The organism is Mesorhizobium sp. WSM1343, assembly GCF_055901535.1.
The window spans coordinates 3,335,467-3,447,657 of sequence record NZ_CM148370.1; the positions used below are offsets into that span (position 1 = coordinate 3,335,467).

Annotated in this window: 104 protein-coding genes, 2 other RNA genes and 1 pseudogene (2 of these 107 cut by a window edge); 72 read left to right on the top strand and 35 right to left on the bottom strand. The window is 63.5% G+C overall.

The window, feature by feature from the left end:
* Positions 1-190, top strand: partial view of a serine hydrolase domain-containing protein gene (locus AC0NIL_RS16160; protein ID WP_275952722.1) — the 3' end only. Its footprint begins 1,190 nt before the window's first position; only the last 190 of its 1,380 coding nucleotides appear in the window; its start codon lies beyond the left edge, outside the window; the stop codon is at positions 188-190.
* 52 nt (positions 191-242) lie between these two features.
* On the opposite strand, the gene AC0NIL_RS16165 is transcribed toward AC0NIL_RS16160, so the two are convergent.
* From AC0NIL_RS16165 to AC0NIL_RS16175, 3 genes are all read right to left on the bottom strand, one after another.
* A complete protein-coding gene (locus AC0NIL_RS16165) occupies positions 243-926 on the bottom strand; it encodes a class I SAM-dependent methyltransferase (protein ID WP_275952723.1) in 684 nt (227 codons plus the stop codon).
* Positions 923-2,170, bottom strand: coding sequence for a BtaA family protein (locus tag AC0NIL_RS16170; RefSeq protein ID WP_275952724.1), 1,248 nt, complete (start codon positions 2,168-2,170; stop codon positions 923-925). Before AC0NIL_RS16170 ends, AC0NIL_RS16165 begins: the two co-directional genes overlap by 4 nt.
* A 94-nt stretch (positions 2,171-2,264) precedes the next feature.
* Positions 2,265-5,912, bottom strand: coding sequence for a hydantoinase B/oxoprolinase family protein (locus AC0NIL_RS16175; protein WP_473572046.1), 3,648 nt, complete (start codon positions 5,910-5,912; stop codon positions 2,265-2,267).
* Positions 5,913-6,106: 194 nt separating this feature from the next.
* On the opposite strand from AC0NIL_RS16175, the gene AC0NIL_RS16180 reads away from it, so the two are divergent.
* The 5 genes from AC0NIL_RS16180 (at position 6,107) to rnpB (ending at position 9,414) form a co-directional block, all read left to right on the top strand.
* Positions 6,107-6,367 carry a hypothetical protein gene (locus AC0NIL_RS16180; protein ID WP_013530943.1) on the top strand — a complete coding sequence of 87 codons (261 nt, stop codon included), beginning with the start codon at positions 6,107-6,109 and terminating at the stop codon, positions 6,365-6,367.
* A gap of 174 nt (positions 6,368-6,541) precedes the next feature.
* Positions 6,542-7,261 carry a J domain-containing protein gene (locus AC0NIL_RS16185; RefSeq protein ID WP_063172494.1) on the top strand — a complete coding sequence of 240 codons (720 nt, stop codon included), beginning with the start codon at positions 6,542-6,544 and terminating at the stop codon, positions 7,259-7,261.
* Positions 7,258-8,013 carry an N-acetylmuramoyl-L-alanine amidase gene (locus AC0NIL_RS16190; RefSeq protein ID WP_473572045.1) on the top strand — a complete coding sequence of 252 codons (756 nt, stop codon included), beginning with the start codon at positions 7,258-7,260 and terminating at the stop codon, positions 8,011-8,013. The genes AC0NIL_RS16185 and AC0NIL_RS16190 overlap by 4 nt, the downstream gene beginning before the upstream one ends.
* A gap of 209 nt (positions 8,014-8,222) precedes the next feature.
* Positions 8,223-8,954, top strand: a complete 732-nt coding sequence (locus AC0NIL_RS16195) for a lytic transglycosylase domain-containing protein (protein WP_013530946.1) — start codon at positions 8,223-8,225, stop codon at positions 8,952-8,954.
* Positions 8,955-9,004: 50 nt separating this feature from the next.
* An RNA gene (gene rnpB, locus AC0NIL_RS16200) (RNase P RNA component class A) lies at positions 9,005-9,414 on the top strand.
* 87 nt (positions 9,415-9,501) lie between these two features.
* On the opposite strand, the gene AC0NIL_RS16205 is transcribed toward rnpB, so the two are convergent.
* Positions 9,502-10,629, bottom strand: coding sequence for a cystathionine gamma-lyase (locus tag AC0NIL_RS16205; RefSeq protein ID WP_473572044.1), 1,128 nt, complete (start codon positions 10,627-10,629; stop codon positions 9,502-9,504).
* Positions 10,630-11,039: 410 nt separating this feature from the next.
* Here AC0NIL_RS16205 and mraZ point away from each other — a divergent pair, with 410 nt between their 5' ends.
* From mraZ to AC0NIL_RS16325, 24 genes are all read left to right on the top strand, one after another.
* Positions 11,040-11,498 carry a division/cell wall cluster transcriptional repressor MraZ gene (gene mraZ / locus AC0NIL_RS16210; RefSeq protein WP_013530948.1) on the top strand — a complete coding sequence of 153 codons (459 nt, stop codon included), beginning with the start codon at positions 11,040-11,042 and terminating at the stop codon, positions 11,496-11,498.
* A complete protein-coding gene (gene rsmH, locus AC0NIL_RS16215; protein ID WP_473572043.1) occupies positions 11,495-12,529 on the top strand; it encodes a 16S rRNA (cytosine(1402)-N(4))-methyltransferase RsmH in 1,035 nt (344 codons plus the stop codon). Before mraZ ends, rsmH begins: the two co-directional genes overlap by 4 nt.
* A 4-nt stretch (positions 12,530-12,533) precedes the next feature.
* Positions 12,534-12,932 carry a cell division protein FtsL gene (gene ftsL, locus AC0NIL_RS16220; protein WP_013530950.1) on the top strand — a complete coding sequence of 133 codons (399 nt, stop codon included), beginning with the start codon at positions 12,534-12,536 and terminating at the stop codon, positions 12,930-12,932.
* Entirely contained in the window at positions 12,929-14,638 is a 1,710-nt protein-coding gene (locus AC0NIL_RS16225) for a peptidoglycan D,D-transpeptidase FtsI family protein (RefSeq protein ID WP_473572042.1), read from the top strand. Before ftsL ends, AC0NIL_RS16225 begins: the two co-directional genes overlap by 4 nt.
* 54 nt (positions 14,639-14,692) lie before the next feature.
* Positions 14,693-16,147: a UDP-N-acetylmuramoyl-L-alanyl-D-glutamate--2,6-diaminopimelate ligase gene (locus AC0NIL_RS16230; RefSeq protein WP_473572041.1), complete on the top strand. Its 1,455-nt coding sequence runs from the start codon at positions 14,693-14,695 to the stop codon at positions 16,145-16,147.
* The gene (locus AC0NIL_RS16235) at positions 16,144-17,601 is read left to right on the top strand and encodes a UDP-N-acetylmuramoylalanyl-D-glutamyl-2,6-diaminopimelate--D-alanyl-D-alanine ligase (protein ID WP_473572039.1); all 1,458 of its coding nucleotides are present in this window, start codon (positions 16,144-16,146) and stop codon (positions 17,599-17,601) included. The genes AC0NIL_RS16230 and AC0NIL_RS16235 overlap by 4 nt, the downstream gene beginning before the upstream one ends.
* 18 nt (positions 17,602-17,619) lie before the next feature.
* Positions 17,620-18,702 (top strand): phospho-N-acetylmuramoyl-pentapeptide-transferase, encoded by a 1,083-nt coding sequence (gene mraY, locus AC0NIL_RS16240; protein ID WP_013530954.1) that lies wholly within the window; start codon positions 17,620-17,622, stop codon positions 18,700-18,702.
* An 8-nt stretch (positions 18,703-18,710) separates the two neighbouring features.
* Complete coding sequence (gene murD / locus AC0NIL_RS16245; protein WP_127370083.1) at positions 18,711-20,111, top strand: UDP-N-acetylmuramoyl-L-alanine--D-glutamate ligase; 1,401 nt, start codon at positions 18,711-18,713, stop codon at positions 20,109-20,111.
* Positions 20,111-21,262 carry a putative lipid II flippase FtsW gene (ftsW, locus tag AC0NIL_RS16250; protein WP_013530956.1) on the top strand — a complete coding sequence of 384 codons (1,152 nt, stop codon included), beginning with the start codon at positions 20,111-20,113 and terminating at the stop codon, positions 21,260-21,262. The genes murD and ftsW overlap by 1 nt, the downstream gene beginning before the upstream one ends.
* 1 nt (position 21,263) lies before the next feature.
* Positions 21,264-22,391: an undecaprenyldiphospho-muramoylpentapeptide beta-N-acetylglucosaminyltransferase gene (murG, locus tag AC0NIL_RS16255; protein WP_013530957.1), complete on the top strand. Its 1,128-nt coding sequence runs from the start codon at positions 21,264-21,266 to the stop codon at positions 22,389-22,391.
* Positions 22,388-23,794, top strand: coding sequence for a UDP-N-acetylmuramate--L-alanine ligase (gene murC, locus AC0NIL_RS16260; RefSeq protein WP_473572038.1), 1,407 nt, complete (start codon positions 22,388-22,390; stop codon positions 23,792-23,794). Before murG ends, murC begins: the two co-directional genes overlap by 4 nt.
* On the top strand, positions 23,791-24,756 hold the full coding sequence (gene murB / locus AC0NIL_RS16265) for a UDP-N-acetylmuramate dehydrogenase (RefSeq protein ID WP_027160635.1): 966 nt from the start codon (positions 23,791-23,793) through the stop codon (positions 24,754-24,756). Before murC ends, murB begins: the two co-directional genes overlap by 4 nt.
* A 389-nt stretch (positions 24,757-25,145) precedes the next feature.
* Positions 25,146-26,072 (top strand): D-alanine--D-alanine ligase, encoded by a 927-nt coding sequence (locus AC0NIL_RS16270; protein WP_024501463.1) that lies wholly within the window; start codon positions 25,146-25,148, stop codon positions 26,070-26,072.
* Entirely contained in the window at positions 26,060-27,001 is a 942-nt protein-coding gene (locus AC0NIL_RS16275) for a cell division protein FtsQ/DivIB (protein ID WP_024501462.1), read from the top strand. The genes AC0NIL_RS16270 and AC0NIL_RS16275 overlap by 13 nt, the downstream gene beginning before the upstream one ends.
* A complete protein-coding gene (ftsA, locus tag AC0NIL_RS16280) occupies positions 26,998-28,305 on the top strand; it encodes a cell division protein FtsA (protein WP_013530962.1) in 1,308 nt (435 codons plus the stop codon). Before AC0NIL_RS16275 ends, ftsA begins: the two co-directional genes overlap by 4 nt.
* 68 nt (positions 28,306-28,373) lie before the next feature.
* Positions 28,374-30,053 carry a cell division protein FtsZ gene (gene ftsZ, locus AC0NIL_RS16285; RefSeq protein ID WP_063168307.1) on the top strand — a complete coding sequence of 560 codons (1,680 nt, stop codon included), beginning with the start codon at positions 28,374-28,376 and terminating at the stop codon, positions 30,051-30,053.
* 281 nt (positions 30,054-30,334) lie between these two features.
* Positions 30,335-31,285 carry a UDP-3-O-acyl-N-acetylglucosamine deacetylase gene (gene lpxC, locus AC0NIL_RS16290; protein ID WP_013530964.1) on the top strand — a complete coding sequence of 317 codons (951 nt, stop codon included), beginning with the start codon at positions 30,335-30,337 and terminating at the stop codon, positions 31,283-31,285.
* A gap of 263 nt (positions 31,286-31,548) precedes the next feature.
* Complete coding sequence (locus tag AC0NIL_RS16295; protein ID WP_063168306.1) at positions 31,549-32,418, top strand: outer membrane protein assembly factor BamD; 870 nt, start codon at positions 31,549-31,551, stop codon at positions 32,416-32,418.
* A gap of 211 nt (positions 32,419-32,629) precedes the next feature.
* Positions 32,630-34,303, top strand: a complete 1,674-nt coding sequence (gene recN, locus AC0NIL_RS16300; RefSeq protein ID WP_473572036.1) for a DNA repair protein RecN — start codon at positions 32,630-32,632, stop codon at positions 34,301-34,303.
* Positions 34,304-34,399: 96 nt separating this feature from the next.
* Positions 34,400-34,579 (top strand): hypothetical protein, encoded by a 180-nt coding sequence (locus AC0NIL_RS16305; RefSeq protein ID WP_473572035.1) that lies wholly within the window; start codon positions 34,400-34,402, stop codon positions 34,577-34,579.
* Between the two features lie 162 nt (positions 34,580-34,741).
* Complete coding sequence (gene ligA / locus AC0NIL_RS16310; RefSeq protein WP_473572034.1) at positions 34,742-36,946, top strand: NAD-dependent DNA ligase LigA; 2,205 nt, start codon at positions 34,742-34,744, stop codon at positions 36,944-36,946.
* Positions 36,946-37,638 carry a DUF2461 domain-containing protein gene (locus tag AC0NIL_RS16315; protein WP_473572033.1) on the top strand — a complete coding sequence of 231 codons (693 nt, stop codon included), beginning with the start codon at positions 36,946-36,948 and terminating at the stop codon, positions 37,636-37,638. Before ligA ends, AC0NIL_RS16315 begins: the two co-directional genes overlap by 1 nt.
* Positions 37,639-37,795: 157 nt before the next feature.
* Complete coding sequence (locus AC0NIL_RS16320) at positions 37,796-38,524, top strand: AzlC family ABC transporter permease (RefSeq protein WP_063168301.1); 729 nt, start codon at positions 37,796-37,798, stop codon at positions 38,522-38,524.
* Positions 38,521-38,817: an AzlD family protein gene (locus AC0NIL_RS16325; RefSeq protein WP_013530970.1), complete on the top strand. Its 297-nt coding sequence runs from the start codon at positions 38,521-38,523 to the stop codon at positions 38,815-38,817. Before AC0NIL_RS16320 ends, AC0NIL_RS16325 begins: the two co-directional genes overlap by 4 nt.
* A 183-nt stretch (positions 38,818-39,000) precedes the next feature.
* Here the strand turns inward: AC0NIL_RS16325 and AC0NIL_RS16330 are convergent, their stop codons facing one another.
* From AC0NIL_RS16330 to AC0NIL_RS16340, 3 genes are all read right to left on the bottom strand, one after another.
* Positions 39,001-40,845 carry an aminopeptidase P family protein gene (locus tag AC0NIL_RS16330; protein WP_473572029.1) on the bottom strand — a complete coding sequence of 615 codons (1,845 nt, stop codon included), beginning with the start codon at positions 40,843-40,845 and terminating at the stop codon, positions 39,001-39,003.
* Between the two features lie 138 nt (positions 40,846-40,983).
* Positions 40,984-41,856 carry a 50S ribosomal protein L11 methyltransferase gene (locus tag AC0NIL_RS16335; protein ID WP_473572028.1) on the bottom strand — a complete coding sequence of 291 codons (873 nt, stop codon included), beginning with the start codon at positions 41,854-41,856 and terminating at the stop codon, positions 40,984-40,986.
* Between the two features lie 10 nt (positions 41,857-41,866).
* A complete protein-coding gene (locus AC0NIL_RS16340; RefSeq protein ID WP_013530973.1) occupies positions 41,867-42,445 on the bottom strand; it encodes an SCO family protein in 579 nt (192 codons plus the stop codon).
* Positions 42,446-42,633: 188 nt separating this feature from the next.
* On the opposite strand from AC0NIL_RS16340, the gene AC0NIL_RS16345 reads away from it, so the two are divergent.
* The 3 genes from AC0NIL_RS16345 to AC0NIL_RS16355 all read left to right on the top strand — a co-directional run bounded on the left by AC0NIL_RS16345 (position 42,634) and on the right by AC0NIL_RS16355 (position 44,416).
* The gene (locus AC0NIL_RS16345) at positions 42,634-43,152 is read left to right on the top strand and encodes a CreA family protein (RefSeq protein ID WP_024501452.1); all 519 of its coding nucleotides are present in this window, start codon (positions 42,634-42,636) and stop codon (positions 43,150-43,152) included.
* Between the two features lie 138 nt (positions 43,153-43,290).
* Positions 43,291-43,932 carry a transferase hexapeptide repeat family protein gene (locus AC0NIL_RS16350; RefSeq protein WP_063168299.1) on the top strand — a complete coding sequence of 214 codons (642 nt, stop codon included), beginning with the start codon at positions 43,291-43,293 and terminating at the stop codon, positions 43,930-43,932.
* 190 nt (positions 43,933-44,122) lie between these two features.
* Positions 44,123-44,416, top strand: a complete 294-nt coding sequence (locus AC0NIL_RS16355; RefSeq protein WP_013530976.1) for a hypothetical protein — start codon at positions 44,123-44,125, stop codon at positions 44,414-44,416.
* 105 nt (positions 44,417-44,521) lie between these two features.
* Here the strand turns inward: AC0NIL_RS16355 and AC0NIL_RS16360 are convergent, their stop codons facing one another.
* Positions 44,522-45,769: a hypothetical protein gene (locus AC0NIL_RS16360; protein ID WP_013530977.1), complete on the bottom strand. Its 1,248-nt coding sequence runs from the start codon at positions 45,767-45,769 to the stop codon at positions 44,522-44,524.
* A gap of 262 nt (positions 45,770-46,031) precedes the next feature.
* Between AC0NIL_RS16360 and AC0NIL_RS16365 the strand changes: the two genes are divergently transcribed.
* A complete protein-coding gene (locus tag AC0NIL_RS16365; RefSeq protein WP_013530978.1) occupies positions 46,032-46,457 on the top strand; it encodes a low affinity iron permease family protein in 426 nt (141 codons plus the stop codon).
* A gap of 3 nt (positions 46,458-46,460) precedes the next feature.
* Here the strand turns inward: AC0NIL_RS16365 and AC0NIL_RS16370 are convergent, their stop codons facing one another.
* Positions 46,461-47,327 (bottom strand): SDR family NAD(P)-dependent oxidoreductase, encoded by an 867-nt coding sequence (locus AC0NIL_RS16370; protein WP_473572027.1) that lies wholly within the window; start codon positions 47,325-47,327, stop codon positions 46,461-46,463.
* A 162-nt stretch (positions 47,328-47,489) separates the two neighbouring features.
* Here AC0NIL_RS16370 and AC0NIL_RS16375 point away from each other — a divergent pair, with 162 nt between their 5' ends.
* The gene (locus AC0NIL_RS16375; RefSeq protein ID WP_027160626.1) at positions 47,490-47,771 is read left to right on the top strand and encodes a hypothetical protein; all 282 of its coding nucleotides are present in this window, start codon (positions 47,490-47,492) and stop codon (positions 47,769-47,771) included.
* 52 nt (positions 47,772-47,823) lie between these two features.
* Here AC0NIL_RS16375 and AC0NIL_RS16380 read toward each other — a convergent pair whose 3' ends face one another.
* Complete coding sequence (locus AC0NIL_RS16380; RefSeq protein ID WP_013530981.1) at positions 47,824-48,399, bottom strand: TMEM175 family protein; 576 nt, start codon at positions 48,397-48,399, stop codon at positions 47,824-47,826.
* A 69-nt stretch (positions 48,400-48,468) separates the two neighbouring features.
* Here AC0NIL_RS16380 and AC0NIL_RS16385 point away from each other — a divergent pair, with 69 nt between their 5' ends.
* Entirely contained in the window at positions 48,469-49,041 is a 573-nt protein-coding gene (locus tag AC0NIL_RS16385; protein ID WP_474047778.1) for an SH3 domain-containing protein, read from the top strand.
* 184 nt (positions 49,042-49,225) lie between these two features.
* Positions 49,226-50,437 (top strand): MFS transporter, encoded by a 1,212-nt coding sequence (locus tag AC0NIL_RS16390; protein ID WP_473572025.1) that lies wholly within the window; start codon positions 49,226-49,228, stop codon positions 50,435-50,437.
* A 34-nt stretch (positions 50,438-50,471) separates the two neighbouring features.
* On the opposite strand, the gene AC0NIL_RS16395 is transcribed toward AC0NIL_RS16390, so the two are convergent.
* On the bottom strand, positions 50,472-51,944 hold the full coding sequence (locus tag AC0NIL_RS16395; protein ID WP_063168296.1) for an MATE family efflux transporter: 1,473 nt from the start codon (positions 51,942-51,944) through the stop codon (positions 50,472-50,474).
* 166 nt (positions 51,945-52,110) lie between these two features.
* Positions 52,111-53,589 carry an esterase-like activity of phytase family protein gene (locus tag AC0NIL_RS16400; protein WP_473572023.1) on the bottom strand — a complete coding sequence of 493 codons (1,479 nt, stop codon included), beginning with the start codon at positions 53,587-53,589 and terminating at the stop codon, positions 52,111-52,113.
* Between the two features lie 243 nt (positions 53,590-53,832).
* Here AC0NIL_RS16400 and AC0NIL_RS16405 point away from each other — a divergent pair, with 243 nt between their 5' ends.
* The 3 genes from AC0NIL_RS16405 (at position 53,833) to AC0NIL_RS16415 (ending at position 58,244) form a co-directional block, all read left to right on the top strand.
* Positions 53,833-56,244 (top strand): GcvT family protein, encoded by a 2,412-nt coding sequence (locus AC0NIL_RS16405; RefSeq protein ID WP_473572022.1) that lies wholly within the window; start codon positions 53,833-53,835, stop codon positions 56,242-56,244.
* A 12-nt stretch (positions 56,245-56,256) separates the two neighbouring features.
* A complete protein-coding gene (locus AC0NIL_RS16410; RefSeq protein WP_275952747.1) occupies positions 56,257-57,810 on the top strand; it encodes a trimethylamine methyltransferase family protein in 1,554 nt (517 codons plus the stop codon).
* Positions 57,811-57,929: 119 nt separating this feature from the next.
* Complete coding sequence (locus tag AC0NIL_RS16415) at positions 57,930-58,244, top strand: ferritin family protein (protein WP_013530988.1); 315 nt, start codon at positions 57,930-57,932, stop codon at positions 58,242-58,244.
* 184 nt (positions 58,245-58,428) lie between these two features.
* On the opposite strand, the gene AC0NIL_RS16420 is transcribed toward AC0NIL_RS16415, so the two are convergent.
* Positions 58,429-59,454 (bottom strand): LacI family DNA-binding transcriptional regulator, encoded by a 1,026-nt coding sequence (locus AC0NIL_RS16420; RefSeq protein WP_473572019.1) that lies wholly within the window; start codon positions 59,452-59,454, stop codon positions 58,429-58,431.
* A 196-nt stretch (positions 59,455-59,650) separates the two neighbouring features.
* On the opposite strand from AC0NIL_RS16420, the gene AC0NIL_RS16425 reads away from it, so the two are divergent.
* The 5 genes from AC0NIL_RS16425 (at position 59,651) to AC0NIL_RS16445 (ending at position 64,637) form a co-directional block, all read left to right on the top strand.
* Positions 59,651-60,682 carry a Gfo/Idh/MocA family protein gene (locus AC0NIL_RS16425; RefSeq protein ID WP_027160620.1) on the top strand — a complete coding sequence of 344 codons (1,032 nt, stop codon included), beginning with the start codon at positions 59,651-59,653 and terminating at the stop codon, positions 60,680-60,682.
* On the top strand, positions 60,679-61,587 hold the full coding sequence (locus tag AC0NIL_RS16430) for a sugar phosphate isomerase/epimerase family protein (RefSeq protein ID WP_013530991.1): 909 nt from the start codon (positions 60,679-60,681) through the stop codon (positions 61,585-61,587). Before AC0NIL_RS16425 ends, AC0NIL_RS16430 begins: the two co-directional genes overlap by 4 nt.
* 103 nt (positions 61,588-61,690) lie before the next feature.
* Positions 61,691-62,704, top strand: a complete 1,014-nt coding sequence (locus AC0NIL_RS16435) for a substrate-binding domain-containing protein (protein WP_013530992.1) — start codon at positions 61,691-61,693, stop codon at positions 62,702-62,704.
* 89 nt (positions 62,705-62,793) lie between these two features.
* Positions 62,794-63,591, top strand: coding sequence for an ATP-binding cassette domain-containing protein (locus tag AC0NIL_RS16440; protein ID WP_127369457.1), 798 nt, complete (start codon positions 62,794-62,796; stop codon positions 63,589-63,591).
* Positions 63,588-64,637, top strand: a complete 1,050-nt coding sequence (locus AC0NIL_RS16445; protein ID WP_027160618.1) for an ABC transporter permease — start codon at positions 63,588-63,590, stop codon at positions 64,635-64,637. The genes AC0NIL_RS16440 and AC0NIL_RS16445 overlap by 4 nt, the downstream gene beginning before the upstream one ends.
* A 147-nt stretch (positions 64,638-64,784) precedes the next feature.
* On the opposite strand, the gene AC0NIL_RS16450 is transcribed toward AC0NIL_RS16445, so the two are convergent.
* Together AC0NIL_RS16450 and AC0NIL_RS16455 are read right to left on the bottom strand one after the other, a co-directional pair.
* Positions 64,785-67,385 carry an ATP-dependent helicase gene (locus AC0NIL_RS16450; RefSeq protein WP_473572016.1) on the bottom strand — a complete coding sequence of 867 codons (2,601 nt, stop codon included), beginning with the start codon at positions 67,383-67,385 and terminating at the stop codon, positions 64,785-64,787.
* 90 nt (positions 67,386-67,475) lie between these two features.
* The gene (locus AC0NIL_RS16455) at positions 67,476-68,306 is read right to left on the bottom strand and encodes a DUF2059 domain-containing protein (protein WP_275952749.1); all 831 of its coding nucleotides are present in this window, start codon (positions 68,304-68,306) and stop codon (positions 67,476-67,478) included.
* A gap of 194 nt (positions 68,307-68,500) precedes the next feature.
* Here AC0NIL_RS16455 and AC0NIL_RS16460 point away from each other — a divergent pair, with 194 nt between their 5' ends.
* Entirely contained in the window at positions 68,501-70,816 is a 2,316-nt protein-coding gene (locus AC0NIL_RS16460; RefSeq protein WP_063168289.1) for a glucose/quinate/shikimate family membrane-bound PQQ-dependent dehydrogenase, read from the top strand.
* A gap of 137 nt (positions 70,817-70,953) precedes the next feature.
* Here AC0NIL_RS16460 and AC0NIL_RS16465 read toward each other — a convergent pair whose 3' ends face one another.
* Entirely contained in the window at positions 70,954-71,388 is a 435-nt protein-coding gene (locus tag AC0NIL_RS16465) for a hypothetical protein (RefSeq protein WP_013530999.1), read from the bottom strand.
* Positions 71,389-71,815: 427 nt separating this feature from the next.
* On the opposite strand from AC0NIL_RS16465, the gene AC0NIL_RS16470 reads away from it, so the two are divergent.
* Positions 71,816-72,703 (top strand): dienelactone hydrolase family protein, encoded by an 888-nt coding sequence (locus AC0NIL_RS16470; protein ID WP_275952750.1) that lies wholly within the window; start codon positions 71,816-71,818, stop codon positions 72,701-72,703.
* Positions 72,704-72,712: 9 nt separating this feature from the next.
* Here AC0NIL_RS16470 and AC0NIL_RS16475 read toward each other — a convergent pair whose 3' ends face one another.
* The 3 genes from AC0NIL_RS16475 to AC0NIL_RS16485 all read right to left on the bottom strand — a co-directional run bounded on the left by AC0NIL_RS16475 (position 72,713) and on the right by AC0NIL_RS16485 (position 75,319).
* Positions 72,713-73,159 carry a response regulator gene (locus AC0NIL_RS16475; protein ID WP_013531002.1) on the bottom strand — a complete coding sequence of 149 codons (447 nt, stop codon included), beginning with the start codon at positions 73,157-73,159 and terminating at the stop codon, positions 72,713-72,715.
* A complete protein-coding gene (locus tag AC0NIL_RS16480) occupies positions 73,156-74,304 on the bottom strand; it encodes a histidine kinase dimerization/phosphoacceptor domain -containing protein (RefSeq protein WP_027160613.1) in 1,149 nt (382 codons plus the stop codon). Before AC0NIL_RS16480 ends, AC0NIL_RS16475 begins: the two co-directional genes overlap by 4 nt.
* A 106-nt stretch (positions 74,305-74,410) precedes the next feature.
* On the bottom strand, positions 74,411-75,319 hold the full coding sequence (locus tag AC0NIL_RS16485) for an EamA family transporter (protein WP_275952752.1): 909 nt from the start codon (positions 75,317-75,319) through the stop codon (positions 74,411-74,413).
* A gap of 89 nt (positions 75,320-75,408) precedes the next feature.
* Here AC0NIL_RS16485 and AC0NIL_RS16490 point away from each other — a divergent pair, with 89 nt between their 5' ends.
* Positions 75,409-75,888, top strand: a complete 480-nt coding sequence (locus tag AC0NIL_RS16490) for an Lrp/AsnC family transcriptional regulator (protein ID WP_013531005.1) — start codon at positions 75,409-75,411, stop codon at positions 75,886-75,888.
* A gap of 28 nt (positions 75,889-75,916) precedes the next feature.
* On the opposite strand, the gene AC0NIL_RS16495 is transcribed toward AC0NIL_RS16490, so the two are convergent.
* Entirely contained in the window at positions 75,917-76,114 is a 198-nt protein-coding gene (locus AC0NIL_RS16495) for a hypothetical protein (RefSeq protein WP_013531006.1), read from the bottom strand.
* 235 nt (positions 76,115-76,349) lie between these two features.
* On the bottom strand, positions 76,350-76,829 hold the full coding sequence (locus tag AC0NIL_RS16500; RefSeq protein WP_013531007.1) for a thioesterase family protein: 480 nt from the start codon (positions 76,827-76,829) through the stop codon (positions 76,350-76,352).
* Positions 76,830-76,992: 163 nt separating this feature from the next.
* On the opposite strand from AC0NIL_RS16500, the gene AC0NIL_RS16505 reads away from it, so the two are divergent.
* On the top strand, positions 76,993-78,405 hold the full coding sequence (locus AC0NIL_RS16505; RefSeq protein WP_275952753.1) for an FAD-binding oxidoreductase: 1,413 nt from the start codon (positions 76,993-76,995) through the stop codon (positions 78,403-78,405).
* A 168-nt stretch (positions 78,406-78,573) separates the two neighbouring features.
* Positions 78,574-78,942 (top strand): avidin/streptavidin family protein, encoded by a 369-nt coding sequence (locus AC0NIL_RS16510; protein WP_063173719.1) that lies wholly within the window; start codon positions 78,574-78,576, stop codon positions 78,940-78,942.
* 24 nt (positions 78,943-78,966) lie between these two features.
* Here the strand turns inward: AC0NIL_RS16510 and AC0NIL_RS16515 are convergent, their stop codons facing one another.
* On the bottom strand, positions 78,967-79,470 hold the full coding sequence (locus AC0NIL_RS16515; protein WP_473572013.1) for a DinB family protein: 504 nt from the start codon (positions 79,468-79,470) through the stop codon (positions 78,967-78,969).
* A gap of 171 nt (positions 79,471-79,641) precedes the next feature.
* On the opposite strand from AC0NIL_RS16515, the gene AC0NIL_RS16520 reads away from it, so the two are divergent.
* The gene (locus tag AC0NIL_RS16520; RefSeq protein ID WP_275952755.1) at positions 79,642-80,199 is read left to right on the top strand and encodes a TetR/AcrR family transcriptional regulator; all 558 of its coding nucleotides are present in this window, start codon (positions 79,642-79,644) and stop codon (positions 80,197-80,199) included.
* Positions 80,200-80,221: 22 nt separating this feature from the next.
* Here AC0NIL_RS16520 and AC0NIL_RS16525 read toward each other — a convergent pair whose 3' ends face one another.
* Positions 80,222-81,193 carry a Dyp-type peroxidase gene (locus AC0NIL_RS16525; RefSeq protein WP_275952756.1) on the bottom strand — a complete coding sequence of 324 codons (972 nt, stop codon included), beginning with the start codon at positions 81,191-81,193 and terminating at the stop codon, positions 80,222-80,224.
* Between the two features lie 129 nt (positions 81,194-81,322).
* Here AC0NIL_RS16525 and AC0NIL_RS16530 point away from each other — a divergent pair, with 129 nt between their 5' ends.
* Positions 81,323-85,282 (top strand): AsmA family protein, encoded by a 3,960-nt coding sequence (locus tag AC0NIL_RS16530; protein ID WP_275952757.1) that lies wholly within the window; start codon positions 81,323-81,325, stop codon positions 85,280-85,282.
* 7 nt (positions 85,283-85,289) lie between these two features.
* Here the strand turns inward: AC0NIL_RS16530 and AC0NIL_RS16535 are convergent, their stop codons facing one another.
* Positions 85,290-85,727, bottom strand: a complete 438-nt coding sequence (locus tag AC0NIL_RS16535) for a MarR family winged helix-turn-helix transcriptional regulator (protein ID WP_013531012.1) — start codon at positions 85,725-85,727, stop codon at positions 85,290-85,292.
* A 154-nt stretch (positions 85,728-85,881) separates the two neighbouring features.
* Here AC0NIL_RS16535 and AC0NIL_RS16540 point away from each other — a divergent pair, with 154 nt between their 5' ends.
* On the top strand, positions 85,882-87,684 hold the full coding sequence (locus tag AC0NIL_RS16540; protein WP_013531013.1) for a chloride channel protein: 1,803 nt from the start codon (positions 85,882-85,884) through the stop codon (positions 87,682-87,684).
* On the opposite strand, the gene AC0NIL_RS16545 is transcribed toward AC0NIL_RS16540, so the two are convergent.
* From AC0NIL_RS16545 to AC0NIL_RS16560, 4 genes are all read right to left on the bottom strand, one after another.
* Positions 87,681-87,905 carry a ribbon-helix-helix domain-containing protein gene (locus AC0NIL_RS16545; protein ID WP_027034890.1) on the bottom strand — a complete coding sequence of 75 codons (225 nt, stop codon included), beginning with the start codon at positions 87,903-87,905 and terminating at the stop codon, positions 87,681-87,683. The two genes, AC0NIL_RS16540 and AC0NIL_RS16545, sit on opposite strands and share 4 nt — an antisense overlap.
* Positions 87,902-88,099 (bottom strand): DUF4169 family protein, encoded by a 198-nt coding sequence (locus tag AC0NIL_RS16550; RefSeq protein WP_275952758.1) that lies wholly within the window; start codon positions 88,097-88,099, stop codon positions 87,902-87,904. Before AC0NIL_RS16550 ends, AC0NIL_RS16545 begins: the two co-directional genes overlap by 4 nt.
* 16 nt (positions 88,100-88,115) lie before the next feature.
* Positions 88,116-88,652: an SspB family protein gene (locus AC0NIL_RS16555; RefSeq protein ID WP_013531016.1), complete on the bottom strand. Its 537-nt coding sequence runs from the start codon at positions 88,650-88,652 to the stop codon at positions 88,116-88,118.
* A 118-nt stretch (positions 88,653-88,770) separates the two neighbouring features.
* Positions 88,771-89,460 carry a TetR/AcrR family transcriptional regulator gene (locus tag AC0NIL_RS16560; RefSeq protein WP_013531017.1) on the bottom strand — a complete coding sequence of 230 codons (690 nt, stop codon included), beginning with the start codon at positions 89,458-89,460 and terminating at the stop codon, positions 88,771-88,773.
* 188 nt (positions 89,461-89,648) lie between these two features.
* On the opposite strand from AC0NIL_RS16560, the gene AC0NIL_RS16565 reads away from it, so the two are divergent.
* Positions 89,649-90,854, top strand: a complete 1,206-nt coding sequence (locus AC0NIL_RS16565) for a multidrug effflux MFS transporter (protein ID WP_275952759.1) — start codon at positions 89,649-89,651, stop codon at positions 90,852-90,854.
* Positions 90,855-91,151: 297 nt separating this feature from the next.
* Positions 91,152-92,936, top strand: coding sequence for an acetolactate synthase 3 large subunit (locus AC0NIL_RS16570; RefSeq protein WP_275952760.1), 1,785 nt, complete (start codon positions 91,152-91,154; stop codon positions 92,934-92,936).
* Between the two features lie 64 nt (positions 92,937-93,000).
* Here AC0NIL_RS16570 and AC0NIL_RS16575 read toward each other — a convergent pair whose 3' ends face one another.
* Entirely contained in the window at positions 93,001-93,552 is a 552-nt protein-coding gene (locus AC0NIL_RS16575; RefSeq protein ID WP_275953158.1) for an AAA family ATPase, read from the bottom strand.
* An 86-nt stretch (positions 93,553-93,638) separates the two neighbouring features.
* Positions 93,639-93,998, bottom strand: a transfer-messenger RNA (tmRNA) gene (gene ssrA / locus AC0NIL_RS16580).
* Between the two features lie 169 nt (positions 93,999-94,167).
* Between ssrA and AC0NIL_RS16585 the strand changes: the two genes are divergently transcribed.
* The gene (locus AC0NIL_RS16585) at positions 94,168-94,479 is read left to right on the top strand and encodes a DUF2853 family protein (RefSeq protein WP_275952761.1); all 312 of its coding nucleotides are present in this window, start codon (positions 94,168-94,170) and stop codon (positions 94,477-94,479) included.
* 160 nt (positions 94,480-94,639) lie between these two features.
* Complete coding sequence (locus AC0NIL_RS16590) at positions 94,640-95,434, top strand: thymidylate synthase (RefSeq protein ID WP_024501420.1); 795 nt, start codon at positions 94,640-94,642, stop codon at positions 95,432-95,434.
* A gap of 11 nt (positions 95,435-95,445) precedes the next feature.
* Here the strand turns inward: AC0NIL_RS16590 and AC0NIL_RS16595 are convergent.
* Positions 95,446-95,654 (bottom strand): annotated as a pseudogene (locus AC0NIL_RS16595) (TOBE domain-containing protein).
* A 160-nt stretch (positions 95,655-95,814) separates the two neighbouring features.
* Between AC0NIL_RS16595 and modA the strand changes: the two are divergent.
* The 4 genes from modA to AC0NIL_RS16615 all read left to right on the top strand — a co-directional run bounded on the left by modA (position 95,815) and on the right by AC0NIL_RS16615 (position 98,860).
* Positions 95,815-96,609 (top strand): molybdate ABC transporter substrate-binding protein, encoded by a 795-nt coding sequence (gene modA / locus AC0NIL_RS16600; protein ID WP_224621277.1) that lies wholly within the window; start codon positions 95,815-95,817, stop codon positions 96,607-96,609.
* A gap of 15 nt (positions 96,610-96,624) precedes the next feature.
* Entirely contained in the window at positions 96,625-97,329 is a 705-nt protein-coding gene (modB, locus tag AC0NIL_RS16605) for a molybdate ABC transporter permease subunit (protein ID WP_473572010.1), read from the top strand.
* Positions 97,326-98,438: a molybdenum ABC transporter ATP-binding protein gene (modC, locus tag AC0NIL_RS16610; RefSeq protein WP_473572008.1), complete on the top strand. Its 1,113-nt coding sequence runs from the start codon at positions 97,326-97,328 to the stop codon at positions 98,436-98,438. Before modB ends, modC begins: the two co-directional genes overlap by 4 nt.
* 80 nt (positions 98,439-98,518) lie before the next feature.
* On the top strand, positions 98,519-98,860 hold the full coding sequence (locus AC0NIL_RS16615) for a winged helix-turn-helix domain-containing protein (protein WP_013531026.1): 342 nt from the start codon (positions 98,519-98,521) through the stop codon (positions 98,858-98,860).
* Positions 98,861-99,097: 237 nt separating this feature from the next.
* On the opposite strand, the gene cobF is transcribed toward AC0NIL_RS16615, so the two are convergent.
* On the bottom strand, positions 99,098-99,874 hold the full coding sequence (gene cobF, locus AC0NIL_RS16620; RefSeq protein WP_013531027.1) for a precorrin-6A synthase (deacetylating): 777 nt from the start codon (positions 99,872-99,874) through the stop codon (positions 99,098-99,100).
* 179 nt (positions 99,875-100,053) lie between these two features.
* On the opposite strand from cobF, the gene AC0NIL_RS16625 reads away from it, so the two are divergent.
* The 6 genes from AC0NIL_RS16625 (at position 100,054) to AC0NIL_RS16650 (ending at position 105,666) form a co-directional block, all read left to right on the top strand.
* Entirely contained in the window at positions 100,054-101,055 is a 1,002-nt protein-coding gene (locus AC0NIL_RS16625) for a DUF4424 domain-containing protein (protein ID WP_063172447.1), read from the top strand.
* Positions 101,055-101,573, top strand: a complete 519-nt coding sequence (locus AC0NIL_RS16630; RefSeq protein WP_013531029.1) for a dihydrofolate reductase — start codon at positions 101,055-101,057, stop codon at positions 101,571-101,573. The genes AC0NIL_RS16625 and AC0NIL_RS16630 overlap by 1 nt, the downstream gene beginning before the upstream one ends.
* A gap of 169 nt (positions 101,574-101,742) precedes the next feature.
* Positions 101,743-102,861: an FtsH protease activity modulator HflK gene (hflK, locus tag AC0NIL_RS16635; protein ID WP_013531030.1), complete on the top strand. Its 1,119-nt coding sequence runs from the start codon at positions 101,743-101,745 to the stop codon at positions 102,859-102,861.
* On the top strand, positions 102,861-103,829 hold the full coding sequence (hflC, locus tag AC0NIL_RS16640; RefSeq protein ID WP_013531031.1) for a protease modulator HflC: 969 nt from the start codon (positions 102,861-102,863) through the stop codon (positions 103,827-103,829). Before hflK ends, hflC begins: the two co-directional genes overlap by 1 nt.
* Positions 103,830-103,835: 6 nt before the next feature.
* Positions 103,836-104,024, top strand: a complete 189-nt coding sequence (locus tag AC0NIL_RS16645; RefSeq protein ID WP_013531032.1) for a DUF2065 domain-containing protein — start codon at positions 103,836-103,838, stop codon at positions 104,022-104,024.
* A 127-nt stretch (positions 104,025-104,151) separates the two neighbouring features.
* Positions 104,152-105,666, top strand: coding sequence for a DegQ family serine endoprotease (locus AC0NIL_RS16650; protein WP_013531033.1), 1,515 nt, complete (start codon positions 104,152-104,154; stop codon positions 105,664-105,666).
* Between the two features lie 43 nt (positions 105,667-105,709).
* Here AC0NIL_RS16650 and AC0NIL_RS16655 read toward each other — a convergent pair whose 3' ends face one another.
* Entirely contained in the window at positions 105,710-106,282 is a 573-nt protein-coding gene (locus AC0NIL_RS16655; RefSeq protein ID WP_013531034.1) for a GNAT family N-acetyltransferase, read from the bottom strand.
* Positions 106,279-107,166, bottom strand: a complete 888-nt coding sequence (serB, locus tag AC0NIL_RS16660) for a phosphoserine phosphatase SerB (protein ID WP_127370536.1) — start codon at positions 107,164-107,166, stop codon at positions 106,279-106,281. The genes AC0NIL_RS16655 and serB overlap by 4 nt, the downstream gene beginning before the upstream one ends.
* Here serB and miaA point away from each other — a divergent pair.
* Together miaA and AC0NIL_RS16670 are read left to right on the top strand one after the other, a co-directional pair.
* Positions 107,156-108,124 carry a tRNA (adenosine(37)-N6)-dimethylallyltransferase MiaA gene (gene miaA / locus AC0NIL_RS16665; RefSeq protein WP_013531036.1) on the top strand — a complete coding sequence of 323 codons (969 nt, stop codon included), beginning with the start codon at positions 107,156-107,158 and terminating at the stop codon, positions 108,122-108,124. The two genes, serB and miaA, sit on opposite strands and share 11 nt — an antisense overlap.
* A 105-nt stretch (positions 108,125-108,229) precedes the next feature.
* Complete coding sequence (locus AC0NIL_RS16670; protein WP_013531037.1) at positions 108,230-109,021, top strand: GGDEF domain-containing protein; 792 nt, start codon at positions 108,230-108,232, stop codon at positions 109,019-109,021.
* A 217-nt stretch (positions 109,022-109,238) separates the two neighbouring features.
* Here AC0NIL_RS16670 and AC0NIL_RS16675 read toward each other — a convergent pair whose 3' ends face one another.
* Entirely contained in the window at positions 109,239-111,068 is a 1,830-nt protein-coding gene (locus AC0NIL_RS16675) for an ATP-binding protein (protein WP_024501408.1), read from the bottom strand.
* A 154-nt stretch (positions 111,069-111,222) separates the two neighbouring features.
* Between AC0NIL_RS16675 and AC0NIL_RS16680 the strand changes: the two genes are divergently transcribed.
* The 3 genes in view from AC0NIL_RS16680 to AC0NIL_RS16690 are tightly spaced (at most 44 nt apart) and all read left to right on the top strand, a layout consistent with a single transcriptional unit that may run on beyond the window.
* Positions 111,223-111,786 (top strand): XRE family transcriptional regulator, encoded by a 564-nt coding sequence (locus AC0NIL_RS16680; RefSeq protein ID WP_224674879.1) that lies wholly within the window; start codon positions 111,223-111,225, stop codon positions 111,784-111,786.
* Positions 111,787-111,790: 4 nt separating this feature from the next.
* Positions 111,791-112,099 carry a hypothetical protein gene (locus AC0NIL_RS16685; protein WP_013531040.1) on the top strand — a complete coding sequence of 103 codons (309 nt, stop codon included), beginning with the start codon at positions 111,791-111,793 and terminating at the stop codon, positions 112,097-112,099.
* A gap of 44 nt (positions 112,100-112,143) precedes the next feature.
* On the top strand, positions 112,144-112,191 hold the 5' portion of the coding sequence (locus AC0NIL_RS16690) for a GNAT family N-acetyltransferase (protein ID WP_473573174.1). It continues 516 nt past the right edge of the window; only the first 48 of its 564 coding nucleotides appear in the window; it begins with the start codon at positions 112,144-112,146; the stop codon falls past the right edge of the window.

Below are 112,191 nucleotides of genomic sequence, written 5' to 3' on the forward strand. Positions count from 1 at the left end.
GGAAAACCCCGGCGCCGGCGTCGCGGCAGGCCTGCCCAAGGACACGTACTGGATGGAAGGCCATGACGGGCAGACGGTTGCCATCATTCCCTCGGAGCAGTTGGTGGTGGTGCGGCTGGGGCTGACGCCTGCCAAGCTTGGCTATCGGCCGCAGACGATGGTGGGGGCGCTGATGAAGGCGCTGCATTAAGGTGCATTGACATTCAGGTGAGGTCGGCCTGCAAATGGCGGTTTCACCTTGGCTAGCTGCGCGGCCCGATAACCGCCAGCCAGGCATAGCCGCGATAAAGCGTGCGGAAACGGAAGCTTGCGCCGGTTCGCCGAGATTCCGATTCCAGCACTTCGCGCAGCGATTCACGAGGCGCGACGTGGAATTTTTTCAGCCAGCCGCGCAGCAGTGTGCGAAACCAGCGCGGCAGGCCTTCCTGCTGGCCGAAATCGACGATGTGCAGCGAACCGTTCGGCGACAGGGCGGCAAGTGCCGCCGATACTGTTTTTTCCCAGCCGGGGATCATCGACAGCGAATAGGACACGAAGACACGGTCGAAGCGTTCGACATCGAAGAGTGCACGGGCATCGAAATCGGTGGCATCGCCCCTAGCCAATATGACGCGACCGGACAGGCCCTCGCGATCGATCGCCTTTCCGGCCGTCTCCAGCATTTCGGCCGAAATATCGAGGCCGAAAAAGCGCGCGTCGGGATAGTGACGGGCGGCGAGGATGACATTGCGGCCGGTGCCGCAGCCGAGTTCCAGCACGGTGCCACCGACAGGCACGTCGAGTCCCGAGATCATTGGGTCGCGGCCGAGCAGGTAGTATTTGCGGGTCAGGTCGTAGATGTGGCGCTGCCAGCGGTAGACGCCGTCCATCAGTTCGGCATGGCCGGCCTTGAATTCGGGGCTGGCCGGCAGCTCGCTGGTGCTCATGCCGCGCGCTTTACGTAGAGGTGGAAGCCGCCATAGATGGCCGAGCGGTCGCGGGCCGAAAATTCCCGCGAAGCCTGGTCCTGATAATCCCATTGGTCGAGCAGCGAACTGGAGACGCGACCCGGCAACAGGCTGGGTTCGGCGGCGGTGCGGAAGATGACGCGGGCGCCGGCCGAAGCCGTGCGGGTGATTTCCGCCCACAGCGCGTTGAGCTGATCGTCGGTCATCCAGTCCTGTGCGTCGAGCAGGACGACGCGGTCGACCGCGGCTGCATCCTTGCCGGCGAGAAACTCGATCAGATTGGCGTGGTGGATGGCGACGCGGCCGACATTGCCGCGGATGGTCTCGTAATTCTGCTTTTCGAGATAGGCGGGCAGGGCGGCCTCGCCGGGGTTCGGATAGCGGCGGGCAAAGGCCTGCCAGGCGAAGTAGTTATTCTCCAGCGGAAAATCGCAAGCGAGTTTTTCCAGCCGGGCTTTCAGCACGCTGGCCATGGTGCCGTCGCCAGAAGTGATCAGCGAATCGTACTGCGCCGGTGGAATGCCGAGGCCGAACAGTGAAGCCTTGCGCGACGTCGCCCATCTCAAAAGCTTGTTGTCGAAGACCGGCGCCAACTCCTCGTTGAAGAAGCGGCGCTGCTCGCCGATGTTCCTGGCCTGCATGATGCCGGCTGGGTCGACGCCGAAGAATTTTCCCGTGCGATGGCCCATGGCGATGAACAGGCCGAGCAGGCCGGTCTGGTAGAAATTGCGGTCGAACACAGTGATCCTACGGCGGCCGCGCCAGTTGCGGCGCTCCCAGTAGTGACGGCTGACAGGATCGAGATGCGGCGCGATGAAACGGTCATACGCTTTCGAATTGTGGCTGGTGTCGGCGGCGCCGAAGAAGCGGAACAGGTCGCCCTGCGATGGCAAATGGCGCACCGCCTCCAGCTTCATGCGGTTCAGCGCGATGTGCGCGGTGTTGAGGTCGACGGCGTCGACCCGGGCCGGCGAGCGCGTGAGGTAGGCCAGGATGTTGCAGCCGCCGGAGGCGATGGTGACGACACGGTGGCCCTGGCCAAGCTGCATCGCCTCCATGTCGACATCGGGGTCTTCCCAGATCTGCGGATAGACGAGGCCGGAGAACAGGAAAGCGAACAGCCGCTCTGAAATGCCGGCCTTCGACAGCGGGCGGTTCTGGTAGACGGCCTTTCCAACTTCCTTGCCGCGGCGAAAAACCAGATCTGCGGAAACGTCCGTCATGGCAAAGTGATTCCCCATTTGCTTTGCCGCAAGCGGGTAGCGCTCGGCGATGACAGATGGATGACAGCAGCCGGCTAGCAGCCCGGGGGCGAGGTCATCGCCGGCCAAATCCCCCCGGCGTCGGCGTCGTCAGGATGACGGCGTCGCCGGCCTGCAACATGGTCTGGTCGCAGGCTTTCAGCAGGTCGATCGTGCCGTCCTTGCGGCGGATCTTGGTCGAGCCGACCTCGCCATCGCCGCCTCCGTCCAGCCCCTTGGGAGGACGGTTGCGGTGCGAGGACAGGATCGCGCATTCCATCTTTTCGAGGAAGCGGATGGTGCGTTTGGTGCCATCGCCGGCGCTCCATCTGCCGTTGCCGCCGGAATTTTCCCGAATGTGGAAATCCTCGAGCAGCACGGGAAAGCGCAGTTCCAGCACTTCGGGATCGGTGAGGCGCGAATTGGTCATGTGGGTGTGGACGCCGGAGGTGCCGGCAAAGCCGCGGCCGGAGTTCATCTGGCCGGCCGGCGAGCCGGAGCAGATCGTCTCGTAGTACTGGTACGTCTTGTTGCCGAAGGTCAGGTTGTTCATCGTGCCTTGGGCGTTGGCCATGGCGCCCATGGCGCCGAACAGCGCGTTGGTGACATGCTGCGAGGTCTCGACATTGCCGGCGACGACGGCGGCGGGGTAGGCGGGTTTCAGCATGCAGCCATCGGGAATGATGATGTTGATGGGCCGCAGGCACCCGGCATTCATCGGGATCATATCCTCGACCATGACGCGGAAGGCGTAGAGCACGGCGGCGCGGGCCACCGGCTCGGGCGCGTTGAAATTGTTCTTCATCACCGGCGAGGTGCCGGTGAAGTCTACCGTCGCCTCGCGCTTTTGCCGGTCGACCGTGATCTTCACCTTGATGATCTGGCCGGTGTCGGTCGGGTATTCGTACTCAGAACTATCCGGCAGCCGCTCCAGCACGCGGCGCACGCTTTCGGCGGCATTGTCCTGGACATGGCCCATATAGGCCTCGACGACATCGAGGCCGAAATGGGTGACCATCTTGCGCAGTTCGGCTACGCCCTTCTCGTTGGCGGCGATCTGCGCCTTGAGGTCGGCGATGTTCTGGTGCGGATTGCGGGCCGGGTAGCGGTGATCGGTGAGCAGCGTTTCCAGCTCCTTCTCGCGGAAGCGGCCACGGTCAACGATGCGGAAATTGTCGAACAGCACGCCTTCCTCGTCGACCGTGGTGGCGAGCGGCGTCATCGAGCCGGGTGCCGTGCCGCCGATATCGGCGTGATGGCCGCGCGAGGCGGCCCAGAACAGGATTCTTTCCTTGGCATCATCGAAGACCGGCGTCACGACAGTGATGTCCGGCAGATGCGTGCCGCCATTGTAGGGTGCGTTGAGGGCAAAGACGTCGCCGGGGTGGATGTCGCCGGAATTCAGCCGGATGATGGTTTCGACCGAGCGGTCCATCGAGCCGAGATGTACCGGCATGTGCGGCGCATTGGCGACCAGCGCGCCGGTACGGTCGAAGACGGCGCAGGAAAAATCCAGCCGTTCCTTGATGTTGACGGAATAGGCGGTGTTCTGCAGCGTGACGCCCATCTGCTCGGCGATCGACATGAAGAGGTTGTTGAAGACCTCCAGCATGACCGGATCGGCCTCGGTGCCGAGCGCTGCCTGCCGGCGCTTTTTCTCGACGCGGCGCAGGAGCACATGGTTCCTGGCGGTGATTTCGGCCAGCCAGCCCGGCTCGATGACGATTGTCTGGTTCGGCTCGATAATCAAGGCAGGTCCCGCAACCCTGTTTCCCGGCTTCAGCGCCTCGCGGCGGAAGATGGGTGAAGTGCGCCACTCTCCCTCGGTGAAGATTTCGCGGGTCTGTGAAGGGCTTACGGCAAGGTCTTCGGTTCGCGATTCAGTTTCGTCGCGCCCAGTGCCGCCGGTGTCGGTGCCTTCGACGCCGACGGTCTCGACGATCATCGGCTTGTCGTCATAGACGAAACCGAACTGCGCCTTGTGGGCGATTTCAAAATCGCGCCTGGCCTGGAAAATCGAATCCGCCTCGAAATTCACCGGCAGTGTCGTGTCGGTGCCGTCGTAGCGAATGTGCAGCACCGGCTTCGTGGCGACCGTATCCTCGCCGATGCCTTGCGCCGCGAGTTCTGCGACAACGGCTTTCCTCAAGATGGCAACGAGGTTGCCGATCTCCGTTCTGGACTCTTCGGCAAGCGGTTTCAGCAGCGCCTGCTGGCGCGAGGCAAAGACCGAGGACAGGCCGATGCCATAGGCCGACAGAAGACCTGAGAAGGGATGGATCAGCACCGCTTCCATGCCGAGCGCATCGGCGACCAGGCAAGCGTGCTGGCCGCCGGCGCCGCCAAAACAGTTCAAGAGATATTCGGTGACGTCGTAGCCGCGCTGCACGGAGATCTTCTTGATGGCATTGGCCATGTTTTCGACGGCGATGGTGACGAAGCCCTCGGCGACAGTCTCGGGCGACCGGCCGTCGCCGATTTCGGCGGCGAGTGCGGTGAATTTTGCCCGTACCGTCTCGACGTCGAGCGGCTCGTCCTGGCCGGGTCCGAAAATGGCCGGGAAGAAATCGGGCTGCAGCTTGCCCAGCATCACATTGGCGTCGGTGACGGCGAGCGGGCCGCCGCGCCGGTAGGCTGCCGGGCCGGGATTGGCGCCTGCGGAATCCGGCCCGGCCCGGAAGCGGCCGGCCTCGTAGTGCAGGATCGAGCCGCCGCCGGCGGCGACGGTATGGATGCGCATCATCGGCGCACGAATGCGCACGCCGGCGACCTCGGTGTCGAAGGCGCGCTCATATTCGCCGTCATAGTGAGCGACGTCGGTCGAGGTGCCGCCCATGTCGAAACCGATGACCTTGTCGAAGCCGGCGAGCCTGGCCGTCTCGACCATGCCGACGACGCCGCCGGCTGGTCCTGACAGCAGTGCGTCCTTGCCCTGGAACATGTCGGCGGCGGTGAGACCGCCCGACGACATCATGAACATCAGGCGGGGAAATTGATCGCTCTCCCCCACAAGGGGGGAGCTTGGCGCCGCACCCAACTCTCCCGCCACCCTTTGCACATAGCGCGACAGGATCGGCGACAAATAGGCGTCGACCACCGCGGTGTCGCCGCGGCCGACCAGCTTGATCAGCGGCGAGACCTCATGGCTGACCGAGACCTGGCTGAAACCGAGTTTGCGGCAGACTTTCGCCACCGCCTTCTCGTGGTCGGGGTATTTCCAGGCGTGCATGAAGACGATGGCGACCGCATCGATGCCATCGGCCCTGGCCTGTTCGATCGCCGGCCGGCAGGCGGCGATATCGAGCAATTGTTCGACGCAGCCATCGGCGCGCACACGCTCGTTGATTTCGATGACGCGCTCGTAGAGCTGTTCGGGAAGGATGATCTCCTTGGCGAAGATGTCCGGGCGCGCCTGGTAGGCGATCTTCAGCGCATCGCGGAAGCCCTTGGTGATGAGCAAAAGCACGCGGTCGCCCTTGCGCTCCAGCAGCGCATTTGTGGCGACCGTGGTGCCCATCTTGATGTCGCCGATCAGGCCGCTCGGGATCGTGTCGCCGGCCGACAAGCCAAGAAGGTCGCGAATGCCCTGGATGGCGGCATCGTTATAGGCTTCGGGATTTTCGGAGAGAAGCTTGCGCGGGTGCAGCCCGCCTTCCGGATCTCGGCCGATGATATCGGTGAATGTGCCGCCACGGTCGATCCAGAAATCCCATTTTTCGGTCATGACAGCCCCTGGCGCTCTTCTGTTCGATCGGTGTTTCGGCACATGCTGTTAGTTCGCTACGGCCTGAGCGGCAATCGCAAATGAACCAGACGATGTTACATGCGGAAACGCAACGTTATGAAACTCATGGCCGGCTGACGCATTTGTCCTTCGACCGCTCACGGCAACGTGAGCGTGTGTTGAAGGAGAGACAAATGAAAAAGCTCATTCTCGCGTCCGTTTCCGGTTTGGCTTTGCTTGGCGTCGCCGCCTGCAGTGACAGCGGTACGGACAACACCACCACCCAGAGCACCAACCCGCCGGCCGCCGAGGAACCGATGAAGCCGGCCACCCCGGAAGCCACGCCGCCGGCCGCGACGCCTCCGGCAACGGATAATTCGACCACGAAGAGCATCACACCCGAGAAGCCCGCCGAGCCGGCTCCGGCAACACCAGCTCCTGCGCCCGCGCAGTAGTGAGCAAGCAGTACTTCTTGTGATGAATGAGGAAGGCCGGCTCGCGCCGGCCTTTCTCATGTCGTCCGAGCGCCGTGGGCCAATCCCTCTCGCGCGCCGGATCGATTTGTCGCGCAAAGCCTGCGGCACTGTCCCGGCTTGATAGGAGGGAGCGGTGGCTCTAAGAAGCAGGCCATGTCGATTTGGGATCGCCTCGGCGAGTTCATCACCCGCGTTTCATCCTCAACCTCGTCGGGTGTCGCCGACGTTGTCGAGGCTGTGCGCACGGTTTTCTCCGGCGATGCGGATTTGCGCCGGCGTGTCGCCTTTTCGGTGGCGATGATCGCGCTGTCGGCCAAGATGGCCAAAGCCGATGGCATCGTCACCCAGGACGAGGTGCGCGCCTTCCAGGAGATATTCGAAGTGCCGCCGAAGGAGACGCGCAATGTGGCGCGGCTGTTCGATCTCGCCCAGCGCGACGTGGCCGGTTTCGAAACCTATGCCGAGCGGATGGCCCAGATGTGCGGTTCGGGCCATTCCAACTGCGTGATGCTTGAAGACATACTCGACGGTCTGTTCCATATCGCCAAGGCCGACGGGCTGGTGCACGAGCGCGAAGGCCATTTCCTGCACCGCATCGCCGAGATTTTCCGCATCGACGAAGCGCATTACGAAGCCATCATGGCCCGGCACGTCAATCTCGGCGCCGGGGATCCCTATGTCGTGCTGGGCATCGAGCGCGGCAAGCCGTTCGAAGAGGTCAGGAAACGCTATCGCAAGCTGGTTTCCGACAATCATCCGGATCGGCTGATCGCGCGCGGCCTGCCTCAGGAATTCATCAAGATCGCGACCACCAGGGTGGCGGCGATCAATGCCGCCTACGAGATGATCGAGCGGGGCCTGCGCCACGCATGAGCGGCTTTCTGCCCGACGAGCCACGTGCCGAAGTCAGGGTATCGCCGAATTTCGGCCCGCGGCGCGAGACACCCAGGCCCGACATGATCGTGCTGCACTACACCGGCATGGCGACCGGCGCCGGGGCCGAGGCCTGGCTTTGCGATCCGGCCAGCGAGGTCTCGTCGCATTATCTGGTCCACGAGAATGGCCATATCGTGCAGATGGTCAGGGAAAGCGACCGCGCCTGGCATGCCGGCAAGAGTTCGTGGTTCGGACGCGCCGACATCAATTCCTGTTCCGTCGGCATCGAGATCGTCAATCCGGGGCATTCGCTGGGCTATCCCGGTTTTCCCCGGCGGCAGATCGATGCCGTGATCGGGCTGTGCCGGGGGATCGCCGGTCGGCATTCGATCGCCGCCGAGCGGGTACTCGCGCATTCCGATGTTGCGCCGGGGCGCAAAATCGATCCCGGCGAGAAGTTTCCGTGGCGGACGCTATTCGAGGCCGGTGTCGGCCATCTCGTTGCGGCCGCGCCCGTCAGGCGAGGCGCCACTCTGACAACCGGCGACACCGGTGGCGATGTCGAAGCGTTGCAGTCGATGCTGGCGCTCTATGGCTATGGCGTTGAAATATCCGGCGTTTTCGACCGGCAGACGGAAGCTGTGGTCGAAGCCTTCCAACGGCATTTCCGGCCGCGCAAGGTGGACGGCGTTGCCGACGGCTCGACGCTGCGGACGCTGCAAAGTCTGCTTGCTTCCGTGAAGCGCTAATCCCCGGGAGACCTCTCCCAAGCAATTCTTTCCAATCCTTAAGTTACAGGCTGTCACTCAAAGTGACTTGCCTGGCCTTGTTTGACACCAATTCGGGCGTCAAACGGCTGACGTGTAGATGTCGGACCCCAAGCCCCCCGGGTTGTTCCGACGTTGGTTAGGCGTTGCTGCGTGAACATCTTCGCGCGGTTCAGACAGAACAGGATCACATGCAGAAATTTACCGTTTTAACGGCAGCTCTTGCTGCCGGCGTAATGACTTTTGCCTTCAGTGCGGCGCATGCAGCGTCATTCAGCCCGCGGGCCGATCAAGGGTTTCCCGTGGTATCCGCAAAAAGCGGCAAGGCAGGCCACGACGCCAAGGCGACAAAGCAGGCATCCGCCAAAGCGGAGACGAAGCGGGCTTCCGCCAAAGCGGAAAAGGCAAGCTGGTCCAAACCGAAGAAGTCCATTGCCAAAAGGCAGACGAAGCGCGGCCGCAAGACCGTCGACATGACGAGAACGGCATCGATCGGCCTCAGGAACGCGGCGGAGTCGACGGCCGCGGTGGCGAGCAGCGGCCAGTATTCCGCAATCGTTGCCCGCTATGCGGCGATCGAAGGCGTGCCCGTGTCGCTCGCCTCGGCGGTCATCAAGATCGAGAGCAACTACCGGCCCAACATCGTCGGCAGCGCCGGCGAGATCGGCCTGATGCAGATCAAGCCGGCCACGGCTCGGATGATGGGCTATAGCGGCTCCGCCAAGGGCCTGTTCGATCCCGACACCAACATCAAATACGGCATGAAATACCTTGCCATGGCACGGAGCCTCGGTGGCGGCACGACCTGCGGCACCATTCTGAAATACAATGCCGGGCACGCCGCAACGCGGATGAACCCCGTGTCGGCAGCCTATTGCGGCAAGGTCAAGGTGCAGATGGCTGCGCTTGGATCGCCCGCATAAGTCAGCTTTTTCGTTTGCGTTTTCGGGCGTGAACCCCTTTATACGCTCTGCCAGCTGGCTGGGCGGCCGCACCCGCAAACGCCGAAAGGTCGTGGGTGAGGAAAGTCCGGGCTCCATGGAAACACGGTGCCGGTTAATGGCCGGCGGGGGCGACCCCAGGGAAAGTGCCACAGAAAGCAAACCGCCACGATCCGGCTTGCCGGATTCGGGGCAAGGGTGAAAGGGTGGGGTAAGAGCCCACCGCGCGACTGGCAACAGGAGCGGCACGGTAAACCCCACCGGGAGCAAGACCGAATAGGGACGGTGCGAGGGGAAACCCTCGAGGGCTGTTTCCGGCTCACCGTCCGGGTAGGTTGCGTGAGGCGCATGGCAACATGCGCCCAAGATGAATGGCCGCCACGTTCTCGCCTCGCAAGGGACGAGGGCCATACAGAACCCGGCTTACAGGCCAGCTGGCAATTTCTCTCCCCCGATATCAAGAGAAATCTCTTGAAATCAGCAGGTTGCGCCCTCGGGCGCGCCTGTTGATTCAAGCCTGTCCGGCCGTTCATCCGAGCCGGGAGCCGCTGATCCCGTCCAGCGACGTCTCGATCGCTTTCCAGAGCTCTTCCACCGGCTCGCAGCCGACCGAGAGGCGGACGAAACCGGCGGAGACCGCATCGCCTCGCTTCAGGCGCCGCTCGGCGGAGGTGTGGACGCCGCCGAAGGATGTCGCGGCCTGCATCAGGGCACAATTGTTGATGAAGTCCTCGGCTTTGTCTTCCGAGGCGAGTTCGAAAGAGATGAGAAAGCCGAAGCGCTCCATCTGGGCGCGGGCTAGGTTGTGCGACGGGTCGCCTTCAAGCCCGGGATAACGCAGGCCGCTGATTGCCTTGTGGCCCTGCAGTCGCCGCGCGATGACTTCCGCCGAGGAACACATGCGATCGAAGCGCACATCCAGTGTCTCCAGGCCGCGGTGCACCAGCCAGGCTTCGAACGGACCGGGAATGCTGCCGGAAACTTCGCGCCAGCCGGTCACGGCGGCGATGATATCGGCATTGCGACTGGCGACATGGCCGAACAGCACGTCGGAATGGCCATTGGGTGCCTTGGTGTCGGCGGCAACGACGATATCGGCGCCGTGGTCGAGCGGTCGTTGGCCGAAGGGGGTCATGGTCGTGTTGTCGACCACAAGAATCGCGCCGGTTTTGTGGACAGCATCGGCAACGGCGGCGATATCGCAGATATCCAGCCCCGGATTGGCAGGGGTTTCGACAAATGCCAGCCGATAGCCATCGAAGCCGCCATCGAGGAAGGTCGAAGTCGGCCTGACATCATAGGTGGTGCCGAGCGGCTTGAGGAAGCGCTCGGCCAGCGCTCGTGTCGTGTGATAGCCGTCCGATGGCAGCAGGATACGGTCGCCGGCCTTGAGCACGGCAAAAAAAGCCGCCGAGATTGCCGCCATTCCGGAAGGGAACGCGACGCAGGGCGCGTCCTCCAGATGGGCCAGCATATGCTCGACCGCGTCCCAGGTCGGGTTGCTGAATCGCCCGTACTGGTTGAAGCCGGTGGCGTCGCCGGGCGCATGAAAGATGGCGGCCATGGTCAGCGGCAGGGGAATGGAATCGCCCATGGCAAGCCCGCTGCGACGCAGGTGAGGAAGCGCTGCAGCGCGTGACTTTGCTGTTTCAGACATCAAATTTCAGACCCTGTTGGTGACCGGCTGGATGTGGCGAGACGCTATGCCCGGCAGCGGCTCGCGGCAAGGCGCGTCCGGTTGGGCCAGGCGGCTCTAAACGCTTCGTTAGGCTTAATAGACCATAAAGACGAGACGTGTCGTCACGGCTGCTCTCTTTGGTCGGGGCGCGCGTGTTTGTGAAGCCTATTCCCGTTGACGCCCATAGTGCCCCATGATATCCCATCCAGACATCAAAGCCTTCGTTCCGTGTCAGGGTAAAGCGTACGCCAATCGGGCAGCCGCGGCGGCTGCGCGTTTGCCGGTTTTTGCCTGTGCGGACGAGGCTGATACGGGGCAGGGAACGCGCTGCGGCGGCGCGTGCGACAAGATGCAGAGGGGTGCGGCGGCGCAAGCGGCTGTAGCGTTTAATGGACCGGTTTCTGTCAAACACGGTGAGCAGGATCGATGCGAAGGGGCGGGTGTCCGTTCCCGCGCATTTCCGTGCCGTCGTGCAGAAGCGCGGCTATTCGGAACTCTATGCGCTGCGCTGCCTGGACCTGCCGGCGATGGATGTCGGCGGGCTCGACCTGCTCGACCGCTACGAGCAGCGCATAGCGCTCGAGGATCCCTTCCTGCAGACGGCGGACGATATGTCGTTCTTCTGCCATGGCGACGGAACCTTCTTGAAACTCGACCAGGACGGCCGCATCACGATGAGCGATTTCCTTCGCGAACACACCGGCATTTCGGCGGAAGTGGCCTTTGTCGGGCGCGGCAATTTCTTTCAGATCTGGGAGCCGGGACGGCTTGCCGCCTACGGGGCGCAGGCGCGGGCACGGCTTTTGCAGCTTCGGCAGGGGACGAAGCCTGGGGAGCGACCGGAATGACGGCAGGCCACGGCGATGACCTTCCTCGCGCCGTAGATGGGCACGCCGTTGGCGGATCGGCTCGCCACATTCCGGTCCTCCTTGCCGAAGTGCTCGAAGCACTGGTGCCGGCGCAGGGCGACCTCATCATCGACGGCACGTTCGGCGCCGGCGGCTACACCAGGGCCATTCTGGCGACAGGCGCCTCCGTGGTGGCGATCGACCGCGATCCGGATGCCATTGCGGCCGGGCGCGATCTTGAAGTGCAGTCGGGTGGTCGGCTGCGGCTGGTGCAGGCGCCGTTCTCGACGCTGGACGAACATGTCGAGAGCGCCGACGGGATCGTGCTCGACATCGGCGTGTCCTCGATGCAGCTCGACCAGGCGGAGCGCGGGTTTTCGTTCCGCGCCGACGGGCCGCTCGACATGCGCATGGCGCAATCGGGCCTCAGCGCCGCCGACGTCGTCAATTCCTTCAAGCCGGGCGATCTTGCCCGCATCTTCGGCTTCCTCGGCGAGGAGCGCCATGCCGGACGCATTGCCCGCATGATCGAGGCGCGCCGCGAAAAGCGCCCGTTCGAGCGCACGTTGGAACTCGCCGACGCCATCGAGACGCATATCGGCCGGGCGCCGAAGGACAAGATCCATCCGGCGACGCGCGTCTTCCAGGCGCTGCGCATTTTCGTCAATGACGAGCTTGGCGAACTGGCCAAGGCCCTGTTTGCGGCCGAACGCGCGCTGAAGCCGGGCGGACGGCTCGCCGTGGTCACCTTCCATTCTCTGGAAGACCGCATCGTCAAGCGTTTCATCGCCGACCGGGCCGATGTCGCGACCGGCTCGCGTCACCTGCCCGAGGCGCATGCGCGCACCGCGACGTTCCGCAAGGCTGGCGGCGGCGTGACGGCCGGCGACGCCGAGGTGGCGGCCAATCCGCGCGCCCGTTCGGCCAGGCTGCGCGCGGCGGTCCGCACCGAGGCGCCGGCGCGCAGCAGCGACTTTTCGATTTTCGGCCTTCCAAAGCTTCCCGGTATCGACCGGCCGGGGGAGAGGTAGCTAAGTGTTTCGTACCAGCGACATTGTCCTGATCGCCGTCATGGTTGCGGTCGCGGCCCTTACCTACAAGGCCAAGCGCGAGGCCGAGGAACAATTGGCCGCCGTGCAGAAGATCCATGCGCAGATACGCTATGAGGAGGACACGATCGACCTGCTCAAGGCCGACTGGAGCCTGCTTACCCAGCCGTCGCGGCTGCAGAAGCTCGCCGAACTCTACAAGTCGCAGCTCGAACTCGAGCCGGTCAGCGCCCGCCAGATCGGCGGTGTCGGCGACCTGCCGGCCAAATCCCTTGACATCCAGGACATCTTGTCGGGACGCCAGGGCGGCATGGCTGATAGTTCGGGCGGCAAGGCGCCGTCGGACGGCAGGGATCCCGTGGTGACCGGAGGCATCGCCCAATGATCGGTAAACTGCTGAAACGCCGCGCCAGGACGAGTGAAGATGGATCGATCGTGGTCGAGGGCGCCCGCAAGGCGACCGGCGGCAAGGGCAGGACGCGCATCGTCATGACGATGGCGGTGTTCTTCGGCATCTTCTCGACCATATCAGGGCGGCTGGTCTATCTCGGCTTCCAGACCCCCGATATGTCGGGCGGTCCGCAGAGCCGGGTGACGGCATCGCGGCCCGACATCGTCGACCGCAACGGCGAAGTGTTGGCCACGGACATCAAGACGGCGTCGCTGTTTGCAGAACCACGCCGGATTGTCGACGCCGACGAGGCGATCGAGAAGCTGTCGACGGTGCTTCCGGACATCGACTATGAGCAGACCTACCATAAGCTGAAGAGCGGCGCCGGTTTCGTCTGGCTGCAGCGGCAGCTGACGCCCAAGCAACAGTCCGACATCATGCAGCTCGGCATTCCCGGTTTCGGCTTCCGCACCGAAAAGCGCCGCTTCTATCCAAGCGGCGAGACCTCGTCCTACATTGTCGGGCTCACCAACATCGACAACCAGGGCATCTCCGGCATGGAGAAATATGTCGACGAGCAGGGGCTGAGCGACCTGCAGGCGTCGGGCCTTGCCATTGCCAAGGATCTCAAGCCGGTAAAGCTTTCGATCGATCTGCGCGTGCAGCATGTCGTGCGCGACGAGATCGCCGCCGGCCTGGAGCGCTATCGTGCCATGGGCACCGGCGCCGTTGTGCTCAACGTCAAGACCGGCGAAGTGGTGGCCATGGCCTCGGTGCCGGATTTTAATCCGAACAATCCCTACAACGCACAAGACAAGGACCGGCTGAATCGCATGTCGGCGGGCCTCTACGAGATGGGTTCGACCTTCAAGAGCTTCACCTCAGCCATGGCGCTCGATTCCGGCAAAGCGACGATGGCGAGCCGCTTCGATGCTTCGCATCCAATCCGGGTCGGCCATCAGGCCATTCACGATTTCCATGGCAAGAACCGTGTGCTGTCGTTGCCGGAGGTGTTCCTCTACTCGTCCAACATCGGGTCGGCCAGGGAAGCCGAGATGGTCGGCATCGAGGGGCATCGCGAATTCCTGCATCGCCTTGGCATTCTGGACAGGATGCAGACCGAATTGCCGGAGACTGCCCGTCCGACTGAACCGAAGGTCTGGAAACAGGTCAATTCATTCACCATCGCCTTCGGCCATGGCGTGTCGACGACGCCGCTGCAAGCGGCTGTGGGCTGCGCGGCGTTGATGAATGGCGGTTTCCTGATGAACCCCACCTTTCTGGTGCGGACGCAGGCGGAAGCGATGGCCACCGCCAAGAGAGTGGTGAGCGAAAAGACCGTCGAAGGCATGCGCTACCTCTATTCGCTCAATGCCGAAAAGGGCTCTGCCAGAAACGCCAGAGTCCCCGGCTACCGCGTTGGCGGCAAAACCGGAACCGCCGAGAAGGTCATCAATGGCCGCTACTCGAAGGACTTGAATTTCAACACCTTCGTCGCCGCCTTCCCGATGGACGATCCGCAGTATCTGGTGTTTACCATTGCCGATGCCCCGCACCCGGAAAAGCCCGGCATGACGGATGTCGCGGCCGCGAATGCTGGGGTTATGGCCGGCAATATCATCAGGCGTTCAGCTGCCATGCTTGGCGTGAAGCCAGATTTCAGCCATGAAAATGGTGCAACGCTGGTTTCCTATCAGTGATTCTTAGGGCGCGCCGGCAACAGCGCGCTATTTTGTTGCGGTGAACGGGATTCGATGAAGCTCAGAGATCTAGCCGGTATCCTGCCCGTCGAGGGAATAGCTTCCGTCGATCTGGAGGTTACAGGGATTTCTTCGGATTCCCGCGAGGCAAAAGCGGGCGTTGTCTTTTTTGCGCTCGCCGGAACCAAGGCCGACGGTGCCGTTTATGCCGCAGATGCCGCCGCGCGCGGTGCGGCCGCGATCGTGGCGGGCAAGGGCAGCACCATTGCCGGGCTCCCGGTTCCGGTGCTGGCGGTCGACGATCCGCGCCTGGCGCTGGCGCAGAGTGCGGCACGCTATTTCGGCAAGCAGCCTGAGATCATGGTCGCGGTGACCGGCACCAGCGGCAAGACCTCGGTCGCAGCCTTCACCAGGCAGATCTGGGAGCAAGCCGGTTATGCCGCCGCTTCGATCGGCACCACCGGCGTGGTGGCGCCTGGGCGCAACGACTATGGTTCGCTGACGACACCCGATCCGGTCGCCCTGCATCAATTGCTGCGGGAATTGGCCGATGCCGGCGTCACCCACGCCTCGATGGAAGCCTCCAGCCATGGGCTCGACCAGCGCCGCCTCGACGGCGTGAAGCTGGCCGCCGGCGGCTTCACCAATCTCGGCCGCGACCATATGGATTATCATCCGACCATCGAGGATTATCACCGCGCCAAATTGCGCCTGTTCGACACGTTGCTGCCGAAGGGCGCGCCGGCCGTGATCTTCGCCGACGATCCATGGTCGGCGTCGACGACCGTGGCCGCAAAGGCTGCCGGGCTCAATGTGCTGACGGTCGGCCGCCATGGCGACTTCCTCAGGCTGAAACGGGTCGAGCACGAACGCCACCGCCAGCGGGCCGAAGTCGAGGCCGACGGCGTGCTCTACGAGATCGACCTGCCGCTGGCCGGTGATTTCCAGATTTCGAACGCGCTGGTTTCGGCGGGTCTTGCCATTTCCACGGGAACACCTGTCGCCAAAGCCTTGATAGCGCTGGAGAAACTGAAGGGCGCGCCGGGCCGGCTCGACCTCGTCGGCACCACCGGCAATGGCGCGCCGGTCTATGTCGACTATGCCCACAAGCCGGACGCGCTGGAAAACGTGCTGGCTTCGGTACGGCCGTTCACCACCGGTCGTGTCATCGTCGTGTTCGGCTGCGGCGGCGACCGCGACCGGGGAAAAAGGCCGATCATGGGCGAAATCGCGACGCGGCTTGCCGATGTCGTCATCGTCACCGACGACAATCCGCGCTCCGAAGTGCCGGAAACGATCCGTGCCGCTATTTTGGCCGCTGCTCCAGGTGCCATCGAGATCGGCGACCGGCGCCAGGCGATCCACGAAGCGGTCGCCATGCTGCATGCCGGCGACACGCTGATCGTGGCCGGTAAGGGCCACGAGGAAGGCCAGACGATCGGCTCCGAGACCTTGCATTTCTCCGATCATGAGGAAGTCCGCGCGGCACTCACGGAGCGCGCAGCATGAGCTTGCTGTGGACCTCCGAAGCGCTGGTTGCCGCCATGGACGGGCGGCCGCTCGGGCCGATGCCGGATGGCATTTCAGGCATTTCGATCGACAGCCGCAGCCTGCAGCCGGGCGACGCCTTCTTCGCCATCAAGGGCGACGCGATGGACGGCCATGACTTCGCAACCGCCGCCATCAAGGCTGGCGCTGGCGTGCTGGTGGTGGCCGAAGGCAAGCTGCCGTCGCTCGGCCGGCTGACAGCGCCGATCATCGTCGTCGAGGACGTGCTGGTCGCGCTGGAAAAGCTTGGTGTTGCATCGCGCGCCCGCTCGAGCGCGAAAATCATCGCTGTGACCGGTTCGGCCGGCAAGACCACCACCAAGGAAGCGCTGCGCCATGTGCTGCAAGCCGTAGGCAAGGTGCATGCCTCGGCGCAGTCCTTCAACAATCACTGGGGCGTGCCGCTGACCTTGGCGCGGATGCCTGATGATTGCGACTATGCCGTGTTCGAGATCGGCATGAACCATCCCGACGAGATCCGTCCGCTGGTCAAGATGGTGAGGCCGCATGTCGCCATCGTCACCATGATCGCGGCGGCGCATCTCGGCTTTTTCCGTAATCTGGACGAGATCGCCAAGGCCAAGGCCGAGATTTTCGAGGGGCTGGAGCCCGAGGGGGCCGCCGTCCTCAACCGCGACGATGCCCGATTCAAGCTGCTCGACAAGATGGCCCATGCCGCCGGTGTCGAGCACGTCTACGGCTTCGGCGAGAATGCGCGCTCTACCTTCAAGCTCACCAAATGCGAACTGCATGCCGATCATTCCGACATCACCGCCAGGATCGGCGGCCACGAAGTGACGGCGCGGATCGGCGCGCCCGGCCGCCATATGGTGCAGAACGTGCTGGCGGTGCTGGGTGCGGCGCATCTGGTCGGCGCCGATCTCGACAAGGTTGCTTCAGCACTGGCCGATCTCTCCGCCGAGCGCGGGCGCGGCAAGCGCCATGTGCTGCGCCATCCCGGTGGCTCGACTTCGAGCCACCCCGGCGGGTCGATCACGCTGATCGACGAGAGCTACAACGCCAATCCGGCATCGATGGCTGCAGCCATGGCATTGCTCAACGCGACGCCGGTGACGGGCGAGGGCCGCCGCATCGCCGTGCTCGGCGACATGCTCGAACTCGGCGACCATTCGACCAAGCTGCATGCGGCCCTTGCCGATCTCATCGTCGGCACGGGCACGCAGACCGTTTTTCTTGGCGGCCCGGAAATGCGGGCGCTGGCCGAAGCGCTGCCGGCTGAGATCAAGACGGAATACCGCGCCGGTGTCGAGGAGCTGAAGCCGGTGCTGCTTGCCGCGCTCAAGCCGGGTGACGTGGTGATGATCAAATCGTCGAAGGGCATCGGTTTTGCAAAACTGGTCGATGCGCTGCTGGGCAAGTTCCCGGCTGAATCGACAGCCAGAAAACAGACCTAGGTCGGGGGACGAAAGCGCATGTTCACACTGCTCGTCGATTTTGCGGACAAGGTCTCGGTCTTCAATGTCTTCCGCTACATCACCTTCCGCACCGGCGGGGCACTGATCACGTCGGCGCTGATCGTCTTCATCTTTGGACCGACCATCATCAATTCGCTGCGGCTGCGGCAAGGCAAGGGCCAGCCGATCCGCGCCGACGGGCCGCAGACGCATTTCAAGAAGGCCGGCACGCCGACCATGGGCGGACTGATGATCCTGTCGGGCATTATCGGCTCGTCGCTTTTGTGGGCGAACCTGTCGAGCATCTATGTCTGGGTGGTGCTGCTGGTGACGCTGGGCTTCGGCTCGATCGGCTTTTACGACGACTATCTGAAGGTGACCAAGCAGTCGCATCTCGGCTTTTCCGGCAAGGCACGGCTGGCGCTTGAGTTCGTCATCGCCGGCATCGCCGCCTGGGTGATCATGCACAATGGCCAGGCGCCGTTCTCGTCGTCGCTGACTTTTCCCTTCGCCAAGGAATTCATCGTCAATCTCGGCTGGTTCTTCATTCCGTTCTCCTGCTTCGTCATCGTCGGCGCCGGCAATGCGGTGAACCTGACCGACGGCCTTGACGGCCTGGCGATCGTGCCGATCATGATCGCGGCTGCCTCCTTCGGCGTCATCGCCTATCTCTCCGGCAACGCCGTGTTCGCCGAATATCTGCAGATCCATTTCGTGCCCGGCACCGGTGAACTGGCGGTCGTGCTCGGCGCGGTCATCGGCGCTGGCCTCGGCTTCCTCTGGTTCAACGCGCCGCCTGCGGCGATCTTCATGGGCGACACCGGATCGCTGGCCATGGGCGGCCTGATCGGCACCGTCGCGGTCGCCACCAAGCATGAGATCGTGCTGGTCATCGTCGGCGGATTGTTCGTCGTCGAAATCCTGTCCGTCATCATCCAGGTCGGCTACTTCAAGATGACTGGCAAGCGGGTGTTCCTGATGGCGCCGATCCACCATCATTTCGAAAAGCTCGGCTGGACCGAAAGCCAGGTGGTGATCCGCTTCTGGATCATCGCCGTCATCCTGGCGCTGGTCGGCCTGTCGACCCTCAAGCTGAGATAGGAAGCCCTTTGATCCCCGCCGCATCCTTTTCAGGCAAGCGCGTTTCGCTCTTCGGGCTTGGTGGCTCGGGGATCGCGACGGCGCGCGCGCTGATCGAGGGCGGCGCGGACGTGCTGGCCTGGGACGACAATCCCGACAGTGTGGCCAAGGCCGCCATTGCCGGTATCGCGACCGCTGATTTGCGCGGCGCCGACTGGGCGAAATTCTCGGCCTTCGTGCTGTCGCCTGGTGTGCCGCTGACGCATCCCAAGCCGCATTGGACGGTGGAACTGGCGCGCGGCTCAGGCGTCGAGATCGTCGGCGACATCGAGCTTTTCTGCCGCGAGCGGATGCTGAGCGCGCCGACAGCGCCTTTCATCGCCATCACCGGCACCAACGGCAAGTCGACGACGACCGCGCTGACCGCGCACATCCTGAAAGCCGCGGGACGCGATGCCCAGATGGGCGGCAATATCGGCCGCGCGGTGATGACGCTCGATCCGCCCGAGCCCGATCGGCACTATGTCGTCGAGTGTTCGTCCTACCAGATCGACCTCGCGCCCTCGATCAATCCGACGGCCGGCATCCTGCTCAATCTGACGCCCGATCATCTCGATCGCCATGGCACCATGCAGCACTACGCCGCGATCAAGGAGCGGCTGGTGGCCGGCAGCGAGACGGCGATCGTCGGCGTCGACGATTCCTGGTGCGCGCAGATTGCCGAGCGGCTGGAGCGGGCGGGGCGGCATGTCATCCGCATTTCCAAGCGCCTGCCGCTGACCGACGGCTATTTCGCCGATGGCAGCAATTTGATGGAAGCTGTGCACGGCCGTTACAGCCGTGTCGCCTTCCTCGAAGGCATCGGCTCCTTGCGTGGCCAGCACAATGCCCAGAACGCTCTGGCTGCGGTCGCCGCTTGTCTCAAGATCGGGCTGGAGCTTGGCGAGATCCAGTCGGGACTGGAAAGCTTTCCCGGCCTCGCGCACCGCATGGAGCAGGTCGGCCGCAAGGACCATGTGCTGTTCATCAACGATTCCAAGGCGACCAATGCCGATGCTGCGGCGCCGGCGCTGTCGAGCTTTGCACGCATCTACTGGATCGCCGGCGGCCTGCCCAAGGAAGGCGGCATCGAACCCTTGCGCGGCTTCTTCCCGCGCATCGCCAAGGCCTATCTTATCGGCGAGGCGGCGCCGGCGTTTTCGGCGACGCTGGGCGAGGCCGTGCCCTACGAGATTTCAGGCACGCTGGCCGCGGCGGTCGAGCACGCCGCGCATGATGCGGCTAAGGACGACAGCGGCGAGGCGGTGGTGCTGCTGTCGCCGGCCTGCGCCAGCTTCGACCAGTTCAAGAATTTCGAAGTTCGCGGCGAAGCCTTCAGGCAAGCTGCGAATGCTATCGAGGGTGTGAAACCCATCGGAGGGGCACGATAATGCAGAGCCGTCTCGACAAAAGTCCGGTTGCGACCTGGTGGTGGACGATCGATCGCTGGTTCCTGGCGGCGTTCCTGTCGCTGATGGGCCTCGGTATCGTGCTGTCCTTCGCGGCGAGCCCGGCGGTCGCCGAACGCATCGGCCTCGACAGTTTCCACTTCGCCACCAGGCAGATCATCTTCACCGTACCGGCGCTCGGCGTGATGCTGGCTGTGTCGTTCCTCGATTCCAGGCAGATCCGGCGCATGGCGCTGATCATGCTGTGCCTGATGCTGGTGCTGATGGTGGCGGTGCTCTACATCGGCGTCGAGGTGAAGGGCGCACGCCGCTGGGTGTCGCTTGCCGGCCTGTCGATCCAGCCGTCGGAATTTTTGAAACCAGCCTTCGTCATCATGTGCGCCTGGCTTTTCGCTGAGCACAAGCGCCAGCCCGACATTCCCGGCAATCTGTTCGCCATGTTGCTGCTGGTACTGGTCGTGTCGCTGCTGGTGGCGCAACCGGATCTCGGCCAGACCATGCTGACGACCGGCACCTGGGGCATCATGTTTTTCATGGCCGGGCTGCCCTGGCTGTGGATCGTTGCGCTGGGTGCCGCCGGCGTCGGCGGCGTTTTCGCCGCCTATACGGTGTTCCCGCACGTTGCCTTGCGCATCGACAAGTTTCTTACCGGCGAAGGCGACACATTCCAGGTCGATATGGGACGCGACGCGCTGATCAATGGCGGCTGGTTTGGCGTCGGACCAGGTGAGGGCACAGTCAAGCGGGTCATTCCCGACAGCCATGCCGACTTCGTCTTCTCGGTCGCAGGCGAAGAGTTCGGGCTGATCATGTGCTTCTTCATCATGTCGATATTCGCCTTCATCGTGCTGCGCGGCCTCAACACGGCGCTGAAGGAGCATGACGATTTCACCCGCTACGCGGTCGGCGGCCTCGTCACCGTCTTCGGCCTGCAGGCGGTCATCAACATGTGCGTCAACCTCCAGCTTGTGCCGGCCAAGGGCATGACGCTGCCGTTCATCTCCTATGGCGGCTCCTCGCAGATCGCCATCGCCATCTCGATGGGGATGGTGCTGGCGCTGACACGCAAGCGGCCGGAAAAGCGCAAGCAGATGGGCTTTGGTCTGTCGCAACGCGCCGTGCCGGCGGAGTGATATGGCCAGAGGCGTCATCCTTCTCGCGGCAGGCGGCACCGGTGGGCATCTTTTCCCGGCCGAGGCGCTGGCGCATGAGCTGAACGAGCGCGGCTGGTCGGTGCACCTGGCAACCGACGACCGTGCCGAGCGTTTCGCCGGCCATTTTCCGGCTGCCGCCGTCCACCCGATCCAGTCGGCGACGATGGGCTCGAAAAACCCTTTTGCCCTGCTTGGTGCCTTCTGGAAAATCTGGCGCGGCGTGCGCCAGGCTTCTGCCGTCATCGCCAGGATCAAGCCGGATGCCGTCGTCGGCTTCGGCGGCTATCCGACCTTGCCGCCGCTCTACGCGGCGACACGGCGCAAGGTACCGACCCTGATCCATGAGCAGAACGCGGTGATGGGGCGCGCCAACCGGGCGCTGGCCGGCCGTGTCGACGCGATCGCCGGCGGCTTCCTGCCGCAGGACAGCAGTGCAGCCGGGGTCAAGACGGTGACGACAGGCAATCCGGTCCGGCCTGCGGTGCTGGAAGCGGCCAAGACTGCCTATGCGGCATCTGCCGGGGATCAACCGTTCCGCCTGCTGGTTTTTGGCGGCAGCCAGGGCGCCCAATTCTTTTCCGATGCCGTGCCGGGAGCCATTGCGCTGCTTTCCGACGCCCAGCGCAAACGGCTGGTCATTACCCAACAAGCGCGCGCCGATGACGTGGCGCGGGTCAAGGCGGCCTATGCCACCCTTGGCGTCGCCGTCGAGGTCTCGCCCTTCTTCACCGATATGGCGGCACGCATGGCGGCCGCTCATCTGGTGATCTCGCGTTCCGGCGCCTCGACCGTCTCGGAGATCGCCGTCATCGGCCGGCCGGCGCTGCTGGTGCCTTACCCCCATGCGCTCGATCACGATCAGGCGGCGAACGCGGCGGCCCTTGCCGCTGCCGGCGGCGGCGAAGTGCATCCGCAATCCTCGCTCTCGTCCGAACGCATCGCAGCGCTTGTCGGCGGGCTGATGGACGACCCCGATCGGCTGACGGCGATGGCGGCGGGTGCGAAATCGGCCGGCAGGCCGGACGCGGCACGGTTGCTCGCCGATCTTACAGAGGCTATTGCGTCCAAAAAAACCGTTTCGGATTTCAGGAAGGGGACGCAAGCATGAAGATGCCGCAGACCATCGGCCTTGTGCATTTCATCGGCATTGGCGGCATCGGCATGAGCGGCATTGCCGAAGTGCTGCACAATCTCGGCTACAAGGTGCAAGGGTCCGACCAGGCCGAAAGCGCCAATGTGCAGCGGCTGCGCGACAAGGGCATTGAATGCTTCGTCGGCCATAGGGCCGAGAATCTCGGCGATGCCGAGGTGGTGGTCGTCTCGACGGCGATCAAGAAATCCAACCCTGAGCTGAAGGCCGCGCGCGAAAAGCTGCTGCCGATCGTGCGCCGGGCCGAGATGCTGGCCGAACTGATGCGCTTTCGCCAGGCGGTGGCGATCGGCGGCACGCATGGCAAGACGACGACGACCTCGATGGTGGCGACCTTGCTCGATGCGGGCGGGCTCGATCCGACCGTGATCAATGGCGGCATCATCAATGCCTACGGCACCAACGCCCGCATGGGCGACGGCGAATGGATGGTGGTCGAGGCCGACGAGAGCGACGGCACCTTCCTGAAACTGCCGGCCGAGATCGCGGTCGTCACCAACATCGACCCCGAGCATCTTGACCACTATGGCAGCTTCGACAAGGTGCGCGAGGCGTTCCGCCAGTTTGTCGAGAACGTTCCGTTCTACGGTTTTGGCGTGATGTGCACCGATCACCCCGAAGTGCAGGCGCTGGTCAGCCGCATCGAGGACCGCCGGGTCATCACCTATGGCGAGAATGCGCAGGCCGACGTGCGCTTTACCAATCACCGCATGTCAGGTGCCATTTCGGAATTCGACGTGGTGATCCGCGACCGCAAGACCGGCGGCCAGACTGTCATAGCAGGCCTGCGCCTGCCGATGCCCGGCCGTCACAACGTCTCCAACGCGACGGCAGCAATCGCGGTCGCGCACGAACTCGGCCTGTCGGCCGAGGCGATCAAGAAGGGCCTGTCGTCCTTCGCCGGCGTCAAGCGCCGCTTCACCCATACCGGTTCGTGGGACGGCGTCGAAATATTCGACGATTACGGCCACCATCCGGTCGAGATCTCGGCGGTGCTGAAGGCGGCGCGCAGCGCCACCCAGGGTCGTGTCATCGCCATTGCCCAGCCGCATCGCTTCACCCGGCTGCATGATCTGTTCAACGAGTTTTCCACCTGCTTCAACGACGCCGACACAGTAATGGTGGCGCCGGTCTACGCGGCCGGCGAAGAGCCGATCGACGGCGTCAGCTCGGACGCGCTGGTGTCGCGCATCCGCGCCGGCGGTCATCGCGACGCGCGCTACATCGAGGGCCCGGCGGCGATTGCGGCCATCGTCCGTGACCTGGCCAAGCCGGGCGATTTCGTCGTCTTCCTTGGAGCCGGCAACATCACCCAATGGGCCTATGCGTTGCCCAAGGAGCTTGGCGGGACCGTCTCATGATGCACGGCCAGGCCCTGATCGACAGACTTGGCGACCGGCTTGCCGGCCTGCGTGGCCGCCTGACGCCGAACGCCGAGATGAACAAGATCACCTGGTTCCGTGCCGGGGGGCTGGCTGAAGCGTTGTTCCAGCCGGCCGACGAGGAGGACCTTGCCGCGTTCCTGAAAGCCGTTCCCGAAGAGATACCGCTGACGGTCGTCGGCGTCGGCTCCAACCTTCTGGTCCGCGATGGCGGCATCGAGGGCTTTGTCATTCGGCTTTCGGCCAAGGGCTTCGGCGATGCCGAGGTGATTTCGCCAATCAGGATCAAGGCGGGAGCTGCGACCCCCGACAAGCGCGTCGCAGCGGTGGCGCTCGAGGCCGGCATTGGCGGCTTTCATTTCTACCACGGCATTCCGGGTGCAATCGGCGGTGCGCTGCGAATGAATGCCGGCGCCAATGGCGTCGAGACGCGCGAGCGCGTCATCGAAGTGCGAGCACTCGATCGCAAGGGCAATGTGCAGACGCTGAGCAATGCCGATATGGGATACGCCTATCGCCATTCGGCGGCTCCTTCCGGGCTGATCTTCACCTCCGCCGTGTTCGAAGGCTTTGCCGAGGACAGGGCGACCATCAAGGCTGCGATGGAGGCCGTGCAGAACCATCGTGAGACCGTGCAGCCGATCCGCGAGAAGACCGGCGGCTCGACCTTCAAGAATCCCGACGGCACATCGGCCTGGAAGGAGATCGACAAAGCGGGCTGCCGCGGCCTGATGATCGGCGGCGCGCAGATGTCGCCGATGCATTGCAACTTCATGATCAACACCGGAACCGCGACCGGCTACGACCTTGAATATCTCGGCGAGACGGTGCGCACGCGGGTGCTGGAGAATTCCGGTATCCGGCTGCAATGGGAAATCAAGCGCATCGGCAATTTCCGGCCAGGGCATGCCGTTCAGGAGTTTCTCGGGCAGCTCCTTTAAGGTGCGCTGATATTCAGGTGATGCTCCGCTCCGGTTCTCGAAAGCCATCGTTTTCGACTCGGCCTGACCTGAATCTCGACACACCTAGCGCGTGTTGAAGTTCATGTGATGCATGAACTTCAACGAGGCGAAAAACGGTCCGCGACCGTTGCCGCAAAGACTCAACGACACGCTTTTCGCATCCATTTTCTCAGAAAGTGAATCTCTCGGAATCGTAAGCACTTGCCAGTGAATCAACTCTCTGATTCTCTGCTCGAAAGCGTTTCCTGATTTGAGTCGTTCGACGCGTTTCAGCGTTTTCCGTCTGGGGGGCAACCTGCCGGGAGACTCTGACTCAATGTTGCGGAAAATCTGGTTTTGGTCCGCCGTGAGAGAGGGGATGCCGGGGAATGAAAAACAAGCATGTGGCCGTCCTGCTGGGTGGTTTTTCGTCCGAGCGGCCCGTGTCCCTGTCCTCCGGAAAGGCTTGCGCCGATGAGCTTGAGAAGGAAGGTTACCAGGTCACCCGCGTCGATGTCGGGCGCGATGTCGGCTCCGTGCTTGCCGAGCTCAAGCCCGATGTCGCCTTCAATGCGCTGCACGGCCCCTTCGGCGAGGACGGCACCATCCAGGGCATCCTCGAATATCTCGGCATTCCCTACACCCATTCCGGCGTGCTCGCCTCGGCTCTGGCCATGAACAAGGAGCAGGCCAAACGGGTTGCCAAGGCGGTCGGCATCGTGGTCGCCGAATCGAAGGTCGCCAGCCGCTTCGCCATCCAGAACAAGCATCCGATGAAGCCGCCCTATGTGGTCAAGCCGGTCAATGAGGGTTCGAGCTTTGGTGTCGTCATCGTGCATGAAGGCCAGTCGCATCCGCCGCAGGTTCTTGGCTCGTCGGAATGGAAATATGGCGATACCGTCATGGTCGAGCGCTACATTCACGGCAGGGAGCTGACCTGCGCGGTGATGGGCGATGTGGCGCTGGGGGTCTGCGAGATCATCCCGACCGGCCATTCCTTCTACGACTATGATTCAAAATATGTCGCCGGGGGATCAAAGCACGAATGCCCCGCAAAAGTTTCACCGAATATTTACCAAAAAATACAAACACTGGCGCTCAAGGCTCACCAAGCGATCGGCTGTCGGGGCGTTTCCCGGTCGGACTTCCGTTATGACGATCGGCATTCCGAAAACGGCGAGATTGTCTGGCTCGAGGTCAACACCCAGCCGGGTATGACGCCGACGTCCTTGGTGCCTGAAATCGCCGCCCAGGCCGGGCACTCGTTTGGCGATTTGTTGAGTTGGATGGTGGAGGACGCTTCGTGTCTGCGTTGAAATGGGGACAGGGTAGGGAGAGGGGCGCGGCCGGTCCGGCGCTGTTCGGCCTGTCGTTGTCGTTGGACCATTTCGTGCTGCCGCGGATGCTGCGCCGCCCGGTGCGCATTATGGCGCGCCTCGGTGTCGGGGAATTCCAGGCGCCGCGCTTTTCCGCGGCCATGATGTCGGCCGTGCTGATTTTCTCGAGCAGTGCCTATGGCGCCTATCTCGGCGGTCATGTCGACGGTATCGTGCAGAGCATCACCGCCCGTACCGGATTTGCCGTCGATCAGGTCAAGGTGGTGGGCAATCGCCAGACCTCGGAAATCGATATACTCGACAGGCTTGAACTCGACGGCTGGACGTCGCTGATCGGCTTTAATGCCGAGGCCGCGCGGGAACGAATTGCGACCTTGCCGTGGATCGAGGTCGCGGCGGTGCGCAAGGTCTATCCGCATACGCTGGAAGTGCGTGTCGAGGAGCGTGAGGCTTTCGCGCTCTGGCAGCAGGGTGACGAGCTTTCGGTCATCGAGAGGAATGGCGCCATGATCGCGCCGTTCTCGGGCGGCAAGCAGGTGCTTCTGCCGCTGCTGATCGGCACCGGCGCGCCGGCGAGCGCGCCCGATTTCCTGGCCAAGGTCGAAAAATATCCCGAGCTCGCGAACCGGATCAAAGGTTATATCCGTGTCGGCGAACGGCGCTGGGACCTGAAGCTGGACAATGGCATCACCATCAAGCTTCCCGAGGACGACGAGGATCAGGCGCTCGCCGAACTCGTGAAGATGGATCATGACAACGGTTTGCTGTCGCGCGACATCGCCGCCGTCGACATGCGCCTGACGGACCGGCTGGTCGTCCAGTTGACGGCGGAAGCGGCGACGCAGCGCGAAGCCGCCCTCAACGAGAAACCCAAGAGCCTGAAGCGCAAGCCGGAGACGAAGATATGAGCTGGCTTGGCAGTCCTGGCGATGCCGCGTCGCGCCGGTCTGGCACCCTGACGGTGCTGGATGTCGGTTCGAGCAAGGTCTGCTGCATGGTGGCCAAGCTCAAGCCGTGCGATGACGGCAAGCTGCTGCGCGGCCGTTCGCACCGGATCCAGGTGATCGGCATCGGCCATCAGAAGTCGCAAGGCGTGAAGTCGGGTGTCGTGGTCGATCTCGACAGGGCGGAGCATGCCATCCGCCTTTCCGTCGACGCAGCCGAGCGCATGGCCGGGCTGACGGTTGATTCGCTGATCGTCAACATGACGGCCGGCCGGCTGAAGAGCGAAGCCTTCTCCGCCACCATCAATCTTGGCGGCCACGAGGCCGACGAGGCCGACATCAAGCGCGTTCTCGGTGCTGGCGCCAAGCAGGCGCTGAAGGCCGAGCGCGAAGTGATCCATTCGCTTCCCGTCGGCTTCTCGCTGGATGCCGAACGCGGCGTGCGCGATCCGCGCGGCATGGTCGGCGACGCACTCGGCGTCGACATGCATGTGCTGACCGGCGACGCCGCGCCGATGCGCAATCTGGAGCTGTCCATCAACCGTTCGCATCTGTCGGTCGAGCGCATGGTGGCGACGCCCTATGCCAGCGGGCTGGCGGCGCTGGTCGACGACGAGCTGGAAATGGGTGCGGCCTGCATCGACATGGGCGGCGGCACGACCACGATCTCGGTGTTTTCGGAAGGCAAGTTCGTCCATGGCGACGCCATCGCCATCGGCGGCAACCATGTCACGCTGGACATGGCCAAGGGGCTGTCGACCTCGCTTGATGCCGCCGAACGGCTGAAGGTGATGCATGGTTCGGCGCTGCCCGGCAGCGCCGACGATCGCGACCTGGTCTCGATCCAGCCGATCGGTGACGATGGCGACGTGCCCTTGCAGATCCCGCGCTCGGTGATGACGCGCATCGTGCGCGCCCGCATCGACGAGACGCTCGAACTGCTGCGCGACCGGCTGAACAAGTCCGGCTATGGCAATGCAGTGGGCAAGCGTGTGGTTCTTACCGGCGGAGCCAGCCAGCTTGCCGGCCTGCCGGAGGCGGCGCGCCGCATCCTGGGACGAAATGTGCGCATCGGCCGCCCGCTCGGCGTGGCCGGCCTGCCGGAAGCGGCGAAGGGGCCGGCCTTCTCGGCCGCGGTGGGGCTTCTGATCTACCCGCAGATGGCGAGCTTCGAGAGCCATCCGGCGAAAGGAATTTCCGGTCTCAAAATGACCGGAACGGGCGGAAAACTGCATCGCATGAGTCAGTGGTTGAGAGACAGTTTCTAAAATTGACGGGGACAGCCCCATAGGCGGCCGCGGCGGCGAAGCGGCGTGAAAGGCAAAGGACGGAGACAATGACCATCAATCTGCAAAAGCCGGACATCACCGAGCTTAAGCCGCGCATCACCGTGTTCGGTGTCGGCGGCGGCGGCGGCAATGCCGTCAACAACATGATCACCGCCGGTTTGCGCGGCGTCGAGTTCGTGGTGGCCAACACCGACGCGCAGGCGCTGACCATGTCGAAGGCAGGCCGCCTGATCCAGCTCGGCGCTCACGTCACCGAGGGGCTCGGTGCGGGATCGCAGCCGGAAGTCGGCCGTGCGGCGGCGGAAGAGTGCATCGATGAAATCCTCGATCACCTGACCAATACCCATATGTGCTTCGTGACAGCCGGCATGGGCGGCGGCACCGGCACCGGTGCTGCTCCCGTCGTTGCCCGCGCAGCGCGCGAAAAGGGCATCCTCACCGTCGGCGTCGTCACCAAGCCGTTCCACTTCGAAGGCCAGCGCCGCATGAAGACCGCGGACTTCGGCATCGAGGAATTGCAGAAATGCGTCGATACGCTGATCGTCATCCCCAACCAGAACCTGTTCCGGCTGGCCAATGACAAGACCACCTTCGCCGATGCCTTCGCCATGGCCGACCAGGTGCTCTATTCCGGTGTCGCCTGCATCACCGACCTGATGGTCAAGGAAGGCCTGATCAATCTCGACTTCGCCGACGTGCGCTCGGTCATGCGCGAGATGGGCAAGGCGATGATGGGCACCGGCGAGGCTTCGGGCGAGGGCCGCGCGATGGCCGCCGCCGAAGCGGCGATCGCCAACCCGCTGCTCGACGAGACCTCGATGAAGGGCGCCAAGGGCCTGCTGATCTCGATCACCGGCGGCCGCGACCTGACGCTGTTCGAAGTCGACGAAGCGGCGACCCGTATCCGCGAGGAAGTCGACCAGGACGCCAACATCATCCTGGGCGCCACTTTCGACGAGGAACTCGAAGGCGTCATCCGCGTCTCGGTGGTTGCCACCGGCATCGACAAATCGGCGGCTGAAATCGCCGCTGCGCCGATCTCGATCCGCACAGCGCCTCCGAAGCCGGTCAGCCGCCCGGCGGCTCAGATCGCGGAGGCTCGCCCGGCGCCTGTTCAGCAGGCGGCCTACGAGCCACGCGCTGTCGACCCTGTCGCCGAAGCCATCCAACTGGCCGAAGCCAATGCCGCGGCGATGGCGCAGGCGCGCCCGGCTCCTGTCGCTCACGCAGAAGATTTCCGCCCGCAGAGCAAGATCTTCCAGGCGCCGCCAGCACAGCCGATGCCGCAGCCAGTGGTCCAGCAGATGCAGCCGGCCCCGCAGCCGCGCGAGATGCTGCGCGAAGCCCCGCAGCCTGTTGCCATGGCACCTCAGCGTATGCCTCGCGTCGAGGACTTCCCGCCCGTCGTCAAGGCCGAGGTGGATGCCAAGAGCCGCCCGGTGGACCACGAGAACAACAGCGGGCCGATGGGCCTGCTGAAGCGCCTGACCAACGGACTGACCCGCCGCGAGGAAGAACCCGCAAGGCTGCAGCCGGCGCAGCCGCGCGAGCCCAAGCTGCGCCAGGCCGCGCCCGAAGTGCGCCGCCTCGCCAGCCAGGATGCGCAGCTCTATGCGCCGCGCCGTGGCCAACTCGACGATCAGGGCCGCCTGACGCCGCAGGTGAGGACGACTCAGGAAGACGATCAGCTGGAGATTCCGGCGTTCCTGCGCCGCCAGGCCAACTGATTGGTAAACGGACTGTAACATTTGTTAACAGGCAAGCGAGGAATCGCTTGCCTGTTAACGTTTTAAATGATGTGATTTCAACCGCTTACAAAGTCGCACCCATTCCAGTTCGCGGTTACACAGAGTAAGAAACCGTGATTTGGAGTCTCCCTGACGGGACATTATCTTCGCTGCCTACCATCATCGGTTTGCCGGGATTTCGGGGGAAGTCGCCCTGCCAGCCGATTCACACAAGAGCCGCGCCCTCGGGCTGGAGAAGCGGACCTAGGCATTACGGGCTTATGGGGATTGTCTTGCACGACTATCAGACGACATTGAAGACGCGCGCGTCGCTTACCGGCACCGGCGTCCACAGCGGCAAGGAAGTGTCCATCAGCTTCATGCCGGCGGATGCCGACACCGGCATCGTTTTCCAGCTTTTCAACGGTGCCGAGCAGGGCCGCGAGTTTCGTGCCCTGGTCTCGGAAGTCGGCGCCACCGACCTGTGCACCATGCTTGGTGATCCCGCCGGCGAGCATATCGCCACGGTCGAGCACATCATGGCGGCGCTGTTTGGGCTCGGCATCGACAATGTCGCTGTCGAGATCGACGGTTCCGAGGTTCCGATCTTCGATGGCAGCGCCATGGCGTTCGTCGAAGCCATCGACCAGGCGGGCATCGAGACGCTTTCGGTCAAGCGCCGCTATATCAGGGTCATCAAGCCGGTCCGCATCGAGAACGGCGCCTCGTGGGCGGAGTTTCGGCCCTATGACGGAACCCGTTTCGAGATCGAGATCGACTTCGAAAGCCCGGCGATCGGCCGTCAGCTGTTTGCCTCCGACCTCAATGCCGATATTTTCCGTCGCGACATCGCGCGCGCCCGCACCTTCGGCTTCATGAAGGATGTCGAGCGGCTGTGGGCTGCAGGCTATGCGCTCGGCTCCTCGCTGGAGAATTCGCTGGTGATCGGCGACGACAACCGCGTCATCAATATGGGCGGCCTGCGCTATCCCAACGAATTCGTGCGCCATAAAACGCTGGACGCCATGGGCGACCTGGCGCTGGCCGGCGCCCGTTTCATCGGCTGCTTCCGCTCCTATCGCGGCGGCCACAGGATGAATGCCGCGGCCCTGCGCCGCCTGCTGTCGGATCGCACGGCGTTCGAGATCGTCGAGACGACGCGCCGGGAGCGTGGCCGCAGCGCCGAGATGAACGCCGTCAACGCGCCGCTCTACGCGCCCTGGATGATCTGATTTTCCCAGGTTTTTCGGGTTCCATGGGCGATTGCGCGTGTTGCAGGAATGCACCACCCGCCAGTGAAATTGCGTTGATGTCCAAGCTGTGTCCGGCCGCCACAAAAATGTGCGATTGGCCGGAGATAGCGTTGCCGGGCAAGGCGGTTATGGTTTATGGCTGCTGCCGTCGATTAGTGCATGTCGTTCAAAAGTGGGGACCAGTTTTGAAACAATGGCATGCAACTGGCATTGAAATAGCGCCGAAAGGGCGAGATCCAATCATGTTCTTCAAGCGAGTTGGTCAATTGAAAGCACCGCAGAGGGCCGTTTTCCTGGCGCTTTCAGTAGTTGTTCCATCGCTCTTCCTGTCGGCCTGCATGTCGTCGGAGAAAGATATCGACCTGTCGACCTATGTCGACCAGACCGAGCCGGCCGATGTTCTCTACAACCAGGGCCTTGCCAATCTCAATGCCGGGCGCCTGCAGGAGGCGAGCCGCAAGTTCGACGCCGTCGACCGCCAGCATCCCTATTCGGAATGGGCCCGCAAATCGATGGTGATGGGCGCTTTCGCCGACTATCGCCAGGGCAATTACGACGAGGCGATCGGCTCGGCCAAGCGTTATCTCACGCTCTACCCGTCGACCGATGACGCCGCCTATGCGCAGTACATCATCGGCTTGAGCTATTACCGCCAGATCAAGGACGTGACGCAGGACCAGAAGGAAGCGCGCCAAACCGTTCAGACGATGCAGGATCTGGTGACGCGCTGGCCGACATCGGAATATGTCGACGACGCCAAGGAAAAGATCCGCTTCGCCAACGATCAGCTGGCCGGCAAGGAAATGCAGATCGGCCGCTACTATCTCGAGCGCCGGGAATACATCGCCGCCGTCAAGCGCTTCCGTACCGTGGTCGAGAACTATTCCAACACGCGCCATGTCGAGGAGGCGCTCGCCCGCCTGACCGAAAGCTATTACGCGATGGGCCTGACCTCTGAGGCACAGACCGCCGCCGCCGTGCTCGGCACCAACTATCCTGACAGCTCGTGGTACAAGGATTCCTACAAGCTGTTGCAGAGCAATGGGCTTGCACCGCGCGAAAATGCCGGGTCGTGGATATCCAAGGCCGGGAAATTGATCACCGGCGCCTGACCCCCAAGCAGACGCCGCGGGCTTCGCCGATGCGCCGTCTGCCTGGTTTCGTTGCTTGTCGCAGGTTCTCGTCGCAAAACCGCAGAACTTGCTTGGAGCATCGGATCGAAGCGTACGCAGCGCTTTTCGGATTGATCCGGTGCTCAAACAAAAAGATAGTGCGGCGCTGGCGACTGCAAATGGTCGCGTGCCGTCCTAGATTCGGGTTCTGATGCTCTCCAGACTGTCGATCCGCGATATCGTCCTGATCGAGAAGCTGGATATCGACTTCCAGCCGGGGCTTTCGGTGCTGACCGGCGAAACCGGTGCCGGCAAGTCCATCCTGCTCGATGCCCTGTCGCTGGCGCTTGGTGCGCGCGGCGACGCGTCGCTGGTGCGCCACGGCGCGGCGCAAGGCCAGGTCATCGCCGTCTTCGACGTGCCGCGCAACCATCCGGCCCGCACGCTGCTTGCCGACAATGCGATCGAGGATGACGGCGACATCATCCTTCGCCGCCTGCAGACCGCGGACGGCCGCACCCGTGTCTTCGTCAACGACCAGCCTTCGAGCGTCACCTTGATGCGCGATGTCGGGCGCGTGCTGGTCGAAATCCACGGCCAGCATGACGAACGCGCTCTGGTCGATCCCGGCGCGCACCGCGAGGTGCTCGACGCTTTCGGCGGCCATCTCGGCGCCGTTCGCTCGACTGGCGAGGCATGGCGGCATTGGCGCGCCTGCGAGCAGGAACTGTCGCGCCACCGTGCCAAGGTGGCGGCGGCGGCGCGCGAGGCCGACTATCTGCGCGCGGCTGTGGCGGAATTGACCAAGCTCGATCCGCAGCCGGGTGAGGAGACCGATCTTGCCGATCTGCGCGCGTCGATGATGCGGGCCGAGAAGATCGCGTCCGAAATCCATGACGCGCAGGATGTGCTGTCCGGCCCGTCGTCGCCCTTGCCGCAACTGGCCAGCCTGCTGAGGCGGCTGCAACGCAAGGTGACGGAGGCGCCCGGCCTGCTCGACGACGTGGTCAAGTCGCTCGACGAGGCGATGCTGTCGCTCGACGCGGCGCAATCGGGCGTCGAGGCCGCATTGCGCGCCACCGAATATGATCCGCAGCGGCTGGAAAAGGCGGAGGAGCGGTTGTTTTCGCTGCGCGCGGCCTCGCGCAAGCACAGCGTCGCCGTCGACGATCTGGCGCAGCTGCGCGACACGATGTCGGCCGATCTCGCCGACCTCGACGCCGGCGAGGAACGCCTGCACGGGCTGGAAAAGCAGGCCGCCGCGGCACGCGAGACCTACGACATTGCCGCCGCACAGCTGTCCTCGCTTCGTCATGCGGCGGCGGTCGGCCTGACCAAGGCGGTCATGGCGGAACTGCCGGCCCTGAAGCTCGAACGCGCGGCCTTCATCGTGGAAATGAAGAGCGATGCCGAGAGCCGCATGGAAGAGGGCATCGACCAGATCGAATTCTGGGTGCGCACCAATCCAGGCACGCGGCCAGGGCCGATGATGAAGGTGGCGTCGGGCGGCGAGCTTTCGCGCTTCCTTCTGGCGCTGAAGGTGGCACTGGCCGACCGTGGCTCGGCGCCGACGCTGGTTTTCGATGAAATCGACACCGGCGTGGGCGGCGCTGTTGCTGACGCCATCGGCCAAAGGCTGGCGCGGCTGTCGAAGCGCGTCCAGGTGCTCTCGGTGACGCATGCGCCACAAGTGGCGGCGCGCGCGGCGACGCATTTCCTGATCTCCAAATCCGGCACCACCGACCGTGTCGCGACTGGCATTGCCGAGATGGACCGGCCGGCGCGGCAAGAGGAGATCGCACGCATGCTGGCCGGCGCCACCATCACCGACGAAGCGCGTGCCGCCGCCGAACGATTGCTGCGCGAGAACATCGTGGCGTCCTGATGGCGCACGGTTCGGCAGTGGGTCGAAGCGAAGGAAGCCGAGAAGCCAACGGTTCGCGGGCCGTACAAGAAACACTCAGAGGCTTAGGAGAATCCGATGGATTTGGAAGAGGAAACTGTCGAATTGACAAAACTTCTCTCAGGAAAAACGGTGCGCCACGTTCGGCGGTTTCGTGCGGCAGAAGTACTGATTGAATTCACAGATGGAACCCGACTGTTCGTCGATGCACGGTCCGACGCGGTTGAGTGCTCAGTGACCGATGGGATTTCAGACTGACCTACCACCCACCGTTCGCTGACCGGTGAAAATCCGGGCTTTGCAACAGAGTCAGCATATGGCTCCATCCCGCTGTTTCGGCGTGGTTTTGTCAGAATTCAGCTCCCTTCCATCCGAATCCTGATCTATTGTCCCGGGCCAACAGCAGCCAGGTGCAAAGCCATGTCCGAAAAACCAGTCGATGCCCTGACCGAAAGCGAGGCCGAAGCCGAGCTGAAGCGTCTGGCGGAAGTGATCGCCGAGCACGACCGGCGCTACCATACCGAAGACGCGCCTATTATCACCGACGCGGAATATGATGCACTGGCACGGCGCAACCTTGCCATCGAGGAGCGCTTTCCAGCGCTGGTGCGCGAGGATTCGCCATCGCTCAGGGTCGGTGCGGCACCCGCGGAAGGCTTTACCAAGGTGCGCCATGCGGTGCCGATGCTCAGCCTTGCCAAGGCTTATACCGACGATGACGTCGCCGATTTCATCGAACGCGGCCGGCGATTCTTCGATCGCGACAAGGAGCTCGACATTGCCTTCACGGCCGAGCCGAAGATCGACGGGCTGTCGGCTTCGCTGCGTTACGAAAACGGTGTGTTCGTGCAAGGCGCAACGCGTGGCAACGGCGCTGTCGGCGAGGACATCACCGCCAATTTGAAGACGATCGCCGATATTCCGGCGAAGCTGAAAGGCTCGGGCTGGCCCGAAATCATCGAGATCCGCGGCGAGGTCTACATGACCTATGCGGAATTCGAGGCGTTGAAGCAGCGGTCAGCGGCGGTCGGCGGCCAGGACTACGTCAATCCGCGCAACACGGCGGCCGGTTCGCTGCGCCAGAAGGATCCGTCCGTTACCGCCAGCCGCAACCTCAAATTCTTTGCCTATGCTTGGGGCTATACGACAGCGGATCCGGCACCGACCCAATATGATTCGGTGCAGAAATTCGCCGAATGGGGGTTCAAGATCAGTCCGCTGATGGTGCGGGCGAAATCGGCCGACGAGTTGATCGCGCATTATCATCGGATCGAGGAGCAACGTTCGGCACTTGGCTATGACATCGACGGCGTCGTCTACAAGGTCGATCAGCTGGAATTGCAGCGCCGATGGGGGTTCGTGACCGGTGAACCGCGCTGGGCCGTCGCGCACAAATTTCCGGCCGAACAGGCGATGACGACTGTGCAGAAGATCGACATCCAGGTTGGCCGTACCGGCACGCTGGCGCCGGTCGCGCGGCTGGCGCCGGTCACTGTCGGTGGCGTCGTGGTCGAGAATGTCACGCTGCACAATGAGGACTACATCAAGGGCCTGGACAGCACCGGCCAGCCGATCCGCGACGGCATCGACGTGCGCATCGGCGATACGGTGGTGATCCAGCGGGCAGGCGATGTCATTCCGCAGATCGTCAGCGTCGTCATCGACAAGCGGCCGCCCGATGCCGTGCCCTACGAGTTCCCGCACACCTGTCCGATCTGCGGCTCGCCGGCGACGCGCGAGATCAACGAGAAGACCGGCAAGGAAGATTCCCGCCGCCGCTGCACCGGCGAGCTGATCTGCCCGGCGCAGGCGGTGGAAGGATTGCGCCACTTCGTGTCGCGCGGTGCCCTGGACATCGAGGGGCTGGGGGCCGAGAACATAGACACGTTCTTCAATGCGGGATTGATCAAGACCGCCGCCGATATCTTCACGCTCAAGGATCGCCGTCCGGCCGTCACCAGGGCGCTGGCCGAGCGCCGCGAGGAGCAGGCCAGGCAGCGCGAGGCCGCATCGGGCAAGACACGCAAGAATGTGCGCAGCGTCGAGGATCGCAACTATGAAAGCCTCGACAAGCTGTTCGCGGCCATCGACTCGCGCCGCGAGCCGGAACTCGACCGTTTCATCTTCGCGCTCGGCATCCGCCATATCGGCGAAACGACGGCGGCCGTGCTTGCCCGCACCTTCTCGACCATCGAGGAGCTGATCCGCGTCGGCAAGGAGACTGCGGCCGCGGAGGATCCACATACTGTTTTCCCATCGGTCAACGGCATCGGCGATACGGTGATCGATGCGCTGCGCGGCTTCTTCGGCAATGAGCGCAACGACGAGGTGCTTGAGAAGCTGCTCGAGCAGGTCAAGCCGAAGCCCTATATCGTCAACGTCTCGGCCGACAGTGAGGTCGCCGGCAAGACGGTCGTGTTCACCGGCTCGCTGGAGAAGATGACGCGCTCCGAAGCCAAGGCCATGGCGGAGCGCCTCGGCGCCAAGGTCGCGGGCTCGGTTTCGGCGAAGACGGATCTGGTGGTCGCCGGGCCGGGCGCCGGCTCCAAGCTCAAGCTTGCCAGTGAGTTCGGCATCGAGGTGATCGACGAGGATGCCTGGCTGGCGCGGATCGGCAAGGCGTGATGGAAGGTGCATTCAAGGGGTTCGGCCCAAAGGCCATTCCGTTCCTCAAGGCTCTGGATTTCCACCAGAGCCGGGAATGGTTCCTGGAGAATCGCGACCTGTTCGAAAAGGAATTGCGCGATCCCTTCGGCGATCTGGTCGACACGCTGACCGAGCGCTTCGCAAAGGCGGGGCTCGGCCTGCGCGGCGACCGCAAGAAGTCGCTGTTCCGGATCAATCGCGACGTGCGCTTCGCCAAGGACAAGCGGCCTTACAACAGGCATTTGTCGGCCATCCTGTCGCCCGACGGCACCAAGATGGAGCAGGGCGTGTTCTACGTGCATGTCGGGCTTGAGCGCTGCTTCGCCGACATTGCCTGGTGGCAGCCGGAGCCGGCGCTGCTGCTGGCGATGCGCAAGGCCATCGCGGCAAGGCCGGACAGGTTTCGCGCCCTGGTGGCGGCGTTGAAGAAGAACCGGCTTGAACTCGAGACCGAAGGCCGTATGAAGCGTACGCCACGCGGCTTCGAGGAAATCAGCGATCCCGACCTTGTCGCCGCCATCCGCAACCGGCATTTTGTCGTCCAGCATGTTATCGATCCCGCGGGAATCCATACGGCTGATCTGGTCGACGAGCTCGTCGATTTCACCTTGCGCGCCAAGCCGCTGCTCGACTGGGGCAGGGCGATCGAGGGCAAGATCCTGAAGGAATAAGCGTCTAACTCAGCCGATCCAGCGATCATTTCCGCTGATCGTTTGGCTCAAGCGAATTCGTGTGACACGGCAAGCCGCGCCACCTACATACCGCGCTTCCCTTGTTGTTGTGCATGTCGTTATCCCCCTTTTGGGCGACATGCATCAGGAGTGGTTGATGGCGACGGACGTAATTTCCGAGAGCGGCGACAGAAGCGATTTCTGGCAAGGCGTGCGGCTGTCGATGCCTGTGGTGGTGGCCTCGGCGCCCTTTGCGGTGCTGTTCGGCGCGCTCGCCGTGGACAATGGCTTCTCGGTCCTGGAAGCCTTTCTGATGAGTGCGCTGGTCTATGGCGGCGCCAGCCAGATGGTCGGCATCCAGTTGTTCGGCCAGCATGTGGCGCCGTGGCTGATCGTCCTGTCGATCTTCGCCGTCAATTTCCGCCACGTGCTCTATTCCGCCGGCATCGGCCGGCGCATCGCGCACTGGCCCCTCATCCAGCAGGCGCTTGGTTATTTCATCCTGACCGATCCGCAATTCGCGGTGGCCGAAGCGCGGGCGCAATCGGGCCGGACGGTCGGCTTTGCCTGGTATCTGGGACTTGGCTTGCCTGTCTATCTGTTCTGGATCCTCGAAAGCGCGCTTGGCGCGCTGTTCGGCAAGCTGATCCCCGACACGCACGCGCTAGGCATCGATTTCCTGCTGCCGATCTATTTCCTCGGTCTCGTGCTGGGCTTCCGCAAGCGGCCTCTGTGGCTGCCGGTGGTCATTGCCAGCGCTGCCGCCTCCATCATCGCCTACAAGACCGTGGGCTCGCCCTGGCATGTCTCGATTGGCGCTGTTGCCGGTGTGCTGCTGGCGGTCATCCTGCCTCCCCACCATAGCGGCGTAAAGGCACGGCCATGAGCACGACCTTCTGGATCATTATCGCCGGCGCAATCGCGACCTATCTGACGCGCATCGGCGGGCACCTGGTGATATCGCGCTTCGATACCATCCATCCCCGCGTCGAGGCCGGCCTCAATGCCGTGCCGGCGGCGGTGCTGACGACGCTGGTAGCGCCCGAGCTGTTGAACGCCGGCCCGGCGGAATGGGCCGCACTGGTGGTCACCGCCGTGGTTTCGCTGCGCGGTGGGTTGATGGCGATGTTTTTGGCGGGCGCGGCGGTGTTGATCGTGGCGCGGCAGTTCGTCGGGTAGGGCGTATCGATATTCAGGTGATGACGGCCTGCAAACGGCGGCTTCCTGCGCTTCCCCGTTCTACCGCGTCGCGGTAGAACTGAGCTCACGTACCCAAAAGTACGCTTCGCTCCGGTTCACGGAACCCATCGTTTTCGCTCGTCCTGACCTGAATCTCGACACGCCCTCGGCGCCTCAGAAAAATCAAATCTTCGCGTCGTGCGGCAGCGGCGCGGTGGCCTTCTCCAGCCAGGCCAGCGTTTCGCCGTCGAGCATCGGGCCGATCTCGGCCAGCACGCGCGCGTGGTACGAGTCCAGCCAATGCAACTCGTCACGCGTCAGAAGGTCCGACTGCACCAGCCTGGTATCGATCGGCGCCAGCGTCAGCGTCTCGAAGCCGTGCATGGCGATGTCGCCGCCCTCGATCTCTTGCGCCGGCGTCACCAGGATCAGGTTCTCGATGCGGATGCCGTAGGAGCCTTCCTTGTAGTAGCCGGGCTCGTTGGACAGCATCATGCCTTCGAGCAGCTTTTCGGTGCCGGTGCGGGCGATACGCTGCGGGCCTTCATGCACGGCCAGATACGAGCCGACGCCATGGCCGGTGCCGTGGGCGAAGTCGCAGCCGTGCTTCCACAGCGCCATGCGCGCGACGGCATCGATCTCGGAGCCGCGCGTGCCGGCGGGAAAGCGCAAGGTGGAAATGCCGATCATGCCTTTCAGCACCAGGGTGAAGCGTTCGCGCATCTCCTGCGTCGGCTGGCCGATCGGCACGGTGCGCGTGATGTCGGTGGTGCCGTCCTGATACTGCGCGCCGGAATCGAGCAGGAACAGCTCGCCGGCCTGCAGCTTGCGGCTGGTGGCGCGCGACACGCGGTAATGCATGATGGCGCCGTTCGGGCCGGCGCCCGAAATAGTGTCGAAGGAGACGTCGCGCAGCGGCATCTGGGTTTCCTCGCCGGTCTGCCGGCGCTGTTCCTCCAGCCTGGTGACGACAGCGATCTCGTCGAGCGAGCCGGGTTTTTGCCGCTCCAGCCAGCACAGAAGCTTCGCCACGGCCGCACCGTCACGCCGATGCGCGGCGCGCGAGCCGTTGATCTCGGCCTGGTTCTTGGTGGCGCGCGGGATTCGGGCGGGGTCGGCTGCCGCAATCACCGTGCCGCCATTGTCCTCGACCAGCATGCGCAGCCGGTCAGCCGCCAGCACCGGGTCGAGCGCGATTTTCGCGCCACTCTTGGCAAGCGCTGTGATCGCGGCTTCGAATTCGCCGGGCTCATGCGGCTCGGCGAGCTGGGTGAGGTAGGCGGCGACCTGGCGCGAGAATTTGCGCTTATCCATGAAAAGCTGGTGCGACCCATCGGCGGCGAGGATGGCGAAGCCGAGCGCCAGCGGCGTGTGCGGCACGTCGCCGCCACGGATGTTGAAGGCCCAGGCGATGGAGGAGGGGTCGGTCAGCACCGCATGGGTGGCGCCGTCCTTGGCGATCGCCGCCGCCAGCCGCGCCAGCTTGTCCTTGGCGAGCTCGCCGGCAAAGCCGATCGGGTGGAGCTCGACCGGGGCCACCGGCGCGTCGGGCTGATCCTTCCAGATGATGTCGATCGGGTTCTTGTCGAGCGGCACCAGTACGGCGCCGTTCTTGTCGACTGAGGCCTGCAGCGCCTTGACCTCGCTGATCGTGTGCAGCCATGGATCGAAGCCGAGCCGTGCGCCCTTGCCAAGATTGTCTTTCAGCCAGACAGCCGGCGGATTGTCGACCAGGCTTTCGATTGAAAAGACGTCGAGATCGACCTCGCTGCGCACCTGCAGCGTGTAGCGCCCGTCGACAAAGACGAAGGCGCGGTCGCGCAGGATGATGGCGACGCCGGCCGAGCCGCTGAAGCCGGTCAGCCATTTCAGCCGCGCCGAACGATCGGCGACATATTCGCCCTGATGCTCGTCGGCACGCGGGACGATGAAGCCGTCCAGCCCGTTGGCTTCAAGCCATTGGCGCAGCAGCGCCACGCGCGGTTTGCCGACGGCCGGGTCGCCCGCGGAATCGAAGGTCTGGAACATGGTGGGCCTCCTGCATGTCCGCGCAACCGTAGCGTACGGTCGCGGAAATCGGAATCGATTTCCGGCTGCGCGCAACCTGCTACAGCATCGCCGGACTGACAACTGGGGGAATTTGGTCCGGGCTCGGTCGGTGCCGGTCTAATGCTTCAGGTGGATCGTCACCCAGCCCTCGCGGTGCAAGGTTCTGACATGGCGGAAATTCTGGCCGACATAGGCCGAGATGACCGCGTCCCGCTGGCGCTCGAGGATGCCCGACAGCACGATCGAACCGCCAAGTGCGATATGATGGGCCATTTGCGGCGCCAGCCGCATCAGCGGCCGCGCCAATATGTTGGCGACGATCAGATCGAAGGGCGCGCGCGTGCCGAAGATCGGATGGTGAAAGCCGGGCGCGGTTGCTGTTTCCACCAGTGCCTTGACGTGGTTGAGCCGCGCATTGGCGGCAGCCACCCGCACCGCCACCGGATCGATGTCGGTGGCCAGCACCGGAATATGCGCCAGCTTGGCGACGGCGATCGCCAGTACCGCGCTGCCGGTGCCGAGGTCGAGCGCATTGCGCGGGTGTTCGCGCCGGACCACTCTTTCCAGCATTTCCAGGCAGCCGGCGGTGGTGCCGTGATGGCCGGTGCCGAAGGCGAGGCCGGCTTCGATTTCGATGGCGAGTTCGCCGCTGTGGCGTTTCCTGCGGTCATGTGCGCCGTGGACGAAGAAACGTCCGGCACGCACCGGCTTCAGCTCTTCCAGCGAATGCGCCACCCAGTCGATGTCGGGCAGGGGCTCGCGCTCGATCGGCTTCGACAGGGAAAGGCCGGCAAGGATGTCCTTCAAGCGGGTCTCGACCGCATCGATGTCGCCATCGGCATAGAGCGATACTTCGTGGATGTCCTTGTCCTCGTCGACCTCCAGCACGGCGATCGGCAGCCCCTCTTCCTCGAAGGCCGCCTCAAGCGCCGCGAAAATGCTGACGGACTTGATCTTTCCGGTGGTGAAGTAAAGGCGCGTCTGGGTCATGAAATGGTAATCAGCCTTTCGCCGCCAGCCGCTTCAGCTTGGCGATGGCCGTATCGGCGCTTTCGCCGTAGGCGATTGTGCCGGCAAAATCGCCCTTGGCGTTGAGCAGCAGCACCGAGGCGGTATGATCCATCGTGTAGTCGCCGTCGCCGGTGTCGACCTTCTTCCAATAGATGCCGAACGACTTGGCCATGGCATGGACCTTGTCCGGAGCGCCCGTGATGCCGACGATACGGTCGGAGAAATTGCTGACATAGGCGTTCATCACCTCAGGCGTGTCGCGCTCCGGATCGACCGATACGAAATAGGCGTGCAGGTTCTTGCCGTCGTCGCCGAGCGTCTTCAGCCAGCCGGCCAGTTCGAACAGCGTGGTCGGGCAGACCTCGGGGCAATGGGTGAAGCCGAAGAAGACGACGCTGGGCTGGCCCCGGAAGGCGGCTTCGGTGATCGGCGCGCCTTTCTGGTCGACCAGAGTAAAGGCGGCCCCGAATGGCTCGCCGCCATAGTGGCCGCGATACCAGTCGAAGGTCAGCCAGCCGATGCCGGCCGCCATCAGGACGAGAATACCGACCAGGATAGAACGCATCATCAGAAAAGTCCGTCTGCAGAAATCGTCGCGCCGGCTCAATGCCGCGCCTGTGTGACAGTCTTAGCGGTTCGGCCCCGCACAGGCAAAGTGCCGCGTTGCCGCAACCGCTGCGGTGTCGACCTATCTGCTTGCAAAGCCGGGCCGCTCGCCCCACCTGTGACCGGCAACTCGAACCGCAGGAGGGTCCCTTGCAACGACTGATTGGGCACGGACTGATTGGGCGAAGACTGATCGGCGGTGCCTTGGCCGCGTGCGTTGTCCTAGGTGCCGGGGCCGCCGTGGCCGATGAAGTCGGCAAGGTCGGCGTCGACTGGCTCGGCAACGACATCATCGTCGAGGCGATCAAGGACCCCAAGGTGGAGGGCGTGACATGTCACGTCTCCTATTTCGATCGCGGCATCATCGATCGCCTGCACAAGGGCAACTGGTTCGAGGATCCGTCCGATTCCTCGATCTCCTGCCGCCAGACCGGCCCGATCACCATCGGCGACATCGACATGAGCGAGGGCGGCGAGGAAGTGTTCAAGCAAGGCATCAGCCTGATCTGGAAGAAGCAGGTGGTGAACCGTATCTACGACAAGGCCAACGAGACGCTGATCTATCTCTCGCATTCGCGCCAGGTGCAGAACGGCTCGGCGAAAATGTCGGTCACCACCGTGCCGCTCTACGGCCAGAACGTGGTGTGGAGCAAAGGCAAGCCGCAATAGGCGATTCAGTTCCTTCCCGGGCGCACGATTGGCCCCGCTTGCGGGACCAATCGCCTGGGCGAATCCTTGCCGGGAAACGATCTGACGGACGATTGGCCCCGCTTGCGGGACCAATCGCCTAGGGGTAAAGCCGCCGGCATGGACCGTTCCGAAGATCTCGTCCCGAAAGACCCCGAGCCACGCATCCATCCGACCGCGGAGTTGAAGGCGTGCAAGCTTGGGCGTTATGCCTCGATCGGCGAGCGGGTGGTGCTTCGCGAGGTCACCGTCGGCGACTTCTCCTATTTCGAACGCCATTCGGAAGCGATCTACACGACGATCGGCAAATTCTGCTCGATCGCCGCCAACAGCCGCATCAATGCGCTGGAGCATCCCATAGAGCGGCTGACCCAGCACAAGCTCAGCTACCGGCCGAACGAGTATTTTCGCTGGCTGGGCGTCGATGCCGCCTTCCGCGAACGGCGGCAGGCGAAAGCCGTGACCATCGGCCATGATGTCTGGATCGGCCACGGCGCGGTGATCATGCCCGGGGTCACCATCGGCAATGGCGCGGTGGTCGGCGCCAACGCAGTGGTGACGCGTGATGTGCCGCCTTACGCGATCGTCGCCGGCGTGCCGGCGAAGGCTCTCCGGCCACGCTTCGCTCCGGATATCGCGGCGCGGATCGAAGCTCTCGCCTGGTGGAACTGGCCGGTCGAAAAGCTCGCCAGAGCGGTTCCCGACATGCAGGCAATGCCGATCGAAGCATTCCTCGATCGTTGGGAAAACGACGCCGTCTGACCAGCTCAAGACGTCGACGGTAACCAATTTTCTTAACGTAAAATATTAAAGTTAAGAAATGGAAAACGGATTGTATCCGTGAAATTAAACACTCCAAGGTTGCAAGACTTTCGGCAAAATGCACTACTCGTTTCGGGGGTAAGTCGTAAGAAGTCGAAGAAAACACTACTAGCAACAATGGAGAGAAGTCATGAAGAAGTTCGCTTTTGTACTCACCGCTGCTATGGTTTCGTTCTCGACTGTCGGCGCCTATGCCGGCGGCTGGGGAGGTAGCTCGGGTAGCCTGATCAATGTGTCGCCGTCCATCGGTGTCGGCCAGGTGACCGCGCTCAATGGCATCCTGAGTGGCAACAACATCCTGAGCGGCAATGTCGTCCAGGGCATTCTGAACGGCAACAAGACCAACGTCCTTACCGGCGTTCTCAGCGGTATCGGCGTCAATGTCCTTGGCGGCAACAGCTACAAGCTGGGCGGCCGTCACTGAGCAGGAAAGTCACGGGCATCCTTATGTCACGTGTCGTGGGCAGGAGGGTCTTCAACACCCTCCTGCCTCCGCTTGTGGGCCTACCCAGTCAAGCGCGGGAATGAGCTAGATCTTCGCCCGCAGGCCCACAAATGCATCGACCGTGTGTTCGCGCTCGTCGATCACGGTCTTGAAGGTCTCGGAAACGTCGACGCGAACGACAATGGCCATCGATTTGGTCGCGTTGTACGTCGCTTCGGCATAGACGCCCTTGCGGCGCTCCTGGTTCTCGTAGAGCAAATTGTCCTTGAGCTCATAGAAGATGCCGGAAGCGATGCCGAGGTTTTCGCGCACCTTCATGCCAAGTTCCAGTTCCGCGCGCTGCAGCCACGAAGCCAGGGGGTCGTCGGTTTCGGACGTTTCGTAGCGGCCGAAATAGGTGCCGCGCAGCTCGAAGCCGTGCGGCAGAGGCTTGCCGAAGGTGACTTGCCAGGTCGGACGCCAGCGCTGGTAGATGTTATCGGCGCCACGCAGGAACTGCGCACCCAGCGCCACGCCGAGCGTCGAACCGTCGGTGGCCTTGTAGGCCGCCTCGGCGCGCAGCGTATAGGCGTTGAACGACAGGAACAGCGGCGGGTAACCGATTTCCTCGACGCTGGCGAAGAGCGCAGACGCGGACGCGCCGAAGGCAAGCTGGCCAACTGTCCGGGTGACCCGAGCCGCCAACTGGAAGAGATTGCGGTCGGCATGCAGCTTCGCCGGCAAGATGAGATCTTCCTGGAAATGCGTCGCGCCGAGCTTTTCGTAGCTGTCGGCGGCCTCGAGGATCAGCGATGTGGCGTTGCCGAGGTCGATGCCGAGTTGTGTCTGGGCGCCGAAGACCTGCTTGAACTCCCGCGTACCCAGCGTCAGCGGGCCGATATCCAGATTGTCGCCGGTGCTGGAGACGCGATAGCTCAGCGATCCCCTCAGTTCGAGACCCGGGCCGAGCCGGCGGAAGGCCTCGGCCGACAGCGACAATCCGCGGTCGTCCTCGATCGACGTCTTGTCGTAATGCGTTACCTGGAAGTCCGCGCTGAATTTCGCGTTGGCGTCGTTGTCGCCCCATTGCTGCTGCAGCGAACCGCGCAACAGTGTGTACCAGTCCTTGACCGCATGGTCGCTGTCCAGCGCGTTGTTGGTCCAATGCCTTTCGAGACTGCCGGTGATTGTCGGATCGGTCGCTATTTCGGCAGCCGGTGCTGTTGATGGTTCTGCCCTGGCGGTCACGGCCGCGCAGGCCATCAGCAGGCCTAGGCCGGCGCTGCCAAGCAATCTGCGGGAAAGTGGAGCGACCGTCTGTCCTTCTGCCGGTCGGCGCTTTCGGGAAACCATGCTCCGCGCTCTCCGGACTGAAACCCCTTCCGCCATGCGGGGGTGGCGCAGCGGAAGGGGCTGGAGGTAAACCGCTGTGAAGCGGAAGGAACAGGCACTCTTGCCTGCAGGAGTACTGTGGCATTGAACCCATAAGGTGTGTTTTCCAGACTATTCTCCCTATGCGTGTAGGCAATTGTACCTGAGGTATTTGTTCGCATCGGGAACCTGAAGCGGTCGCTGATTGTTTCTCATCGCGCCGCAGCGTCGAGGATTTCGATAGATGGAAAAGCATTTCACCAAGGTTGCCAACTGGGTCGCCCGCATAGCCGGCCTGCCGCCGACATTCGCCGTCTGTTGCCTCATCATCATCGCCTGGGGGGTGAGCGGTCCGTTCTTCGGCTTTTCGGACACTTGGCAACTCGTCATCAACACGGGCACGACCATCATCACCTTCCTGATGGTCTTCCTGATCCAGAACACTCAGAACCGCGACGGCGCGGCGATCCAGGCCAAGCTCGACGAACTGATCCGGGTCGGCAAGGGCCACAACCACTTCATCGGCATCGAGCATCTGACCGAATCCGAAGTCGAGGAAATCCGCGCCAAATGCGAGCGTGCGGCAAAGCGGCATGACGAACAGATCGCCGACATCGCGGCGAAGAAGGCCGTGGCACAGAAGCGCGGGTCGAAAAAGCAAGCGGCCTGAAGATCAGCCTTTCATGAAGGCTGCGAAACTGCCTTTGTGGTCCGGATGCCAGCGCGACAAAGCGGGGCGGTTCTCGATGATGTCGCCGATCGCCCAGGCCATGCGCTTTTCATCCAGCGGCCGGGCCGCCTCATTGTCCGGGCACAGGATGTAGAAATCTCCCCTGGTCAGGGATTCCAGCATGAAATCCACAACCTGTTCGCCGGTCCAGGCGCCGGCCGGTTTTTCCGTCGCACCCTCGGTCAGACCGGTAAAGGTGAAGCCGGGGATCAGCAGATGGGCAGCGACATGGGCGCCGGGTTCGTTGCGCAACGCGTGCGCCAGGCCTTCCGTGAAGGTTTTCACTCCTGCCTTGGAGACATTGTAGGCAAGATTGCCGGGCGGCGTGGTGATGCCTTGCTTGGAGCCGGTGTTGACGATCAGACCCGGCCTGGCCGAGGCCAGCATGCGCGGCGCGAAGGCCTCCACGCCATTCACAACGCCCCAGAAATTGATGTCCAGCAGCCGTTTCCAGGCATCGCGGTTTTCCCACGGCTTTCCGGGGTTGTCGCCCACGCCGGCATTGTTCATCAGCAGCGACACGCCGCCGAAGGCGCCGAACGCCCTCTCGGCGAGACGGTCCACCTCATCCGCCTTCGAAACGTCGGCGGCGACGGCAAGCACGGCACCGTCGCCGGCAATCGCGGAAACGGCGCGCGAGGCGTCGTCAAGCCGCGCGCCGCCAATGTCGGCCAGCACGATCTTCATGCCTAGCAATGCAAGCCGCTTGGCGGCCGCCAGACCGATGCCGCTGGCAGCGCCGGTGATCACGGCGGCATTGCCTGGAGCAAGCGCGGGCAGGGCGGTCTGGATCTCGGCGTCGGTGATCATGGGCAATGGATTCCTTGTTCGATGGCGCCGAACTTAGCGCCGGAATGGGCCGGTGCAAGCCTCTGCTCGTCTTGTCGGTTGACCAGTCCGGCCGAGGCTGCGCATGTTGCCCCTTGTCCCCGCAAAAGAGATTTAGGCCTGGGGACAAACGGAGGTTCCTGATTGACGGACTGGGTTGCAATTCTGAAGGAGCAGACCGCCATTGGCGACCAGATGGGCCGCGAGGTGCCGCAGATGCTGGCCAATCCCGACATCAGCGAAGCGCAGGTGAAGACACTCTTTTCCGCGCTGGAGAAACAAGCCGAGTTCGTCGAGAAACTGCGCATGGCGCTGGAAAAATTCGGCCATGATTTCTCGATCATCAAGGCCGCGGAACGGCTGGAGGAGCTCTATGCCGACCTCGCTGCATCGGTGGCGGAAAAACTGAAAGCGATGCGCAAGTAGGGCAATTTGGGAAAGCCGTGCAGCGCTCTACCTTGAAAATGTGTGAAGACAGCTACTTTTCGATCACCCGCGCAAAGCGCCTATCCGGTACGAGCCATATCATCGCGACCAGCACATAGAGCGCGACGCCGATCCACTGGCTGACGAAGGTCAGCACGACGGCCACGATATAGACAGCCAGCGAGAGCTTCCCCTTGCGGTCATTACCCAGCGCCTTGGCAAAGGCGGTATCATTGCCGTGCAGGCGATGCAGCGCGGCGGCGAGTATGGTGTAGGCGATGGCGCATAGCGCGAGGTCGGTGCCATAGACTGCTACCGGCACCGGCGCAAAGTGGTTCTCGCCCATGAAGGCTGTGGTCACCGGCATCAGCGACAGCCAGAACAGCAGATTGAGGTTCGCCCACAGCACGCGCCCGTCGACCCGCTGAACGGTGTGGAACATGTTGTGCAGATTGTTCCAGTAGATGCCGACATTGATGAAGGACAGCACGTAGCAGAAGAAGATCGGCCACAACGGCACCAAGGCGGAGAAATCCTCGCCATGCGGCACTTTCAACTCAAGCACCATGATGGTGATGATGATAGCCACGACGCCATCGGTGAATGCCTCGACCCTGCCTTTGCCCATGGATCCCACCTTTGCCCGCGATGAATTGTCGAAAGAGAGTAACGCTAGCGGATGTTGAGGAGCCAATAAATGGCAACCGCGAAATTCCTCAACCATGTCCAAGGAAAATCCGGCATCAGTCCCGCTGGCCAGGACGGTTACGGCCGCCCACCTGTTGACTTTTCTTGGCTTGGCCGCTCCTCTTGCAGGGCAGTCTTGGCCGAAGCAGGTGAACGGCCGGGATTCGAATGGAGGGGACTGATGAGATTTCGTTTTTTGCTTGTGGCCGCGACCATCCTGGCCGCGGTGTTCGGGACGTCCGCCGCGGCCTTCGCCTACAGCGCTCACACCTCGACCAACCTCAACGTCCGCAGCGGGCCGGGAGCGGGATACGCCAAAGTGGGAACGCTGCCCGCCGGCTTCAGAGTCAATGTCACCGGCTGCCAGCCGGGCTGGTGTAGAATCCATGGCGGCGGCGTGAGCGGCTGGGCCAGCGCCGGTTATCTTGAACGCACCCAGATCGTTCGCCCGCCAATCATCATCGTGCGTCCGCCGCATCGGCCGCCACACTGGCACAAGCCGCACCGTCCTCCGCACCATCGGCCGCCGCACAGGCCGCGTCCCGGCAAGTGCAAGATCGCGCCCGGCTTTGCTTGCAGGTAACGCCGACCGATTGAACGATAGATGACGGATCGGAGCCGCTGGCCCCGATCCGAGCCTGTTCAGCCGGCGGACATCCCGCTCAAGCAATGTCCACCGTGCTGTCAGGAGCCTGCCTGCCGGCTGGAACGTCGTGGATGAAACCGCGTTAGACCCTCGATCCCCGAAAGTGGTGACGAGGTTGGCCATGGCCATTCGCGATTTTGCGCATACGCACGAAGGGGCAGGTGGCGATGCTCTCGCAATCCCCACCGTCGCCGCGATGATTGCGGTGCTGTTTGCCGGCAGCACGGTGCTGACGCCGCTCTACATCGTCTACAAGCAGCAATTCGGCTTTTCACAAATCACCCTGACGCTGATCTACGCCGTGTATGTCGTCGGCAATCTGGCGGCACTTCTGATGTTGGGCAGCGTCTCCGATATTGTCGGACGCCGGCCCGCGAGCCTGGCGGCCATGCTCGTCGCCATCGTCAGTGCGCTTGTCTTCCTGTTTGCCGTAAACGTCGTCTCGCTCGACGTCGCCCGCATCCTGAGCGGGCTTGGCATCGGCGTCGGCGCGGGGACCGGAACCGCGTGGATTGCCGAGCTTTTTCCCGGCGCGGACAAGTCGCGCGCCAGTGTGATTGCCACCAGCACCAATTTCCTCGGCCTCGGCCTCGGCGCACTGATTTCGGGATTTCTGGCTGAATACGAGCCATGGCCGTTGCGGCTGATCTTCATCGTCTATCTGGCAGCACTTGTGGTGGTGACGATCCTGGTCTGGCGCATTCGCGAAACGGTGGCGAAGCCGGGCGGCCTCGGGCGGATCTCCTTGCGGCCGCGACTTTCCGTCCCGGAGGAAATCCGTGCGCGCTTCGTCGCGCCGGCGGTGACCGGCTTCGGCGCGATGGCGCTGGTCGGGTTCTACGCCGCGTTGGCGCCGAGCATCCTGGCGCAGCAGCTGCATGAGACCAACCATGCCGTCGCCGGCGCGCTGTTCTTCGAGCTGGCGATCGTCACCGCGATCAGCATTGTCGTTCTGATGCACATGAAGAGCAACAAGGCGATGCTGGCTGCGCTGGCATTGATGACCCCAAGCGTCTCGTTGGTGATGGCGGCGCAGATATTGGCCTCGATGGCACTGATGGTTGCTGCGACGGCCTGTTGCGGCGTTGCGGCGGCGCTTGGTTACCGTGGCGGCCTGCAAGTGGTGAACGAGATCGCGCCCAAGGATCGTCGCGCCGAAGTGGTGTCCAGCTTCTTCATCTGCTGCTTTGTCGGCAACGCCTTGCCCGTCATCGGCATCGGCATCGTTTCGACCTATGCCAGTCCCGTCGCTGCCAGCCTGGCGTTCGCCGGCATGATCGTGGTGTTTGCGTTGGTGGCGCTGGCTTTTGGGCTGAAACAACAACGGCGTTGAGGGCCTGGAGCGGTCCAGCGGAACCGGGTTGGCTTCAGCCGTTCGGTGTTTCAGGCGAAAGATGCGCGCGTCCGCGCGGCACGCCAAGACCGGTGTCCGGCGGCTCGCCGGCGGCCGGCCTGTCCTCGATCATGTGCGTGGTGCGCCAGCGGCCGAAACGGTAGTAGGCCGCCGCCAGTACAAGCGAGCTGATCGAACCCGCCGGGAAGCTCCACCACAGCGCTTCCTCGCCGATCACGCCACGCATGAAATAGGCAAAGCCGGTGCGCACGACCAGCACCGAGATGACCAGGATGATCAGCGGCGGCATCACGGCACCCGTGGCTCGTACGGTGGCAAACAGCACGATGGTTATGCCGAACAGGATGAACGACCACGAGGCGACATTGTTGATGTGGACGGCGATGTCGATCGCCGCGCTGTCGCGGCTCAGGAACAGGCTCAGCACCGAACGGTCGAAAACCGACAGCACGGCAACCAGTGCGCCGGTCAGGACGAGGTTGAAGCCGACGCCTGAGGCGGCGATGCGGCCGATCCGGTCCCAGCGCCCGGCGCCGACATTCTGTGCCGCCATCGAGGACACCGCGGCGCCGATGGCGAGCGCCGGCATCTGGATGTAGGTCCACAGCTGGGCGGCGATGCCGTAGGCGGCGGCGACCTGTGAGCCGTAGGAATTGACGATGCCCATCACCGTCAGTGCCGCCGCCGAAATGACGATCATCTGCAGGCCCATCGGCACGCCCTTGAAGACGACGATGCGCAGCAAGGTGGGATCGGGCCGCAGCAGAGCGAGGTTGGCGCCGGCCAGCCGCAGCGGATGCTTGCGCACATAGAGCACGATCAGGATGGCGATCACGCTTACCGTCTGGCCGATCAGCGTGGACGTGGCGGAGCCCGCGATGCCGAGTTCGGGAAACGGTCCGATGCCGGCGATGAGCAATGGGTTGAGCACGATGTCGAGGACGACGGCCAGCGCCATGAAGAAGAAGGGCGTGCGTGAATCGCCGGCACCGCGCAGCACGGTCATGACGAAGGACAGAAGGTTCATCATCGGCACGGCGACGAAGATGATGCGCAGATAAGAGCGCGCCAGCGGCAAGGCGTCGGCCGGTGTGCCGAGCGTGTTGAGAATGGCGTCGACCCAGATCCAGCCGCAGACCGCGAAGACAACCGAGACGAGGAAGAAGAACGTCGCGCTGGTGCCGACGATGCGGCGCGCCTCAGGCAGGTCGCGGGCGCCGACCGACTGGGCCACCAGGATGGTGGCCGCCATGCCGATGCCGAACACAGTGCCGAGGATCAGGAACAGGACGAGGTTGGCGTTAGAGGTGGCGGTCAGCGCCGATTCGCCGAGAAAACGGCCGACCCAGACGGCGTTGATCGAGCCGTTGAGCGACTGCAGCACGTTGGAGCCGAGCACCGGCAGGGCGAACAGCAGAAGCGTGCGCGGGATCGGGCCGCTGGTCAGGTCGCCGGTGCGCCGGCGCGCGGGCATTTTTTCGTCCATGGCGGGCAACTCGGCGGATGGTGATTTGGATCCAGTCCACGATGATATCGCAGGCGGGACCGAGATGCACCCTTGCGAACGCGCCGCACTGAAAGCCGCTGCTTCGTTCATGCCCAGCCGCGAGCCCCAGCGGACGCGCCAAGCGCGCCCGCCTGGGCAGTGGTGGTTACTTCCTGGCGAGACCCGGCAGCGTGACCTGATAGACCAGGAACATGGTGTCGACATCGGCGCCGTCTTCCGCCTTGTAGGGTGCGCCGACCTGAAAACCGTCCTGGGCGAGGAAGTCGTTGTCGTTGGCGACGAACAGGAAGTAGTCGTCGGGCAGCTTCGGATCGAGAACGCTGACCACCGACATCGCCTCCCACTTCTCCGACAGGTTGTTCTTGTCGTTCGGCGCGCCATTGTGCAGGCCGAAGCGGCCGAGTTCGCCCTTGTCGTTGATGTCGATGAACGGCGTCAGCTTGGCCGGCATCACCGACGGGTCGAGCACGCCCTTGGGCGCCAGCGGCTTGTCGGCGGCATCGAAGGCGCCGCCGGCGATGTCGGTCGCGGCCGAGACGTCGACGACGAAGATCTGGCGCACCAGCGAGGTGTCGCCCTTCAGCCCCTGGCCGTTGCCGCTGTCGCGCGCCAGCATCAGGAAGGTCTTGTCGGAGAGCGCCACGATCTCGCTCTGCGCGGCGATCTTGGTCTTGCCCTTGGCATCCTTGAACACCGGCAACGGCACGACATACTCATGCGCCAGTTTGAGGTGGGCGAGGTCGGACGCGTCATAGACCAGCGCACGCGTGTTCTGGCGCGTCGCGGGCGAATCGCCGCCATCCTGCCGGGGCGCCGATTGCAGCACCGCGATCAGGAACTTGCCGTCCGGCGTCATCGCCATTCCCTCCAGGCCCTGGTTGTTCTGGCGGCCGGTCTCGGGGTCCTTCGGATCGGGCTCGGCGGCACCGGGTCCCGGATTGTCCGAGGCGAAGTTCGGCGTGCCGTGGCGCATCGGCACGAAGGCGGCCGGTGGCTGGGTTGCCGACAGCAGATGCCCGTCGGCGGAAAACCGATAGATGTTCGGGCCGTATTCGTCGGAGATGAACATCGAACCATCGGGCAGCCGCACGATCGCCTCGTTGTCGAGCGCCAGCTTGCCATTGTCGGCTTGCGGCAGGATCGGCATGTCGCCGCTTGCCGCGCGCACGCCGTTGAGTGGGTCGAGGCCTGTGGCATCAGCCCCCTTGTCGTCGGTGAGAAGCATGGTGTCGGCGAGCGTTGCCCTGACGCCCGTCTGCTCCTGGCCGGCAGCAGGTGCCGCGCCCGGTGCGACCGGAGCAAATTCGATGGCGATCGTGTTGAGGCGCGGCCGGTAGTCGGTGGTGCCGACGACATTGTAGCCACGGTCCGGCAACAGCCAGAGCGAACCCCTGTAGCCGGCGGTGTCATGCGTCCAGCCTGATGCGTCGATCGCCATGCCGGAACCCGAGCCGAAGGTCTCGCCGAACTTGTCGCGCTGAGCGGCCGGGATGCGGCCGACGCCGACCAGCCCCTTGTTGACGAGGCCGCCGACGGTCGCGGTGCTGTCGGCGAGCGCCGGCGCCAAGGCGGTGAACAAGGCCAGCGCGACGCCAAGCGACGCGGGTCGATACAGGTGCTTCATGGATAATCCTCTTTGTGACGGATGTGCCGGAGCGGCCGCGGGACGAAAAACTGAAAGAGGTGCGACATCGATGATGCTGCGCAAGCCTCCCCGAAATGCGGTCTACGGCGCGAACATGATGCTTGCGTGACAGCGCGCAGTGCATGCCGGCGGTCGACGAAAAACGATGCGCGCGCCGGCACTGGACACTTATGTCCAGTGGATATATGCTCCAGTCTTCGGACCAACCGTGGAGGGGAAGCCTTGAAGTCGCACTACCGCGCAGTCGTCATCGGAGGTGGCGTGGTCGGAGCCTCGGTGCTCTATCACCTGACGCGGTTCGGCTGGAGCGATGTGGCGCTGATCGAGCGCGCAGAACTGACGGCCGGTTCGACCTGGCACGCGGCGGCAGGCTTCCATGCGCTCAACGCCGATCCCAACGTGGCGGCGCTGCAGGACTACACCATCAATCTCTACCGGGAGATCGAGGCCGAATCCGGCTGGGATATCGGCCTGCACATGACGGGCGGCGTCAACATCGCCAGCGATCCCGCGCGCTGGGAGTGGTTGAAATCAGCCTGGGCCGTGTTCCAGTCGGTCGGCATCGAGACCGCGCGCCTGGTCACGCCCGACGAGATCAAGGCGATCTGCCCGATCGTTGACGTCAACGGTGTTCTTGGCGGCCTGCATGATTCCAACGAAGGCCATCTCGACCCGTACGGTACCACGCATGCCTATGCGGGTGCTGCGAAGAAGCGCGGCGCCGACATCATCTTGCGCAACCGGGTCGTCGAGCTGAAAGCACGTGCCGACGGGCGCTGGGACGTCATCACCGAGCAGGGCACCCTCATCGCCGAGCATGTCGTCAATGCCGGCGGGCTGTGGGCGAAGCAGCTCGGCCGCATGGCCGGCGTCGACCTGCCGGTGACGCCGATGGAGCACCACTATTTCATCACCGATGACATTCCGGAGATCGCAGCACTTGACAGGGAAATCGGCATCGCCGTCGATCTCGACGGCTTTTCATACCTGCGGCAGGAGCGCAAGGGTGTGCTGCTTGGCGTCTATGAGCAGAACCCAAAGCACTGGAACATGGACGGAGCGCCGTGGGACTACGGCATAGAGCTGATCCCGGAAGACATCGACCGCATCAGCCCGGAACTCGCCAAGGCGCATGAGCGCTTCCCTTGCCTGGCGACGGCCGGTATCCGCAAATGGGTCAACGGCGCCTTCACCTTCACGCCGGACGGCAATCCGATTGTCGGGCCGGTGCGCGGCCTGAAGAACTACTGGGTCGCCTGCGGCGTCATGGCCGGTTTCAGCCAGGGCGGCGGCGTCGGCAAGTCGCTGGCCGAATGGATGATTTTCGGCGAATCGCAGGCCGACATCTTCGGCATGGATATCGCTCGCTACGGTGCCTTCGCCGCCAACCGCGAATATCTCAGGCAGACGACGCGCCAGTTCTATTCGCGCCGGTTCGTCATGACCTTTCCCAATGAACGGCTGCCCGCCGGCCGGCCGCTGAAACGCCCCGGCGCCTATGACGGCATGAGCGCGGCGGGATGCGAATGGACGGCTTCCTGGGGGTTGGAAATCCCGGCCTATTTCGCGCCGATGGGATTTGCCGAGAACACGACGCTGCGGCGCTCCAACGCCTTCGACATCGTCGGCGAGGAGGCGCTGCAGGTGCGGCGCGCCGCCGGCCTGGTCGATATCTCGGCCTATGCGCGCTATGCGGTGTCGGGGCTGGGTGCGGAGGCGTGGCTGGACCGGCTGCTCGCCTGCCGATTGCCGAAGCCGGGGCGGGCCGGCCTGGCGCCGATGCTCGGCCATGACGGACGGCTGAAGGGCGACCTCACCGTCTTCAACTGGGGCGGCGGCTCTTATTGGCTGATGGGCTCCTACTATCTCCGGGAATTCCACATGCGCTGGTTCGAGAGCCATGCGGCGGAGGGCGTCACCATCGCCGACCTCTCCGACACGATGAGCGGCTTCCTGCTCACGGGGCCGAATGCGCGGGAGATTCTGGAGCGCACGACGCATCAGGATGTTTCCGGCGCAGCATTGCCGTTCATGGCCTGTGGCGCATTCGACATCGGTATGGTGCAGGCACGTGTGGCGCGGCTGTCGATCGCGGGCGAACTCGGCTTCGAAATCAGTTGCCCCGTGACCATGCACGCCACTCTGCGCGACACGCTGCTGGCTGCGGGCGAGGATCTGGGCCTTGCTGAAATCGGCTACTATGCGCTCAATGCGCTGCGGCTGGAGAAGAGCTTTGGCATCTGGTCGCGTGAATTCACGCAAGGCTATACGCCGGGCCAGACCGGTCTCGACCGCTTCATCGCTTTCGGCAAGAGCGACTTCATCGGCCGCGAAGCAGCGTTGAAACAGCGGGAGGCCGGCAGCGGCCAATGCCTGGTGACGCTGGAAATCGATGCGCTCGACGCCGATGCCAGCGGTTTTGAGCCTGTCTGGCATCAGGGCCGACGCGTCGGCTTCGTCACCTCGGGCGGCTATGGCTATACGGTCGGCAAGAGCCTGGCGCTGGCTCTGGTCGACCGCGATTTCGCGGGCGAGGGCACCGCGCTCTCCGTGCATGTCGTAGGTGAGGAACGGCCGGCGCATGTCGTCGCGGCCTCGCCCCACGATCCCCTGGGCAAGGCAATGCGGCAATGAGGAGGATTTCCGATGGTCGATGACGCGGCACGGGACGGCAGGCGCGAGCGCCGGCGTGGACGCACGGGCGAGGCCGGCAGCGAAAGCAGCCGCCGTCCCAATTACCATTCGCTGAAGAACCCGTTCCTGCCGCAGCCGATCTTTTCGGACGACCAGGTGGCTTCGATCCACGACACGGCGCTGCGGGTGCTGGAAGAGCTCGGCATCAAGGTGCTGCTGCCGCAAGCGCGTGAGCATTTTGCCAATGCCGGCGCCCTGGTCGATCCAGACACCGACATGGTGCGCATCGGCCGTGACATGGTGACGGCGGCACTTGCCTCGGCGCCGAAGTCGATCCACGCTTACGCCGGTTCGCGCGCCCGCGATCTGACGCTGGAGCTCGGCTCGATGACCTTCCTGGCCGGGTGCGGGGCGCCGAACGTCACCGATCTCGAGCGCGGCCGGCGGCCGGGAACACTGGCGGATTTCGAGGATCTGATGCGGCTGGTGCAGCATTTCGATGTGCTGCATATGCTGGGGCCCTGCATCGAACCGCAGGATGTCGACAACCGCTTTCGGCACTATGCCGTCAACCGCGCGCAGTTGACGCTGTCGGACAAGCTCCCGTTCGTCTTCGCGCGCGGCACGCCGCAAGTCGAGGATGGGTTCGAGATGCTGCGGCTGGCGCGCGGCTTGTCGGAAGAGGAGTTTCTGGCAAGCGCGCATTGCTACACCGTCATCAACACCAACTCGCCGCGTCAGCTAGACATTCCGATGGCGCAAGGCATCATCGATTTCGCTCGCGCGGGCCAGCTCTCCGTCATCACGCCGTTCTGCCTGGCGGGCGCCATGGCGCCGATAACGGTCGCCGGCGCGCTGACGCTGCAGCATGCCGAAGCGCTGGCTGGGCTGACGCTGGCGCAGATCGTGAGGCCGGGTGCGCCGGTCGTCTACGGCTCGTTCTCCTCCAATGTCGACATGAAATCCGGCGCGCCCGCCTTCGGCACGCCCGAGCACGTCAAGGCGACGCTGGGCGCCGGCCAACTGGCGCGCTTCACCGGGCTGCCTTGGCGGTCCGGCGGCGGCAGTGCGGCCAACATCTCCGACGCGCAGGCCGCGCACGAGACGCAGTTCGCGCTGTGGGGCTCGGTGCTGGCCGGGGCGACGATGTGCATCCATGCTGCCGGCTGGCTGGAGGGCGGCCTCAGTGTCTCCTTCGAGAAACTGATCACCGACATCGAGGCGCTGCAGACGGTGGCTGAACTTTGTGCTGCGACGCCCGGCGACACCGACACGATTGGTTTCGAAGCTATCGCCGAGGTGCAGCCGGGCGGGCATTTCTTCTCGGCCGGCCACACCATGGCGCGCTATCGCACCGCCTTCTATGAACCGCTGGTGGCCGACTGGTCGAATTTCGGCAACTGGACGCAAAGCGGCTCGAAGACGGCGAGCGAGCGCGCCACCGGCGTCTGGAGGCGGGTGCTTGCCGATTTCGCGCCGCCGACCTCGGCCGTCGCCACATCAGGCGTGCTGGACGAGTTCATCGCGCGGCGCACGGCAGAGGGCGGAGCAGCGCCGGTGTCTTGAGGCTGGCTCCCGCTGATCGCCCTGGTTGTGGCGTGATCCGGAACCTATAGCGCCTCCCGCGCATTCAAGGCTGCGGCCGGTGCACTGCGCACCGGTGTGCTGTTTGAGGGGAGGACGACATGGGTTTCGACCAGTATCACGAACCGCCTGAAGAACTGTCGCAGGAGGTGCGGACCTTTGCCCGCATGATCACCTCGCTGATCGAGGAGGCGGAAGCGATCAGCTGGTACGAACAGCGCATGTCGGTGGAGAAGGACCCGCAGGCGCGCGCCATCATGAAGAACGCGCAGGGCGAGGAGTTCAAGCATTTCGGCATGGATCTCGAATTCCTGCTGCGCCAGAAGAAGGACTGGCGCGCGGAACTGAAGGAAATCCTGTTCACCACGGGCGACATCGTCAAGGCCGGGGAGCGGGGCGAGAAGAAGGTGGACTAGGGTATGTCGATATTCAGGTGAGGCCGGCCTGCAAACGACGGCTTTCTGCGCTTCCGGTGCTCACGGACCCGAATGTCCGCTCCGCTCCGGTTCTCAAAAGCCATCATTTTCGGCTCGGCCTGACCTGAATCTCAACACACCCTGGCTCAGCGTTTGACAAATTCGCCAGGTCCTGCTGCTGCGATTAATCGCTGTCGCGCGCGACCAGTTCCAGCGGCCAGACCTCGCGGATGATCCGCGGACCCTCCGGGCCGGCGAAGGCGGGAAGCGACGCCAGCAGCATTTCCGCGAGCCGTTGTCCCATCGGCTCCAGCGCCGGGCGGAAGGCGGTCAGGGCTGGCGAGAAATAGCGGCAGAGCGGCGTGTCGACGATGACGGTCACTGCCATGTCGTGACCCGGCCTGATACCCATCTCTGCCAGCGCCTTGCAGCCGCCCAGCGCCATCGCGTCATTGTTGAAGATGATGGCGGTCGGCGGAGCCTTGGAGCGCATCACCTGCGGCGTCACCCCGTAGCCGCCGGCCTCGTTGATGAAGCCGGACGCGATCAGCTCGGGGTCTACCTCGATGCCGTGCCGCCGCAAGGCCTTGCGATAGCCGACCAAAAACAGATAGCCGAAATTAAGGTCGAGCGACGGGCGGACGGCGGCGATGCGGCGGTGGCCGCGCGCCACGAGGCGGTCGACCGCGTCGGCGCCGGCCTTCTCGAAATCGAGGTCGAGGGAAGGGTAGGACTTGGTTTCGGAGCGGCTGCGGCCGAGCGTGGCGAAGGGAAAGCCGGCCTGGGTGAGATAGTCGATGCGTTCATCCTCGCGCCGCGTCCAGGCCAGCAGCACCGCATCGGCGCGGCGCGTCTCGACGACGCGGCGCAGGCGCTCCTGCTGGTAGTCGCCCGGCGCGCCCATGACCACGGTCAGGTCGAGCCCGCTTTCCGCAAGCCTGGCCTGCAGCCCGATCAGGAACGGAATGAAGAACGGCTCGCCATATTGCTGGTCGCCCGGATGCGGCTGCAGCATGAAGGCGATCGAATGGGTGGCGCCTTGCCGCAGACTGCGGCCGGACTGGTTCGGCGAATAGTTGAGCGTCCTGGCCGCCTCGAGCACGCGCTGGCGCGTGTCGGCATTGACGTCGGCGCGGCCGTTCAGCGCCCGCGACACCGTGCCGATCGAAATGTTCAGGTGACGGGCAAGGTCATGAATGCTGGATGCCAAGTGACTGTACTCCCCTTGCTTGGCTAGCACCGGTAGCCGCTCAGGCCAAGGCGACAGGACGATTTTCACGAGCGGCCAATTGACATTCTACGCCTTCGGGTGTGTTCTCGTAAACGTTTACGGAAAAACGTTTACGGTCATGCCGTGGATGCCGTGACGATCGGTCTGGAGGGACCGAGCGGAGGAGGAGCGCCGGATGATCAATGCCGTCCTGGTCGGCTGCGGAGCGATGAGCAAGGCCTGGCTCGATGCCGCGCAGCAAGTCGACGGGCTCGCCATTGTCGGCCTTGTGGATCTCGATGCCGACAGGGCACGGGCGCGGGCGCACGAATACGGCCTCACCAATGCCGTCATCGGCAGCAGCCTCGATACCGTCCTCGATCAGATCAAACCGCAAGCGGTGTTCGATGTCGTGGTTCCCGCCGCCCGGCGCGCGGTCGCGCTGTCCGCCTTTGCGCACAATTGCCATCTGCTGACGGAAAAGCCGCTCGCCGACAGTCCGGAAAATGCGCGCGCCATCGTCGAGGCCGCGCGCCGCGCCGGGCGCATCCATGCGGTCGTGCAGAACCGCCGCTATGTCGCCAATGTCAGGCGCATCCGGAGGTTCCTGGACTCCGGCGCCATCGGTGCGCCGACCAGCATCCACGCCGACTTCTTCGTCGCGCCGCATTTCGGCGGTTTTCGCGAGGAGATGGCCCATGTGCTGCTGCTCGACATGGCGATCCACACCTTCGACGCCGCTCGCTACATGGTGAATGGCGAGCCGGCCGGCGTCTATTGCCAGGAATGGGAGCCGGCCAGTTCCTGGTACAGGCAGGGATCTTCGGCCAGCGCCGTCTTCGATCTCGGCGACGGCAAGGTCTTCACCTACGCCGGCAGCTGGTGCGCGGCCGGCTTCCGCACCAGTTGGGAAAGTGCATGGCGCATCGTTGCCGAGCGCGGCAGCCTCATCTGGGACGGTCATGACGATTTGAGGGCAGAAGCAGTGATGCCGGGCCGCGAGGGAATGTTCGACAAAACCCAGCCGATCGAGGTGCCGCCGCTCGATGCGTCCGATCGCGTCGGCGGCCATCTCGGCATTCTCCAGGATTTCATGCACGCCATCGAGACCGGCACCGAGCCGGAAACGCGCGGCGGCGACAACATCAAGAGCCTGGCCATGGTTTTTGGCGCCATCGAAAGCGCCGAGACCGGCCGCCGCGTGACAATCGCAGAGGAAGCACAATGACGCCGAACCCGCTTCTCGACATCCGGATCGGCACCATGGTGCGGGCCAATCTCGACGACCCGGCGGCTTACATCAAGCAGATCCTGCCGCTCGGCTTCGAGAGCATCCAGCCCTTCTTCTGGCAGACGCTGGGCGGCAAGGATTTGCCGCGGCTGGCCGGCCAGATCCGCGAGGCGATCGGCGATGCCGACGTCACCGTGTCCTCGCTCGGCGTGTTCGGCAATCCGCTGGAAGACGGCGAGGTCGATCGCGGCGTGCTCAAGGCCTGGGAGACGGTCATCGACAATGCGCATCTGTTCGGCACCTCGATGGTCAGCGGCTTCACCGGCCGCCTGCGCGGCAAGAAGCTGACCGACAGCCTGCCGCGCTTCAAGGAGGTCTGGGGACCGCTGGCCAGACGCGCCGCCGACAAGGGCGTGCGCATCGCCTTCGAGAACTGCGCGATGGACGGCAACTGGGCCGCCGGCGACTGGAACATCGCCCACAATCCGGACGCCTGGGAGCTGATGTTCAACGAAGTGCCGGACGACAATCTCGGGCTGGAATGGGAGCCCTGCCACCAGCTCGTCTATCTGATCGATCCGATGCCGCAGATCCGCAAATGGGCGCCGCGCATCTTCCATGTCCACGGCAAGGACGCGACGGTGCGCTGGGATGTCATCCGCGAGCATGGCGTGTTCGGCCGGCTGCCCTTCGTGCAGATGCGAACGCCGGGCTTCGGCGACAGCGACTGGACGCGGGTGATCAGCGAATTGCGGCTGGCCGGATACAAGGGCGCCATCGACATCGAAGGCTGGCACGACCCTGTCTATCGAGGCGATCTCGAAATCACCGGGCAGGTGCGGGCGCTGGAATATCTCAAGCAATGCCGGGGAGGGGCCAGCTACCTGCCGAACCCGATGTGAGGATCGGCCGGCGGGAGGAGCCGGCCGGGATGTCTGCAACGCACATTGCCGAAGCGAATGTCGAAACCCCTCGCTTGCGAGGACAAAAAGGGAGGATAAGTGCATGAGCATGACGATGAGAAGGACAGTTCTGCGCTCGACCGTCGTGGCCGCCGCCACGGTGCTTGCCGCTGCGATCTCCACCTTGCCCGCGCAGGCGCTCGACGCCAAATGGTGCAAGGACGTCCACATCCGCTTCTTCGTCGGCGGCGCCGAGGGCGACGCTTTCGGCACCATCGTCTACAACGGCGCCAAGCAGGCAGAGGCCGATCTGGGGCCGAAGGTCGACTACATCTTCTCCCAGTGGGACATCGAAAAGATGGTGCAGCAACTGCGCGAGGCCGTCGCGGTCAAGCCCAACGGCATCGCCATGATGGGCCATCCGGGCGACGCATCAATCATGCCGCTCGCCGAACAGGCGCACAAGGACGGCATCAAGATGATGTACCAGAACGTGCCTGTGCCGAAGGTGGTGGAAGCGTTCGGCGGCGGCTATGTCGGCGCCCAGCAGGAACAGCAGGGCCGCGCGCTCGGCGCCGAGGCGTTCAAACTGGGCAAGCTGAAGGCCGGCGACAAGGCGATCATGATCGGCCCGTTCGAAAACGAAAGTCGCGGCGCGCGCGAACGCGGCACGGTGGCGGCGCTCAAGGAAGCCGGCGTCGAGGTCATCCAGTTGTCCTCACCGCCGAGCGGCGAATGGGCGTCCGATCCCAACCTGGCCATTCCGGTGATCACCGCGGCGCTGCTCAACAATCCCGACGTCAAGGCGGTCGGCTATCCCGGCGGGCAGATGCTCGGCAATGTCTCGACCTATATGCAGGCGGCCGGGCGCAAGGCGGGCGAGATCTTCAATTTCGGCTTCGACACCAGCCCGCAGATCGTCGAGGGTTTCAAGGGTGGCTGGGTGCAATTGACCGCCGACCAGCAGCCGTTCCTGCAGGGCTATCTGCCGATCCTCAGCCTCTGCCAGCAGGTTGTGCTGGGGCTGGCGCCGATGAATGTCGACACCGGCGCCGGCTTCGTCACGCCCGAAAATTACGAGATCGTCGCCGAGCTCGCCAAGCAGGCGCTGCGCTGACCTCCCAAGCCGCCGGCCGGGATCTCAGGCCCCGGCCGGCGGGACCGCTGGCGACGACGCCGGCACGAGACAATGAAAGCGAGCATCCGATGGCCGAACGCCTCATCGAACTGCGCGACATCAGCAAGTCCTATGGCCAGGTCTATGCGCTGGGCGGGGTCAATCTCAGCGTCGACCGCGGCGAGGTGGTCGGCCTGCTCGGTGACAATGGCGCCGGCAAGTCGACGCTGATCAAGATCCTCTCGGGCGTGGTCAAGCCGACCAGCGGCGAAATCCTCGTGCGTGGTAAGCCGGTGACCGGGTGGAGCGCGGCGCGTTCCCGCGAAGCCGGCATCGAGACGGTGTTCCAGGACCGGGCGCTGGCCGTGCAGCAGACCATCGTTCGCAACATCTTCATGGGCCGCGAGCTGACCGGATTCTTGGGCTTTCTCAGGGTCAACAAGGAGATCGAGGAGGCAAGCCGGCTGATGCGCGAGATCGGCTTCACCTCGAAAGTGTTCACGCCGCAGTCGATCGTCGGCCAGCTTTCGGGCGGCGAACGCCAGGGCGTGGCGATCGCCCGCGCCATCTACAAGCAGGCCGAGCTGATCGTCCTCGACGAACCGACGACGGCGCTGTCGCTGACCGAAACCGCCAAGGTATTCCATTTCGTGCGCCAGGTGCGGGCGAGCGGCCGCTCGATCCTGTTCATCGGCCACAACATCCATCATGTCTTCGACATCGCCGACCGCTTCGTGGTGCTGGATCGCGGCAGGATCGCACTGACGACCGACCGCAGCGAGGTCAAGTCGGCCGAAGACCTCATCAACTTCATGGAAGAGGTTGCGCATCCCGGCGGATTGGCCGGGCTGCACGATGCCGGCGACGCGGAGCAGAGAGCACGATGAGCAAGACCATGGAGCCCGACCTGCACGAGCCGTCCTCCGGCATTCCCCGTCCCAGTTCTCAGAAGGAATGGAGGCACCCATCCGATCACTGGATGCGCGGCTTCATCCTCGACAACCGTGCCGCGCTCGGCACGCTCGCCGTGTTCATCGTCATGATGACGGTGTTCCTGATCGCCAACCCGACCGTTTTCACCACCTGGTATCTCTACCGTTCGGTGCTGACGACGCTCCCCGTTGCGCTGTTCGTGGTGGTGCCGCTGGTCTTCGTCGTCACCTGCGGCGAGATCGACCTGTCGTTTCCGGCAACGATGGGCTTCGCCTCATGGGTCTTCGCGCTGGTCGTGCAGGCCGGTTACGATCCGTTTCTCGGCATCGCCGCGGCACTCGTCACCGGCATGCTGCTCGGCTTCCTCGTAGGCTCGCTGGTCGTCTATGGCGGGCTGTCGTCGTTGATCGCCACGCTGGGCATGAATTTCCTGTTGCGCGGCCTGATCCAGATCATCAACGAGGGCAAGTCGATGGCGCTGACCAGCCTCAGCGACAGCTGGGCCTACACGATCTTCTCCAGCCAGCTCCTGGGCATTCCGGTGCAGATCTTCTGGGCCATCGGCTTCGTCGTGCTGTCGGCGATGCTCTATAACCGCCATCGTTTCGGCGCGCAGGTGAGGGTGGTGGGTGACAATCCCGACAGCGCCCAGCAGATGGGCATCGACGTCAAGCGCGTGCGGGTGAAAGTGTTCGTCTTCGTCGGCATCGGTGCGGCGATCGCCGGCACCTTCTCGGTGATGATCAACTTCACCTGGTGGCCGACCGCCGGTGACGGCTATCTCCTGCCGGTGCTGGCCTCGGTGTTCGTCGGCGGCACGCCGACCTGGGGCGGCATCGGCACCGTCGTCGGCGGCGCCATCGGCGCGGTCACCGTGTCCTTCATCCAGACCGGCGTCGTGGCGGCGGGATTGAGCGGTTTCTATGTGCAGTTCTTCAACGGGCTGATCATCATCCTGTCGCTGCTGGGGCACAAATGGAATCAGGCGCGGTATCGGTGAGGGGCTGTTTCGTTGGCGGACCGCATGCCTTGACGATTGGCGTAGACATCAATCACTTCGTCATCCTCGGGTCTGCGCCGCGTCGCTACGCTCCTTGCTTCGCCCGTGGATGACGAAGGTGAGGCTTCCGCGGGGAAAACGCCATCTTCACACCGCAGCCACAAACCCATCCAGCACGCGTTTCTGGCCGGCTTTGTCGAAGTCGATGGTCAGCTTGTTGCCTTCGATGGCCGAGATGTTGCCGTTGCCGAATTTCTGGTGGAAGACACGGTCGCCGACGTTGAAGGCGGACGGCTTGTCGGAGACGGATTTGGCGACCAGCTCGCCGTCGATGGTGCGGCCCTTGACCGAGGTGCGGCCGGCGCCGTAGCCGCTGTCCGTCTCGCCGTAGCCGATGCGCTCGACCTGGTGGCCCGAGCGCGAGCCCCAGTTGCGGTCGGTCGCCTCGGTGCGGTTGGCCTGCGCGCGCTGCCAGCCCGGCGTCGCATAGGTGTTGGAGAAGGCGCCGGATTTTTCGCTGTCGGCGCCGACATTGTCGAAGCGCGAGGCGCCATAGGGGTTCTGCCGTCCTGCGCCCTGGCCGCCGCGGCCGGAGGCAAAGGAACCGCCGCCATAGGAATTGCCGTAGCCGCCGTAGGAGTTGCCGCTTTCAGCGACCTCGACATGGGCGTTCGGCAATTCCTCGAGGAAGCGCGACGGGATCGTCGACTGCCACAGGCCATGGATCTGGCGGTTGGAGACAAACCAGATATGCAGGTTCTTCTTGGCCCGCGTCAGGCCGACATAGGCGAGGCGGCGCTCTTCCTCCAGCCCGGAGCGGCCGCCTTCATCGAGCGCGCGCTGATGCGGGAACAGGCCTTCCTCCCAGCCGGGCAGGAAGACGGTCTCGAATTCGAGGCCCTTGGCCGAATGCAGCGTCATGATCGAGACGGCGTCGAGCCCGGCATTCTGCTCGGCGTCCATGACCAGTGCGACATGCTCGAGGAAGGAACGCAGCGACTCGTATTCCTCCATCGAGCGGATCAGCTCTTTCAGATTCTCCAGCCGGCCGGGGGCTTCGACCGAGCGGTCGTTCTTCCACATGTCCGTGTAGCCGCTCTCTTCGAGAATGGTCTCGGCGAGTTCGGTGTGCGGCGTGGTTTCCAGCGCCTTCTGCCAGCGCTCGAAATTGGCCGCCACTTCGCGCAAGGCGGCGCGCGGCTTCGGCTTCAACTCGTCGCTTTCGGCGAGCTTGGCGGCGGCCTCCAGCATAGGGATGCGCAGCGCACGGGCGGTGTCGTGGATCTGGCGGATGGTGGCTTCGCCCAAGCCGCGCTTGGGCACATTGACGATGCGTTCGAAAGCGAGGTCGTCGGCGCCCTGCGCGACGACACGGAAGAAAGCCATGGCGTCGCGGATTTCCAGGCGCTCGTAGAAGCGCGGGCCACCGACGACGCGGTAGTTGAGGCCGAGTGTGATGAAGCGATCCTCGAAGGCCCGCATCTGGAAGGATGCACGGACAAGAATAGCCATGTCGTTGAGATTGTGCTTCTGACGCTGATAGGCCTCGATGGTCTCGCCGATGGCGCGGGCTTCTTCTTCGGAATCCCAGGCGGCGTGGACATTGACCTTGCCATCCTCGGGATCGTTGCGATCCGTGAACAGCGTCTTGCCGAAGCGGCCCTCATTGTGGGCGATGAGGTGGGAGGCGGCACCAAGGATGTGCGCGGTCGAGCGGTAGTTGCGCTCCAGCCGGATGATGGTGGCGCCGGGAAAATCCTTGTCGAAACGCAGGATGTTGTCGACCTCGGCGCCGCGCCAGCCATAGATGGATTGATCGTCATCGCCGACGCAGCAGATGTTAACGGTGGCGCGGGTTTCGGCCGAAGAGCGCCCAATCTCCCCCTCAAGGGGGGAGATCGGCTTGCCTTGAGGCCGCTGCGCCAACAGCCGCAGCCACATGTACTGGGCGGTGTTGGTGTCCTGGTACTCGTCGACGAGGATGTACTTGAAGCGCTTGTGGTATTCCTTCAGCACGTCCGGATTGGCGCGCAAGATGCGGATCGGGTGGCAGAGCAGGTCGCCGAAATCGCAGGCGTTCAGCGTCTTCAGCCGCTCCTGATAGGCCTTGTAGAGTTCGCGGCCCTTGCCGTTGGCGAAGGCACGCGCGTCGCCCTCGGCGATGTCGGCGGGGCCTTGCCCCTTGTTCTTCCAGCCGTCGATCATCTGGGCGAACTGCTTGGCCGGCCAGCGCTTGTCGTCCAGCCCCTCGGCCTGGATCAACTGCTTGATCAGCCGCACGACGTCGTCGGTGTCGAGGATGGTGAAGTCGGAGCGCAGGCCGGCGAGTTCGGCATGTCTGCGAAGCAGCTTCACTCCAATCGAGTGGAAGGTGCCGAGCCATGGCATGCCCTCGACATTGCCTTCGCCGATCAGGATACCGATCCGCTGCTTCATCTCGCGCGCAGCCTTGTTGGTGAAGGTGACGGCGAGAATCTCGGAAGGCCAAGCCCGTTTGGTATCAAGTATGTAGGCGATGCGGGTGGTGAGCACGCGGGTCTTGCCGGTGCCGGCGCCGGCCAGCACCAGAACGGGGCCTTCGGTGGTTTCCACCGCCAGCCGCTGCTCCGGGTTCAGGCCCTTCAGATAGTCGGGTGCGTTGTTGTGTCCGCTGCGGGCAGCCATGGCGCGCGCGGCAATGCCCGACGGGGCCGAGGGCCGCGCATTGGGTTCGTCGAAAAAGGGCATGTCTTCGGAAAAGCCGGACATTGCCCCGAATGTAGTGATTCGGTGGGGAAAGACCAGAACTGTCTACGTTTTGTTCCGCTAAAGTGCTGGCGGCAAGGATGTACGGGCTGTTCAGGCCTTGCGGTAGCCGAGAGCGACGAAAAATCGCTGCCCTAACGAACGCGCCTCATCGGTCATCACGGCGCCGAGTGCCGTCTGCATCCGGTCGTAGTAATGGCTGCCCGCAGGGGACGCGAGAAATGCCGCGTAAAGCCTGAGATCGTCGAGCGACAAGTCACGATAGGCGAAAGCATTTCCTTCCATGATCCCCTTTTCGGCTTTTTCACGAAGGTTGCCGGCCTGCTTATGCACCAGCACCATTATCTGCTGATCCGATAAAGGCTGCCCGGCTGCCGCGAGCATTCCCGAAACCATCGCATAGCCCATGTTCAATGCGATCGCTTCAGCCATGTCCACGGCGCTGGTATCGTCGACGATTTTCCGGTACAACGCGAGCCGTGCCGGATCTCCCGCCTGAAGTCCTCCAAGGATTTTCGGACCTTCGATCTTCTTGCGCCCCACGGCTTGCGGATCGGACGCTTGGATCTCCAGGGCTGTGACCCGCCTGCCCAATGGTGAATCGAAGAAAGCAGCCAGATCGGTGAGATCGACGGGCTGCAACCGGTCCGTCATCCGCGCCTCTACGGCTTTCTCCATCCTGTCAGCGTCAAAAGCGCCTTCAGCGGCGGCGGACAAGGCTTCCTTGACTTTTTCCGGCCCCGGCACGGATTTGATGCCGGCGACTATGCTTGGGCCGAGGCCGGCCAGCATCTCGTGGAAGCCGCTTGCCTTGTTGATCTCCTCGAGCGTTTGTGCCGACGCGGGTTGACTGCCAGCCATAAGCACGACGAAGCCGAACAGCGCGCCGGCAATGCGCATCCATGGCGGAAAGACGAAGGGCATGACTCGGTCTACTCCACGGTGATGCTGCGACGGAGACTGCTCGATAACCCGACCGCAGGCAAGATGAATTGCCACCTTGGCGTGTGGGCCAGCTTGACAGGCGGGGCGGGCAGGAGAAAGCTGTGCGCAGGGCAGGAACGGGACATCGGGCTGTCCTTGGCGTGGCAAAGCGCAACAGTCGAAGGAGTATCATCTTGGCTGTCACCATCACCTCCCTCATTCTTTTCCTCATCGGCCTGGCACTCGGCGGCGGCGGCATCCGCCTGGCGATGCTGGGCGGCAGCTGGTACTATGTCGTTGCTGGCCTTGCCTTCCTGATCGCCGCCTGGCTGCTCTACCGGCGCCGGTCCACCGCGCTGTGGCTCTACGCGGCGATCGTGCTCGGCACGCTGGCCTGGGCGGTCTGGGAAACCGGCTTCGACTGGTGGGAACTCGGGCCTCGCGGCGGCGTCATCGTGCTTCTCGCTTTGTGGCTGCTGACGCCGTGGGCGAGACGGGGTCTTGTCGGCCCTGACGCACGCGCGCCGCTGATCCTTGCCGTGCTGGCATCACTGGCCGTCGCCGGTTATTCGATGACTTCGGATCCGAAGGACATTGCCGGCGAACTCGGCACCGACAAGGTGGTCGCCAACGCCAATCTCGGCAATGACGTGCCGGCCGGCGAGTGGCATTATTACGGCCGCACGCAGTTCGGCCAGCGCTATTCGCCGCTCGACCAGATCACACCGGACAATGTCGCCAAGCTGCAGCCTGCCTGGACCTACCAGACCGGCGACGTGAAGGGACCGGACGATGTCGGCGAGACCACCTATCAGGTGACGCCGCTGAAGATCGGCGACACGCTCTACATCTGCACGCCGCATAATTTCGCCATCGCCATCGATGCCGCGAGCGGCAAGGAGAAATGGCGCTTCGATCCCAAGGTCAAGCTTGACAAGGACCGCCAGCACCAGACCTGCCGCGGTGTGGCCTATTACGCCGATGCCGCCGGCGCCGCCGGCCAGCCCTGTGCGACCCGCGTCTACCTGCCGACCTCGGATGCGCGGCTGATCGCGCTCGACGCCGCCAACGGGCAGATCTGCCCGGCTTTCGCCGAGGGCGGCACGCTGAACCTTCTGACCAACATGCCCTATCCGAAGTCGGGCTATTATTACTCGACCTCGGCACCGCTGATCTCAGGCGGCAAGATCATTGTCGGCGGCGCGGTCAACGACAATTATTCGACGCAGGAGCCGTCCGGCGTCATCCGCGCCTACGACGCTGCCACCGGCGCGCTGGTGTGGAACTGGGATTCCGGCAATCCGGACCAGACGACGCCGCTGCCGGCCGGCCAGACATATACCGCCAACTCGCCCAACATGTGGTCGACGCCGAGCGCCGACGAGAAGCTCGGCCTGCTCTACGTGCCGCTCGGCAACCAGACGCCGGATCAGCTCGGCGCCGGGCGCAGTGCCAATGTCGAGAAGTTCTCGTCGTCGATCACCGCGCTCGACCTCAACACCGGACAGGTGCGATGGGTGCGGCAGACCGTGCACCACGATCTCTGGGACATGGACGTACCGGCGCAGCCGAGCCTGATCGACATCACCAAACCCGACGGCACGGTGGTGCCGGCGCTGGTCGGACCGACCAAGCAGGGCGATCTGTATGTGCTCGACCGCCGCACCGGTGAGCCGGTCATCGCGGTCAACGAAGTGCCGGCGCCCGGCGGCGCGATCGAAGGCGACCACACATCGCCGACGCAGCCGGTCTCCGATCTCACCTTCATGCCGAAGCCGCTGACCGGCGCCGACATGTGGGGCCTCACCATGTTCGACCAGTTGGCCTGCCGGATCGAATTCCAGGGCCTGCGCTATGAGGGTCGCTATACGCCGCCTTCCGTCCAGGGCTCGCTGATCTACCCCGGCAATTTCGGCACCTTCAACTGGGGTGGCGTCGCCGTCGACCCGGTCCGGCAGGTGCTGTTCGGCATGCCGACCTATCTGGCGTTCAAGTCGCAGTTGATCCCGCGCGATCAGGTGCCGCCGCCGGACGAAGGGCGGGGCAGCGAACAGGGGCTGAACCGCAACGAGGGCGCGCCCTATGCGGTGGTGATGGGACCGTTCCTGTCGCCGCTCGGCATTCCTTGCCAGGCGCCGCCCTGGGGCTATGTCGCCGGTGCCGATCTCAGGACCGGCAAGATCGCCTACAAGCACCGCAACGGCACCGTCTACGACATGACGCCGCTGCCGCTGCCGCTGAAGGTCGGCGTGCCCGGCATCGGCGGGCCGATGATCACCGCCGGCGGCGTCGCCTTCCTGGGGGCCGCAGTCGACGACTACCTGCGCGCCTACGACCTGACATCGGGCAAGCAGCTGTGGCAGGCGCGGCTGCCGGCCGGCGGGCAATCGACGCCGATGACCTATACGGTCGCCGACGGCCGCCAGTTCGTGGTCATCGTCGCCGGCGGCCACGGTTCGGTCGGCACCAAGCCTGGTGACTATGTGATGGCCTACGCGCTGCCGAAGTAGGGGCGACAGGGTAACGCGATCTTTCAGAGGTCGCGCCGCCCCTCATCTGTGCCGGTATCCTTTCCCCGCACAGTGACGGGGAAAAGTGCCCGACTGGGCGATGAGGGGCGGGAATCTTCCGATCGGCCCGTTGTCGATCAGCCAATCCCCAAATGACCCTTCAGGCTGGGCACCGAGCCGAGCACCTTGTTGGTCAGGTCGGGGCCGGCGGCGGCTTCGGCCTGCTGGATCAGCGTCGCGCCGGCCTTCTGGATCTGCGCCATGTCGAGCCCGGATGCCTTGAGCGCGGCGATGCCGTTGATCAGCGCGCCGGCCTTCTCGCCGAGAACGCCGCCAAGCGCGCCCTGCAACGACGACAGAAAACCGCCACCGCCGGCCGGAGCGGCGGCCATGACGTCATATTGATGGGCGAGGTCGTCGGCGCCGGGGATTTTGGCGAAGAACGCCGAGGCGCTGGTGCCTTCCGCCTCGTGTTCGAGCACCGAGAAAATGGTGCCGACGACTTTCTCCGTCGTCGCCTGGTCGAGGCCCGCCTTCTGCGAAACGGTGTTGACGATGTCCTGGACGTTCATGGCGTCACCTCAACCCTGGGTTTTCGTGTTGCGGTTCCGCTCAGCGCGGACCCTGATCAACGATAGTCTGCCTGCATTCACAACCATCGAGCGTAGGGCCAAAGCGGCGGCCCCCGCAAGGACGACCGCGCTGGCGAGGATCGGGGAAGGCATGGTCATGGTCTCGCTTCCTTCTGGGTCTGAGGCACGCGGTCAAGATACCGTCGATAGCCACCTTCCTTCACGATTGTGGCAGCGCCAGCAGGATTTATCGCCAATGACTAAAAAGTGATGACACGGCCGCGCATGGGCACCGGCTTTGCTGCCCGGACGCGGCCGGCGGCATACGCCTGAGGCGATCGACGGCAGCGATGAGTGCTCGACTGGATGATGCCGGCTTGGTCCCTATGTAGCTGGGAATTGAAGCCCGAAGCAGAGGAGCCCATCCATGACGAGACCCGACGCCAAGCCCACCATCACCCAGGCGATGATCGACGCCTATGACGAGTACACGCATCTGACGCTCGATCGCCGCCGGTTCATGGAGCAGTTGACCCGGCTTGCCGGATCAGGTGCGGCGGCGGCAGCGATCGCGCCGCTTCTGGCGGCCAATTCGGCGCAAGCAGCAATCGTCGCCGACAACGATCCGCGCGTGAAGGGCGAGGACATCAGCTACCCCGGCGGCAGCGGCGAGATGAAGGGCTATCTGGTCAAGCCGGCGAACCAGGCGGGCAAGCTCGGTACCGTCATCGTCGTGCATGAGAACAGGGGGCTCAACCCGCATATCCGCGATGTGGCGCGGCGCGTGGCGCTGGAAGGCTTCGTGGCGCTGGCGCCGGATTTTCTGTCGCCGCTCGGCGGCACGCCGACCGACGAAGACAAGGCGCGCGACATGTTCGGCAAGCTCGATCCGGCGCAGACCATCGCTGACGGTGTTGCGACCGTCGCTTTCCTCAAGAGCGACAAGGACGGCAACGGCAAGGTCGGCGCTATCGGCTTCTGCTGGGGCGGTGGCACGGTCAACATGCTGGCCGTCAACGCGCCCGATCTCAGTGCCGGCGTTGCCTATTACGGCATGCAGCCGAAGGCCGCCGATGTATCCAAGATCAAGGCGGCCTTGCTGCTGCACTATGGCGGACTCGACGAGCGCATCAATGCCGGCATCGACGCCTTCAAGAACGAACTCGACGCGGCGCATGTCGACTACACGGTCTATGTTTATGAAGGCGCCAACCACGCCTTCAACAACGATACGTCGGCGGCGCGCTACGACAAGAAGGCGGCTGACCTCGCCTGGGGCAGAACGATCGCCTTCCTTCGGGAAAAACTGAAATGACTTCAGCTGTCATGCCGCCGGCGCCCAGGCGGTTTCGAAGGCCGGCGACAGGGTGAAGCCGGCCGGCCGCGCCGAAACGGGGGGCGGGCGGCGCACGCCTTCCTGCAGGTACCGCAACGCCGACGTCAGCCCGTTCATCGTGTAAGGCTTGGCTATGACGCCGATCGCGCCGGCGAAATGATCGGGGATGCGCTTCGGATTGGCGGTCATGAACACCACCGTCGAACTCTTCCTTTCGCCTATGTACTTGGCCACGTCGATGCCGGACGGCCCGTCACTCAGATGGATGTCGACGAAGGCGATATCGGCTTCGGTCGCATCCGCCATGGCCATGGCTTCCGCCGAAGAGGTCGCCCAGCCGACGACGCTGTGGCCGGCGTCCTCGACAAGGCTCTCCAGCTCCATTGCCAGCAGCGCTTCGTCCTCGATGATCAGGACCTTGAGCGGCTCAATCATGACACATTCCCTTTTTCCTGAGGTTCGTTCGGGATCGAGATAACGACCTTCGTGCCGGGGCCGGTGTCGCGCCATTCGATCTCGGCATGCAACTGGCGGGCGAGCGATTTGATCAGCCGCATGCCGAACGAGGCATCGCCGTTGGCGTCGGCCATGCCGACGCCGTCGTCCGACACCTCGATATTCAAGTGGCCGTCGGGCTGGCTCATTTTGATGCCCAGGCGGCCGGCCGACATTCCGTCGGGCTTGGACTTGAAGGCATGCTTGAGAGCATTGGTGACGAGTTCGTTGACCATCAGAGCGACGGGCGTTGCCTTTTCCGCGGAAATGACGATCGGTTCCAGGTCGAGAGCCGGACTGATCTCAGAGCGTCCCGACGCCGTCAGCAGGTCTGTCACCAGATCCTTGGCGAAATCCGCCACATCGAACTTGCTGACGTCCTTCGACTGATAAAGCCGCCGATGCACCGTGCTCAGGGCTTCGATGCGCTCCAGCATGGTGGTCAACGAACGCCTGATCGCTTCGTCCCGTATGGTCCGCCGCTGCATAATGATGAGGGAAGAGATCATCTGCAGGTTGTTTTTCACCCGGTGATCCACCTCATGCAGCAAGGTGGTCTGCGCCTCGAGGGCGGCTTCCAGTTCCGCGGTGCGTTCCTTCACCGCCTTTTCGAAGCGGTCCTTGTCCGCGTTGATGCGACTCTCCGATTGTTTGCGATCCGAGACGTCGAGCTGCGATGCGAAAAAGAACTGCAAATCGCCTTTGTCGTTCGAAACGGGGCTGATGTAGAGCGCGTTCCAGAAGGTCGAGCCGTCCCTGCGGTAGTTCAGGATATCGACGCTGACATCGGTTTCATCCTCGATCGCCGCGCGTATCTGTTCGACAGCGGCCTTGTCGGTCTTCGGTCCCTGCAGGAAGCGGCAGTTCCTGCCCAGAACCTCATGACGCTCATATCCGGTCAGTCGCAGGAAAGCGTCATTGGCGAACACGATAGGATTGTCCTGCTGTCGGGGATCGGTAATGATCATCGACATGCGGGTGGCGCGGATAGCCGCCGCGAACGGATCGCCCTTGCCGTGCTCGACATGCAGATCGTCCGTCATGTGCCATGCGTCGGCAGGCTCCCTGGTCCGTTTCCATTCCATTCTGTCACTCCAAGCCATTTTCGCGGGTGACAACGGATCAGACGCCGATTTGGTTCAATCTTGAGCCTTCCTGTCGCAGTTCGTACCGAGAATCAGGCCTCCGGAGTTAGCCGGCCGATGCCGGCTTGTGGAAGGCGACGCCGGCGACCACCAGCGCAATGCCGAGGCAATCGATAAAACCCGGAATCTGGCGCAGCACGACGACGCCGATCAGCGTCGCGGTGACCGGCAGCAGCGACAGCATCAGCGCGAAGCTCGCGCGTGGCAGCCGCGACATGGCGAGCTGGTCGCAGATGTAAGGAATGACCGACGAGCAGATGCCGACGCCGATGGCGGCGAGCAGCAGCGGCAGTGAGAAAAAGGCCGGCAGCGCATCGGTGAAGCCGATCGGCAGCACGACGATGAAGGCGACCGCCATGGCAGCACCCAGGTCGGCGATGCCGCTGCCGGCGCCTGAAGCGGCGACGCGATGGCCGAGTACGATGTAACCGACAAACAGCGCCCCGTTGAGGATGGCCCAGAACAGCCCGATGGGATCGTCGGACCATCTGACATCGATGAGCAGCAAGGTGCCGGCGACGGCGATGGCAAGGGCGGCGAGATTGCGCGTGCTCCTGAGGCCGATCGCCGCGACGCCGATGATGCCGACGAATTCGATCGCCGCCACCAGCGAGATCGGCAGTCGGTCGAGCGCCAGGTAGAACGAACAGTTCATCACCGCCAGACAGGCGCCGAAGGCCAGCAACAGCAGCCGCGTCGTGCGATCGGCGCGTGCGAAGCTTCGCCATGGACGGGTCAGGGGTGCGAAGATGAGTGCTGCCGTGGCGATGCGCAGCCACGCCATGCCGAGCACGCCGACATGCGGGAAAAGCAGCACGGCGAAGGCCGGCCCGAGATAGTGGAAGACGGCGCTGACGCCGAACCAGACATGCGGCGGCAGTTTTTCCGTTAGCTTGCCCAGGGTGAAGTTGCCCGGGGCAGGGGTCGCCGCGAGAGCTTGCGTTTGATCATCCATCGGATCAGTATCGCAGGCAGATTTGCCTATTTATATAGATGATGATTAGCTATTTCGGCTATCTTTCTCCCGGAATAAAGGAGTTTTCCATGAAGCGCCTTCGAACTGAAAGCGCCGATCTCGATGCCGCCGACATGAAGATCCTGCGCCTGCTGGAAAAGGACGCGCGCACCAGCACGGCGGAGCTGGCACGCTCGGTGGGCCTGTCGGCACCGAGTGTGGCTGAGCGCATCAAGCGGCTGCAGGAAAGCGGCGTCATCGAGGCCTATTCGGTCAGGATCAACCCGACGGCACTCGGCCTGCCGCTGTCGGCATGGCTGCGCATCCGGCCAGTGCCGGGGCAGTTGGCCGTCGTGGCCGAGATCATCCGCGAACTGCCGGAGATCGTGCAATGCGACCGCGTAACCGGAGAGGATTGTTTCATCGCGCTGGCGCATGTCGGGTCGGTGGTCGACCTCGAGCGGGTGATCGACCGCATCATTCCCTACGCGATGACCAACACGGCGATCATCCAGTCCTCGCCGGTGGTGGCGCGTTCGGCCCTGGCGGCGTTGAGGCGCCAGGCTTGACCTGCGGGGATTGTTCCGTTCGAGGACCTTATGCGTGGCCGCGCTTCATGCGCGCCTGTTTCAGGATGGCGCGCCAGCGGATCATGTCGAACGGGATCGGCTCGTTGTTGTTGGCGATGTGGAAGATCTCATTGTTGACGTTCTTGAGCGAGCGCCAGAAATCGTAGTCGGTGATGCGCGGATCGGCAGCCAACCTGTCCACCTCGACCTTGATGTCGGTTTTCATGCACTTTCCTCGAACCGGCGCCGCGCCGCCCGTGTCGCTACCTCGATGCAGATCGTTTTCGACCGGCCCGCTGAGTCGCGCAACGGCTCAAATGGCTTGTTCCCGTTAAAACCTTGGTAAGGTTAACGAGGGCGCCGCGCCGCTTCAAGCGCCGCCGCCGGTCGATGGCAAGGTTCTGCGATTTTAGATCGCCGGTGTGGCTTTGAAGCCGGAAACGAGACGTGTCGGCATCGCCCTATTTGCGTTTGATGCCGATCGAGCGGCCGGCCCGTTCCGGCATCGGCAGGGCCGAATGGGCGGCGCGCATGTCTTCGACCCTGGCCAGCACATCGGCGGGGAAGGGCGCCACCTTCGGCCCGGACATGTCGACATGCAGCGACAGCGATTCGGAAGTCGCGGCCAGCCAGCCGTCGACATGGCGGATTTCCTGATAGGCCCGCAGCCGCTTGTCGTCATGGTCGATGAGCTGGAAGGAGACCGTGACCTTGTGCTCGAGATGCAGCTCCTGCACGTAGCAGACATGGACTTCGGCGGTGTAGATGGTGAGGCGGCGATCCCTGGCATAGTTCGGTCCCATGCCCATTGCCTCGAAGGCGTCGTCCGAGCAGCGGTCGAACAGCACGTTGTAATAGGCCATGTTGAGATGGCCGTTGTAGTCGATCCAGTCCTTCTCGATGTCCATGGGTTTCGAGACGAAGGGAGTGGGGATGGGCATCGAAACTTCCTTGTTCTGGTGCTGGACAGAGCGTGGCTCCGGAGACTCTATTTGTTCTGACGCAATTTCGGACGGAAAACCGCTTCACACTTTTCCTGGAATTGCTTTACGCATCCATAGACGCATAACAAGCATGGACGCTGGTCCATTCGCGGAGGAATTCATGGCTCTGAGCGACCTCAACCCGGTCGAACGCAACGAGGAAGGCATCGCCGCGGTGCTCGGCATCCTCAAGCAGCAGCTCGGCGAGCGATTCCAGACCGGCCAGGCGATCCGCTCGCAGCACGCGCACACCACCACCTACATTCCGACGCAGGCACCGGATGGCGTTGCGTTCCCCGAGACGACGGCCGAGGTGCAGGAGATCGTGCGCGCCTGCGCCGTGCATCGCGTGCCGGTCATCGCCTTCGGTGTCGGTTCCTCGCTGGAAGGCCACACCAATGCTCCGGGCGGCGGCATATCGGTCGACACCTCGCGCATGAACCGCATCCTGGCTGTCAATCCGCAGGATCTCGACTGCACGGTCGAACCCGGCGTCACCCGCGAGGATTTGAACCGGCACCTGCGCGACACCGGCCTGTTCTTTCCGATCGATCCCGGCGCCAATGCCTCGCTGGGCGGCATGGCCGCAACGCGGGCCTCCGGCACCAACGCGGTGCGCTACGGCACGATGCGCGAGAACGTGCTGTCGCTGACCGCCGTCATGGCCGACGGCGAAACGGTGACGACCGGCAAGCGCGCGAAAAAGAGCTCGGCCGGCTATGATCTGACGCGGCTGCTGGTCGGCTCGGAAGGCACGCTCGGCATCATCACGTCGCTGACCTTGAAGCTGCAAGGCATCCCGCAGGCGATTTCGGGTGGCGTCTGCCCGTTTCCGAGCGTCGAGGCGGCCTGCAACGCGGTTATCGCGACGATCCAGATGGGCATCCCGGTGGCGCGCATCGAACTGGTCAACGCCTTGCAGATGCGGGCGATGAAGAATTATTCCAAGCTCGACTATCCTGAAAGCCCGTGCCTGTTCGTCGAGTTCCATGGCAGCGATGCCGGTGTTGCCGAACAGGCCGAGACCTTCGGCATGATCGCGGAGGAGAATGGCGGCGGGCCGTTCCTGTGGACCAGCGTCGCCGAGGAGCGCACCAAATTGTGGAAGGCGAGGCACGACGCCTACTGGTCGTCGCTGACCCTGCGGCCCGGCGCCAAGGGGCTGTCGACCGATGTCTGCGTGCCGATCTCGCGCTTTGCCGAATGCGTCATGGAAACCGAGGCCGATATCGCCGAGATGGGCCTGATCGCGCCGATCGTCGGCCATGCCGGCGACGGCAATTTCCACGTGCTGGTGCTGATGGATGTGAACGATCCCAAGGAGATCGCGCTGTCGGAAAAGTTCGTCGCGCGGCTCAACATGCGAGCCATCGCCATGGACGGCACCTGCACCGGCGAGCACGGCATCGGCCAGGGCAAGATCGGCTTCCTGCGCCACGAGCTCGGCCACGGCGTCGACATCATGCGCACCATCAAGCAGGCGCTGGATCCGCAAAACATCATGAATCCGGGCAAAATCCTGCCGCAAAACTAGCCAGTCCTTCGACGCAAGGTTCGCATGCGGCTTTGTCCTGGACCGAGCCACGTTTCAGGCCGAGATCGGCCGCACGGTGGGCCTGGAATTGCCGGCACCTTCGGAACCGATTCCCACCTTTTCACGTTGCGGCAACCGACGCATATCGTCAAAGCGGAGCGGCCGCCCATGAACTGGAAAGGCGTCTGGAAGAATCAATACGGGTCCATTGTCGAGATCACCGATGATGCGGACAATCGTATATCGGGATCGTTTCGAACCGCGCTGCCGGATAGCGGTTTCCATGGCCAGGAGATTCCGATTTTAGGCGTCCACCGCGGCGACTGCATCAGTTTTGCCGGCGGCGGAAAGACGGCGGTTGGGGATGCGATCGTTTCCTACACCGGCCTCCTTCGGGCGGGCAAAATGGAGACGTTGTGGTTTGTCGTCTCGGATGCGGCGATAAAGGCCGGCGGCGAGGGCCAACCCGCGAAAATCGAAAAGCTGAATTGGTGGCGTTCGATGTCGACCAGCGCGGACACGTTCCAAAGAAGCTAGTGTCGACGGCAGCTCGTTCGGGGTTCACGCGCGACGCACCGGCTCGGCCTGATGAAGATAGCCGGTGAACGTGTCGGGAGACGTGGGTTTCGACAATTGGGTCACGATCCTGCCGACCTCGCCGCGATGATAGCCGCCATGGGTAATGACGTGTGCCAACATCTCCTCGCGTGACATTTCCCCTGGAGCACCACTGGTAAAGGTGAAGGGGATCGGCTCCGCCAGAGCTTCGGGCTCCAGCTGTTCGACATAGCGCAGATACCACTGGTCGGTTTCGGTGATCGCCTTCGATAACTCGGCGAGTGTCGGCGTGCTGCTCGTGCCTGTATCGCGAAAACCGTGCTTCTGCTTCTGGACGTTCGAGGCAAAAATCTTGTCGACGACATGCGCGTGATTGATGGTCTCGAGGATCGTGCCGAACTGCTCTTCCGATACGTCGCTCTCGATCCCTGCCAGCAAGGCAAGCAGTCCATCATCAGCCCATGATTTGTAGCGGAATAGGGAGTGAAGCAGGGTCTTGCTGCTCATGATGGCCTCTCGTTTTTTAGGTGACAGGCGGGACTTGCTTGTCGCGGCCCGCTCGATAAATGTGAGCTGACAGTCGCATTTTGCGGAAGAAGCCCCGATATGGCTACTCGCGTTCCCTTGCAATCTGGAAGCGTGCGCAAAGCACCACGGCAGCAGCGTTCGCGTGCGACCGTGGACACGATCGTGGAGGCGGCGGCTCGCGTTCTGGCACGGCGCGGCTGGGCGGATTTCACCACCAATGAAACGGCGTCCGTGGGCGGCGTCAGCGTCGGTTCGATCTACCAGTATTTCCCCAACAAGCTGGCCTTGGCGGAGGAGATCCGCAAACGCCATCTCGACGCAGTGCTCGCGGCCATATCCGGTTCGGATGAGCGCGGCTCAGCGGTCGCGGTGGAACAGCGGGCGGCCAAGCTTGTCGATGGCGTCGTCGCCGCCCACAGCGTCGATCAGGAACTGCATCGCGTCCTGCTCGACGAAGTGCCGCTTGCCGCCCGCTCGACGCAGGATCAGTTCGAGGCGGAGTATCTGCGCCGCTACCGGGCGGTAATCGCGTCGGCCAAGGGCAAGGCCGATCCCGAACGCGACGACATTGCCGCGCGCGTGCTGTCGGGCGCGGTCGAAGGGGTCGTGCACGCAGCGGCGCGACATGGCGAACTCCAATCGCCGGCCTTGCGAGCGGAACTCATCGAACTGGTCTGCGCCTATCTGCGCAGCCGACGCACGGGCTGATCCGGCATCTAACTGAGCCCGACTAGTTCTCCTGCGCGCCCTCAACAAGTGTCTGCAGCATGGGGCGGGTTGGCGCGAAGAATGTCGTGCCGGTGTACGGCGTGGAGAAATCGAGCAGGCGGTCGTAAGCGCCCGGCGGCTCGCCGATATACATGCGCTGCAGCATTTTTTCGGTGACCCAAAGATATCTGGAATAGCCGATGAAGTAGGTGCCGAACTCGTTCTGTCCCGGCCTGCCGAACGGCATGTTGTCGCGCAAAATATCGTACTCGTTGCTGGCGGCATCCTCGATGGTGGCCAGCGACTTGTGCGATTTGCGCGGCGCATCGTCATCGTCGATTTCGATGTTGTCGATCTTGGTGCGGCCGATGATCGCTTCCTGCTCGGGCGTCGGAATGCGCGCCCAGGCCTGCATGTCGTGGAGATATTTCTGGACGACGACATAGCTGCCGCCGGCAAAGTCGGCGTCTTCATCGCCGATAAGCGCAGAGGCGGGCAAGTCGAGGCCGGTCGGGTTGGCGGTCCCGTCGACGAAGCCGAGCAGGTCGCGCGCATCGAAATAGCGAAAGCCGGAAACCTCATCGATGACGCTTACGCCGTCACCGAGATTGTCGAGCAGGATGCGCTCGAACTCGAAGCACATGTCGGGTCGCTCGGAGCGGATGTGGAAGAGAAGATCGCCGGCGGTCGAAGGCGCCGAATGAACGGCACCCTTGATCGGCGCGAACGGTTTCAGTTCCAGCGGCCGCCGGTCTGGAGAGAGACGATCCCAGAGATCGCGGCCGATGCCGGCTATGCACGACAGCCGCCCGGAAAGGTCGCGGAATCCGACATTTTTGACCAGGTCGTCGAGTTTGCCGAGCACCGACGCAACCTTGGCGAGCGCGCTCTGCCCACTGGCGACGGCGACGACAAGAAAGACCGCCGAAAGCGACAGCGGAGCGTCGACACTTTGCGCATCGATCGGCACGCGATCCCAGTTCTTGCCCGACATCCGATTTCTCCGCTTCGCCGGGATTTGTTTCAGATCACCGGAGATCGCGCAACTGGATGAATTGCCTCTTTATCGACACGCGGATGCGGGTAGAGTGCGGCGGAAATTCAACCAACCTGTTCGGAGCTGATGCTCGCACGCCTGTTCGTGATCTTTGGTGGCCTGTTCGTGCTGGTGCTGTGTGCGGCGCTGGTGGTGCCGTATTTTATCGACTGGACCGGCTACCGCGCCGACTTCGAGCGCGAGGCGAGCGCCATTCTCGGCCGCAAGGTGACCGTGCAGGGCGACGCCACGGCAAGGCTGTTGCCGTTCCCTTCGGTGACCTTCTCGAATGTCGCCGTCGCCGGCGGCCCCAACGGCCAGCCGGCCATGACGGTCGAGACGTTTTCGATGGATGCGGAACTGGCGCCCTTCCTGCGCGGTGAAGTGCTGATCTTCGACATGCGGCTGGTGCGGCCGAAAGCGACCATCGATATCGCCAATGACGGCACTGTCGACTGGGCGATACGGCCGTCCTCGCCCTTCGACCCCAGCCAGATCTCGATCGAGAAGCTGACGGTGACGGAGGGTCAGATCGAAGTTCGCCATGCCGCTGGCGGGCGCAGCCATCTGTTTTCCGAGATCAATTCGACCGTCTCGGCCAAGTCGCTGGCCGGCCCATGGCGCATGGACGGCACGCTGCGGCTGGACGGGTTGCGCACCGCGGTCACCGCGTCCACCGGCAAGGCCGAAGGCTCAGGACAGATGCGGTTTCGGCTGAAGGCCGATCCGGACGCGTATCCGCTGGTCATCGAGACCGACGGCAATGCCGGCATCGTCAATGGAGCCGCCGTCTACTCCGGCCAGTTCAAGATTTCCGGTGCCGACAAGAACAGCGCCGAGCTGCGCGGCACCGATGGCGAGACGGTGAAAGCCTCGGCCGGTGAGCCCGATCCGGGCTTTCGGCTGAACGGCAAATTTTCGCTCGACCACCAGAAACTCGGGGTCGACGAATTCCGCTTCGAGACCGGGCCGCTCGACAACCCCTACACCGCCGATGGCAAGGCTTCTGTCGATCTCGGGCTGAAACCGAGTTTCGCCATCGAGGCCAATGGCGCGCAGGTGCAGTTCGACGAGGCGGTGGGCGCCGAAGCCGGCGCCGGCCTGACGCTGGACCAGCGCATCGCGGCGTTCGAGCAAGCGCTGCTCGATATGCCGAAGCCGACCATCCCCGGCACGGTCGAGGTCAAGCTGCCGGCGGTGGTGGTCGGCGACACCACGGTGCGCGACGTGCATCTTTCCGCCGAGCCGGTCGATGGCGGCTGGTCGGTGAAATCGCTTGCCGCGACCTTGCCCGGCCGCACCACGCTGGAAGCGGATGGCATGCTGGTGCTCAATTTGGAGGGTCATTTCGGCTTCAACGGCTCGCTGCTGCTGGCCGTGGCGCAACCTTCCGGCTTTGCCGCCTGGCTGTCGAAGGATGTCGACGAGGCGATCCGCCGCCTGCCGGCCGCGGGCTTCAAGGCCAAGGTCGACCTCTCGCAGAAGCGCCAGGCCTTCAGCGATCTCGAACTGATCCTGGGCAAGGCGAAGTTTTCCGGCCGCATCGATTCCAGCCAGCCCGACGATGCCAAGCCCTCGGTGCTGATGCGGCTCGAAGGCGGTGATCTCGATGTCGACGGGCTGGCGGCCTTCGCCTCGATCTTCGTCAGCGACAAGGGCGCCAATCGCTTTGCCGACCGAGACCTCGATTTCCAGATCAAGGCCGGGCCGGTCAACGCCGGCGGGTTGACCGCCGACACGGTCGACACGGCGCTCAGGCTGCGCGACGGGCTGCTCGAAATCGACCGGCTTTCGGTGGGCGGGCTGGCCGGCGCCTCGATCAGCGCCACCGGCCGGATCAAGGATTTCCCCGCGAGCCCAACCGGCAAGCTCGATGCGTCGGTGGTTGCCGTCGATCTGAAGCCGCTGATCGATGTCGCCGCCCAGCACTATCCCGACAGTGCCGTGCTCAAGGGACTGTCGAGCCGTGCTGCTGCCTATCCCGAGCTGTTCCAGGATGCGCGCATCGACCTGGTGGCCAGTGCGGCCGACAATGGCGACGGCACCACGGGCCTGGCGGTAAGCGGGCAAGGCAAGGCCGGCGGCTCGGCCTTTTCGGCGTCGCTGTCGGGGAAGGGCGCGGTGGACAAGCTTCTCGAAGCGCCGGTGGCGCTGACCTTCAACGCCAAGAACCCCGATGCCACCGCGCTGCTGGCGCTCTATGGCCTGCCGGCGCTGCCGCTCGGCATGCTGGGCGAGGCAAACACCGATATTCAGGCCAAGGGCACGTTTGGCGGCGGCCTGGCGACGAATTTCAGCCTTGCCGGCAATGACTTCAAGGCCGGTTTCGAGGGAACGATCGCCGACACGCCGCAAGGCCTCGCCGCCAAGGGCAAGCTCAGCCTCGATGCCGCCGACATCGAGCCATGGCTGATGACGTCGGGCATCGGCCTGCCAGGCATGGGGGCGGGCATGTCGACGTCGCTCGCGGCGCAGGGCGACTACGGCAACGGCCTGCTGGTGCTGGACGAACTCAGCGGCGCCATCAACGAAGCGGCGGTGTCCGGCGACGTCAATATCGATGTAAAGGATGGCGTGCCACATCTGGCCGGGGCGCTGGCGCTCGACGAACTCGACCTCGATCCCCTGGCGGTGGCGCTGTTCGGCGACTCCGCCTTTCTGGCCGACAAGGAGGGCGCAGCCAAAGACGGGGCAGGCAAGGGTGGCGTGTGGCCGGCGACGCCGTTCAGCCAGAAATCCAGCCTGCCATTCACCGCCGACCTCGACCTGACGACGGCAGCACTGGCCGCCGGCCGGTTCGCCACCGCCTATGACGCCGCCTTTTCGCTCAAGCTCGACCAGGAAGGCATCCGCGTTTCGGATCTCAAGGCGAAGTTGCTGGGCGGGGCGCTGACCGGCCTATTCGAGTTGAAGAACAACAACGGCACCGGGCTGTTCTCTGGCCAGATGAAACTGGCGGGCGCCGATCTGGCGACCGTGCTGCCGGATGCCGGCATCAGCGGCATCGGCGATTTGTCGACGGCGCTGTCAAGCAGCGGCAAATCGGTCGAAGGGATGGTGGCTGCCTTGTCAGGCTCCGGAACTGCGGCGTTGAAGGGCGTGAAAGTTGCTGGCCTCAATCCAGATGCGTTCAGTGCGTTCCTCGCCAAGGCGGATGCGATCGGGCGCGACATCGATGCGGCCAAGACCGCCGGCTTCGCGCCCGAGATCGCCGCTGATGGCAGTTTTGCCGCCGGCGATACCGACATAGCCTTCACGGTTGCCGGCGGCACGCTGCGGGCGCCGCCGGTCAGCCTGGAAAATCCAGCGGCGACCTTGTCCGCCGACATCACGGCGGATCTCAACGCGGCCACGGTGTCGGCCAAGGGTGCGATCACCTATCGGCCTGGCGACGAGGCGCTGGTCGGCTCCGAGCCGGTTGTGAATTTCACCGCCGAGGGGCCGTTCGGCGCGGTCAAACGAGCATTCGACAGTGAGCCGCTGGCGCAGTTCCTGACCCAGCGCGCGCTGGAGAAGGAGCAGCAGCGCGTCGAGGCGATGCAGGCCGCGCTGCTCGAGAAGCAGCGGCTGCGGCGCGAGGTGCGCTATTACGCTGCGCTGCAGGATGCTCGCGACAAGGCGGCCGAGGAATTGCGCCGGCAGGAGGAAGCAGCGCGGCTCAAAGCCGAAGCTGACGCCAAGGCCAAGGCCGAAGCGGATGCACAGGCTCAGGCTGAGGCGGACGCAAAGGCTCAGGCCGACGCGAAGGCGAAAGCCAAGGCGGACGCAGATGCCAAAGCCAAGGCCGATGCCGATGCGAAGGCGGCTGCCGAAAAGCAGGCCGCCGACGAGGCCGCCAAGGCGCAGGCCGAGCAGGAGCAGCAGAAGGCGGAAGAGGCGATGCGTATTGCCTCGCAGGAAAAGGCAAGGCTCGAAGCCGAACGCAAGGCCGCGCAGCCTCCGAAGGTGGAGCGGGCGCCGCTGCCGCAGGCCAACGACAATCCGCCGCCGGCCAAGCCGAAGGCCAATCCGTTCACGATCGACAATCTGCTGAAGTCGCTGCAGTAGTAGTCGACTACCCACGGTCTCGATCGAGCAGCCGCCGCAGCATCGGTTCGATGCGTGACAGTTCGTCGAGATGCGCCGCCGACAGCTCGGCCAGGCAATCGTCGGCGCGCTCGGTCAGTTGCAGCAGCACGCGGCGATGGTCGTCCTTGTCCTGATCCCTTGTGACCAGCCCTGCCTCGCCGAGACGGTTGACCAGTTCGACGGCGCTGTGGTGGCGAATGCGCAGGCGTTCCGCGAGATCGCCAACCGTCACCGGGCCGCCGCCGGGGAATCCCTTGATCGCCAGCAGCGCCTGATGCTGGCGCGGGGTCAGGCCGGCGTCTTCCGCCTGGACCTGGCTGAATTCGAGGAACCGGCGGATCAGGTAGCGAAACTCCGACAGCCGCTGGTAATCGGCCTGGCTGATGGCGGGACGTTGTTCTCGTGGCTGCGACATATCAGACATGTGTTCGTTTTCCGGCGAAAGCTCAAACGGATTTCGGGCGAAACCGGCTTGAATATTTATATCGTGTTACGATACATAGCCACCGACAAACCCGGCTGGCCGCTTCGACCGTGCCGCACCCCAGACATACGGCCGCCGCCAGGAAGCAACTGCCATGAAGACCCATCATTCGAACCCGGAGCACCTGCGCGATTTCACCACGGATCCCAGGGTTCTGCTCGTCGCCGCCATTGCCGTGGTGGTGGCGACAGCCGGGTTGTTTGCCGGCATCGCGCTTTTGAAGCTGATCCGGCTTGCCACCAACATTGCCTATTTCGGCCAGTTCTCGCTTGCCGACCTGAAGCTCGAGAACACGCCGCTTGGGCTTGCCGCCGTCCTCGTTCCGGTGATCGGTGCGCTGATCATCGGCCTGATGGCGCGCTATGGCAGCGAGAAGATCCGCGGCCACGGCATTCCCGAAGCCATCGAGGCGATCCTGCTCGGGCGCTCGAAACTCGACGCCAAGGTGGCGATCCTGAAGCCGCTGTCGTCGGCGATCTCGATCGGTTCCGGCGGACCGTTCGGCGCGGAAGGACCGATCATCATGACAGGCGGCGCGATCGGCTCGCTGATCGCGCAGATGCTGCCGGTCAGCGACAACGAGCGCAAGACCCTGCTGGTGGCTGGTGCGGCAGCGGGCATGACCACGGTGTTCGGAACACCGATCGCCGCCATCATGCTGGCGGTCGAACTGCTGCTATTCGAATGGACCCCGCGCAGCTTCATTCCGGTGGCGGTCGCGGCTGTTATCGCCGAGGTCGAGCGCACCATGCTGCATCTGCCCGGGCCGATCTTTCCGTTTCAGGGCGGCATGGAGGTGTCTTTTGTCGGCCTTGCCGGCTGGGTGGCGATCGGCGTTTGTGCAGGACTTCTGTCGGGACTGCTGACGCAGATGGTCTATGCCTGCGAGGACGGTTTTCAGAAGCTGCCGATCCACTGGATGTGGTGGCCGATGCTTGGCGGACTGGTGGTCGGCATAGGCGGGCTGATCGAACCGCACGCGCTCGGCGTCGGCTATGACAACATCACCGACATGCTGGATGGCCGCACCGTCGCGACGGCGGCACTCCTGCTGCTGGTGGTCAAGGCGATCATCTGGTCGGTAGCGCTCGGCTCGGGAACGTCGGGAGGTGTGCTGGCGCCGCTGTTGATCATGGGCGGGGCTATGGGCGCTGTGCTCGCCGGCGTTCTGCCTGCCGCGGATCCGGGTTTCTGGGCGCTGCTGGCAATGGCCGCCACCATGGGCGGCACGATGCGCGCGCCGCTGACCGCCACGTTCTTCGCCGTCGAACTGACCGGCAACACACATATGCTGGTGCCGCTGATTGCCGCCTGCGCCGCGGCGCATGCCGTGACCGTGCTTCTGATGAAGCGTTCGATCCTGACCGAAAAGATCGCCAGAAGGGGACACCATCTGGTTCGCGAATACCGTGTCGACCCTTTCGCCCTGACCAGGGTGCGCGAGGTGATGACGTCGCAGGTCGAAAGCGTGCCGGCGACGATGACGCTGCATGGCGCAGCAGCCTTCCTGACGGCGCCGGAAACACGGCATCCGAGTTTCCCGGTGGTCGACGAGAACGGTCAGGTGCTGGGCCTCATCGATCCGCCGGCGATATTGCGCTGGAGACGCGCCGGCACGCACCGCACCACCACGCTTGGCGCGTTGCTGGCCGGCAGCAAGGTGACGCTGGCCTATCCGGACGAATATCTCGAAGGCCTCTCCGACAAGCTGCTGATGGCCAACGTCTCCCATCTGCCCGTCGTCACTCGCGAAGGCTCGTTGCTGGTCGGCTATGTCGGCTGGAAGGATTTGATGCGCGTGCGGTCCAGGAAACAGGCCGAGGAGCGCGAGCGTTCGACCTTGCTTGGCTTCGGCACCAGACGCAGGAAAAAGGACGACGCGGTCGAAAGCCTTTAGATACTCTCTCCTCGCTTCGCCCACTCCAGCACATAGAGCCTCAACGCCGAGGACAGGTTGGTGTCGCGGGGCCGCGTCTCGTCGACTTCGGCGACAAGAGCAGCGAGCGTCAGCTCCCTGGTCGCCGCGATCGCGACGAGGTCGTCATAGAAGGGCTTTTCAAGCGAGTAGCTGGTGCGGTGACCGCGAATGGTCACCGAACGCTTTTCGACCGGGCTCATTGACGGTCGGGGTCGCCGGGCTTTTCACGACGATGCCCGGCGACAAAATTATCGGCCTTGTCGGCGACCATGCGGTCGCGTTCCTTTTCGGCCTTGGAGCGGCCGTGCAGCGCGCGGTTCTGTTCGGCGGCGCGCAGCTTTTCGTCCCGCGCCTTTTGCTTGCGGGCCTGGCGGAGATTGACGATTTCGGCCACGGCGTAAGTCGCCGGCCTATTTCTTGCGGAAGGCGTCGAGCGAGACCACTTCGGCGCCCTTGGTAGCGGCGTCCGCGGCCGCGGGCTTCTTCTCCGCCTCGGCGGCGGCCTTCTTCTCGGCCTTCGGCTTTTTCTCGGAGACGATGGTCAACGGCTCCGGAGTTGGCGCAGCCGGTTCATCGGCTGCCGCACCATCCGTCTTGACGTCGAATTCCAGTTCGAAATTGACCGAGGGATCATAGAAGCCGCGCACGGCCGAGAACGGGATTTCGAGTTTTTCCGGCACATCGGAGAAGGACAGGCCAACCTCGAAGCCGGTATCGGTCACCTTCAGGTCCCAATACTGGAACTGAATGACGATGGTCATCTGCTCGGGATAGCGCTCGCGCAGCCGCGAGGACACGCGTACGCCCGGCGCGCCGGTCAGGAAGGTGATGAAGAAGTGGTGGTTGCCGGGGAGGCCGGTGCGCGCGACCTCGGCCAGGACCTTGCGCATGACGCCGCGCAACGCCTCCTGGGCCAGAATGTCGTAGCGGATGTGGTCGTCGGCCATGTGGCGGTCGGGTTCCGTTGAATCGTCCGCATAGCTGTAATCAAGCTTGAGCGCGGCGTAAACCGCATATAGATCACCCTCGCGCGGAAGCGAAGACTATTGCCAGCGATTTGATCGCTCAGGCGCTGGCGAGCGCGCTTTGCTTTTCGGACGATGCCGCGGAGCGGCGCTTGCCGAAGGCGCGCAGGAAGGTACGCACGCCATTGGTCGCGGATTGCAGCACCTCGTCCTCGCGCGGCGAGCCGCCAAGCATGAACGTGGTCTGCAGTTCGGCATTGACGAGGCCAAGGAACTGGCGTGCCGCCACGTCCGGGTCCTCGATCGTGAGATAGCCGCCATAGGCGAGGCGGGCGAAGCGGGCGGCGATTGCCGGCCATGTCCTGCCCGGTCCCTGTTCGCGCCATTCGGCAAACAGTTCGGGATAGCGCTCGCCTTCGGTCTGGATCAGCTTGCGCAGGAATTTTCCATCGCGGTTGCAGATGCAATTCTGATTCAAACGCACCGCAAAGCCGATCAGGTCGGCTTCGAGATCCCCCGGCTGATCGGGGAAGGTGGCAATGGTGGCGAAGATTCCGGCATTGCAACGTTCGGTCAGATCACGGACCACAGCGACGAACAGTTTTTCCTTGTCGCCGTGATGGTTGTAGATGGTCTGGCGCGAGACGCCGGCTTCGGCGGCGATCAGGTCGATGTTGGCGCCGGCGAAACCTTCGCGGCAAAACACGGTGGCGGCGGAGTCGACGATCGACAGGCGCTTGGCCTCATGACCGCGTGGCGGGAAAATGTCAGGAGAAACGTGCAGCTTCATAAAAAACTATATAGAGGCGATTGACGATTTAGACAAGAGTGTCTAAATTTGTGGACACAAGATAAAGAGATTTCGCATGAGAGAGACGAACAGAACTCGCTCTCGAGGTGTCGGAATCTCACGGGATGGAACGTCCTAGGTTAGACGCCGCCTGGCGGCGGCAACCAGATTTGAAAGAAGCCTCTATCATGAGTCCCAAATTCCTCCGCATCGCGGTCGTGCTCGGCTTGTTGTCCGCCATCGGCCCGTTCGCCATCGACATGTATCTGCCCGCGCTGCCGTCGATCGGCGCCGATCTGCATGCCGGCACCGCTGCCGTGCAGATGAGCCTGTTGATCTTCTTCCTGTCGATGGGCTTTGGCCAGATCGTCGTCGGGCCGATCTCCGACATGGTCGGCCGCAAGCTGCCGCTCTACGGCGGTCTTGCGCTGTTCATGGTCGGCGGCATCGGTTCGGCAATGGCGCCGACCATCGAATGGCTGATCGCTTTCCGTTTCCTGCAGGGCCTTGGCGCCAGCGCCGGCATGGCCGTTCCGCGCGCCATCGTGCGCGACCTGCACACCGGTAATGAGGCCGCCAAGCTGATGTCCTTGCTGATGCTGGTGTTCTCGGTGTCGCCGATCCTGGCGCCGCTGACAGGCAGCGTGATCATCGAGAGTTTCGGCTGGCGCGCCGTGTTCTGGACGGTGACGGGCGCGGCTTTGCTGGCCACCATCCTTCTGGCAACCTCGCTCAAGGAGACGCGGTCGGTGGAAGATCGCGCCGGGTCCTCGTTCGGCACCGCGCTGTCAGCCTACCGCTTCCTGATGGGCGACCGTAACTTCCTTGGCCTGACGGCGATCGCCGGCTTCGGCATTGCCAGCTTCTTCGTCTATCTGTCGAGTTCGTCGTTCATCCTGATCGACCATTACGGGCTGTCGCCTTCGGTCTACAGCGTGTTCTTCTCGATCAACGCGGTCGCCTTCATCGGCATGTCGCAAATGACGGGGCTGCTGGCCGAGCGCTTCGGCCTGAGGCGCGTGGTGCGTGTCGCGGTGACCGGCTATGCGACGACGATGGTGGTGCTGTTCGCGGTGATGGCGACGGGGATCGATCGGCTCGACGTGATGGCGGCGCTGCTGTTCGTCGGCTACGGCTTCCTTGGCCTGGTCATTCCGACCACCTCGGTGCTGGCCATGGAAGAACATGGCGAGATTGCCGGCACGGCGTCGGCGCTGATGGGCACGCTGCATTTCGCCATCGGCGCACTCGCCATGGGTGTTGCCGGCGTGTTCTTCGACGGTACGCCGCTGCCGATGGTGGCCGGCATCACGCTCTGCGCGGTGATTTCCTTCACGCTGGCCAAGTTCACGCTCGGCCGCTCGCGCGAGGCCGTCGAGGTGCCGGCTGAGTAGTAGACTTTCGATGAGAACGAAGGGGCCGGCTCATGCCGGCCTCTTTGCCATTGGGCGCGGACAGTTCCGTCCGAAAGGCGTTGACGACGCCCGGTTTCGGCTGTAGCAGCGATGGTCATGATGATCGCAACGGCTCTCGTGGTGGTAGGAAAGCGCATGGGCAGGATGGTGTAACCATCCGGCGATAGCCACCCATGCGCGGTAAACAGGCTCCTGACGGGGCCTTTTTTTATGCCCGAAATCCGGGCGATGCCCCGTCAATCATCCTCATCACGCAATACACCACGGATCAGAACCATGACGGGCGAGAACCCTATTCAAACCGCGAGCAAGCGCATGACAGGCGCGGAGATCGTTCTCCACGCACTCAGAGACAATGGCGTAGAGCATGTCTTCGGCTATCCTGGCGCCGCCTTGCTGCCGATCTACGACGAGATATTCCAACAGGATGACATCAAGCATATCCTCGTGCGCCATGAGCAAGGTGCGGGCCATGCCGCCGAAGGCTATGCACGGTCTACGGGCAAGGTCGGCGTCATGCTCGTCACATCCGGTCCAGGCACGACAAATGCGGTAACGCCACTGCAGGATGCGCTTATGGATTCGGTGCCGATCGTCTGCCTGACAGGACAGGTGCCGACAACGCTGATCGGCTCCGATGCCTTTCAGGAATGCGACACGGTCGGCATTACGCGGCCCTGCACCAAGCACAATTCGTTGGTCAAGGACGTCAACGAACTGGCGTCAACGATCCACAGGGCTTTTCACATCGCCAAGTCCGGACGACCGGGACCTGTCCTCGTCGACATGCCAAAGGACGTCCTGTTTGCCACCGGCGTGTACACGCCGCCCTCGGATGCTGCTGCACTGAAGAGCTGTCGGCCGACGGTGGAGAGCGACATCAACGAGATCGGCAAGGCGATAGAGTTGATGGCCAATGCCCGTCGTCCAGTCATTTATACCGGCGGTGGCATCGTCAATTCCGGCATGGAGGCATCGAGACTGCTGCGGGAGCTTGTCGAACTGACTGATTTCCCGATCACCTCGACTCTCATGGGGCTTGGCGCATATCCGGCATCCGGCAAGAACTGGCTGAAAATGGTCGGCCTGCACGGATCGTACGAGGCGAACATGGCCATGCATGAGTGCGACGTTATGCTCTGCATCGGCGCCCGCTTTGACGATCGCGTGACTTCGCGCGTGGAGGCTTTTTCACCGAGCTCAAGGAAGATCCATGTCGATATCGATCCCTCCTCGATCAACAAGACCGTCCGTGCCGACGTCGGCATCCAGGGCGATGCCGGCAAGGTGGTGGACAGCCTGGTTCGCTCATGGCGTGCGCTGCCGCAAAACCCTGACAGAAGACGCCTCGACGAATGGTGGAAACAGATCGCGCGCTGGCGCGGGCGCAACTCCTTCTCTTACGAAATGAGCAACGAGGTGATCATGCCGCAATACGCGGTCGAGCGTCTCTACGCGCTGACGAAGGATCGCGACACCTACATTACGACCGAAGTTGGCCAGCATCAGATGTGGGCGGCCCAGTTCTACGGTTTCGAAAAGCCGCGTCGCTGGATGACGTCGGGCGGCCTTGGTACGATGGGTTATGGCTTGCCGGCGGCATTGGGCGTGCAGATCGCGCACCCGGAAAGCCTCGTCATCGATATTGCCGGCGACGCATCTGTCCAGATGACGATGAAAGAGATGTCGGCGGCGGTTCAGTACAATGCGCCTATCAAGATATTCATCTTGAACAACTCTTACATGGGCATGGTTCGCCAGTGGCAGCAAATGCTTCACGGAAACCGGCTTGCGCATTCCTATTCCGAAACTTTGCCCGATTTCGTCAAACTGGCTGAAGCGTTCGGTGCGGTCGGCGTACGTTGTGAGAAGCCGGCCGACCTCGATGATGCGATTCAGGAAATGATCGATGTAAACCGGCCGGTGCTCTTCGACTGCCGTGTTGCCGAACTCGCCAATTGCCTTCCGATGATCCGGACGGGCAGAGCCCATAATGAGATGCTCTTGCCCGGCGAGACCTTCGCCAGTGCAACCGATGAGATCGGCCAGGGACTGGTATAGACCCCAGAGCGGGATGCATTCGAATTGAATAGTGCATCCCGCTCGATTGCGTCCGACTTCAAGGCTACACCCCGGTTTGCGCCAGCACGAAGCGCAGCCGCGCCTCGACGGGGGCCAGCGGCAACGGAACCATCTCATAGCACAGTTCCGTATAGACGCCGACCAGCGCATGGTGGGTACGCTCGGCCTCGTCGAGCGTCTGCCTGCGCTCTTTGTCCTGCGCGAAGATCTCCGGCCAAAGCGGGGCGACGAAGACGCGCCGATGATAGCGGAAGCGCTCTGCGGCAGCGTGGGCGTGTTCGGGTATCGGCAGGCCGCTCAGGCTGAGATAGCCGAGCGTGTCCGGAACGCCGCGATCGAAAAAAACAGGACGCCCGGTCTGTTCTTGTGCAATTTGATACGAGCGCATCTCCCATGACAGCATCAACTCGACGAACAGGGCGCGATCGTGCCAGGGCAAAGCGGGTCCGCCAATGGCGGACTGGTCGCGGATAATGCCACGCCCGGCTTCGACCGAGGTGGCAAAGCCTGCGTGGCGCAGGGCTTCGATCAAGGTGGTCTTGCCGGAGCCGGGACCGCCGGTCAGCACAAAAAAGCGATCGGAATCGTTTTGCATGTTTTGTCCATGGCGAGGGAGCACGCGGCAGGGCGCGTTCGCGGCGGAACTGCCGTCGCGCATGCTGGATATCGGAGGAGGGGAGAAGTGGAGGTTTCTGTTGCCAGGTACCTCCGAACCCCGCCTAGAAGTGCGAACCTCTAGGGCTTGATTTGAAGCTATCGCACCGCTTACGCGGCGAGACGTGCTTCCGCATAGTTGTCATTTGCAACTACAGGTTTAGCCCGATGACGGTGGTACTATGCCGGGCAAAAGTACGATCTTTACACCTTCGTCGATCCTATTTCGCCCCCAGCAAAAACCGCTCTGTCGTCAACAGCGGCTTTTGGTGGAGGCGCCGGGTACCGCCCCCGGGTCCGAACGGCTTATTTCATCGCCCATTTATCGCCATAGTCGGTCAAGCCGACAAACCGAATATAGGGGGCGATCGCAGGAAATGAAAGGCCGCAATGGCACTTTGTCCCCGTGTCAAAACCGCAAGTCCGAAGGGTTGACTTGAGCGCGGTCTCAACCGAAGCTTTGCCCCGGTGAGGAGTTACCGACATAGCGCACAAGTTGCAGCAGCGCGCCACAGCCCTCATCGATCGGATCCGTGGCGCCGACGAGGGAATTTTGATGGCCGACTATCTTGCAGACGTGAAGAAATACGATGCCTCGGCGAGTGCCGACGTGGTCGACAAAATCGTGAAGCATCTTGGTATTGCGCTTCGGAACCGCGATTCCTCGCTGGTGTCTTGCACCGATCCGAAGGAACTGGAGCGCGTCAAGGCTGGCTGGGTTGCCAAGAAGCTCGGCATATCGGACGACAACAAGGCTGACGCTTCGATCGAGAAGGTCTGCAAGGCGATGGCCGCCGACAATACCAAGAACCGGGTTACCTTCTACTACCTGGTTGCCAAGGACCTGGGTAAACTCGGCTCCCTCTGACGGCCGCGCTTCAATTCGCCGGGCTGGCGCGGTCCATGCGCCAGCCGGTGATGTTGTTGGGGACTGGCTGGCTTCGGGCATGGCTTGCGCGCTGCTTTGTGGTGTTCGATCGCCCGTCTGTCAGTTATGATGGCTGGACAACCGAATCGAGCCGGAACCGATGCGCCAGTATCTCGACCTCCTGCAGCACGTGCTGGACAACGGCGCCGACCGCGGCGATCGCACCGGCACCGGAACGCGCTCCGTCTTCGGCTACCAGATGCGTTTCGACCTGGCGCGCGGCTTTCCCGTCACCACAACCAAGAAGCTGCATCTCAAGTCGATCATCCATGAGCTTCTGTGGTTCCTGGCCGGCGACACCAACATCAAATATCTCACCGACCATGGCGTCTCGATCTGGGACGAATGGGCCGACGAGAATGGCGATCTCGGCCCGGTCTACGGCAAGCAGTGGCGTTCCTGGCCGGACGGCCATGGCGGCTCGATCGACCAGATCGCGAATCTTCTCAAGGAAATACGCAGAAATCCTCAATCGCGGCGGCTGATTGTTTCGGCATGGAACCCAGCCGAGGTGGAAGCGATGGCGCTGCCGCCCTGCCACTGCCTGTTCCAGTTCTATGTTTCGGAAGGGCGGCTTTCCTGCCAACTCTACCAGCGTTCCGCCGATATCTTCCTTGGCGTGCCGTTCAACATCGCGTCCTATGCCCTGCTGACCTTGATGGTGGCGCAGGTGACAGGGCTGAAACCCGGCGATTTCGTCCACACACTTGGCGATGCGCACCTCTACTCGAACCATTTCGAGCAAGCACGCGAACAGCTGCGGCGCACGCCGAGGACGCTGCCGACGATGTGGATCAATCCGGAGGTGAAGGACCTCTTCGCCTTCCGCTTCGAGGATTTCCGGCTGGAAAACTACGTCGCCGACGCGTCGATCAAGGCGCCGATCGCGGTCTAAGGCCGCAAATTTCAGTCGATGCCGACCATCACGTCCGAGGCTTTGATCACGGCATAGGCCTGCTTGCCCTTTTCGAGCTTGAGATCGGCGACGGCCTCGTTGGTGATCGAGGCGGTGACGATGGCGCCGCCGCCAATGTCGATCCTGACATGCGAGGTGGTGGCTCCCTTGACGATCTCGGCGATCGTCCCTTGAGGACGTTGCGGGCGCTGATCTTCATCGGAGTTTCCTTTCCAAGGTTTCTTTGCCGGTCTTACCAGAACAATTGGTGTCGTACAGACGCTTTCATGAGGCGCCGGGCCTTCCCTTGTTATATTCATACGGATATATCGGTCAGCAGGCTTCGAGCCGGCCGGATTTCAAACCAGGGAGAGTTTTCCATGACGCGCACAGGTTTTGGATCTAGGGCGATCGCCATTGGCGGTTTGGCTGCGGCGCTGATGGCAGTCGTGCCGGCAGCGCATGCGGAAGACAAGGTGGTGGTGTTTGCCGCAGCCAGCCTCAAGGACGCGCTCGACGCGGTGAACAAGGCCTGCGAGGCCGATGTCGGCGAGGCGGCGACTGTCTCCTATGCCGCGAGCTCGGCGCTGGCCAAGCAGATCGAGGGCGGGGCGCCTGCCGACGTCTTCATCTCGGCCGATCTCGACTGGATGAAATATCTCTCCGACAAGAAGCTGACCAAGCCGGACACCGAAGTGAAGCTGCTCGGCAATCGGATCGTGCTGGTGGCGCCGAAGGACTCGGCGGTCGACACCAGGATCGAGAAGGGTTTCGACCTCGCCAAGCTGATCGGCGACGGCAAGCTCGCCATGGGCGATTTCAAGGCGGTGCCGGCCGGCAAATACGGCAAGGCCGCGCTTGAATCGCTCGGCGTCTGGTCCTCGGTCGAGGGCAAGGTGGCGCAGGCCGAAAACGTGCGCGCGGCGCTGAAACTGGTTTCGACGGGCGAAGCCGCCCTTGGCATTGTCTATGCCACCGACGCGCATGCCGAAAAGGGCGTCAAGGTGATCGGCACCTTCCCGGAGGATTCGCATCCGCCGATCATCTATCCGGTTGCCCAGACCGCCGATTCGAAGGACAAGGATACGCCGGCTTTCCTGAAATGCCTGCAGTCGGCCAAGGCGGCCGCGCTGTTCAAGGATCAGGGATTTACCGTGCTCGCGCCGAGCAACTGAGTTCCAAGGGGCACTATGAACTGGCTGCTGGACCTCACTCCCGACGAATGGAATGCGGTCCGGCTGTCCATCAAGGTGGCAACGGTGGCGATGCTCGCCAGCCTGCCGCCGGGCATCTTGATCGCGCTTCTGCTTGCCCGGGGACAGTTCTGGGGCAAGGCCGTTCTCAACGGGCTGGTGCATTTGCCGCTGATCCTGCCGCCCGTGGTGACCGGCTATCTGCTGCTGCTCACCTTCGGCCGGCGCGGCCCGGCCGGTGCCTTCCTGGCGGAGCATTTCGGCATTGTCTTCTCCTTCCGCTGGACGGGTGCGGCGCTGGCTTGCGGCGTCATGGGCTTTCCCCTGATGGTGCGGGCGATCCGGCTGTCGATCGAGGCGGTGGACCGTAGGATGGAAGCGGCGGCGGGAACGCTCGGCGCCAATCCGCTCTGGGTGTTTGCCACCATCACGCTGCCGTTGATCCTGCCCGGGCTGATCGCCGGCGCCATCCTGGCCTTCGCCAAGGCGATGGGCGAGTTCGGCGCCACCATCACCTTCGTTTCCAACATTCCCAATGAGACGCAGACATTGCCGTCGGCGATCTACACCTTCACGCAGGTGCCGGGTGGCGATGAAGGGGCGCTCCGCCTGACGCTGATTTCCATTGTCATCTCCATGGCAGCACTTGTGGCTTCGGAGGTGCTGGCGCGGCGTGTCGGCCGGCGGCTGGACATCGAATGAGCGTTCTCGTCGACATCAGCCATCGGCAGGGCGGTTTCGCCATCGGCGCCCGCTTCGAAAGCGCCGGGCGGCTGACGGCGCTGTTCGGAGCGTCGGGGTCGGGCAAGACGACGCTGATCGGCATGATTGCCGGGCTGATCCGGCCCGACAAGGGACGCATCGAGGTTGACGGCCGTGTGCTGGTCGATACCGGTGCCGGCATTTTCGTGCCGAAGCACAAGCGCCGCATCGGCATGGTGTTCCAGGACGCAAGGCTGTTTCCGCATTTGAGCGTTGCCGGCAATCTTCGCTACGGCCGCTGGTTCACGCCGCCGGCGGAGCGCTACGCCGATATCGATGCCGTCGTCGACCTGCTCGGCATCGGGCCGCTCATGAACAGGCGGCCGGCAAAGCTCTCAGGTGGCGAGAAACAGCGTGTGGCGATCGGCCGGGCATTGCTTGCCAGCCCCAGACTGCTGCTCATGGACGAACCGCTGGCCTCGCTCGACGAGGCGCGCAAGGCCGAAATCCTGCCCTATGTCGAAAGGCTGCGCGACGAGATCAAAATCCCGATCGTCTATGTCAGTCATTCGGTCGCCGAAGTGGCGCGGCTGGCCAGCGACGTGGTGATGCTGGCGCAGGGCAATGTCGTTGCCAGCGGGCCGACCGAGGCGGTGATGCAAAGGCTCGACCTGTTGCCGGCGGAGGAGCGCGGCGAGGGCGGCGCCGTGCTGGACACCAAGGTGCTGCATCACGACGAGAGTTTCGGCATGACCGTGCTCGGCTCGGCTGCGGGCGAGCTCCGGGTGCCACAGCTGGCGATGAAGACAGGTACGCCGGTGCGCATCCGTATCCGCGCACGCGATGTGATGATCGCCACCGAAAAGCCGAGGGGTCTCAGCGCGCTCAACATCCTGCCGGGAACCATTACCGCGATGAGCCCCGGCGAGGGACCGGCGGTCGAGGTCGGTATCGACTGCAATGGCGCAACCGTGCTTGCCCGCATCACCGAACAGTCGCGGCAGGCGCTGAAGCTTCATCTTGGCGGCAAGGTTTTCGCGGTGATCAAGACGGTGAGCTTCGATCGGGCGAACACCGGCGCCGGCCTGCCCGCCGAGACGGATGGATGATCCCGCTATGTCTTTTTGGAATAGCGGTTTCGCCAGGGAGCTTCTAGTATGACGTTGGGATGTGACCGCGGAGAGCAAAGATGCCGTCGCTGAGCTTGCGGATAAATCTCGATCCCGACGGGCGCGTCGGGCCGGGCAAGATCGAACTCCTGGAACAGATCGCCGCCTTCGGCTCCATCTCGGCCGCCGCGCGCGGCATGGAGATGTCCTATAAGCACGCCTGGGACCTGGTCGAGGACATGAACCGGGTATTCGGCAAGCCGCTGGTGGCGGCACAGACCGGCGGCCGCAAGGGCGGCGGCGCACAGTTGACGGCGGTCGGCCTGGCAGTGGTCAGCCGCTTCCGCGCCATCGAGCGCGCGGCGGCGGCCGCGGCAGCGACGCATATGGAGGCGTTGCAGGCGGAGATTGAGGCTGGGTGAGGGAGTAGGGCAGTAGGGCAGTAGGGCAGTAGGGCAGTAGGGCAGTAGGGCAGTAGGGCAGTAGGGCAGTAGGGCAGTAGGGCAGTAGGGCAGTAGGGCAGTAGGGCAGTAGGGCAGTAGGGCAGTAGGGCAGTAGGGCAGTAGGGAGGCATTCGCGTGCTGTCTTCCAACACAAAACGTCATTCACCTACTGCCCTACTGCCCTACTCCCTTACTCCCTTACTCCCTATTGCCTTCCTATTCGGGCTTGCGCAGCAAATAGCTGTCCATGATCCAGCCCTTCCGCCGACGGGCTTCCTCTCGAACTTTTTCGATCTTTGCGCCGATGTCACCGATCCTGCCGGAGAGAGTGATCTCGTCTTCCGTTCCGAGATAGGCGCCCCAATGGATGACGACATCCTTGTCGGCCAGCGTGTTGAAGGCGCATTTGCCGTCCAGCAGGACGACCGCGCTGCCGGCATTGTCCGGCATGCCTTCTTCGGTCAGGCGGCGGCCGGTGGTAATGAGGACGGAATCGCCGATGCGGTTCAGCGCCATCTTGTGGCTGGCGGCAAGTGCCTGGACGGCGGTGATGCCGGGGATGACCTCAAGCTCGAACGCCACATCGCCTCGCAGGCGCACGCGCTCAAGGATGCGCAACGCGCTGTCATAGAGCGAAGGGTCGCCCCAGATCAGGAAGGCGCCGCAGCCGTCGCCTGCAATCTCGTCGCGGATCAGGCCTTCGTAAATGGCGGCGATGGCTTCATGCCAGTCATCGACGGTCGAGCGGTAGGAGGGCGCCGGACCATCTTCTACCGGGAGGTCTCGCACCGGCACGTCGAATTCGACGCGCCGCGACTTCGGATTGGTGACGAAGCGGTCGCAGATCTGACGGCGCAGTTCGGCCAATTCATTTTTTTTCGCGCCCTTGTCGGGAATGAACAGCACATCCGCCTGGTTCAGGCCTGATATGGCCTGAACGGTCATGTGGTCGGGATTGCCGGCGCCGATGCCGATGACGAGAAGCTTGCGCATGGGCGAACTCCTGCCCGATCGGAACCCGTTAGTCCAGACCGCACAGGCGCCCAGACCGCGCAGGCGCGTGTCCAGACCGCAGTCCAGCTCCCTTTGGTGCGTCCGCGGATACGGAAGGGCTTTGAACGCCACATTGAAACGGCTAGGGTCCTGCAGGCATTCCAGCCGAGGGGGCTTCCATGTTGCGATATGTTCTGACCGCCGTGCTGGCCTTGTCGTCCGCACCCGCTTTCGCCAATGATTCGGTTGCCGAACTTGGCACCGGCGGCCTGATCCTGTCGCGCAGCGATGCCGTGGCGATGCAAAGCGAGGACCTTTTCATCTCGCCGGAAAAGGTCACGGTCGACTATGTCTTCCACAACAACACCGATCAGGATGTCCAGGCCATCGTCGCCTTCCCGATGCCCGACATATCGGGCAATCCCGAAGAAATCCCGGCGATTCCTGAAAATCAGAGCGATAATTTCCTCGGTTTCGAGGTGACGATCGACGGTGTCGCCGCAAAGCCGCAGCTCGAGCAGAAGGTGTTGGCGCTCGGCATCGACATCAGCGCTGAGCTGAAGGCGCAAAACGTGCCGTTCTATCCTTTCGGCGATGCGGCGAAGGCGGCGCTGGCGAAGCTGCCGCAAGCGGTTGTCGATGACTGGGTCAACCGCGGCATCATCATCGAGGACACCGGCAGCGACGGCACCGAGACGAGCAAGGTCTACACCCCGTTCTGGCAATTGCGTTCGACCTACTGGTGGCGCTCGACCTTTCCGGCCAACAAGGACGTCCATGTTTCCCACCACTACAGACCGAGCGTCGGCGGCACGTCTTCGGTCAGCTTCTTCTACGACGGCAAATTCCAGGGTCAGTATGCGGCCTACAAGACCCGGTATTGCATGGACGGCACATTCGAAAATGCGGTGCGCAAGGCGGCCAAGGACGACCCTGACGGCTACCCCAAATATTTCGAGAGCCGCATCGCCTATATCCTGACCACCGGCGGCAACTGGGCTACGGGCACGATCGGCAAGTTCAAGCTGACGATCGACAAGGGCAATCCGAAAGCCCTGGTCTCGTTCTGCGGCGACAATGTCAAAAAGACTGGACCGACGACCTTCGAGATGACGGCGGATGATTTCTACCCCGAGCGCGACATCGACATCCTGATCCTCGAGCCGACGGACGAAAATTGATGCATGTCGCAATCTACGTTGCCATTGCCGAGAACGGCGTGATCGGGCGGGACGGCGGGCTCCCGTGGCGGCTCTCCACCGATCTCAAGCGCTTCAAGGCCGATACGATGGGCAAGCCTATCATCATGGGCCGCAAGACCTATGAGGGCATCGGTCGGCCGCTGCCGGGCAGGTTGAACATCGTCGTGACCCGCGACGAGACCTGGCGCGCCGAGGGCGTCGAGGTGGCACATTCGCTCGAAGCCGCGATCCAGCTGGCGACGGTGCGCGGGCGCGGCATGGCCGATGTCGACGAGGTGTGCGTCATCGGCGGCGGCGAAATCTATGCCCAGGCCATGCTGCTGGCCGACCGGCTGCACGTCACCCATGTGCTGGCAGCGGTCGACGGCGATGCGCATTTCCCGCCGATCGATCCCGATTCCTGGCGCATTGTCAGCTCGCAGGACGTCCCAGCCGGGGAAAAGGACAGCCACCCGACGCGCTATTCGGTTTACGAGCGGCGTCGCGAGAGACATTGAACGAAAAAAGAGCCATTGAAGGAAGACAAAGGGTCGCGACTGGACCAAATCGGACGAAGTCGGAAGCGCATCGCGTTGAAAGCGCCCCGTGGCGTGCCTATAGAAGAACAATACTGGATTTTGCGCCGTAATGCCGGCGCTTGAGGGAATTCCAAGCGAAAGGACATTCATGCCCTGGAACGACAAAAGCGGCGGTGGCGGCGGCCCATGGGGTGGCGGCGGCAACAATCAGGGACCCTGGGGGCAGGGTCCAAAAGGACCGAGCGGGCCGCAGGGCTCGCCTCCCGATCTAGAAGACATCATCCGCCGCGGCCAGGACCGGCTGCGGCGCGCTCTTCCGGGCGGCGGCGGCGCGAGCCCGGCTATCTTCGCGCTGATCGCGGCTGCACTTGTGGTGCTGTGGGCGTTCAAGGCGGTTTACACCGTGCAGCCCGATGAGGTCGCGGTCGAACTGCGCTTCGGCAAGCCGAAGACCGAACTGTCGCAGCCTGGCCTGCATTTCCATTGGTGGCCGCTCGAAACCGTCGAGACGGCCAAGATTTCCGAGCAGCTCGTCGATATCGGCGGTGGCGGCGCGACAAGTGGCAATACGTCCGGGCTGATGCTTACCGGCGACCAGAACATCGTCAACGTCCAGTTCTCCGTGGCCTATCAGGTCTCCGACCCGCGCGCGTATCTGTTCGATGTGTCCGATCCCGACGGCATGCTGCGGCAGGTTGCCGAAAGCGCCATGCGTGAAGCCGTCGGCCGCCGGCCGGCGCAGGACATCTTCCGCGACGACCGCCAGGGCATTGCCGCCTCGGTGCGTGAGATCATCCAGACGACGCTGGACGGCTACAAGGCCGGTCTCAACGTCAACGCCGTCTCGATCGAGGATGCGGCACCGCCACGCGAAGTGGCCGATGCGTTCGACGAGGTGCAGCGCGCCGAGCAGGACGAGGACAAGTTCGTCGAGCAGGCCAACCAGTACTCCAATCAGAAGCTCGGGCAGGCGCGCGGCGAGGCCGCACAGATCCGCGAAGACGCGGCCGCCTACAAGAACCGGGTCGTGCAGGAAGCCGAGGGTGAGGCGCAGCGCTTCATCTCGGTCTATGACGAATATGCCAAGGCGCCCGATGTAACGCGCAAGCGCCTCTACCTGGAAACCATGGAGAAGGTTCTGAAGGATTCGAGCAAGGTCATCGTCGAGCAGGGCAACGGGCAAGGGGTCGTTCCCTATCTGCCGCTGCCGGCATTGCAGCCGAAAGCGCCGGCACCGGCCGCCCCCGTTACGGGAGGTAACCAGTGATGGCCAACCGTCTTCCCATCATCGTCGTCGCAGCAGCGGTTATCCTGTTCCTGCTCTATTCGTCGGTCTTCGTGGTCAATGCGCGCCAGCAGGCACTGGTGCTCAGGTTCGGTGAGATTGTCGACGTCAAGAGCGAACCCGGCATCTACTTCAAGGCGCCGTTCTCGTTCTTCGACGCCGACACCGTGCAGCTGATCGAGAACCGGGTGCTGCGCTTCGATCTCGACAACATTCGCGTCCAGGTCTCGGGCGGCAAGTTCTATGAGGTCGATGCCTTCATCGCCTATCGCATCTCGGATCCGCGGGTCTTCCGCGCCGCGGTGTCCGGTCAGATCGAATTGGCCGAGGCCCGGCTCAGGACGCGTCTCGACGCTGCCTTGCGCCGTGTCTATGGTCTGCGTGATTTCGAGGCAGCACTCTCCGAAGAGCGCGGCGTGATGATGCGCGAAGTCCGCGACCAGCTCAGGCCCGATGCCACATCGCTCGGCCTGCAGATCGAGGATGTCCGCATTCGCCGCACCGATCTCACGGCCGAAGTCTCGCAGCAGACCTTCGACCGCATGAAGGCGGAACGCCTGGCGGAAGCTGCCCGGCTGAGGGCGCGCGGCAATGAGGCGGCACAGCGCATCACCGCCCGCGCCGATCGCGAAGTGGTCGAGATCGTCGCCGAAGCCCAAAAAGAGTCGGAAATCCTGCGCGGCGAGGGCGAGGCCCAGCGCAGCGCCACCTTCGCGGGAGCCTATCAGCGCGATCCGGCTTTCTTCGACTTCTACCGGTCGATGAATGCCTATGGCACGGCGCTGGACAACACCGGAACGACGATGGTGCTGTCGCCGAACTCGGAGTTCTTCCGCTTCTTCCGCAATCCCGACGGCAGCGAGGGACCGGCAAAGCCGGCTTCGCCTGCGCCAAACGCTCCGGCGACGGCACCCGCCGCGCCGGCGGCACAGCCCAGCACCGGCCAGTAGCGGCCGGTGCAGGATTTTCTTGCCGCCATGGGCCTCGTCCTCGTCATAGAGGGTCTGGTCTATGGCGGCTTTCCCGGCCTGGCCAGGAAGCTTGCCACCGAAGTGCTGTCGCTGCCCGAGAACGCGCTGCGGATTGCCGGGCTGGCGGCGATCGCGATCGGCGTCGGCATCGTCTGGCTGGTACGAGGCGCATGAGGGCGGCGATGATTTATCCTCTGCCGATAGTCATAGCCGCAAACGTGCCGTATTTTTTGCCAACATGGCGTGACGCGGCGTTTTCGTCGAAGCGCTTTTCTTTTCAAGAATACCGGGAGGCTTCTCGATGACATCCAATACAATTTTGCGCGCGGCGCGGCGGACATTCATCGCCGGCGCGGCGGCACTTCTTGTCAGCGCCGTCGCTGTCCCGTCCTTCACGGCGCCGACATTTGCCGCCGATGGGCCCGCTTCGGTCGCCGATCTGGCGCAAGGCCTGCTCGGCGCGGTGGTCAACATATCGACCTCGCAGACGGTCAAGGGTACCGAAGGCCCGGGCGCGGTGCCGATGCCGCAATTGCCCGAGGGTTCGCCCTTCCAGGATTTCTTCGACGATTTCTTCAAGAACCGCGGCGGTGACAAGGACAACGGCTCGCAGAAGGTGCAGTCGCTGGGCTCCGGCTTCGTCATCGATGCCGAGCAAGGCATCGTCGTCACCAACAACCATGTCATTGCCGATGCCGACGACATCGAGGTCAATTTCTCCGATGGCGTCACCTTGAAGGCGACGCTGGTCGGCACCGACACCAAGACCGATGTCGCCGTGCTCAAGGTCGATCCGAAAGGCCACAAGCTGACGGCGGTGAAGTTCGGCGATTCCACCAAGATGCGCGTCGGCGACTGGGTGATGGCGATCGGCAATCCGTTCGGCCTCGGCGGCACGGTGACGGTCGGCATCGTCTCGGCCCGCAACCGCGACATCAATTCCGGCCCCTATGACGACTTCATCCAGACCGATGCCGCGATCAACCGCGGCAATTCCGGCGGACCGCTCTTCAACAGCGCGGGCGAAGTCATCGGCATCAACACGGCGATCATCTCGCCATCCGGCGGCTCGATCGGCATCGGCTTCTCCATCCCGTCGCAGCTCGCGTCCGGTGTCGTCGACCAGTTGCGCCAGTTCGGCGAGACGCGGCGCGGCTGGCTCGGCGTGCGCATCCAGCCGGTGACCGACGACATCGCCGAAAGCCTCGGCATGGCGACCGCAAAGGGTGCGCTGGTTGCCGGCGTGATCAAGGGCGGCCCGGTCGACAATGGCACGATCCAGGCAGGCGACGTCATCATCAAGTTCGACGGCAAGGATATTCATGAGATGCGCGACCTGCCACGTGTCGTCGCCGAAAGCCCTGTCGGCAAGGCGGTCGACGTGCTGATCGTGCGCAAGGGCGTTGAACAGACGGTGAAAGTGACCCTCGGCCGGCTCGAGGATGGCGAGAAGGCCGCCAACGCCGAGGAGGGCAACACCGATCAGGACAAGGGCGACAAGGCTCCGGCCGTTTCCACTGCTTCGGTGCTCGGCATGACGGTCGGCGAACTGAACGACGAGACACGCAAGAAGTTCAGCATTGCGGCCGATGTTTCGGGCGTCGTCATCACCGACGTCACCAAGGACTCGGCCGCCGCCGAACGCGGCATCCAGCCCGGCGAGGTGATCACCGAGATCGCACAGGAATCGGTTGCTACCCCCAAGGACGTCATGGACCGGATCGGCGCCTTGAAGGAACAGGGGCGCAAGAATGCGTTGCTGATGCTGGCCTCGAAGACCGGCGAGCTCAGGTTCGTGACGATCAGGATGGACTGAGGTCCGGAAGATCGACAACACGACAACACTGAAAAAAGGGCGGCTAGCGAGCTGCCCTTTTTCTTGCCTGCCAGTCCTGGCGCGACAGTCTGTAGAGGACATGCCGTTTGAGATGCGGATGGCTGTCGGGAATGCTGGGGTGGTCGAAATCGCCGGACGGATCCGCGCTCATGCCGAGGCGTTGCATGACGGCGGTGGAGCGGCGGTTGGCCGCGACGGCGAATGACACGATTTCATCGAGGCCAAGTGTCTCGAAGCCGTAGGCCAGCCACGCTTCGGCTGCCTCGGTGACATAGCCTTTGCCCCAGAACTCAGGTGCCAGCCGCCAGCCGATCTCGATGGTGCCGGCTGGCAGGGATGGCACATGATCGGTGTCGAGGAGACCGATGAAGCCGATGCATTCACCGGTGGCGGTGATCTCGGCGGCAGCAAAACCGTATCCGTCCTTCGTGGTCCAGGCCCGGAGCTCGTCCATCTTGGCATCCGCCTGGGCGCGGTCGCGGCGGAATGGAAAGAACTCCATCACCCGGTCGTCGGAGTTGATGCGGTGGAACAGGTCGCGGTCGCGATCCTCCCAGTTGCGCAGGATCAGGCGCTCGGTACGCATTGGTTTCATTGCACAAAGTCCTCCTGCCTGTAGCCCTGCATATAGAGCAGCGCGGTCAGGTCGCCATGATCGATGCGGACCTTGGCCTGTGCCGCCACCGTCGGCTTGGCGTGAAGCGCGACACCGGTACCGGCAAGGCGGATCATGTCGAGATCATTGGCGCCGTCACCGACGGCAATGGCGTCGGCGGGCGTCAGGCCGAGGCGCGCTGAAATTTCGATCAGCGCGTCGGCCTTGGCGGCGCGGCCGAGGATCGGTTCGCCGACCAGGCCGGTGAAGCGGCCGTCCTGTTCGAGCAGGCGATTGGCGCGGTTCTCCTGGAAGCCGAGCATTGCGGCGATGCGCGTCGTGAACACCTCGAACCCGCCAGACACGAGTGCCGTCCAGGCACCGTTGGCGCGCATGGTCCGGACCAGAACACGGCCGCCCGAGGCCAGCGTCAGGCGATTGGCGACGATGCGATCGACCACGGTGGCGTCGAGGCCCTTCAGCAACGCCACCCGCTCGCGCAAAGCCGGTTCGAAGGCGATCTCGCCATTCATGGATCGCGCGGTAATCGTGGCAACATGATCCTTTACGCCGATCTCGTCGGCCAGCTCGTCGATGCATTCCTGGTCGATCATGGTCGAATCCATGTCGGCGATCAGGATTTTCTTGCGGCGGGTTTCTGCTTCTTGGACGATCACGTCGACCGACTCGCTGGCGAGTGCCGTGCGCAAGACGGCACTCGCAGCGGCGGCGTCGGCTGCCTCAGGCAGGACGAGATCGCAGGCGATACCTTCAGCCAGCCAGACAACAGCGCTTGCGCCGACCGACCGTGAGGCCATATTCGCAAGCGACAGCGACAAAGCGCGCTCAGTGGGACGGGAAACAAGCGTGGCGATGAGCGGCATGGAACATTCCGGCGGGCAGGCGGGCAAGGGCCGCGTGAAGAACGCGATCCTGATAGCCGGGCCGACCGCCAGCGGCAAGTCGGCGCTTGCGCTCGATCTGGCCGAGCGCAGGGGTGGCGTGATCGTCAATACGGATTCCATGCAGGGCTATTCGGTGCTCGACGTGCTGACCGCCCGGCCGGAGGCGGCCGACCTCGCCCGCGCACCGCATTTCCTCTACGGCCATGTCCATCCGGCGACACCCTATTCCACCGGCGCCTGGCTGCGCGACGTGATGAAACTGATCGACGACGGCACATTCTCCGAACGGACAGCGATTTTTGTCGGCGGCACCGGGCTCTATTTTCGCGCATTAGCCGAGGGCATTTCGGAAATGCCCGACATTCCGCAACGGGTCCGCGACCGTTGGCGCTACGAATTGAAGGAGCAGGGCGCCGTCAAGCTGCACAGCCTGCTGCTGCGCGAGGATTCGGCGGCCGCCATGATGCTCAAGCCAACCGACAGCCAGCGCATCGTGCGGGCATTGGAGGTTCTCGATGCGTCTGGCCGTTCGATCCTGGAATGGCAGGCAGAGCGCGGCCAGCCGCTCATCGACAGGCAAAGCGCGCATTTCCTGGTGATCGAGCCGGATCGGGCGGCGTTGGTCGGACGCATCGACAAACGCTTCGACCAAATGCTGGACAAGGGCGCGCTGGACGAGGTCAAGCGGCTTGCGGCACTTGGCCTCGATCCCGAATTGCCGGCGATGAAAGCGATCGGCGTTCGCGAACTGCAGGCGGCGATGGCCGGAGGGATTGGCTTTCCCGAGGCAATCGAACGCGCCAAGATCGCGACCAGGCAATATTCCAAGCGGCAAACCACCTGGTTCAGGCATCAATTGGGGCCGGAATGGCTGAGGTTGCACCCCGGTGATGATCTGGAAACCACGATCTCAGCGCTTGCTTCCGATGCAACCTGAAAAGTTTACCTGCAAGGAAAGGTTCCCGTTGTGGTTGTCCAAATTAACCCTCCGTAAGCCCGCCCATGCCATAAGGTCGATGGGCACTTTTCCAACGGGGAGCAGATGCGTTTTCACAAGGCGGAATCAGCATTTTTCGTCTTTATATTCGTGATCCTGGCCGCCGGCCTGGTGACGCTGCATGCTTATGGACTTCTGCAGTCCTTCGCCGACGAGTTGCATACGGCTTCGGGTCTGGACAAGGTCATCTATCTCAACAAGCTCTTGTTCGCGACCGGCGTGCTCCTGGCCACCGCGCTGTTCTTCGGCATTTTCTTCATCTATCCGCTGATTCGAAAACAGGCGACGGAGGAGGGCAAGCTGCGCGCCATGACGGTCTCGCTCAGCGCGCGGTCGGAAACGCTCGAGCATGCGGCGCTGACCGACGGCCTGACCGGCATGCAGAACCGGCGCTATTTCGATGATGCGCTGAAGGAGTATCTCGAGGAGTTCCGGCGCATCGAAAAGCCCGTCGGGCTGATGATCCTCGATCTCGACCATTTCAAGCAGGTCAACGACACCCACGGCCATGACGTCGGCGACGAAGTGCTCAAGGCCGTCGCAAGCTGTCTCAAGGATATGACGCGCTACCACGATGTGGTGGCGCGATTGGGCGGCGAGGAGTTCGCCGTGGTCACGCCCAACATGGACGCCGAGCTTCTGGGCAAGTTTGCCGAGCGCATCCGCAAGGCGATCGCCAACATGTCGGTGCTGTCGGGCAATGTCCGCCTCAAGATCACCACCAGCGTCGGGCTAGCTGTCTGGGACCGCAAGGAAACAGCGGAAGAGTTCTATCGCCGCGCCGACCGCCAGCTTTACGAGGCGAAGAGGCAAGGCCGCAACCGCGTCTGCGCCTAAAATCCCGTCCCTGAATTCGTGAGGCTGGCCGTCTGGCGCCGTTTTCTGCGCTTCCGATGCTCACGGACTCAAATGTCCGCTCCGCTCCGGTTCTCGAAAATAGCACCACCCGACTCAGCCTGACGAATTCCCTGACGGGATTTACCCAAGCGGTCCAGGCAGGGCGCGAGCTTAGCGCGGCTTCTCAATCGGCCGGCAGAACAGCCGGGTCGCAAGCTCAATCGTTTTGCGGGCGCAGGCCGAAGGTTGCGGGCTTGAGGCCGTAGCGCATGTCGAAATCGTCGTCCGATGGCGGGCGTGCGGCGGGTGGCTTGCGGTAGTCGGGGTCGCCGGCCTGGCGGCCTGAATCCACGACCTCGGCGAAGGCCATCGCCTGCTGCGTCGATTTCGGCACGTTGCGCAATCGTTCCACGATCGCCACCAGATCGACATCGTCGCCCGGCTTCGACGTGGCCTCTTCGCGTTTGGCGGTGCCGGGAAGCAGGTGGCTCGGCAGCTTTTCGAACTTCAGCCGCATGGTCGTCGCCACGCCTTCGCCGAAGGCGATGGCTTCGCGCTGGCCCATCGAGGACAGAAAGGCAAGCGTCGAGGCAGAAGAGTCGGCAATCGCCGAGCGGATGATCGCCTGGTCCTGCTCATTGGCAAGCCGCATGGCGAAGAAGGTCGAGCATTGCGACAGGATGGTCGGGTCGAGCTCGCCGGGGCGCTGGGTGACGACGCCGAGATAGCAGCCATATTTGCGGCCTTCCTTGGCAATGCGCGACAGCGCATGCCTGGTCGGCGCGAAGCCGAGCCGCGGGTCGGCCGGCATATAGCGGTGCGCTTCTTCGCACAAAAACAGAAGCTGCAGCTTGCCTTCGCTCCACAGAGCGAGATCGAAGGCCAGGCGCGCCAGCACCGAACAGACGGAATTGACCACTTCGGACGGCATGCCGGCCATCTCGAAGCAGGTCACGGGGCGGCCATGATGCGGCACGCGGAAGATGTTGCCGATCGTCTCGTGGATGGTGTCCTCGATCAGGCGCGAGTTGAACATGAAGCGATAACGTGGATCGGCCGCCGCCGATTCGATGCGCGTCTTCAGCGATTTGAGCGTCGGGCGATCGGTCTTGCTTTCGAGCATGCCCATGCGCTCATCGATCTGCTTGAGCAGGTCGGCGATGCGGTAAGGCACTGGCGTATCGGCGGTCAGCGCATCGCTGCCGCGCCTGATATAGGAGCCCGAATTCGGGTTGCGGTAGAGATTCTTGGCGGCCGGGATCAGGTCGCGCAAGGCATCGATTTCTTCCGGCTCGGTCTCGCGGCCCCGGAACAGCACCTCGGCGAATTCCTCCAGCGTGAACATCCAGAACGGAAGATCCAAGGTTTTGGAATCGACCCTGACGCAGTATTCGGGCAGCGATGCCGCGAACTCGTTGTGCGGGTCGAGGATCAGGATGCGCAGATCCGGCCGTGCCGCGATCGACTTGCGCAGCAGCAGCGAAACGGCGGTGGATTTGCCGACGCCGGTCGTGCCGACAATGGCGAAGTGACGCGCCAGCGTATCGTCGATAGCGATGTTGGCGGCGATCGTCTCGTCCTGCGCGAGCGTGCCGATCGTGATCGAATGACGCCCGGCAAGGTCATAGACCGCCTGCAGGTCGCGGGTGCGGATGCGATGCGCAACGGCGCCGATATGCGGATAGGTGGTGATGCCGCGGTCGAAGACCGGTCTGGCGCCGGGCTCCGCACCGTCACGGACTTCGCCGATCAGTTCGATGCTGACCTCGATGGCGTTCTGGCCCTCATTGCTCCAGGCGCGGTCCGACTTGCCGATCGCGTAGACAAGGCCGACGGTTCGCGTCGATCCGAGATTGATGGAAATCATCTTCCCGACTGTCCACAGGCCGGTCACCGCGCCGTCGGCATCGTCCGCATAGGCGCTGATGGTGGCGCGAGCGCCGTCGCATTGCACGACATTGCCGAGGATGCGCTTGTCGTTCTGCTCGGTCTGGCGGCGCTCCTGCGAGGTCGGTTCCCCCACGGAGGCTTCGCGTTCGACATACATGGACAGGCCAATCCCCATTTCCCTGGAGAGTCGATCCTACCCGAATGGGGTTAAGGCCCGATGAGGTCGGATGGTGTAGAGAGCATTAAGGGGCCTGTGAAAATTGTCGCAAGGCGGCTCTTCTCCGGCGTCAATATTTCGCTATAATAGACATATGGATGATATAGCGAACGAAATTTCCTCGACGATAGGCCGCAGGATACACGCCGAAAGGGTCATGCGTGACTGGTCCCTGGCTGAACTGGCGGAGCGTTCCGGCGTCTCGAAGGCGATGCTCAGCACGATCGAACGAGGCAAGACCAGCCCGACGGCGGCGCTTCTGGTGCGCATCGCGTCGGCCTTCGGCATGACGCTGTCGACCTTGATCGCGCGCGCCGAGCTGCAGGGCGGCGGGCTGCTGCGCGAGGCCGACCAGCCGGTATGGCGCGATCCCGATACCGGCTATGTCAGGCGGCATCTTTCGCCGGCTGGCGATATGCCGCTGGAACTGATCAAGGTGCATCTGCCGGCGGGCGCCAGGGTCAGTTTTCCGGCTGCTTCATACGCCTTCATCAAGCAGCAGATATGGCTGATTTCCGGGCGGCTCGAATTCATCGAAGGCGATATGGCGCACAAGCTCGAGCCCGGCGACTGCCTGGCGCTTGGGGCGCCGTCGGACTGCACCTTCCATGCCCTGGAGCCCGGCGCCGACTATCTGGTCGCCCTGGTCAGAGGCTGACACAATGGCAAAGAGACCAAAGCGCTCCCACAATGGGGGGCCGCCTCTCGATGAGTACAAGGGCCCGCCATGGGGCACGGGCGATCCCTATATCTTCCTGGCCTGGCAGGCAGCGCACGCCAAGGCGTGGAAGGCGCCGAGCCACGAGGTCATGCTGTTGCGCATGGACAGAGCCGAGCGGCTTGGCCTGACCTACGAGGAGTACACGCTCGAGATTCTCGAGCGCGGGCGGCACCTCGGGCACGAAGATGCCGACCGCATCAGCGCCATCAAGGCGGCGCGAAAGCGTCGCCGCGCGCGCCATCTGGAGTGACGGCAATGCGCCCGCTTCTATCGCAATCACAGGATATCCCGCACATGAACTCGATCGAGATCGCAACCCTGACCCCGGCTGCCGAGACGCAG

What these genes read in the sequence shown, in the direction of transcription:
- AC0NIL_RS16165 (WP_275952723.1), bottom strand. Translation starts at nt 926, where the DNA reads ATGAGCACCAGCGAGCTGCCGGCCAGCCCCGAATTCAAGGCCGGCCAT.
- AC0NIL_RS16170 (WP_275952724.1), bottom strand. Translation starts at nt 2,170, where the DNA reads ATGACGGACGTTTCCGCAGATCTGGTTTTTCGCCGCGGCAAGGAAGTT.
- AC0NIL_RS16175 (WP_473572046.1), bottom strand. Translation starts at nt 5,912, where the DNA reads ATGACCGAAAAATGGGATTTCTGGATCGACCGTGGCGGCACATTCACC.
- AC0NIL_RS16180 (WP_013530943.1), top strand. Translation starts at nt 6,107, where the DNA reads ATGAAAAAGCTCATTCTCGCGTCCGTTTCCGGTTTGGCTTTGCTTGGC.
- AC0NIL_RS16185 (WP_063172494.1), top strand. Translation starts at nt 6,542, where the DNA reads ATGTCGATTTGGGATCGCCTCGGCGAGTTCATCACCCGCGTTTCATCC.
- AC0NIL_RS16190 (WP_473572045.1), top strand. Translation starts at nt 7,258, where the DNA reads ATGAGCGGCTTTCTGCCCGACGAGCCACGTGCCGAAGTCAGGGTATCG.
- AC0NIL_RS16195 (WP_013530946.1), top strand. Translation starts at nt 8,223, where the DNA reads ATGCAGAAATTTACCGTTTTAACGGCAGCTCTTGCTGCCGGCGTAATG.
- AC0NIL_RS16205 (WP_473572044.1), bottom strand. Translation starts at nt 10,629, where the DNA reads ATGTCTGAAACAGCAAAGTCACGCGCTGCAGCGCTTCCTCACCTGCGT.
- mraZ (WP_013530948.1), top strand. Translation starts at nt 11,040, where the DNA reads ATGGACCGGTTTCTGTCAAACACGGTGAGCAGGATCGATGCGAAGGGG.
- rsmH (WP_473572043.1), top strand. Translation starts at nt 11,495, where the DNA reads ATGACGGCAGGCCACGGCGATGACCTTCCTCGCGCCGTAGATGGGCAC.
- AC0NIL_RS16225 (WP_473572042.1), top strand. Translation starts at nt 12,929, where the DNA reads ATGATCGGTAAACTGCTGAAACGCCGCGCCAGGACGAGTGAAGATGGA.
- AC0NIL_RS16230 (WP_473572041.1), top strand. Translation starts at nt 14,693, where the DNA reads ATGAAGCTCAGAGATCTAGCCGGTATCCTGCCCGTCGAGGGAATAGCT.
- AC0NIL_RS16235 (WP_473572039.1), top strand. Translation starts at nt 16,144, where the DNA reads ATGAGCTTGCTGTGGACCTCCGAAGCGCTGGTTGCCGCCATGGACGGG.
- mraY (WP_013530954.1), top strand. Translation starts at nt 17,620, where the DNA reads ATGTTCACACTGCTCGTCGATTTTGCGGACAAGGTCTCGGTCTTCAAT.
- ftsW (WP_013530956.1), top strand. Translation starts at nt 20,111, where the DNA reads ATGCAGAGCCGTCTCGACAAAAGTCCGGTTGCGACCTGGTGGTGGACG.
- murG (WP_013530957.1), top strand. Translation starts at nt 21,264, where the DNA reads ATGGCCAGAGGCGTCATCCTTCTCGCGGCAGGCGGCACCGGTGGGCAT.
- murC (WP_473572038.1), top strand. Translation starts at nt 22,388, where the DNA reads ATGAAGATGCCGCAGACCATCGGCCTTGTGCATTTCATCGGCATTGGC.
- murB (WP_027160635.1), top strand. Translation starts at nt 23,791, where the DNA reads ATGATGCACGGCCAGGCCCTGATCGACAGACTTGGCGACCGGCTTGCC.
- AC0NIL_RS16270 (WP_024501463.1), top strand. Translation starts at nt 25,146, where the DNA reads ATGAAAAACAAGCATGTGGCCGTCCTGCTGGGTGGTTTTTCGTCCGAG.
- ftsA (WP_013530962.1), top strand. Translation starts at nt 26,998, where the DNA reads ATGAGCTGGCTTGGCAGTCCTGGCGATGCCGCGTCGCGCCGGTCTGGC.
- ftsZ (WP_063168307.1), top strand. Translation starts at nt 28,374, where the DNA reads ATGACCATCAATCTGCAAAAGCCGGACATCACCGAGCTTAAGCCGCGC.
- lpxC (WP_013530964.1), top strand. Translation starts at nt 30,335, where the DNA reads ATGGGGATTGTCTTGCACGACTATCAGACGACATTGAAGACGCGCGCG.
- AC0NIL_RS16295 (WP_063168306.1), top strand. Translation starts at nt 31,549, where the DNA reads ATGTTCTTCAAGCGAGTTGGTCAATTGAAAGCACCGCAGAGGGCCGTT.
- recN (WP_473572036.1), top strand. Translation starts at nt 32,630, where the DNA reads ATGCTCTCCAGACTGTCGATCCGCGATATCGTCCTGATCGAGAAGCTG.
- AC0NIL_RS16305 (WP_473572035.1), top strand. Translation starts at nt 34,400, where the DNA reads ATGGATTTGGAAGAGGAAACTGTCGAATTGACAAAACTTCTCTCAGGA.
- ligA (WP_473572034.1), top strand. Translation starts at nt 34,742, where the DNA reads ATGTCCGAAAAACCAGTCGATGCCCTGACCGAAAGCGAGGCCGAAGCC.
- AC0NIL_RS16315 (WP_473572033.1), top strand. Translation starts at nt 36,946, where the DNA reads ATGGAAGGTGCATTCAAGGGGTTCGGCCCAAAGGCCATTCCGTTCCTC.
- AC0NIL_RS16320 (WP_063168301.1), top strand. Translation starts at nt 37,796, where the DNA reads ATGGCGACGGACGTAATTTCCGAGAGCGGCGACAGAAGCGATTTCTGG.
- AC0NIL_RS16325 (WP_013530970.1), top strand. Translation starts at nt 38,521, where the DNA reads ATGAGCACGACCTTCTGGATCATTATCGCCGGCGCAATCGCGACCTAT.
- AC0NIL_RS16330 (WP_473572029.1), bottom strand. Translation starts at nt 40,845, where the DNA reads ATGTTCCAGACCTTCGATTCCGCGGGCGACCCGGCCGTCGGCAAACCG.
- AC0NIL_RS16335 (WP_473572028.1), bottom strand. Translation starts at nt 41,856, where the DNA reads ATGACCCAGACGCGCCTTTACTTCACCACCGGAAAGATCAAGTCCGTC.
- AC0NIL_RS16340 (WP_013530973.1), bottom strand. Translation starts at nt 42,445, where the DNA reads ATGATGCGTTCTATCCTGGTCGGTATTCTCGTCCTGATGGCGGCCGGC.
- AC0NIL_RS16350 (WP_063168299.1), top strand. Translation starts at nt 43,291, where the DNA reads ATGGACCGTTCCGAAGATCTCGTCCCGAAAGACCCCGAGCCACGCATC.
- AC0NIL_RS16355 (WP_013530976.1), top strand. Translation starts at nt 44,123, where the DNA reads ATGAAGAAGTTCGCTTTTGTACTCACCGCTGCTATGGTTTCGTTCTCG.
- AC0NIL_RS16360 (WP_013530977.1), bottom strand. Translation starts at nt 45,769, where the DNA reads ATGGTTTCCCGAAAGCGCCGACCGGCAGAAGGACAGACGGTCGCTCCA.
- AC0NIL_RS16365 (WP_013530978.1), top strand. Translation starts at nt 46,032, where the DNA reads ATGGAAAAGCATTTCACCAAGGTTGCCAACTGGGTCGCCCGCATAGCC.
- AC0NIL_RS16370 (WP_473572027.1), bottom strand. Translation starts at nt 47,327, where the DNA reads ATGATCACCGACGCCGAGATCCAGACCGCCCTGCCCGCGCTTGCTCCA.
- AC0NIL_RS16380 (WP_013530981.1), bottom strand. Translation starts at nt 48,399, where the DNA reads ATGGGCAAAGGCAGGGTCGAGGCATTCACCGATGGCGTCGTGGCTATC.
- AC0NIL_RS16385 (WP_474047778.1), top strand. Translation starts at nt 48,469, where the DNA reads ATGGCAACCGCGAAATTCCTCAACCATGTCCAAGGAAAATCCGGCATC.
- AC0NIL_RS16390 (WP_473572025.1), top strand. Translation starts at nt 49,226, where the DNA reads ATGGCCATTCGCGATTTTGCGCATACGCACGAAGGGGCAGGTGGCGAT.
- AC0NIL_RS16395 (WP_063168296.1), bottom strand. Translation starts at nt 51,944, where the DNA reads ATGGACGAAAAAATGCCCGCGCGCCGGCGCACCGGCGACCTGACCAGC.
- AC0NIL_RS16400 (WP_473572023.1), bottom strand. Translation starts at nt 53,589, where the DNA reads ATGAAGCACCTGTATCGACCCGCGTCGCTTGGCGTCGCGCTGGCCTTG.
- AC0NIL_RS16410 (WP_275952747.1), top strand. Translation starts at nt 56,257, where the DNA reads ATGGTCGATGACGCGGCACGGGACGGCAGGCGCGAGCGCCGGCGTGGA.
- AC0NIL_RS16415 (WP_013530988.1), top strand. Translation starts at nt 57,930, where the DNA reads ATGGGTTTCGACCAGTATCACGAACCGCCTGAAGAACTGTCGCAGGAG.
- AC0NIL_RS16425 (WP_027160620.1), top strand. Translation starts at nt 59,651, where the DNA reads ATGATCAATGCCGTCCTGGTCGGCTGCGGAGCGATGAGCAAGGCCTGG.
- AC0NIL_RS16430 (WP_013530991.1), top strand. Translation starts at nt 60,679, where the DNA reads ATGACGCCGAACCCGCTTCTCGACATCCGGATCGGCACCATGGTGCGG.
- AC0NIL_RS16435 (WP_013530992.1), top strand. Translation starts at nt 61,691, where the DNA reads ATGAGCATGACGATGAGAAGGACAGTTCTGCGCTCGACCGTCGTGGCC.
- AC0NIL_RS16440 (WP_127369457.1), top strand. Translation starts at nt 62,794, where the DNA reads ATGGCCGAACGCCTCATCGAACTGCGCGACATCAGCAAGTCCTATGGC.
- AC0NIL_RS16445 (WP_027160618.1), top strand. Translation starts at nt 63,588, where the DNA reads ATGAGCAAGACCATGGAGCCCGACCTGCACGAGCCGTCCTCCGGCATT.
- AC0NIL_RS16450 (WP_473572016.1), bottom strand. Translation starts at nt 67,385, where the DNA reads ATGTCCGGCTTTTCCGAAGACATGCCCTTTTTCGACGAACCCAATGCG.
- AC0NIL_RS16455 (WP_275952749.1), bottom strand. Translation starts at nt 68,306, where the DNA reads ATGCCCTTCGTCTTTCCGCCATGGATGCGCATTGCCGGCGCGCTGTTC.
- AC0NIL_RS16465 (WP_013530999.1), bottom strand. Translation starts at nt 71,388, where the DNA reads ATGAACGTCCAGGACATCGTCAACACCGTTTCGCAGAAGGCGGGCCTC.
- AC0NIL_RS16470 (WP_275952750.1), top strand. Translation starts at nt 71,816, where the DNA reads ATGACGAGACCCGACGCCAAGCCCACCATCACCCAGGCGATGATCGAC.
- AC0NIL_RS16475 (WP_013531002.1), bottom strand. Translation starts at nt 73,159, where the DNA reads ATGATTGAGCCGCTCAAGGTCCTGATCATCGAGGACGAAGCGCTGCTG.
- AC0NIL_RS16480 (WP_027160613.1), bottom strand. Translation starts at nt 74,304, where the DNA reads ATGGAATGGAAACGGACCAGGGAGCCTGCCGACGCATGGCACATGACG.
- AC0NIL_RS16485 (WP_275952752.1), bottom strand. Translation starts at nt 75,319, where the DNA reads ATGGATGATCAAACGCAAGCTCTCGCGGCGACCCCTGCCCCGGGCAAC.
- AC0NIL_RS16490 (WP_013531005.1), top strand. Translation starts at nt 75,409, where the DNA reads ATGAAGCGCCTTCGAACTGAAAGCGCCGATCTCGATGCCGCCGACATG.
- AC0NIL_RS16495 (WP_013531006.1), bottom strand. Translation starts at nt 76,114, where the DNA reads ATGAAAACCGACATCAAGGTCGAGGTGGACAGGTTGGCTGCCGATCCG.
- AC0NIL_RS16500 (WP_013531007.1), bottom strand. Translation starts at nt 76,829, where the DNA reads ATGCCCATCCCCACTCCCTTCGTCTCGAAACCCATGGACATCGAGAAG.
- AC0NIL_RS16505 (WP_275952753.1), top strand. Translation starts at nt 76,993, where the DNA reads ATGGCTCTGAGCGACCTCAACCCGGTCGAACGCAACGAGGAAGGCATC.
- AC0NIL_RS16510 (WP_063173719.1), top strand. Translation starts at nt 78,574, where the DNA reads ATGAACTGGAAAGGCGTCTGGAAGAATCAATACGGGTCCATTGTCGAG.
- AC0NIL_RS16515 (WP_473572013.1), bottom strand. Translation starts at nt 79,470, where the DNA reads ATGAGCAGCAAGACCCTGCTTCACTCCCTATTCCGCTACAAATCATGG.
- AC0NIL_RS16525 (WP_275952756.1), bottom strand. Translation starts at nt 81,193, where the DNA reads ATGTCGGGCAAGAACTGGGATCGCGTGCCGATCGATGCGCAAAGTGTC.
- AC0NIL_RS16530 (WP_275952757.1), top strand. Translation starts at nt 81,323, where the DNA reads ATGCTCGCACGCCTGTTCGTGATCTTTGGTGGCCTGTTCGTGCTGGTG.
- AC0NIL_RS16535 (WP_013531012.1), bottom strand. Translation starts at nt 85,727, where the DNA reads ATGTCTGATATGTCGCAGCCACGAGAACAACGTCCCGCCATCAGCCAG.
- AC0NIL_RS16540 (WP_013531013.1), top strand. Translation starts at nt 85,882, where the DNA reads ATGAAGACCCATCATTCGAACCCGGAGCACCTGCGCGATTTCACCACG.
- AC0NIL_RS16545 (WP_027034890.1), bottom strand. Translation starts at nt 87,905, where the DNA reads ATGAGCCCGGTCGAAAAGCGTTCGGTGACCATTCGCGGTCACCGCACC.
- AC0NIL_RS16555 (WP_013531016.1), bottom strand. Translation starts at nt 88,652, where the DNA reads ATGGCCGACGACCACATCCGCTACGACATTCTGGCCCAGGAGGCGTTG.
- AC0NIL_RS16560 (WP_013531017.1), bottom strand. Translation starts at nt 89,460, where the DNA reads ATGAAGCTGCACGTTTCTCCTGACATTTTCCCGCCACGCGGTCATGAG.
- AC0NIL_RS16565 (WP_275952759.1), top strand. Translation starts at nt 89,649, where the DNA reads ATGAGTCCCAAATTCCTCCGCATCGCGGTCGTGCTCGGCTTGTTGTCC.
- AC0NIL_RS16570 (WP_275952760.1), top strand. Translation starts at nt 91,152, where the DNA reads ATGACGGGCGAGAACCCTATTCAAACCGCGAGCAAGCGCATGACAGGC.
- AC0NIL_RS16575 (WP_275953158.1), bottom strand. Translation starts at nt 93,552, where the DNA reads ATGCAAAACGATTCCGATCGCTTTTTTGTGCTGACCGGCGGTCCCGGC.
- AC0NIL_RS16585 (WP_275952761.1), top strand. Translation starts at nt 94,168, where the DNA reads ATGGCCGACTATCTTGCAGACGTGAAGAAATACGATGCCTCGGCGAGT.
- AC0NIL_RS16590 (WP_024501420.1), top strand. Translation starts at nt 94,640, where the DNA reads ATGCGCCAGTATCTCGACCTCCTGCAGCACGTGCTGGACAACGGCGCC.
- modA (WP_224621277.1), top strand. Translation starts at nt 95,815, where the DNA reads ATGACGCGCACAGGTTTTGGATCTAGGGCGATCGCCATTGGCGGTTTG.
- modB (WP_473572010.1), top strand. Translation starts at nt 96,625, where the DNA reads ATGAACTGGCTGCTGGACCTCACTCCCGACGAATGGAATGCGGTCCGG.
- modC (WP_473572008.1), top strand. Translation starts at nt 97,326, where the DNA reads ATGAGCGTTCTCGTCGACATCAGCCATCGGCAGGGCGGTTTCGCCATC.
- AC0NIL_RS16615 (WP_013531026.1), top strand. Translation starts at nt 98,519, where the DNA reads ATGCCGTCGCTGAGCTTGCGGATAAATCTCGATCCCGACGGGCGCGTC.
- cobF (WP_013531027.1), bottom strand. Translation starts at nt 99,874, where the DNA reads ATGCGCAAGCTTCTCGTCATCGGCATCGGCGCCGGCAATCCCGACCAC.
- AC0NIL_RS16625 (WP_063172447.1), top strand. Translation starts at nt 100,054, where the DNA reads ATGTTGCGATATGTTCTGACCGCCGTGCTGGCCTTGTCGTCCGCACCC.
- AC0NIL_RS16630 (WP_013531029.1), top strand. Translation starts at nt 101,055, where the DNA reads ATGCATGTCGCAATCTACGTTGCCATTGCCGAGAACGGCGTGATCGGG.
- hflK (WP_013531030.1), top strand. Translation starts at nt 101,743, where the DNA reads ATGCCCTGGAACGACAAAAGCGGCGGTGGCGGCGGCCCATGGGGTGGC.
- hflC (WP_013531031.1), top strand. Translation starts at nt 102,861, where the DNA reads ATGGCCAACCGTCTTCCCATCATCGTCGTCGCAGCAGCGGTTATCCTG.
- AC0NIL_RS16650 (WP_013531033.1), top strand. Translation starts at nt 104,152, where the DNA reads ATGACATCCAATACAATTTTGCGCGCGGCGCGGCGGACATTCATCGCC.
- AC0NIL_RS16655 (WP_013531034.1), bottom strand. Translation starts at nt 106,282, where the DNA reads ATGAAACCAATGCGTACCGAGCGCCTGATCCTGCGCAACTGGGAGGAT.
- miaA (WP_013531036.1), top strand. Translation starts at nt 107,156, where the DNA reads ATGAGCGGCATGGAACATTCCGGCGGGCAGGCGGGCAAGGGCCGCGTG.
- serB (WP_127370536.1), bottom strand. Translation starts at nt 107,166, where the DNA reads ATGCCGCTCATCGCCACGCTTGTTTCCCGTCCCACTGAGCGCGCTTTG.
- AC0NIL_RS16670 (WP_013531037.1), top strand. Translation starts at nt 108,230, where the DNA reads ATGCGTTTTCACAAGGCGGAATCAGCATTTTTCGTCTTTATATTCGTG.
- AC0NIL_RS16675 (WP_024501408.1), bottom strand. Translation starts at nt 111,068, where the DNA reads ATGTATGTCGAACGCGAAGCCTCCGTGGGGGAACCGACCTCGCAGGAG.
- AC0NIL_RS16680 (WP_224674879.1), top strand. Translation starts at nt 111,223, where the DNA reads ATGGATGATATAGCGAACGAAATTTCCTCGACGATAGGCCGCAGGATA.
- AC0NIL_RS16685 (WP_013531040.1), top strand. Translation starts at nt 111,791, where the DNA reads ATGGCAAAGAGACCAAAGCGCTCCCACAATGGGGGGCCGCCTCTCGAT.